The 114,191-nt window shown below is 70.9% G+C and carries 104 protein-coding genes and 3 tRNA genes (2 of these 107 only partly in view); 41 read left to right on the forward strand and 66 right to left on the reverse strand.

Annotation, left to right across the window (positions count from 1 at the left end):
* From IGS67_RS07305 to IGS67_RS07315, 3 genes are all read left to right on the forward strand, one after another.
* On the forward strand, nt 1-609 hold the 3' portion of the coding sequence (locus IGS67_RS07305) for an ABC transporter permease (RefSeq protein WP_210767136.1). Its footprint begins 564 nt before the window's first position; the window shows 609 of its 1,173 coding nt (coding positions 565-1,173); the start codon falls outside the window, past its left edge; its stop codon occupies nt 607-609.
* Between the two features lie 85 nt (nt 610-694).
* Entirely contained in the window at nt 695-1,135 is a 441-nt protein-coding gene (locus tag IGS67_RS07310) for a hypothetical protein (protein ID WP_192279239.1), read from the forward strand.
* Nucleotides 1,132-1,566, forward strand: coding sequence for a hypothetical protein (locus IGS67_RS07315; protein WP_192279240.1), 435 nt, complete (start codon nt 1,132-1,134; stop codon nt 1,564-1,566). Before IGS67_RS07310 ends, IGS67_RS07315 begins: the two co-directional genes overlap by 4 nt.
* Before the next feature lie 18 nt (nt 1,567-1,584).
* On the opposite strand, the gene IGS67_RS07320 is transcribed toward IGS67_RS07315, so the two are convergent.
* The 4 genes from IGS67_RS07320 to IGS67_RS07335 all read right to left on the reverse strand — a co-directional run bounded on the left by IGS67_RS07320 (nt 1,585) and on the right by IGS67_RS07335 (nt 4,286).
* Nucleotides 1,585-2,556 (reverse strand): DUF1648 domain-containing protein, encoded by a 972-nt coding sequence (locus tag IGS67_RS07320; protein WP_192279242.1) that lies wholly within the window; start codon nt 2,554-2,556, stop codon nt 1,585-1,587.
* Nucleotides 2,553-2,915 carry a GntR family transcriptional regulator gene (locus IGS67_RS07325; RefSeq protein WP_192279244.1) on the reverse strand — a complete coding sequence of 121 codons (363 nt, stop codon included), beginning with the start codon at nt 2,913-2,915 and terminating at the stop codon, nt 2,553-2,555. The genes IGS67_RS07320 and IGS67_RS07325 overlap by 4 nt, the downstream gene beginning before the upstream one ends.
* A gap of 133 nt (nt 2,916-3,048) precedes the next feature.
* Nucleotides 3,049-3,858, reverse strand: coding sequence for a MerR family transcriptional regulator (locus tag IGS67_RS07330; RefSeq protein ID WP_192279246.1), 810 nt, complete (start codon nt 3,856-3,858; stop codon nt 3,049-3,051).
* Nucleotides 3,859-3,911: 53 nt separating this feature from the next.
* Nucleotides 3,912-4,286 (reverse strand): PH domain-containing protein, encoded by a 375-nt coding sequence (locus tag IGS67_RS07335; RefSeq protein ID WP_192279248.1) that lies wholly within the window; start codon nt 4,284-4,286, stop codon nt 3,912-3,914.
* 111 nt (nt 4,287-4,397) lie between these two features.
* Here IGS67_RS07335 and IGS67_RS07340 point away from each other — a divergent pair, with 111 nt between their 5' ends.
* Nucleotides 4,398-6,536 (forward strand): S9 family peptidase, encoded by a 2,139-nt coding sequence (locus IGS67_RS07340; protein WP_192279250.1) that lies wholly within the window; start codon nt 4,398-4,400, stop codon nt 6,534-6,536.
* Nucleotides 6,537-6,760: 224 nt separating this feature from the next.
* Here IGS67_RS07340 and IGS67_RS07345 read toward each other — a convergent pair whose 3' ends face one another.
* Together IGS67_RS07345 and IGS67_RS07350 are read right to left on the reverse strand one after the other, a co-directional pair.
* Nucleotides 6,761-7,675, reverse strand: a complete 915-nt coding sequence (locus IGS67_RS07345; protein ID WP_192279252.1) for a DUF3883 domain-containing protein — start codon at nt 7,673-7,675, stop codon at nt 6,761-6,763.
* Nucleotides 7,676-8,380: 705 nt separating this feature from the next.
* Entirely contained in the window at nt 8,381-9,916 is a 1,536-nt protein-coding gene (locus tag IGS67_RS07350) for an amino acid permease (protein ID WP_192279254.1), read from the reverse strand.
* Nucleotides 9,917-10,049: 133 nt separating this feature from the next.
* Here IGS67_RS07350 and IGS67_RS07355 point away from each other — a divergent pair, with 133 nt between their 5' ends.
* The gene (locus IGS67_RS07355) at nt 10,050-10,658 is read left to right on the forward strand and encodes a thymidine kinase (RefSeq protein WP_192279256.1); all 609 of its coding nucleotides are present in this window, start codon (nt 10,050-10,052) and stop codon (nt 10,656-10,658) included.
* A gap of 5 nt (nt 10,659-10,663) precedes the next feature.
* Here IGS67_RS07355 and IGS67_RS07360 read toward each other — a convergent pair whose 3' ends face one another.
* The 7 genes from IGS67_RS07360 to IGS67_RS07390 all read right to left on the reverse strand — a co-directional run bounded on the left by IGS67_RS07360 (nt 10,664) and on the right by IGS67_RS07390 (nt 17,806).
* Nucleotides 10,664-11,488: an aminoglycoside N(3)-acetyltransferase gene (locus IGS67_RS07360; RefSeq protein ID WP_328741952.1), complete on the reverse strand. Its 825-nt coding sequence runs from the start codon at nt 11,486-11,488 to the stop codon at nt 10,664-10,666.
* A gap of 212 nt (nt 11,489-11,700) precedes the next feature.
* Complete coding sequence (locus tag IGS67_RS07365; RefSeq protein ID WP_328741954.1) at nt 11,701-12,606, reverse strand: ROK family protein; 906 nt, start codon at nt 12,604-12,606, stop codon at nt 11,701-11,703.
* Entirely contained in the window at nt 12,603-13,385 is a 783-nt protein-coding gene (nagB, locus tag IGS67_RS07370) for a glucosamine-6-phosphate deaminase (protein WP_192279260.1), read from the reverse strand. The genes IGS67_RS07365 and nagB overlap by 4 nt, the downstream gene beginning before the upstream one ends.
* 65 nt (nt 13,386-13,450) lie before the next feature.
* Nucleotides 13,451-14,269, reverse strand: coding sequence for a carbohydrate ABC transporter permease (locus IGS67_RS07375; RefSeq protein WP_328741956.1), 819 nt, complete (start codon nt 14,267-14,269; stop codon nt 13,451-13,453).
* Nucleotide 14,270: 1 nt separating this feature from the next.
* Nucleotides 14,271-15,239, reverse strand: a complete 969-nt coding sequence (locus IGS67_RS07380) for a carbohydrate ABC transporter permease (protein WP_192279262.1) — start codon at nt 15,237-15,239, stop codon at nt 14,271-14,273.
* 77 nt (nt 15,240-15,316) lie between these two features.
* The gene (locus IGS67_RS07385) at nt 15,317-16,579 is read right to left on the reverse strand and encodes an extracellular solute-binding protein (RefSeq protein WP_192279264.1); all 1,263 of its coding nucleotides are present in this window, start codon (nt 16,577-16,579) and stop codon (nt 15,317-15,319) included.
* A 69-nt stretch (nt 16,580-16,648) separates the two neighbouring features.
* Nucleotides 16,649-17,806, reverse strand: a complete 1,158-nt coding sequence (locus IGS67_RS07390) for an ROK family protein (protein ID WP_192279266.1) — start codon at nt 17,804-17,806, stop codon at nt 16,649-16,651.
* 84 nt (nt 17,807-17,890) lie between these two features.
* On the opposite strand from IGS67_RS07390, the gene IGS67_RS07395 reads away from it, so the two are divergent.
* From IGS67_RS07395 to IGS67_RS07415, 5 genes are all read left to right on the forward strand, one after another.
* Nucleotides 17,891-19,312: a family 20 glycosylhydrolase gene (locus IGS67_RS07395; RefSeq protein WP_192279269.1), complete on the forward strand. Its 1,422-nt coding sequence runs from the start codon at nt 17,891-17,893 to the stop codon at nt 19,310-19,312.
* Nucleotides 19,313-19,394: 82 nt separating this feature from the next.
* Nucleotides 19,395-19,937 (forward strand): PH domain-containing protein, encoded by a 543-nt coding sequence (locus IGS67_RS07400; RefSeq protein WP_192279271.1) that lies wholly within the window; start codon nt 19,395-19,397, stop codon nt 19,935-19,937.
* A gap of 196 nt (nt 19,938-20,133) precedes the next feature.
* Nucleotides 20,134-21,135: a methylenetetrahydrofolate reductase gene (locus IGS67_RS07405; protein ID WP_192279273.1), complete on the forward strand. Its 1,002-nt coding sequence runs from the start codon at nt 20,134-20,136 to the stop codon at nt 21,133-21,135.
* Between the two features lie 22 nt (nt 21,136-21,157).
* On the forward strand, nt 21,158-23,545 hold the full coding sequence (gene metE / locus IGS67_RS07410; RefSeq protein WP_192279274.1) for a 5-methyltetrahydropteroyltriglutamate--homocysteine S-methyltransferase: 2,388 nt from the start codon (nt 21,158-21,160) through the stop codon (nt 23,543-23,545).
* Between the two features lie 100 nt (nt 23,546-23,645).
* The gene (locus tag IGS67_RS07415) at nt 23,646-24,425 is read left to right on the forward strand and encodes a DUF2510 domain-containing protein (protein WP_192279275.1); all 780 of its coding nucleotides are present in this window, start codon (nt 23,646-23,648) and stop codon (nt 24,423-24,425) included.
* Between the two features lie 7 nt (nt 24,426-24,432).
* Here IGS67_RS07415 and IGS67_RS07420 read toward each other — a convergent pair whose 3' ends face one another.
* Entirely contained in the window at nt 24,433-25,140 is a 708-nt protein-coding gene (locus IGS67_RS07420) for a Type 1 glutamine amidotransferase-like domain-containing protein (RefSeq protein WP_192279276.1), read from the reverse strand.
* Between the two features lie 157 nt (nt 25,141-25,297).
* Between IGS67_RS07420 and IGS67_RS07425 the strand changes: the two genes are divergently transcribed.
* Nucleotides 25,298-26,353, forward strand: coding sequence for a hypothetical protein (locus IGS67_RS07425; RefSeq protein WP_192279277.1), 1,056 nt, complete (start codon nt 25,298-25,300; stop codon nt 26,351-26,353).
* On the opposite strand, the gene IGS67_RS07430 is transcribed toward IGS67_RS07425, so the two are convergent.
* Nucleotides 26,333-27,232, reverse strand: a complete 900-nt coding sequence (locus IGS67_RS07430; RefSeq protein ID WP_192279278.1) for a formate/nitrite transporter family protein — start codon at nt 27,230-27,232, stop codon at nt 26,333-26,335. The genes IGS67_RS07425 and IGS67_RS07430 overlap by 21 nt on opposite strands.
* A 107-nt stretch (nt 27,233-27,339) precedes the next feature.
* Here IGS67_RS07430 and IGS67_RS07435 point away from each other — a divergent pair, with 107 nt between their 5' ends.
* Nucleotides 27,340-28,197 carry a sugar phosphate isomerase/epimerase family protein gene (locus IGS67_RS07435; RefSeq protein ID WP_192279279.1) on the forward strand — a complete coding sequence of 286 codons (858 nt, stop codon included), beginning with the start codon at nt 27,340-27,342 and terminating at the stop codon, nt 28,195-28,197.
* 39 nt (nt 28,198-28,236) lie between these two features.
* Here IGS67_RS07435 and IGS67_RS07440 read toward each other — a convergent pair whose 3' ends face one another.
* Nucleotides 28,237-29,781 carry a hypothetical protein gene (locus IGS67_RS07440; protein ID WP_192279281.1) on the reverse strand — a complete coding sequence of 515 codons (1,545 nt, stop codon included), beginning with the start codon at nt 29,779-29,781 and terminating at the stop codon, nt 28,237-28,239.
* Nucleotides 29,763-30,548 (reverse strand): ABC transporter ATP-binding protein, encoded by a 786-nt coding sequence (locus IGS67_RS07445; protein ID WP_407925818.1) that lies wholly within the window; start codon nt 30,546-30,548, stop codon nt 29,763-29,765. The genes IGS67_RS07440 and IGS67_RS07445 overlap by 19 nt, the downstream gene beginning before the upstream one ends.
* A gap of 251 nt (nt 30,549-30,799) precedes the next feature.
* Here IGS67_RS07445 and IGS67_RS07450 point away from each other — a divergent pair, with 251 nt between their 5' ends.
* The 4 genes from IGS67_RS07450 (at nt 30,800) to IGS67_RS07465 (ending at nt 34,693) form a co-directional block, all read left to right on the forward strand.
* Complete coding sequence (locus IGS67_RS07450; protein WP_192279285.1) at nt 30,800-30,982, forward strand: hypothetical protein; 183 nt, start codon at nt 30,800-30,802, stop codon at nt 30,980-30,982.
* A gap of 355 nt (nt 30,983-31,337) precedes the next feature.
* Nucleotides 31,338-32,825, forward strand: coding sequence for an SDR family NAD(P)-dependent oxidoreductase (locus IGS67_RS07455; RefSeq protein ID WP_328741966.1), 1,488 nt, complete (start codon nt 31,338-31,340; stop codon nt 32,823-32,825).
* Between the two features lie 77 nt (nt 32,826-32,902).
* Nucleotides 32,903-33,346: a heavy-metal-associated domain-containing protein gene (locus IGS67_RS07460; protein WP_192279287.1), complete on the forward strand. Its 444-nt coding sequence runs from the start codon at nt 32,903-32,905 to the stop codon at nt 33,344-33,346.
* 108 nt (nt 33,347-33,454) lie between these two features.
* Nucleotides 33,455-34,693, forward strand: a complete 1,239-nt coding sequence (locus IGS67_RS07465; protein WP_192279661.1) for a methyltransferase domain-containing protein — start codon at nt 33,455-33,457, stop codon at nt 34,691-34,693.
* Between the two features lie 44 nt (nt 34,694-34,737).
* Here the strand turns inward: IGS67_RS07465 and IGS67_RS07470 are convergent, their stop codons facing one another.
* The 3 genes from IGS67_RS07470 to IGS67_RS07480 all read right to left on the reverse strand — a co-directional run bounded on the left by IGS67_RS07470 (nt 34,738) and on the right by IGS67_RS07480 (nt 36,828).
* Complete coding sequence (locus IGS67_RS07470) at nt 34,738-36,012, reverse strand: hemolysin family protein (protein ID WP_192279289.1); 1,275 nt, start codon at nt 36,010-36,012, stop codon at nt 34,738-34,740.
* A gap of 147 nt (nt 36,013-36,159) precedes the next feature.
* A complete protein-coding gene (locus IGS67_RS07475; RefSeq protein WP_192279291.1) occupies nt 36,160-36,573 on the reverse strand; it encodes a (deoxy)nucleoside triphosphate pyrophosphohydrolase in 414 nt (137 codons plus the stop codon).
* 24 nt (nt 36,574-36,597) lie between these two features.
* Nucleotides 36,598-36,828 carry a helix-turn-helix domain-containing protein gene (locus IGS67_RS07480; protein ID WP_192279293.1) on the reverse strand — a complete coding sequence of 77 codons (231 nt, stop codon included), beginning with the start codon at nt 36,826-36,828 and terminating at the stop codon, nt 36,598-36,600.
* A 326-nt stretch (nt 36,829-37,154) separates the two neighbouring features.
* Between IGS67_RS07480 and IGS67_RS07485 the strand changes: the two genes are divergently transcribed.
* Both IGS67_RS07485 and IGS67_RS07490 read left to right on the forward strand, forming a co-directional pair.
* Nucleotides 37,155-38,243, forward strand: coding sequence for an ABC transporter ATP-binding protein (locus IGS67_RS07485; protein ID WP_192279295.1), 1,089 nt, complete (start codon nt 37,155-37,157; stop codon nt 38,241-38,243).
* Entirely contained in the window at nt 38,243-39,235 is a 993-nt protein-coding gene (locus tag IGS67_RS07490) for an ABC transporter permease subunit (protein ID WP_192279297.1), read from the forward strand. The genes IGS67_RS07485 and IGS67_RS07490 overlap by 1 nt, the downstream gene beginning before the upstream one ends.
* A gap of 99 nt (nt 39,236-39,334) precedes the next feature.
* Here the strand turns inward: IGS67_RS07490 and IGS67_RS07495 are convergent, their stop codons facing one another.
* From IGS67_RS07495 to IGS67_RS07530, 8 genes are all read right to left on the reverse strand, one after another.
* Nucleotides 39,335-40,522 (reverse strand): pyridoxal phosphate-dependent aminotransferase, encoded by a 1,188-nt coding sequence (locus tag IGS67_RS07495; RefSeq protein WP_192279299.1) that lies wholly within the window; start codon nt 40,520-40,522, stop codon nt 39,335-39,337.
* Between the two features lie 57 nt (nt 40,523-40,579).
* Nucleotides 40,580-41,083 (reverse strand): low molecular weight protein-tyrosine-phosphatase, encoded by a 504-nt coding sequence (locus tag IGS67_RS07500; protein ID WP_235977975.1) that lies wholly within the window; start codon nt 41,081-41,083, stop codon nt 40,580-40,582.
* A gap of 286 nt (nt 41,084-41,369) precedes the next feature.
* Complete coding sequence (locus tag IGS67_RS07505; protein WP_192279301.1) at nt 41,370-42,023, reverse strand: signal peptidase I; 654 nt, start codon at nt 42,021-42,023, stop codon at nt 41,370-41,372.
* Nucleotides 42,016-42,831: an LPXTG cell wall anchor domain-containing protein gene (locus IGS67_RS07510; protein ID WP_192279303.1), complete on the reverse strand. Its 816-nt coding sequence runs from the start codon at nt 42,829-42,831 to the stop codon at nt 42,016-42,018. The genes IGS67_RS07505 and IGS67_RS07510 overlap by 8 nt, the downstream gene beginning before the upstream one ends.
* Nucleotides 42,831-44,174: an RICIN domain-containing protein gene (locus IGS67_RS07515; protein ID WP_192279305.1), complete on the reverse strand. Its 1,344-nt coding sequence runs from the start codon at nt 44,172-44,174 to the stop codon at nt 42,831-42,833. Before IGS67_RS07515 ends, IGS67_RS07510 begins: the two co-directional genes overlap by 1 nt.
* An 18-nt stretch (nt 44,175-44,192) precedes the next feature.
* On the reverse strand, nt 44,193-44,762 hold the full coding sequence (locus tag IGS67_RS07520) for a hypothetical protein (RefSeq protein WP_192279307.1): 570 nt from the start codon (nt 44,760-44,762) through the stop codon (nt 44,193-44,195).
* Between the two features lie 107 nt (nt 44,763-44,869).
* Nucleotides 44,870-45,406, reverse strand: a complete 537-nt coding sequence (locus tag IGS67_RS07525; protein ID WP_192279310.1) for an alternate-type signal peptide domain-containing protein — start codon at nt 45,404-45,406, stop codon at nt 44,870-44,872.
* Nucleotides 45,407-45,760: 354 nt separating this feature from the next.
* Nucleotides 45,761-46,666, reverse strand: a complete 906-nt coding sequence (locus IGS67_RS07530) for a LysR family transcriptional regulator (RefSeq protein WP_192279311.1) — start codon at nt 46,664-46,666, stop codon at nt 45,761-45,763.
* Nucleotides 46,667-46,774: 108 nt separating this feature from the next.
* Here IGS67_RS07530 and IGS67_RS07535 point away from each other — a divergent pair, with 108 nt between their 5' ends.
* Both IGS67_RS07535 and IGS67_RS07540 read left to right on the forward strand, forming a co-directional pair.
* A complete protein-coding gene (locus IGS67_RS07535; protein WP_192279312.1) occupies nt 46,775-46,921 on the forward strand; it encodes a hypothetical protein in 147 nt (48 codons plus the stop codon).
* 759 nt (nt 46,922-47,680) lie between these two features.
* Nucleotides 47,681-48,478 (forward strand): hypothetical protein, encoded by a 798-nt coding sequence (locus IGS67_RS07540; RefSeq protein ID WP_192279314.1) that lies wholly within the window; start codon nt 47,681-47,683, stop codon nt 48,476-48,478.
* Between the two features lie 2 nt (nt 48,479-48,480).
* Here IGS67_RS07540 and IGS67_RS07545 read toward each other — a convergent pair whose 3' ends face one another.
* On the reverse strand, nt 48,481-49,581 hold the full coding sequence (locus tag IGS67_RS07545) for an FAD-dependent oxidoreductase (RefSeq protein ID WP_192279316.1): 1,101 nt from the start codon (nt 49,579-49,581) through the stop codon (nt 48,481-48,483).
* 1 nt (nt 49,582) lies between these two features.
* The gene (locus tag IGS67_RS07550) at nt 49,583-50,407 is read right to left on the reverse strand and encodes a YwiC-like family protein (protein ID WP_328741976.1); all 825 of its coding nucleotides are present in this window, start codon (nt 50,405-50,407) and stop codon (nt 49,583-49,585) included.
* Nucleotides 50,408-50,568: 161 nt separating this feature from the next.
* Between IGS67_RS07550 and IGS67_RS07555 the strand changes: the two genes are divergently transcribed.
* Complete coding sequence (locus IGS67_RS07555) at nt 50,569-52,140, forward strand: aspartate:alanine exchanger family transporter (RefSeq protein WP_328741978.1); 1,572 nt, start codon at nt 50,569-50,571, stop codon at nt 52,138-52,140.
* A 290-nt stretch (nt 52,141-52,430) separates the two neighbouring features.
* Here the strand turns inward: IGS67_RS07555 and IGS67_RS07560 are convergent, their stop codons facing one another.
* Nucleotides 52,431-52,862 carry a hypothetical protein gene (locus IGS67_RS07560; protein ID WP_192279320.1) on the reverse strand — a complete coding sequence of 144 codons (432 nt, stop codon included), beginning with the start codon at nt 52,860-52,862 and terminating at the stop codon, nt 52,431-52,433.
* 153 nt (nt 52,863-53,015) lie between these two features.
* On the opposite strand from IGS67_RS07560, the gene IGS67_RS07565 reads away from it, so the two are divergent.
* On the forward strand, nt 53,016-53,975 hold the full coding sequence (locus IGS67_RS07565) for a glycosyltransferase (protein ID WP_192279322.1): 960 nt from the start codon (nt 53,016-53,018) through the stop codon (nt 53,973-53,975).
* Here IGS67_RS07565 and IGS67_RS07570 read toward each other — a convergent pair.
* The 8 genes from IGS67_RS07570 to IGS67_RS07605 form a co-directional block, all read right to left on the reverse strand.
* Complete coding sequence (locus tag IGS67_RS07570) at nt 53,875-55,302, reverse strand: hypothetical protein (protein WP_192279324.1); 1,428 nt, start codon at nt 55,300-55,302, stop codon at nt 53,875-53,877. The genes IGS67_RS07565 and IGS67_RS07570 overlap by 101 nt on opposite strands.
* Before the next feature lie 148 nt (nt 55,303-55,450).
* Nucleotides 55,451-56,770 (reverse strand): anaerobic C4-dicarboxylate transporter, encoded by a 1,320-nt coding sequence (locus IGS67_RS07575; RefSeq protein WP_328741982.1) that lies wholly within the window; start codon nt 56,768-56,770, stop codon nt 55,451-55,453.
* Between the two features lie 2 nt (nt 56,771-56,772).
* The gene (gene aspA / locus IGS67_RS07580; protein WP_192279326.1) at nt 56,773-58,227 is read right to left on the reverse strand and encodes an aspartate ammonia-lyase; all 1,455 of its coding nucleotides are present in this window, start codon (nt 58,225-58,227) and stop codon (nt 56,773-56,775) included.
* A 107-nt stretch (nt 58,228-58,334) separates the two neighbouring features.
* The gene (locus IGS67_RS07585; protein ID WP_192279327.1) at nt 58,335-59,084 is read right to left on the reverse strand and encodes a succinate dehydrogenase/fumarate reductase iron-sulfur subunit; all 750 of its coding nucleotides are present in this window, start codon (nt 59,082-59,084) and stop codon (nt 58,335-58,337) included.
* The gene (locus tag IGS67_RS07590; RefSeq protein WP_192279328.1) at nt 59,081-61,045 is read right to left on the reverse strand and encodes a fumarate reductase/succinate dehydrogenase flavoprotein subunit; all 1,965 of its coding nucleotides are present in this window, start codon (nt 61,043-61,045) and stop codon (nt 59,081-59,083) included. Before IGS67_RS07590 ends, IGS67_RS07585 begins: the two co-directional genes overlap by 4 nt.
* Nucleotides 61,042-61,851, reverse strand: a complete 810-nt coding sequence (locus IGS67_RS07595) for a succinate dehydrogenase cytochrome b subunit (RefSeq protein WP_235977977.1) — start codon at nt 61,849-61,851, stop codon at nt 61,042-61,044. The genes IGS67_RS07590 and IGS67_RS07595 overlap by 4 nt, the downstream gene beginning before the upstream one ends.
* 285 nt (nt 61,852-62,136) lie before the next feature.
* Nucleotides 62,137-62,802, reverse strand: a complete 666-nt coding sequence (locus tag IGS67_RS07600; protein ID WP_192279329.1) for an SPFH domain-containing protein — start codon at nt 62,800-62,802, stop codon at nt 62,137-62,139.
* A 384-nt stretch (nt 62,803-63,186) separates the two neighbouring features.
* Nucleotides 63,187-63,269: transfer RNA gene (locus IGS67_RS07605), tRNA-Leu, on the reverse strand.
* A 218-nt stretch (nt 63,270-63,487) separates the two neighbouring features.
* Between IGS67_RS07605 and IGS67_RS07610 the strand changes: the two genes are divergently transcribed.
* The 7 genes from IGS67_RS07610 (at nt 63,488) to pknB (ending at nt 72,887) form a co-directional block, all read left to right on the forward strand.
* Nucleotides 63,488-64,198: an FhaA domain-containing protein gene (locus tag IGS67_RS07610; RefSeq protein ID WP_192279330.1), complete on the forward strand. Its 711-nt coding sequence runs from the start codon at nt 63,488-63,490 to the stop codon at nt 64,196-64,198.
* Between the two features lie 10 nt (nt 64,199-64,208).
* On the forward strand, nt 64,209-64,709 hold the full coding sequence (locus IGS67_RS07615; RefSeq protein ID WP_192279331.1) for an FHA domain-containing protein FhaB/FipA: 501 nt from the start codon (nt 64,209-64,211) through the stop codon (nt 64,707-64,709).
* 5 nt (nt 64,710-64,714) lie between these two features.
* Nucleotides 64,715-66,067, forward strand: a complete 1,353-nt coding sequence (locus IGS67_RS07620) for a PP2C family protein-serine/threonine phosphatase (RefSeq protein ID WP_192279333.1) — start codon at nt 64,715-64,717, stop codon at nt 66,065-66,067.
* Between the two features lie 22 nt (nt 66,068-66,089).
* Nucleotides 66,090-67,568, forward strand: a complete 1,479-nt coding sequence (locus IGS67_RS07625) for an FtsW/RodA/SpoVE family cell cycle protein (protein ID WP_192279335.1) — start codon at nt 66,090-66,092, stop codon at nt 67,566-67,568.
* Nucleotides 67,565-69,013 (forward strand): peptidoglycan D,D-transpeptidase FtsI family protein, encoded by a 1,449-nt coding sequence (locus IGS67_RS07630; protein WP_192279337.1) that lies wholly within the window; start codon nt 67,565-67,567, stop codon nt 69,011-69,013. Before IGS67_RS07625 ends, IGS67_RS07630 begins: the two co-directional genes overlap by 4 nt.
* Nucleotides 69,010-70,782: a serine/threonine-protein kinase gene (locus tag IGS67_RS07635; protein ID WP_192279339.1), complete on the forward strand. Its 1,773-nt coding sequence runs from the start codon at nt 69,010-69,012 to the stop codon at nt 70,780-70,782. The genes IGS67_RS07630 and IGS67_RS07635 overlap by 4 nt, the downstream gene beginning before the upstream one ends.
* A 68-nt stretch (nt 70,783-70,850) precedes the next feature.
* Nucleotides 70,851-72,887, forward strand: coding sequence for a Stk1 family PASTA domain-containing Ser/Thr kinase (gene pknB / locus IGS67_RS07640; RefSeq protein ID WP_456237407.1), 2,037 nt, complete (start codon nt 70,851-70,853; stop codon nt 72,885-72,887).
* A 71-nt stretch (nt 72,888-72,958) separates the two neighbouring features.
* Here the strand turns inward: pknB and IGS67_RS07645 are convergent, their stop codons facing one another.
* Both IGS67_RS07645 and IGS67_RS07650 read right to left on the reverse strand, forming a co-directional pair.
* Nucleotides 72,959-73,582, reverse strand: coding sequence for an aminodeoxychorismate/anthranilate synthase component II (locus IGS67_RS07645; protein ID WP_192279342.1), 624 nt, complete (start codon nt 73,580-73,582; stop codon nt 72,959-72,961).
* A gap of 84 nt (nt 73,583-73,666) precedes the next feature.
* Nucleotides 73,667-74,404 (reverse strand): DUF881 domain-containing protein, encoded by a 738-nt coding sequence (locus IGS67_RS07650; protein WP_192279344.1) that lies wholly within the window; start codon nt 74,402-74,404, stop codon nt 73,667-73,669.
* A gap of 112 nt (nt 74,405-74,516) precedes the next feature.
* Between IGS67_RS07650 and IGS67_RS07655 the strand changes: the two genes are divergently transcribed.
* The gene (locus tag IGS67_RS07655) at nt 74,517-74,861 is read left to right on the forward strand and encodes a cell division protein CrgA (protein ID WP_328741992.1); all 345 of its coding nucleotides are present in this window, start codon (nt 74,517-74,519) and stop codon (nt 74,859-74,861) included.
* 194 nt (nt 74,862-75,055) lie between these two features.
* Here IGS67_RS07655 and IGS67_RS07660 read toward each other — a convergent pair whose 3' ends face one another.
* Nucleotides 75,056-76,069: a rhomboid family intramembrane serine protease gene (locus tag IGS67_RS07660; RefSeq protein ID WP_192279349.1), complete on the reverse strand. Its 1,014-nt coding sequence runs from the start codon at nt 76,067-76,069 to the stop codon at nt 75,056-75,058.
* A 47-nt stretch (nt 76,070-76,116) separates the two neighbouring features.
* Nucleotides 76,117-76,656 carry a peptidylprolyl isomerase gene (locus tag IGS67_RS07665; protein WP_102509764.1) on the reverse strand — a complete coding sequence of 180 codons (540 nt, stop codon included), beginning with the start codon at nt 76,654-76,656 and terminating at the stop codon, nt 76,117-76,119.
* Nucleotides 76,657-76,774: 118 nt separating this feature from the next.
* Here IGS67_RS07665 and IGS67_RS07670 point away from each other — a divergent pair, with 118 nt between their 5' ends.
* Nucleotides 76,775-77,797 carry a hypothetical protein gene (locus IGS67_RS07670; protein ID WP_192279351.1) on the forward strand — a complete coding sequence of 341 codons (1,023 nt, stop codon included), beginning with the start codon at nt 76,775-76,777 and terminating at the stop codon, nt 77,795-77,797.
* Between the two features lie 85 nt (nt 77,798-77,882).
* Here the strand turns inward: IGS67_RS07670 and IGS67_RS07675 are convergent, their stop codons facing one another.
* The 11 genes from IGS67_RS07675 to dnaA all read right to left on the reverse strand — a co-directional run bounded on the left by IGS67_RS07675 (nt 77,883) and on the right by dnaA (nt 89,691).
* A complete protein-coding gene (locus tag IGS67_RS07675) occupies nt 77,883-78,638 on the reverse strand; it encodes an HAD-IIB family hydrolase (protein WP_192279353.1) in 756 nt (251 codons plus the stop codon).
* A 117-nt stretch (nt 78,639-78,755) separates the two neighbouring features.
* Nucleotides 78,756-78,831, reverse strand: a tRNA-Ala gene (locus IGS67_RS07680).
* A gap of 16 nt (nt 78,832-78,847) precedes the next feature.
* Nucleotides 78,848-78,967: a DLW-39 family protein gene (locus tag IGS67_RS13655; RefSeq protein ID WP_210767138.1), complete on the reverse strand. Its 120-nt coding sequence runs from the start codon at nt 78,965-78,967 to the stop codon at nt 78,848-78,850.
* Between the two features lie 28 nt (nt 78,968-78,995).
* Nucleotides 78,996-79,069: transfer RNA gene (locus tag IGS67_RS07685), tRNA-Ile, on the reverse strand.
* Between the two features lie 104 nt (nt 79,070-79,173).
* The gene (locus tag IGS67_RS14365; RefSeq protein WP_192279356.1) at nt 79,174-79,761 is read right to left on the reverse strand and encodes a DUF3566 domain-containing protein; all 588 of its coding nucleotides are present in this window, start codon (nt 79,759-79,761) and stop codon (nt 79,174-79,176) included.
* The gene (gyrA, locus tag IGS67_RS07695; RefSeq protein WP_192279358.1) at nt 79,758-82,430 is read right to left on the reverse strand and encodes a DNA gyrase subunit A; all 2,673 of its coding nucleotides are present in this window, start codon (nt 82,428-82,430) and stop codon (nt 79,758-79,760) included. Before gyrA ends, IGS67_RS14365 begins: the two co-directional genes overlap by 4 nt.
* A gap of 70 nt (nt 82,431-82,500) precedes the next feature.
* A complete protein-coding gene (gene gyrB / locus IGS67_RS07700) occupies nt 82,501-84,528 on the reverse strand; it encodes a DNA topoisomerase (ATP-hydrolyzing) subunit B (RefSeq protein WP_192279360.1) in 2,028 nt (675 codons plus the stop codon).
* Between the two features lie 328 nt (nt 84,529-84,856).
* A complete protein-coding gene (locus IGS67_RS07705) occupies nt 84,857-85,363 on the reverse strand; it encodes a DUF721 domain-containing protein (RefSeq protein WP_192279362.1) in 507 nt (168 codons plus the stop codon).
* A 64-nt stretch (nt 85,364-85,427) separates the two neighbouring features.
* Entirely contained in the window at nt 85,428-86,645 is a 1,218-nt protein-coding gene (gene recF, locus IGS67_RS07710; RefSeq protein WP_192279364.1) for a DNA replication/repair protein RecF, read from the reverse strand.
* A 14-nt stretch (nt 86,646-86,659) separates the two neighbouring features.
* The gene (gene dnaN / locus IGS67_RS07715) at nt 86,660-87,790 is read right to left on the reverse strand and encodes a DNA polymerase III subunit beta (RefSeq protein ID WP_192279366.1); all 1,131 of its coding nucleotides are present in this window, start codon (nt 87,788-87,790) and stop codon (nt 86,660-86,662) included.
* A 458-nt stretch (nt 87,791-88,248) separates the two neighbouring features.
* Complete coding sequence (gene dnaA, locus IGS67_RS07720; protein ID WP_192279368.1) at nt 88,249-89,691, reverse strand: chromosomal replication initiator protein DnaA; 1,443 nt, start codon at nt 89,689-89,691, stop codon at nt 88,249-88,251.
* 411 nt (nt 89,692-90,102) lie between these two features.
* On the opposite strand from dnaA, the gene rpmH reads away from it, so the two are divergent.
* From rpmH to IGS67_RS07760, 8 genes are all read left to right on the forward strand, one after another.
* Nucleotides 90,103-90,240 carry a 50S ribosomal protein L34 gene (gene rpmH / locus IGS67_RS07725; RefSeq protein WP_192279370.1) on the forward strand — a complete coding sequence of 46 codons (138 nt, stop codon included), beginning with the start codon at nt 90,103-90,105 and terminating at the stop codon, nt 90,238-90,240.
* Between the two features lie 3 nt (nt 90,241-90,243).
* The gene (rnpA, locus tag IGS67_RS07730) at nt 90,244-90,603 is read left to right on the forward strand and encodes a ribonuclease P protein component (RefSeq protein ID WP_192279372.1); all 360 of its coding nucleotides are present in this window, start codon (nt 90,244-90,246) and stop codon (nt 90,601-90,603) included.
* Entirely contained in the window at nt 90,600-90,974 is a 375-nt protein-coding gene (gene yidD, locus IGS67_RS07735) for a membrane protein insertion efficiency factor YidD (protein WP_192279375.1), read from the forward strand. Before rnpA ends, yidD begins: the two co-directional genes overlap by 4 nt.
* A gap of 8 nt (nt 90,975-90,982) precedes the next feature.
* Nucleotides 90,983-91,924, forward strand: a complete 942-nt coding sequence (gene yidC / locus IGS67_RS07740) for a membrane protein insertase YidC (protein ID WP_328742002.1) — start codon at nt 90,983-90,985, stop codon at nt 91,922-91,924.
* Between the two features lie 46 nt (nt 91,925-91,970).
* Nucleotides 91,971-92,471, forward strand: a complete 501-nt coding sequence (locus tag IGS67_RS07745; RefSeq protein ID WP_192279379.1) for a Jag family protein — start codon at nt 91,971-91,973, stop codon at nt 92,469-92,471.
* A 2,510-nt stretch (nt 92,472-94,981) separates the two neighbouring features.
* The gene (rsmG, locus tag IGS67_RS07750; protein ID WP_407925813.1) at nt 94,982-95,680 is read left to right on the forward strand and encodes a 16S rRNA (guanine(527)-N(7))-methyltransferase RsmG; all 699 of its coding nucleotides are present in this window, start codon (nt 94,982-94,984) and stop codon (nt 95,678-95,680) included.
* A 157-nt stretch (nt 95,681-95,837) separates the two neighbouring features.
* Nucleotides 95,838-96,767 carry a ParA family protein gene (locus IGS67_RS07755; RefSeq protein ID WP_192279381.1) on the forward strand — a complete coding sequence of 310 codons (930 nt, stop codon included), beginning with the start codon at nt 95,838-95,840 and terminating at the stop codon, nt 96,765-96,767.
* Entirely contained in the window at nt 96,764-97,762 is a 999-nt protein-coding gene (locus IGS67_RS07760; RefSeq protein WP_192279383.1) for a ParB/RepB/Spo0J family partition protein, read from the forward strand. The genes IGS67_RS07755 and IGS67_RS07760 overlap by 4 nt, the downstream gene beginning before the upstream one ends.
* 87 nt (nt 97,763-97,849) lie before the next feature.
* On the opposite strand, the gene trxA is transcribed toward IGS67_RS07760, so the two are convergent.
* The 3 genes from trxA to IGS67_RS07775 all read right to left on the reverse strand — a co-directional run bounded on the left by trxA (nt 97,850) and on the right by IGS67_RS07775 (nt 101,269).
* Nucleotides 97,850-98,176, reverse strand: coding sequence for a thioredoxin (gene trxA / locus IGS67_RS07765; RefSeq protein ID WP_235977978.1), 327 nt, complete (start codon nt 98,174-98,176; stop codon nt 97,850-97,852).
* On the reverse strand, nt 98,176-99,153 hold the full coding sequence (gene trxB, locus IGS67_RS07770; RefSeq protein WP_328742003.1) for a thioredoxin-disulfide reductase: 978 nt from the start codon (nt 99,151-99,153) through the stop codon (nt 98,176-98,178). The genes trxA and trxB overlap by 1 nt, the downstream gene beginning before the upstream one ends.
* Before the next feature lie 67 nt (nt 99,154-99,220).
* Entirely contained in the window at nt 99,221-101,269 is a 2,049-nt protein-coding gene (locus tag IGS67_RS07775; RefSeq protein WP_192279390.1) for a protein kinase family protein, read from the reverse strand.
* Nucleotides 101,270-101,375: 106 nt separating this feature from the next.
* Between IGS67_RS07775 and IGS67_RS07780 the strand changes: the two genes are divergently transcribed.
* Nucleotides 101,376-101,762 (forward strand): YchJ family protein, encoded by a 387-nt coding sequence (locus tag IGS67_RS07780; protein ID WP_192279392.1) that lies wholly within the window; start codon nt 101,376-101,378, stop codon nt 101,760-101,762.
* A 9-nt stretch (nt 101,763-101,771) separates the two neighbouring features.
* On the opposite strand, the gene murJ is transcribed toward IGS67_RS07780, so the two are convergent.
* Genes murJ through IGS67_RS07795 form a run of 3 tightly spaced genes read right to left on the reverse strand, consistent with a single transcriptional unit; the run spans nt 101,772 to nt 106,227 of the window.
* On the reverse strand, nt 101,772-103,385 hold the full coding sequence (murJ, locus tag IGS67_RS07785) for a murein biosynthesis integral membrane protein MurJ (protein WP_235977979.1): 1,614 nt from the start codon (nt 103,383-103,385) through the stop codon (nt 101,772-101,774).
* Between the two features lie 50 nt (nt 103,386-103,435).
* The gene (locus IGS67_RS07790; protein ID WP_192279395.1) at nt 103,436-105,643 is read right to left on the reverse strand and encodes a DUF6049 family protein; all 2,208 of its coding nucleotides are present in this window, start codon (nt 105,641-105,643) and stop codon (nt 103,436-103,438) included.
* On the reverse strand, nt 105,643-106,227 hold the full coding sequence (locus tag IGS67_RS07795; protein ID WP_192279397.1) for an NUDIX hydrolase: 585 nt from the start codon (nt 106,225-106,227) through the stop codon (nt 105,643-105,645). Before IGS67_RS07795 ends, IGS67_RS07790 begins: the two co-directional genes overlap by 1 nt.
* A gap of 92 nt (nt 106,228-106,319) precedes the next feature.
* Here IGS67_RS07795 and IGS67_RS07800 point away from each other — a divergent pair, with 92 nt between their 5' ends.
* Nucleotides 106,320-107,819, forward strand: a complete 1,500-nt coding sequence (locus IGS67_RS07800; protein ID WP_328742006.1) for a CCA tRNA nucleotidyltransferase — start codon at nt 106,320-106,322, stop codon at nt 107,817-107,819.
* A 68-nt stretch (nt 107,820-107,887) separates the two neighbouring features.
* Here the strand turns inward: IGS67_RS07800 and IGS67_RS07805 are convergent, their stop codons facing one another.
* The 6 genes in view from IGS67_RS07805 to IGS67_RS13660 are tightly spaced (at most 44 nt apart) and all read right to left on the reverse strand, a layout consistent with a single transcriptional unit that may run on beyond the window.
* Nucleotides 107,888-108,301 (reverse strand): RidA family protein, encoded by a 414-nt coding sequence (locus tag IGS67_RS07805; RefSeq protein ID WP_192279402.1) that lies wholly within the window; start codon nt 108,299-108,301, stop codon nt 107,888-107,890.
* A 44-nt stretch (nt 108,302-108,345) separates the two neighbouring features.
* Nucleotides 108,346-109,704: a type III PLP-dependent enzyme domain-containing protein gene (locus tag IGS67_RS07810; protein WP_235977980.1), complete on the reverse strand. Its 1,359-nt coding sequence runs from the start codon at nt 109,702-109,704 to the stop codon at nt 108,346-108,348.
* Complete coding sequence (locus IGS67_RS07815) at nt 109,701-111,254, reverse strand: N-acyl-D-amino-acid deacylase family protein (RefSeq protein ID WP_192279404.1); 1,554 nt, start codon at nt 111,252-111,254, stop codon at nt 109,701-109,703. The genes IGS67_RS07810 and IGS67_RS07815 overlap by 4 nt, the downstream gene beginning before the upstream one ends.
* Nucleotides 111,251-112,993: a beta-N-acetylhexosaminidase gene (locus IGS67_RS07820; protein ID WP_328742011.1), complete on the reverse strand. Its 1,743-nt coding sequence runs from the start codon at nt 112,991-112,993 to the stop codon at nt 111,251-111,253. The genes IGS67_RS07815 and IGS67_RS07820 overlap by 4 nt, the downstream gene beginning before the upstream one ends.
* A complete protein-coding gene (locus tag IGS67_RS07825) occupies nt 112,990-113,859 on the reverse strand; it encodes an ATP-binding cassette domain-containing protein (protein WP_192279406.1) in 870 nt (289 codons plus the stop codon). Before IGS67_RS07825 ends, IGS67_RS07820 begins: the two co-directional genes overlap by 4 nt.
* Nucleotides 113,856-114,191, reverse strand: partial view of an ABC transporter ATP-binding protein gene (locus IGS67_RS13660; protein ID WP_210767139.1) — the 3' portion only. The gene runs 570 nt beyond the window's last position; only the last 336 of its 906 coding nucleotides appear in the window; the start codon falls outside the window, past its right edge — the gene reads right to left on this strand; the stop codon is at nt 113,856-113,858. Before IGS67_RS13660 ends, IGS67_RS07825 begins: the two co-directional genes overlap by 4 nt.

Raw genomic sequence — 114,191 nt, forward strand, 5'->3', positions numbered from 1 at the left:
GTCGGCGTCGTCCACGGGACGGGGCCACTCGCGAACCTTGACGAGCTCGTCCTCGCGCGGCCCCCGGCCGGTGCCGCGCCCGTGCCGGTGCGGTTCGTCTACGTGACGGCCCGGAGCGTCGGCGACGTGCCGTCGCTCACGACGCTCCTGCCCGAGCTCGTGCGCGCGGAAAACACGTCCTCGCTCGCGGTGGAGGCACCGAGCGGCGCGATCGCACTGCGCGACGCGATCTCAGGGCAGCTCGGCGCGTCGTCGCGGCAGATGATGGCGCTCGTCCTGGGTGTCGGGCTCGTCATCGTGTCCGTCTCGACGTACGGGGCCGTCGCGGGGCGGCGGCGCGACTTCGGGCGGCGGCGCGCGCTCGGCGCGTCGCGGTCGGCGATCGTCGTGCTCGTCCTCGTGCAGACTGCGGTCGTCGCGTGCTCCGGTGCGGCGCTCGGCGTCGGGGTGGGCCTGTGGGCGACGTGGTCGGCGGCAGGCTCCCTGCCGTCGGTCTCGTTCGTCACGGGGGTGGGGGTGCTCGCGGTGCTCGTCGCGCTCGCCGGGGCGGTGCCGCCCGCGCTGGCGGCGGCGCTGCGCGACCCGGTGCGGATCCTGCGCGTCCCCTGACCCACGGCGGTTGGACGAGTGGCGCAAGTCACTGGCCCGTCACGACACAGACATAGCGAGAGCCACGTCGTCGCAGGAGGCCCGCATGCGCACCCGCCGGATCGTCGCCGCCACAGCGGCCGCGCTCGCTCTTGCGGGGTGCGCGGCCACCGAGGCGTACATCGACTACGTGTCACCCTCGATCTCGTCGGCACCGACAGCCGCGCCGGGTGCGACGATCACCGTGACGGGCGCCGAGTTCATCGCCGACAGGCGCGACCGGGTGAGGTACGACGTCTTCGGCCGCGAGCACCCCGAGGACCGCTCTCATCCCGCGGAAGGCATCGAGGTCGTCCTCGTCGTCGGGGAGGTCCGGACGACGCTCGTGACCGTCGACGCCGCCGCCGACGGCACCTGGACCGCGACCGTCGTCGTCCCGGCGACCGCGCCCCCGGGTATGGCGACGCTCGAGGCCGACGCCGACGGCCTCGCCGTTCCGGCGACCACGTCGCTCACGCTCGTGGCCGCGTCCGGGGAGGCGTCGTGAACCGGCGCGGGGGTGCGACGCTCGCCGCTGCCGCGCTCCTTGTCCTGGGGGCGTGCGCGAGCCCGACGGCCGCCGACGAGCCGCGAATCGCCGCCTCGTGCGTCGGGCCCCAGGTCCGGCTCGACGGCGCGACGACCGCCGACGTCGCCCCCGGCGACGTCATCACGGTCACCGGGGCACTCTTCTACTCGACGTGCGACGACGTCGGTCCCGGCTTCGGCCCCCGCACCCCGTATGGTGCGCTGACGCTCACGGCGGTCGTCGCCGGTGCCCGGTTTGAGGTCGGCACCATCACTCCCGACGCCGAGGGTTCGTGGACCGTGGACTGGCGGGTCCCCGAGGGCGCGTTCGGCAGCGCGACGGTCGAGGCGAACGACGGTCGGTGGATCATCAGCCTCGACACGAGCGGCGCGCAGCTCGTCGACGGCTGACCTGGGTGCGGCGGCAGCTCAGCGCTCCCGTCCAGCGAGCGTCGCGAGGAGCGCCGCGCCTGTGGCGGCGTCGTCGACCGTGACGACGATGCGGCGTCCGCCGGTCGCGCGCACCTCGATGGCCTCGCCCTTGCGGAGGACCATGCCGATGCTGCCGTCGAGGGCGGTGCGGATGCCCCAGCCGCCGAACTCGCCCATGGGGTCGACGCGGACGACGTCGACGTCCTCGATCTCGTCGAGCGGCACGGTGATCCGCGGCCACGGGAACGCGGTGCGGGCCATGAGGCCGCGCGCGTCGATGACGACGGTTGCGCTGAGCAGCATGAGCAGCGGCGTGAGCCCGACGCCGAGGATGAGCCCGATCCACCAGTCGGTCGCGATGCCCAGGCCCACGGCGGCGACGGCAATCGCGGCGATGATGAGCCACGCGTGCCCCTGGCGGGTCGTGCGGACCCAGGTCGCGCGCGTGTCGACGTCGAGCGGAAGCGTCGTCGTCGTGGCCGGGAGAGCCGAGTGGGCGGGGCGGTGGGGGTCGCGTGGGACGACGCTCGCGGCGGCGATGCCGGCCGCGAACGCGACGGCGAGCGTGACGACGACGCCCCCGCCGATGCCGGTCGCGTCGCGTGCGTCGGTGAGTCCGCGCTGGGCGTCGAAGGTGACGACGAGTATCCCGCCGAGGAAGATCGCGAGCCATACGGCGATGCCGGCGACGAAGCGTCGGGTCATGGCGGCTTGCCCGGCGAACGTGCCGAGCGCCCACATGGCGAGGGAGAAGAGGACGACGATGGTGGAGAACGTCACGAGCATCCCCGCCGCGGAGCCGACCTGGTCGACGCCGTCGTTGCTCCAGTGCGTCGCGACCTCGGCGGGCAGCTCGTCGCGCCAGCTGAGGACGAGGACGAGCGCGGCGGCGAGGACGAGGAGCGGGACGACGAGCGTGAGGAGTGCCGTGATCCCGCGGTGCGGGACGTTCCGGGTGGTGGTGGTCATCGCAGGGCTTCCTTGACGAGGGCGGTGGTGGTGCGGGGGTCGAGGCCGAGCCGGCGGGACTCGGCGACGAGGGTGTCGATCGCGGCGCGGAGGCCCGCGTCGCGGAGCCCGGCGTCGTCGGCGCGCGCGGCGACGGTGGCTCCGCGGCCGCGGCGGAGCTCGACGAGGCCTTCGTCGCGGAGCTCCTGGTAGGCGCGCAGGACGGTGTGGAGGTTGATGTCGAGGCTTGCGGCGACGTCGCGGGCGGGGGCGAGGCGGTCGCCCGCGGAGAGCGTCCCTGCGGCGATGGCGGCGCGCAGCTGTGCGGCGAGCTGCTCGAAGAGCGGCTCGGGCGCGGCGGGGTCGATCGTGAGAAGCACGACCCCATCGTACTTGTTCCCATACAACTAGAACAAGCGCCGACGGATTGATGGCTTCCCCCATTCGATGGGGGAAGCCATCAATCCGTCGGGAAGCACGTTCCTCGCGCGGCACCGTCGGGAGACGGCCCTCCTACCGCGGCACCACCGGAGCCGAGATCTCCAGGACCGGACCACCCAGGCCGCGCCCCCATGTCGGCAGGTACGACTCCCGGTTGTCGCCGACGACCGCCAGCGACCCGTCCCCCGCCGCGAGCGCCACATGATCGTGGACCGCGACGATGAACGACTGGTCCGCCGCCCGGTCCTGGTCGAGCACCACGACGATCTCCCGGCCGGCCTCCTCGGCGACGAGAGCCATCCCCGGTGGCGGAGCGCATGGCGCCGCGACCGGCACCCGCACGGTGAGGCGCGCGGCCGAGTGCTCCGTCGCGCGCTCGTGGTACTGCACCGACGGCACGCCCGCGAGCGTCGCCCCCGTCTCCGTGAGCGCGACGAACAACCGGTTGGTGAGCGCCGGGATGAGCCCCGCGAGCTCGCCGAGCGTCGCCGAGCCACCGAGAGTGAGAAGTAGCCGCGCCGGCACGTCCCGCACCTCGTGGGGGACGTCGAGCGCAGGCTGCCCCGCGAGCACGGACCGCACATACCCGGCGGCCGCGAGCCGCCCCTCGAGCGACGCCCGAACGGCACCCCACAGCTCGTCGAACTCCGCGACAGGATCAGCGGAGTCGAGAACCGTCGCGACGTCGGCGAGCGACACGTCGAGCGCCCGCAGCAGCGTGATGGTGCGCCCACGCACGACCTGCTCGGGCCCGTACGCGCGCGGCGCACCCTCGCCCGTGCGCGTCGCGTCGAGCAGCCCGCGATCCGTCCAGAGCCGCACGGCCTTCTCGGAGACACCGAGCGTGCGCGCGAGCGTTCCGACCGTCAACGTCGTCGTCATGCGCACGACGCTAGACCCTGCCCCAGGGGCAGGCGCAAGCGTGCGCAGCCCTCTCAGAGCGTGTGGTCGGCGATGAGACGGTTGAGGTTGCGGATGTCGACACCGCGCGCGAACTCGAGACGCACCACGCCGAGCCCGCTGAACCACAGGTCCATCTCGGAGTCGAGGTCGAACGTCCCGGCAGTCTCGACCGAGAACGCCTGGATCCGTGCGTACGGGAGCGACGTGTAGTCGATCTTCTTGCCGGTGATGCCCTGGACGTTGACGGCGATGAGTCGCTTGCTCGTGAAGACGACGAAGTCCCGCATGCCCTTGAACGCGAGGTAGATCTGCTCACCGTGGGTGAGGTGCTCGCCCACCTTCTCGTGCGCAGCAGCGACGTCCCACTGCGAGAGCTTGACGTAGCTGGCATTCGTGAAGTCGATCATGTGTCCTCGTCCCTCGTCTCGCGCCCGGAGTCCCGGACGTCCCCGACATTAGCGGACGGCACCGACAACCACGGTTCGCGCTTCGTCGCTGCCGAGGGGCAGAGTGGGGGCATGACCTCCGACGCGCCCAGCACCCCGTTCGAGCACCTCGACGACGTCGTCGCGCTGCCTCGTCTCAGCGGGCTCGCGCTCTCCCCGGACGGGCGCAGGCTCGTCACGGGTGTGGCGACGCTCCACCCGGACGGCGACCGGTACGTCACCTCGCTGTGGGAGGTGGACGCGCGCGGCGAGGCCGCGCCGCGCCGCCTGACGCGCGGCGCGAAGGGTGAGAGTCAGCCCGCGTTCACGCCAGACGGTGACCTGCTGTTCGTCGCGACCCGGCCCGGTGGTGACGACGACGAGAAGGCCCGCCTGTGGCTGCTCCCGGCCGGCGGGGGCGAGGCGCGCACGCTCGCGTCCCACCCCGGTGGGATCGACGGTGTCTCCGTCGCGCGCGGCAGCGGGACGGTGCTCGTCGGGGCGTCGGCGCACGTGCGCTCGAGCGACGTCGCGGACGACGCCGCGCGGCGCAAGGTCCGTGACGACGCCAAGGTCACCGCGATCCTCCACGACGGCTACCCGATCCGCTTCTGGGACCACGATCTTGGTCCGTCGATGCCGCGGATCTACGCCCTCGACGGGTCGGCCGCGGAGACGCCGGCCGCGGACCCGTCGGGCACGTCCGGTACCGATGCGTCGGGCGCCGACGTCCCCGCCCCGCACCCCGCGACCGTCGTCGACGACCTGGCACCCGCCGTCCTCCGCGACCTCACGCCGGACGCAGGTCCGGCGCTCGACGGCGCCGCCTGGGACCTCGCTCCCGACGGCACGTGGCTCGTCACCGAGTGGGTGCGGCCCGAGGGCCGCGCGAACCTCGGCACGGGCCTCGTCCGGGTCGACATCGCGACCGGGGAGCGCACGGACCTGCTCGTGCCCGACGCGACGCACGACCACCACGCGCCGCGCGTGAGCCCCGACGGCGCGCACCTCGTGTGGGTGCGCAGCGAGCGGTCGACGCCGCACGCCGGGCCGCGCGACGAGCTGTGGCTGCTCGAGCTTGCGACGGGTGCGCAGCGTCGGCTCGGCGCGGACTGGGACGGCTGGCCGGGGCAGGTCGTGTGGCTGCCCGACGGGTCGGGGCTCGTCATGACGGCCGACTGGCAGGGGCGCGGACCTGTGTTCCGCGTCGACGTCACCACGGGCACCGTCGTGCGCCTCACGGACGAGGGCGTGTTCACGGACGTCGTCGTCGCGCCGGACGGCTCCGCAGTGTTCGCGCTGCGCTCGTCGTGGGAGCACCCGGCCGAGCCGGTGCGCATCGCGCTCGACGTCACCGAGGGCGGGTTCGCGCAGGTCACCGACCTGCGGGGCCCGGCGCAGCGCCCCGCGCTGCCGGGCACGCTCACCGAGGTGACGACGACGGCCACCGACGGCACGCCCCTGCGGGCATGGCTCGCACTGCCCGACGGGGCGTCGGCCGACGCGCAGGCGCCGCTCGTCCTGTGGATCCACGGCGGGCCGCTCGGCTCGTGGAACGCCTGGTCGTGGCGGTGGAACCCGTGGCTGCTCGTCTCCCAGGGATGGGCCGTCCTCATGCCCGACCCCGCACTGTCGAAGGGCTACGGGCAGGCGATGGTCGATCGCGGCTGGGGGCGCTGGGGCGCCGAGCCGTTCACTGACCTTCTTGCGCTCACCGACGCGGCCGAGGCTCGCGCCGACGTCGACGAGACGCGCACGGCCGCGATGGGCGGGTCCTTCGGCGGGTACATGGCGAACTGGGTCGCCGGGCACACGGACCGCTTCCGGGCGATCGTCTCGCACGCGGGACTGTGGTCGCTCGAGCTGTTCCTGCCGACGACCGACCACGCGTCGTACTGGGCGCGGGAGATGACCCCGGAGATGCGTGCGGCGTGGTCGCCGCACCGGTCGGTCGGCGAGATCCGCACGCCCATGCTCGTCGTCCACGGCGACAAGGACTACCGGGTGCCGGTCGGCGAGGGGCTCTCGCTCTGGTACTCGCTGCTCAGCGCGTCGGGCCTGCCGCAAGCCGACGACGGTACGACGGCCCACCGGTTCCTGTACTTCCCCGACGAGAACCACTGGATCCTCAAGCCGCAGCACGCGAAGGTCTGGTACGCGACGGTGCGCGGGTTCCTCGCGGAGCACGTGCTCGACGAGGCCCCCGCTGACCCGCCGGCAACGCTCGGCTGACGGATTGACGCTCTCCTCCCGCCGGTTGGGCGGGATGCGTCGATCCGTCAGCCGGGCAGGCTCGCTCGATAGCCGATCGGTGCACGTCACGTGCACCGATCGGCTATCGGCACTCGCGGGGGGGCGCTGGGGAGCAGCTCAGCCCAACAAGACGACGCGGGCGCCGCGTCGCATCGTGCAGCTTCTCACCGGTCGTCAGTGAACGTGAACACGCGTGAGGCGCATCAGGGCGAGGGGAGCGTCACCGTGTGCGACATGGCCTTAGCAGCCTTGCGCGCTTCCTTGCCGCTGAACTCCGTAACGACAGGCTTCTTTTCAAGAGCTTCAGAGACGACGACGAGCCGCCAGTCCTTCTCCTTCTTCGCGGCCTTGAGCTCGTTGGCGCTGAGGATGACAGCCGAACTCGCCGTCCGCCTGCCAATCTTGCCCTTGACCTCGACGAGGATCGTCTCCTTGACGCCGCCCTCCTTGCGCTTGAGCTTGAGGTCATAGCCGAGGCCACGCTCGCTCTGGACGTCATCCACGACCTTGAAGCCGAGCTTCCTGTAGTGCTTCTTCGCCGCCGCGACCGCGCGCTTCTCGACGATCGCCTTGAGCCCGCTGCCGGAGTGACGGGACCGCACCGCTGCGGTCCCGTCGTACAGCGACTCGTGGCCGGCTAGCGCAAGGAGCGAGTCGAGCTCAGACTTCGTGAGATAGGCGGGCGAGACCTGGGGCTTCGCGACCGGCTCGGACGCGGCGAGCACCTCATCCTCGCGCGACTGCTCGAGCGTCACGGGCACCTCCCAGAATGTCAGCCCGACCCCCAGCCATGTCGTACGGCTCTGAGCTCGCTCGGAGTCGGCCCACGCGTCCGGATCAGCCTGGATCCCCGTGACCACACCGTCGGTGATGACCCCCGCGCCCCAGAACCCCGCATCGACGGTTCGCGACCCGCGCCCGACGTAGAAGATGACCGGGTCGTCCTCCCGCATCTCGTCGAGGCGGTACGACGTGCTGTTCGTCAAGCTCCAGTAGTCGTCCAGACCGCCCTTGGCGAGGAGTTCCTGAGGCTTGCTGAACTCCGGGTTGCACTTGATGACCCATGCTCCAAAGTCGGGCAGGCGACGTACAGGCTGCTCGGTGCTCGCGTTCGACATGGTCTGAGACTAGCCGTCCGTGGGGCCGTCGTCGGGGGACCGTCGGGCCCTGGTCGCAGGCGGCGCCGTGAGGCGCCTCCTCGATAGCCGATCCATACACCCTTGACGTCCGGATGGGCTATCGACGGCCTGGTCGCTCACGGATTGAGGCGTCCCCCCGTCGGACGGGTGGGACGCGTCGAGATCCACGAGATGCGCGACGGTGTCCTGTCCCCGGCGGACCTCCCTGTCCCGGCGGCGACCGCCTGACCCTGCATGCCGATAGCCGATCGGACCACCACAGGTGTCCCGATCCGCTATCGAGCGGGCTCGGCACCCTCTCCTGCCGACGGATTGACGTGTGCCCCCATTGAACGGGGGGGCACACGTCAATCCGTGCACGAGGAGCGTCCCGATCCGCGGCCCCGGACCGGGGGCTCCGCTCCGGGGCGCTCGATAGCCGATCCGTACACATGCTGCGTCCCGATCCGCTATCGAGCGGGCCACCCGCCCCGGAGCGAAGTCCAGATAGCCGATCCGTGCGTGTGATGTGCACCGATCGGCTATCGACCTACGAGGCCGCGCGTGGGGTGCCCTCCTCAGGGCGCAGCTACCGGACCATCTATCGCTCCGCTGGCCGCAACGTTGGCGGCAGCGCCGCCCGGACCGCTGGTCGGAGCGGCTGCCGCCCCATCTCACGGAGCTGGCTGCGGAGCGCAGGGTCCGTCAGACGCCTGGGTCGCGGACGCCGTCAACCGACGGGTCGGGCGCGGCCAGCAGCGAGTGTCGCCGCGAGTAGGAGAGGTAGACGACGGCCCCGACCGCGATCCATGCGAGGAACCGCAGCCACGTGAGGACAGTGAGGTTCGTGGTCAACCAGATGCACGCGAGGCCGGCCGCCACGGGCAGCACGGGCGACCACGGCACACGGAAGCCCCGCGTGAGGTCGGGGCGGGACCGCCGCAGCAGCGGCACCCCGAAGCACACGAGGATGAACGCCGAGAGCGTCCCGATGTTGATCATCTCCTCGAGGAACCCGACGTCCGCGAGACCGGCGATCCCGGCGACGACGACGCCGATGCCGATCTGCAGGGCGACGGGCGTGCGCGTGCGCGCGTGCGTGACGGACATGCCGCGCGGCAGGAGGCCGTCGCGGCTCATCGCGAAGACGATGCGTGCGAGCCCGAGGAGCAGCACCATGACGACGCTCGTGAGCCCGACGAGGATGCCGATGGAGATGACCTTCCCGGCCCAGTCGGCGCCGACGAGCACGAACGCGCTGGTGAGCGACGGCTTCTCAACCGCTGCGAGTTCCGTGTAGGGCACCATGCCGGTGACGACGACGGTGACAAGGATGTACAGCACGGTGACGAGCGCGAGCCCGCCCAGCACGCCGCGCGGGATCGTGCGCTGCGGGTCGCGGGCTTCCTCTGCCGTCGTCGCGACGACGTCGAAGCCGATGAACGCAAAGAAGACGAGTGCTGCACCCGAGAGGATGCCGAGCGCCCCGTACATCGACGGCTCCTGTCCGGTGAGGAACGCGACGAGCGGCTGGTGAAGGCCGGACTTCCCCTCGGTGGGTTGCGACGGGGGCACGAACGGCGTGAAGTTCTCCGCCTTGACGTAGAGGAACCCGACGACGATGACGAAGAGCGTGATGCCCACCTTGAGGATCGTCAGAACGGAGTTGACGCGCGTCGAGAGCTTGGTGCCGAGGACGAGCAGCACGGTGAAGAAACCGACGACGAGGACGGGCGCCCAGTCGAGTGTGAGCGGCCCGAGGTCGACGCTCAGGGGGATATCGACCCCGAAGAGCGTGAACGCGTCGCCGACGTACACGCCCCAGAATTTCGCGATGACGGCGGCGGCGAGCAGCATCTCGAGGATGAGGTCCCAGCCGATGAACCAGGCGACGCCCTCGCCGAACGTCGCGTACGAGAACGTGTAGGCGGATCCTGCGATCGGCAGGGTTGACGCGAACTCGGCGTAGCACATGATGGCGAGCCCGCAGACGACGGCGGCGATGACGAACGAGACGATGACGGCGGGCCCGGCGTGGTGCGCGGCAGCGGAGGCCCCGACAGAGAAGATGCCAGCGCCGACGGCGACAGAGACACCGAGGACGGCAAGGTCCCACGCGGTGAGGTTCCGCTTGAGGGAGCGCGTCTCGTCGTGGCTTGTGGCGATCGCTTGCTCGACGCTCTTGCGTCGCGCGAGGCTGCGGAGGAACGTCGCTGCGGGTCGCGAGTCGTGGCTGGGCATACTGCCTCCTTCGGGCGCAGGAACCATCTTTGCTGCCGCGTGCCCCGAGCGCGAGGGCTGCGCGCACATCCGTGGGCACCAGCATGCGGAGGGGCGCTGTGATCAGGTGTGCTCCGATGGGAGAATCGAGCCCATGGCCAAGCTGTACTTCCGCTACGGAGCGATGAACTCCGGCAAGTCGACGTCGCTCCTCCAGGCCGCGCACAACTATGAGGAGCGCGAGCACCGGATCCTCCTGGCGAAGCCGGGGGTCGACACGAAGGCTGGGCGTCAGATCCACTCGCGTCTGGGTGTCGTGCGGGAGGTCGACTACCTCGTGGGTGCGGACGACGACGCGTACGGGCTGTTCCAGCAGCACCGGTCGGCGGTGCAGCTCGCGAGCGGGCGTGACGTCTCGTGCCTGCTCATCGACGAGGCGCAGTTCCTCTCGACGCAGCAGGTCGACGACCTGCTGCGGATCGCGGTCCTCGACGGCATCCCGGTGATCTGCTACGGCATCCGGACGGACTTCCGCACGGAGGCGTTCCCTGGGTCGCGCCGCCTGCTCGAGATCTCCCACTCTCTCGAGGAGCTCAAGACGATCTGTCGCTGCGGGCGCAAAGCGATCTTCACGACGCGTCGGATCGACGGTCGGGCGATCTTCGACGGCGCGCAGGTCGCGATCGACGGGGGTGCGGAGGTCACGTACGAGGCCGTGTGCGCGGCGTGCTACCTCGCGGAGTCGGGCGGGCGGCTGCCCTGACCCGCCTACCGTCCTCGAGGTTGCGCGGCGAGGACGGAGCCGCCGCGATGCTCGGCGAACCAGTTCGTGGCGTAGGCGACGAGCTCGCGCACGGGGACGACGACGACCTCGGCCGCCCCGAGGCGCGCCGAGGCGACGAGCGCAGGGTGAGCGGCACGGAACCCGGCACCGCAGGCGCCGAAGTCCTCGTCGGCCGGGACGACCTCGCGCCACGTGACCCAGCGGCGCTCGCCGTCTACGGTCATCGGCGCGCCCTGGTCGACGACGGTGCGTCCGGGCCAGTCGGTGCGGTTCTCGGCGAGGTGGAGCGCTGTGCAGCTGTCGAACCCGGTACCGAGCAGGCAGACGAGCGCATCAAGGTCCTCGAGGGCCCGCATCGGTGACCGTTCACCGGCCGCGTCGTCGAGGTCGTGGACGGCGGTGACGCGCGACGCGTGGGGTCCGAGGGCCGCGACGGAGCGCTGCGGGTGCCCGGATCTCAGGACGCCGGGCCAGGTGCGGAAGAGCTCGGCGACGGCACCCATGGTGCGCGTGGGTGTGCGTGCCGGGTCATACGGGGGCAGGTGGTCGCGCAGCAGCGGGTACCACTCGGGGTCGATGTCGGGGAGGCGCAGGAACGCAGGGTCGCACAGCTGCCAGGACTGGGCGGGCATGACGGTGGTGCCGTCGGGTCCGACGGCGTCGAGGATGCCGCGGAGCAGCCCGTCCTCGGCGCCGACGACGTGCCCGAGTCGGGACATCGCTGTGTGGACCATGACGGTGCGGCCGGCGACGCCGAGCTCGCGGAGGGTTGCTGCGACGTCTGCCGAGGTGAGCGGGGTGGTGAGCACGCACCTAGTGTGCCCGCCGCGGCTCCGCTCCACATCCCCCGATGTGTGCCGGCACCGGTACGGCGCCCGCCTGTCCGGGACCGTGCGGCCCTGCTGGCCCTCACCGCGGCCACGCGATCGGTCCGGGGCCGCTGATGAGGTTCAGCGACCCCGGACCGGAGCAGCGGCCTGGATGTGGCACGCGGGGTGCGCAGGTGTCGGCGCAGACAGCGTCAGTCGTCCGAGAGGCGCTTCCACGTGGCGAGCGCAGCGCCGATGACGCCGGCACGCTGACCGAGCTCGGCGACGACGATCTCGGGGACCGTCGCGACCCTCACGGTTGCCTCGAGCTTCGCGCGAAGCGGTCCGACGAGCTTGTCGCCTGCGGCGGCGAGACCGCCGCCGAGGACGATCCGCTCGGTGCCGAGGAGCGTGATGGCGCCGAGGATGCCGAGGGCGAGCGCCGTGATGGCTTCGTCCCACACCGCGTCGGCGAGCGGGTCGGATCCGAGGGCCTGAACGACCTCGAGCGACGTCGCGGCGTCGCGACCCGTGGCTGCGGCGTAGGCGATCCCGATGGACGACGCCGAGCAGTACCGTTCGAGGCAGCCGCGCTGCCCGCACGGGCACTCGATGCCGTTCTCGCGGATGACGACGTGCCCGAGCTCGCCCGCCTGGTTGGTACCGCCGCCGACGGCGACGCCGCCGACGGTGAGCGACGCAGCGATCCCAGTGCCGATGAACACTGCGAGCATGTCGTCGACGCCGCGGCCCGCCCCGAGCTCGCGCTCGGCGAGGCCGGCACAGTTGACGTCGTGGTGAAGCAGGACGGGAATCCCGAGGCGGTGCCCGAGGATGTCCGCGACCGCGGTGTCCCGCCAGCCGAGGTTGCCAGCGAGGAGGACGACCCCTGTGCGGGAGTCGACGACGCCCGGGACGGCGAGGCCGACGGCCTCGACGGGTCGGTCGCCCGCCTCGACGAGGAGCGCACGGCAGACGCGTTCGATCGCGTCGAGCGTGGCGTCCCCGTCCGAGCCCGCGGTGGGCTCGTGCGACGCGGCGTGCACCGTTCCCGCGGGGTCGACGAGCTCCCCGCGGATGTTGGTGCCGCCCACGTCGAGGGCGATGACAAGGCTCACAGCGCCTGCCACTCCGGCTTGTTCGCGAAGACGTAGCGGTAACGCTCGGCGTTCGCCAGGTCGGCTGCGGCGTCCTCGTCGACGAGCAGCGTGACGTGCGGGTGCATCTGGGCGATCGAACCGGGGCAGCTCGCGGTGACGGGGCCCTCGGCCGCTGCTGCGACGGCAGCGGCCTTGCCGGCACCGGTCGCGACGATGAGGAGGTGACGTGCCTCCATGACGGTCCCGAGGCCCTGCGTCAGGGCGTAGCGCGGCACGTCGTCGATCGAGTCGAAGAAGCGCGCGTTGTCGGAGCGGGTCTGCTCGGTGAGCGTGACGATCCGGGTGCGCGACGCGAGCGACGATCCGGGCTCGTTGAACGCGAGGTGCCCGTTGGTGCCGATGCCGAGGATCTGCAGGTCGACGCCGCCGGCAGCCTTGATGGACTCGTCGTACGCACGACCGGCGGCGGGGATGTCGTCGGCGGCGCCGTCGGGGCTGTGGACTGCGGTGTCGGCGATGTCGAGGTGGCTCGTGAAGACGCGCCGGATGAACTGATGGTACGACTCGGGGTGCCCGACGGGCAGGCCGATGTACTCGTCGAGGCAGAATGCTTCGGCCGCGGCGAAGGAGAGGCCTTCCTCGCGGTGGCGGCGGATGAGCTCGGTGTAGACGGGGAGCGGCGAGGATCCGGTCGCGAGGCCGAGCACGGGGTGTGCGTTCTCGCGGACGGTGCGCTCGAAGATGTCGGCCCCGACCTTCCCGACGACGTCGGCGGACGGCAGGATCACGATCTCCATGGGGGTGCCTTTCTCAGGGGTGGGTGCGCCCGGCGTCACGCCGGGCGCACCCGTGGATGCTGCTGTCAGCCCTTGACCGCGCCGGAGACCATTCCGTCGGTCATCTTGTTCTGCACGAACAGGAAGAAGACGATGACAGGGATGGCGACCATGATCGCGCCAGCCATGACGCCGGGCCAGTCGATCGCGGCGTTGCTCGCCGAGGTCAGACCCTGGAGCCAGAGCGGGACGGTGCGGTTGGACGGGCTCATGATGACGGTTGCGAGAGTGAACTCGTTCCACGCCTGGAGGAAGGCGTAGACGCCCGACGCGACGAGGCCCGGCGCGAGGAGTGGGAACGTCACGATGAAGAACGCCTTGGTGCGGCTGCAGCCGTCGATCATCGCGGCGTGCTCGAGGTCGACCGGGATGCCTTCGACGAACCCGCGGAGCATCCACACCGTGAACGGGAGGACCGCCGCGATGTAGAGGATCGAGAGGCCGATCATCGTGTTGAGCAGGCCCCAGCCCTGAAGCATCTTGTACTGGGAGATGAAGAGACCCTCGGCGGGGATCATCTGGACGATGAGCACGGTGATGACGAGCGCCTTGCGGCCGCGCCACGTGAAGCGGCTCACGGCGATCGCTGCGAGGAAGGCGAAGAGCAGCGCGACGACGACCGTGATGAGGGTGACGATGAGGCTGAGCTTCATCGAGTTGAGGAAGCGCTCATTGAAGACTCGTCCGAACGAGGAGAAGTCTCCGCCGAACGGCAGCCACGTGGGGTTCTTGCCGCGGACCTCGTCCGCGGGCAGGAGTGCGGAGTTCACCATCCAGTAGACGGGGAAGACCCAGACGAGCGCGACGAGGCCGCCGAGGATGTTGGGGAGAAGACCCTTGCGCACGTCACACCTCCTTCGCGAGCTTGCGGACGTAGAAGAAGGTCAGGCCGAGCGTGAGGGCGAGCATGAAGATCGCGACGGCTGCGGCCTTGCCGAAGTCGCCCTGGCCGAGACCGAGGTTGTAGATGTACGTGCCGAGGAGGTTGGTCTCGCTCGCGACGCCACCTGCCTGCTGGAGGTAGTAGATCTGCGCGAAGACGCGCAGGTCCCAGATGACCTGGAGCAGGGAGACGACCATGACGACGGGCATGATCGTGGGGAGCTTGATGTGGAGGAACCTCTCCCAGGCGTTGGCGCCGTCGAGCTCGGCGGCCTCGAGCTGCTCGCCGGAGACCTGCGTGAGGGCGGCGTTGAGCGAGAAGGCGACGAACGGCACCGACATCCACACGACGACGATGACGGCGATCGTGAGGAAGGAGACCGGCTCGATGAGCCACGAGTGGCCCTTGAACTGGTCGAGGCCAATCTTCACGAGGAGCCAGTTGATGACGCCGTAGTTCGTGTCGAAGAGCCACTGCCAGATGGTCATCGATGCGATGACGGGCATGGCCCACGCGATGAGAAGCACCGACTGGACGACGACGCGGAGCCATCTGACGAGCTTCGTCATGAGCACGGCGACAGCCATGCCGACGACCATCGTGAGCCCTGCTGCGGCGACGCAGAAGAGGAGCGATCGGGTGATGACGGCCCAGACGGCGGGGTCGGCGAAGATCGCCTTGTAGTTGTCGAGCCCGATCCACTCGGGCGCCTTGCCGAACTGCTGCTCGAGCCCGTACTTCTGGAAGGACATGACGAACTGGCGCACGAGCGGGTAGCCGAGGGCGATGACCATCGTGGCGATGACAGGCAGGACGAGCAGGTACGGCGCGATCGCGGTGGCGCGTCGGGCGCCACTCGCGGTCGGGGCCGGGCGTCGCCCGGCCGCTGCTGCGCGCCGGCTCTGCGGGGCGCGCGCAAGAACGTCACTCATGAGGACACTTCAATCTTCCCGGGACGGGGCAGGGGCGCCGGCCGGTGGTGGCCGGCGCCCCTGTCACGGTGCTGTCGTCAGTTGAGCATCTCGCCGAGACGCGCGTCGGCGTCCTTCGCGATGGCAACGATGTCGCCGCCAGCGGCGATCTTTCCGAAGGTCTCCTCCATGAGCTTCGCGGCCTCGACGGAGGCCCAGCCGGGCGAGCCCGGGGTCAGCTTGGAGTTCTCGGCCGAGGCGATGGCGGCCTTGGCGAAGGCGTCGTCACCCATGAGCGAGTTGAACTCGGAGACGGCCGGACCCATGCCGTTCTTGGCGAGCTGGGTCTGGAACTCCTCGGAGTAGATGATCTTGAGGAGCTCGGTCGCGAGGTCCTGGTTGGCCGACTTCGCCGAGATGGCGAGGTTCGAGCCACCGGCGAGACCGGCCGCGTACGTGCCCGCCTCGACGCCGGGGACGGCGAACGGAGCGAACTTCACGTCCTCCTTGACGGACCAGCGAGCCCAGCCCGGAGCGACGAACATTGCGGAGTCACCCTCGTTGAAGGGGACCCACGGCTCCTCGTCGAGGCCGTCCTTCGGCGCGTGCGTGCCGTTGGTGAAGATGTCCTGGACCTGGGCGAGGGCCTTCTGCGACTCGGGGCTGGAGAGCGCGCCGACCCACTTGCCGCCGTCGACCTTGGCGATCTCGCCGCCGTTGGCGAACAGCCAGAAGAGGCCGTTGCGCCAGTCCTGGCCGGGGAGCCAGAGGCCCGAGCGGTCGTCCGTCGTGAGCTTCTTCGCGGCCTCGTTGAGCTCGGCGAGCGTCGTGGGAACCTTGACGCCCTCCTTCTCGAAGACCTCCGTGTTGTAGAAGACGTAGCGCGAGCCCCAGTAGTACGGGACGGCGTAGAGCTTGCCGTCGTACGAGCCGGCCTCGACGAACGACTTGGGGCCGACCTTGTCCCCACCGAGGTCGGGGAGGAGCGCGGTGAGGTCGCTGAACGCGCCGACCGAGGTGAAGGTCGGAGCCTGCGTGTTGCCGATCTCGACGAGGTCAGGGGTCTGCTCGGCGTTGGGGAGCGCCGTCTGGAGACGCGGGACGAGCTCCGACCACTCGATCTGCTCGATCTTGAGGGTGGCGCCGCCCGTCTTCTCCTTGAACGTGTCGGCAAGCCACTTGCGCATGTCGTCGTTCGTGTCCGTGCCAGCAACCCAGAACGTGATGGAACGCTCGGACGCGGGCGCGGTGGGCTTGGGCGCCGCGGTGGTGGGCTTGTCGCTGGAACCGCCGTCGGTGGAGCACGCGGTGAGCGCGAGCGCGGCCACCGCGCCGAGCGCGGCAATCTTGTGGATCTTCATCGATCTATCCCTTCGGCGGTCGGCTCCGACCGCTGACGTGGTGATGCGTGGACAGGTACTGCTGTTCCGTCAGGAGAGCCCGAGCTCTCCGTCGAGGACGAGTGCGGCTGCGCCGTGGAGGACGCCGTCGCGACCCAGCGCGGACATGCGAACAGTGACCTGCTCGTCCGCGAAGGGGCGTGTGAGGGCCAGGACCGTGGACTCGGTCGCCTGGCGGAAGGGGCCGTCGATGAGCTCGGACGGGCCGGAGAGCACGACGTCGCGGAGGCCGAGGGCCTGGACGACGGGTGCGAGGACGGTGCCGAGCTGACGCCCGGCGGAGGAGAGCTCGCTCGCAGCCTGCGCCTCGGAGAGGCCTGCGACGCGTGCGCGGAGGCGTGGCACGGCGACGAGGGGTTCGAGGCAGCCGTGGCGGCCGCAGGTGCAGGGGTCGCCGTCGGGGACGACGGTGACGTGGCCGATCTCGCCTGCGGTGCCGTAGGGGCCGCGGAGGAGGTTGCCGTCGAGGAGGATGCCGGCGCCGACGCCTCGTCCGATCTCGACGAGGAGGAGGCCTGCGCCACCGCCCTTGATGAAGGTGTCCTCGGCGAGGGCGGCGCTGTCGGCGTCGTTGGCGACGTGGACGGGAACGCCGAGGGCGTCGCGCAGGTGCTGGCCGAGCGCGAGGCGCTCCCAGCGGAGGTTGGGGGCGTTGCGCACCTCGCCGTCGACGGAGACGATGCCGGGGGTTCCGACGCCGAGGCCGAGGACCTTCCCGGGCGCGTCGAGGAGGAGGCGGCGCGCGAGCTCGACGGTGCGGTCGACGGCGTCGTCGCCGCGGTCGTCGCCGAGGGCGACCTGGTGGGTGACGACGACGGTGCCCTCGAGGTCGACGACGGAGCCACGGAGGTCGTGGTCGCCGGAGAGGTCGAGGCAGGCGATGTAGGCGCCGGTCGGGTTGACCCCGACGAGCGTCGCGGGCTTGCCCATGTGGGTTCCGGGGCGGACTCCGAGCTCGATGACGAGATTGTCGGCGATGAGTCCTGCGACGACGTCCGAGATCGTGACGCGCGCAAGCTTCGTGAGTCGGGCGAGGTCGGCTCGCGATTGGGGGCCGTCGTCGACAAGATGCTGCAGGACGAGGGTACGGTGGTGCAGGCGGGTATCTGAGGGCAGGATCTTTCCTGCCGGCGCAGCGACGCGCTGGGTTGCCTGTCGCGCGTCTCGTGACGATGTCGTCCTTGCCATGAAAGTAAGTACACCTTACTTACTATCTATGGTCAACCCCCGAGCCCCGCCGTTACCAAGTCGCAACGGATGAAGGATTCCATCTTGAGCAACCGTCCAGCCCTCCTCCCCGCACCCCGTCGAAACGTTCTGACCGGCGCGTCCCGCACGATCACCGCGGACGAGGTCATCGCCCTCGCGGACGCCCTCCGCCCCTGGGCGCCGCACGCCGCCCGTCGCGCCACGGAGCTCTCCGCCACGCTCGCCTCCGGAGCGGGTGCTGGCGACGTCACCGCATCGACCGACACCACGCTCGATGTCGAGGGCTATCACCTCGCCGTCACCGACGACGCGCTCACGCTCTCGGCTGCCGACGCCCCCGGCGCCTACTGGGCTGTCACGACCCTCGCCCAGCTCGTCGACGCGGACGCCAGCACCGTGACGCTCGGCGAGATCGACGACGCCCCCACCTACCCGCACCGCGGCCTCCTCCTCGACGTCGCCCGCCACTTCTACGGCCCCGAGCACCTCCGCCGCCTCGTCGACCTCATCTCGGAACTGCGCCTCAACAGCCTCCACCTCCACCTCACCGACGACCAGGGATGGCGGCTCGAGATCCCGTCGCGCCCGCTGCTCACCGAGCTCGGCGCGACGACCGACTGCTCCGAGGGACCAGGCGGCTTCCTCACGCTCGCCGAGTACGTCGAGTTGCAGGAGTACGCGGCGGCACGGCACGTCGAGATCGTCCCCGAGATTGACCTTCCAGGGCACACGCACGCCCTGCTCGTCGCCTACCCCGAGGCATCGCAGGACGGCGCCACCCGCGAGCCCTACACCGGCACCGAGGTCGGGTTCAGCACGGTCGACCTCACGTCCGACGCCTCGTGGGACCTCGTCACCGACATCGTCCGGACCGTCGCCGAGCACACGCTCGGCGACCGCATCCACCTGGGCGGCGACGAGTGCCTGACGCTCGACGCGCAGGACTACGGCGTCTACGTCACGCGCCTCGCCGCGCTCGGCGTGTCGACCGGCAAGCACCTGACGATGTGGCAGGAGGCGCTCCACGGCGACCTGCCCACCGGGTCGTGGCTGCAGTACTGGACGCACCGGGTCGACCGGGAGAAGTTCGCGGGACGCGTCGAGGAGCTCGACCTCAGGGTCGTCTCGTCGCCCGCGCCCAAGGCGTACCTCGACATGTTCCACGACGAGCACCAGGTCGTCGGGCAGGACTGGGCGGGGTACATCGACCTCCGCACCGCGTACGACTGGGACCCCGTCGCCGAGCTTCCGGGCGTACCCGCCGAGCGCGTCATCGGCGTCGAGACGGCACTGTGGACGGAAACCGTGCGGAACTGGGGCGACGTCACCTACCAGCTCCTGCCGCGCATCGCAGCCGAGGCGTCGGTCGCGTGGGGATCGCCGCGCGACTTCGACGCGTTCGAGCAGGACGTCACCGTGCACGTCGCGCGCTGGGAGGCGGCCGGCGAGGTCGTCCACCGCCCCGGGGACCGTCGGGGAGCCTGACGACGGCTCGCGTGGGCGGCGTGCGCGCCGCCCACGCGAGCACGGGGTGCCGCGATGCCCGACGATCTGCAAGGATCGCCCCATGTCGATCGACCGGACCCTGGGTGACGACGAGCGCGTCGTCCTGCAGACCCGCCCGCACATCAAGATGGTCTTCGTGCCCTTCCTCGTCCTGCTGCTCGCCGCGGCGGGCGTCGTTGCGGCCCTCCTGCTGCTGCCGGACAACGACTCCAAGACGTGGCTCATGCTCGCGATCGGGGTGGTCGCACTCGTCGTCATCGTCGTGTGGACGCTCGTGCCGTACCTGCAGTGGCGTACGACGTCGTACACGTTCACGACGCGTCGTCTCATTACGCGCTCGGGGATCCTCACGAAGACGGGCCGCGACATCCCGCTGTTCCGCATCAACGACTTCACGTACGAGCGGGATCTGCTCGACCAGATGCTCGGCTGCGGGACGATCGTCGTCTCGGACGCGACGGAGAAGGCGGGCGTGCTGCTCTACGACGTGCCGCGCGTCGCCGAGGTGAAGAAGCAGCTCTCCGAGCTGCTGTTCAAGGCCGACGACGGCTCGGACGACGGCGAGTTCCCGCCGACGGACCCGCGCAACGGCCGCCGCCGCTGACCGCCTGCCGGACCGCCGTCTCGCCATCCGGGACGGCTTGGGTGGGGGTCCGACGCACCCCTAGGCTCGCACCACCATCCAGAGCGGCCGAGAGTCCTGGCTCGTCGACGCCGCAGCAACCCGCCCAAGAGGAAGCCTCCTGAGGGAACGGGTGCTCACGCCAGGTCCGATGGACCGACCCTGCGGAGGCTGACCCATGAGCATCACCAGCACCGGCGGCGCGCCCGCGCGCCCGACCGTCTCCTTCGAGCTCATGCCCCCGCGCAACCCCGACGCGGCCCCGAAGTTCTGGGCGACCGCCCGCGCGCTCCTCGCCGCACGCCCCGACTTCGTCTCCGTCACCTACGGCGCCGCCGGCACCGACCGCGCCACGACACGCCAGGTCGTCCAGACGATCGCCCGCGAGACTCCCGTCCTGCCCATCGCACACCTCACGTGCGTCGCCGCGACGCGCGAGCACGTCACCGAGGTCGTCCGCGAGTTCCTCGACGCAGGCATCCGCTCGTTCCTCGCGCTGCGCGGCGACCCGCCCGTCGGGCAACCCGACTGGACCCCGAGCCCGGGCGGCGTCAACTCCTCCGAGGACCTCATCCGCCTGCTCCAGCAGGTCGAGGCCGTGCGCTGCGGCGAGTCGCCCGCGAGCGCGCTCCGCGGCGCGACCCGCCCCCTGACGATCGCGGTCGCGACGTTCCCCGGCGGCAACCTCGCCGCTGGCACGACGCCCGCGCAGGAGGTCGAGCGCCTGCTCGTCAAGCAGGAGGCGGGAGCGACGTTCGCGATCACCCAGCTCTTCTACGAGGCATCGACGTACGTCGACTTCGTCGAGCGCGCCCGCGCCGCGGGCGTCACCATCCCCATCCTCGCCGGCATCCTGCCGACAACCGAGCCCCGCCGCCTCCACCGGGTCGCGGAGCTCACGGGCGTGCCCGCACCGGTGCGGCTCACGGCCGAGCTCGAGTCCCTGCCCGAGGACGAGAGGCACGCGCACGGCATGCGCGCGTCGATCGACCTGGCGCGGGCCGTGCTCGACGCCGGGGCGCCTGGCCTGCACGTCTACACCTTCAACAACGCTGCACCAGCACTGGACCTGCTCGAGGGTGTTCACCTCGGCGGCGACGCGCAGATCGCGTCGGACCTGGCCGGAGGGCCGCGGGTCGGTGAACCCCTCAGGGACGTCGCACGAGTCGACGGCCCCTGATCTCACCTCCAGGAGCACCAGCATGACCATCTCCCAGGGCACCCCTGCCCCCACTGCCGGAACGATTCCCGCATTTCCGACCGCGACGATCCTCGGCTACCCCCGCATCGGGCCGCGCCGCGAGCTCAAGCGTGCGCTCGAGTCCTTCTGGGCCGGGCGGACGACCGCTGCGGAGCTCGAGGCCGTCGCGGCGGACCTGCGCGCGACGACCCGCGCCCGCCTCGGCGCGCTCGGCCTCACCGGCAACTCCGCGGTGCCCGCGGCGTTCTCCTTCTACGACCAGGTCCTCGACGCGGCCGTCACCGTCGGAGCCGTCCCCGAGCGCTTCGCGCACCTCGTCGCGTCGGACGGCACGCTCGACCTCGCCGGGTACTCGACGGTCGCCCGCGGCGCGGGCGCGCTCGCGCCGCTCGAGATGACGAAGTGGTTCGACACGAACTACCACTACCTCGTCCCCGAGATCGGCCCCGCGACGGCATTCCGCCTCGCGTCGGACCGGCTCGTCGCCGAGGTCGCCGAGTCCGTCGCGTCGGGGGTCGTCCCGCGTCCCGTCGTCGTCGGGCCCGTCACCTTCCTCGCGCTGTCGAAGGCCGCGGACGGTGCACCCGACGGCTACGAGCCGCTCGACCGGCTCGACGACCTCCTCCCGGTCTACGTTGCGCTCCTCGAGCGCCTCGCCGCCGCGGGTGCGCAGTGGGTGCAGCTCGACGAGCCCGCGCTCGTCACTGACACGCTGCGCACGGCGCCCGACGCCCTCGCGGCGGCCGCCTCCCGCGCATACGCCGTGCTCACCGCCGCACCCGTCGGAGCGCAGCGTCCCGCGATCCTCCTCGCCGCACCGTACGGCGAGCTGCGTGAGTCCCTCCCCGCGGTCGCCCTCAGCGGCGTCGAGGCAGTCGCGCTCGACCTCGTCGAGGGATCCGTGCCCTCCGGGCTCACCGACGAGGTCCGCGCGGGGCTCGCCGCCAAGGTGCTCGTCGGCGGCGTCGTCGACGGTCACAACGTGTGGCGTGCCGACCTCGCGGCGGCCGTCGAGCGGCTCGACGCGCTGCGCGCCCTCGGCGCTGGCGTCGCCGCGTCGTCGTCGACGAGCCTCTTCCACGTGCCGCACACGCTCGACGACGAGGGGCACCTCGACGCAGGGCTGCGGTCGTGGCTCGCCTTCGCCGACGAGAAGGTCGCCGAGGTCGCGGTGCTCGGGCGCGCGCTCGTGTCGGGCACCGACGCCGTCGCCGCCGAGGTCGAGGCCGCGAGCGCGGCCCTCGCCGCGCGCGCCGTCGCCGTGGGTGTCCGCGTCGACGCCGTCCGCGAGCGCACCGCAGCAGTGACGGATGCTGACCGCAGGCGCGGCGACGTCGCCGAGCGGCGCGAGGCGCAGGCCGAGCGTCTGCGTCTCCCGGCGCTGCCCACGACGACGATCGGCTCGTTCCCGCAGACCGTCGAGATCCGCAAGGCGCGCGCCGCGCACGCGAAGGGCGAGCTCGCGACCGACGCGTACGAGGCCGCGATGCGCGCCGAGATCGAGCGCGTCGTGCGCCTCCAGGAAGAGCTCGGGCTCGACGTCCTCGTCCACGGCGAGGCCGAGCGCAACGACATGGTCCAGTACTTCGCGGAGCTGCTCGACGGCTTCGCGGTGACCGAGAACGGCTGGGTGCAGTCCTACGGCTCGCGCTGCACGCGGCCGTCGCTCCTGTGGGGCGACGTGTCACGGCCCGCGCCCATGACGGTCGGCTGGGCGTCGTACGCGCAGTCGCTCTCCGACAAGCCCGTCAAGGGGATGCTCACGGGCCCCGTGACGATCATGGCGTGGTCCTTCGTGCGTGACGACGTCGCAAAGCAGGAGGTCGCCGACCAGCTCGGCCTCGCTCTGCGCGACGAGGTCGCCGACCTCGAGGCGGCCGGGATCGCGGTCGTCCAGGTCGACGAGCCCGCGCTGCGCGAGCTCCTGCCGCTGCGCCGCGAGGCGCACGCCGACTACCTCGCGTGGTCCGTCGGCTCGTTCCGCCTCGCCACCGCGGGGGCAGCGCCGTCGACGCAGGTGCACACGCACCTGTGCTACTCCGAGTTCGGCGAGGTCATCGGCGCGATCGACGCACTCGACGCGGACGTCACGTCGATCGAGGCGGCACGCTCCCGCATGGAGGTGCTCGGCGAGCTCGAGGCTGCCGGGTTCTCGCGGGGCGTCGGGCCGGGCGTGTGGGACATCCACTCGCCGCGTGTGCCGTCGGCCGAGGAGATCTCCGAGCTGCTCGCGCTCGCGCTCGGGTCCGTCGACCCGAGCCTCCTGTGGGTCAACCCGGACTGCGGTCTCAAGACCCGCGGGTACGCGGAGACGGAAGCGTCGCTGAGGAACCTCGTCGAGGCGACGCGCGAGGCTCGCGCCACCCTGGGAGCCCCGGTCCCGGCCTGACCCCACCCGACCCACCTCCCCCCTCTCCAACTCGTAGGTCTCCAGCACCATTCGATGGTGCTGGAGACCTACGAGTCGGGATTTCGGTACGCTCGCAGGCGTGACCGCTCAGCCGCCGCCCCTGCCCGGTTCCACGCCCGACGGCCCGGTCCCCTCCGGTTCCGCCGGCGCCCCGCGCCCGTCGGGCACGGGTGCCGTTCCTCGCGGGACCGTCACCGCCCCCGGGGGTGGCGGCGATGTGCTCGTCGGCCCGGCCGGCTGGTACCCGCACCCCGACGGCCGCGAACGCTGGTGGGACGGCACCGCGTGGACGGAGCTCGCACGCACGGGTGGCAAGGTCGCGCACGTCGACGGCTCGGATCGCACGTCGGCCGCTCGCGACGAGGCTCGCGGCAGGCGTCGCGGCGCGTTCCGCTTCGTCGGCGGTCTCGTCGCGCTGCTCCTCGTGTGGGCGCTCGGCAACGCCGTGTGGGACATGGTCGTCGAGCGGAACGCTCAGCTCGAACGGACGACGCCCACCGAGCGTGCGCGCTCCGTCCTCAACGCCCCGCGAGGTCTCGCGACGGGCGACGACGCATGCCCGACGACCGACCGGCAGCTCGTCGACCCTGCCGCACCCGGAGTGGCTCGCTGGCGCGAGCTCCGCGGCTGCGGCCTCACCCCGGCGCTCGACCGCAAGGGATGGGAGTGGGTGACGCGCCCGACGGAGGAGTCGCCGACGGCCGTCGTCGACTACACGTTCGCGAAGGTCGAGGACGCGAAGCGTCCGGACGCGAAGCTCGGCGGGACGACCGTCCGGCTCACCCTCACGCTCGAGAAGGCGTTCCTCGGCTGGAAGGTTTCCGCGGTCGAGGGCCTGCCGGCGCGCGCGAAGGGCTGAGCAGCGCTCAGAACAGCGTCATGTCCTGCGCGACGACGCTCGCCCCGCCCATCCCGTCGGCCTCGACGCGGTAGGTCCGCGCCCTCGGGCGCTCGGCCAGGTGCGCGCGCACGACGCCGTCGACGACGTGCACCGCGGCGCCGTCGTCAGCCGCCCATCCTGCGGGAAGCACGCCGGATGCGACAGCGGCCGCGTAGTCGTCGACGCGGTCCTCGCCGTCGGCGTGCGGGCAGAAGCTGCCCGCGACGAACCCCGTCCCACCGCGCCACGGCACGACCTCGGGCCCGAACGAGTCGGTCGTGCAGCCCTCGAACCAGCAGTTCGCGCCGGCGGACAGGCCCGCGAGCACGAGGTCGCGCCCGGCGGCGAGGCGCCTCAGCTCGCGCGTCACGCCGTGGATGTCCCACAGCGCCACGAGGTTGACGGTGCTGCCGCCGCCGACCATGAGAACGTCGACTCCGTCGAGCGTGCGTGCGACGGACTGTGCGCCGTCGGCGACGAGCCGCAGCACGCGCGTCTCGCAGTTGAGCGGCGCGTACGCGGCCTCGAAGCGCTCGATGTACAAGGTGGCGTCGCCGCTCGCCGTCGGCGCGAAGCAGACGGTGGGCCGGTCGACGCCGGCCAGGCCGAGCGCGTAGCGGTCGAGCGCGGTCGCCGCGTAGCCGTCGGACATCGAGAAGCCGCCGCCACCGAGGGCGAGCACGTGCGTCGTCATCGCCCCACCCCACCGTACGGGCGCTTGTCCCGCAATCTCTTTCGCACGCCGCCCGCCGCGGGACGTGGCGGACGCCACGTCCTAGCTCGCCAGGCCCCACGGCGTGGTCCCGTCCTCTTCACGCGAGGTCCACGGCTGCTCACTACGCTGGTGAGCGATGAGCCCGCGCCCCGCAGCCCCACGCACACCGCCGGAGACCCCTCCGACGGCGGAGCAGTCGCGCCCGCAGCCGACCATGCCGACACGGCCATCGCTCGTGACGATCGCCGCGAGCGCGCTCACCGCCGTGACGTCGACCATCGCGCTGTCGTACCTGGGGGTCGCCGGGACGATCGTCGGCGCGGTCGTCGCCGCGATCCTCACGGCGTTCGCGAACTACGCGTACACGCGCTCGCTCGTGCGGACGCAGGTCGTCGTCACGCAGCTTGCGCCTCGCTACCTGCGGACGGCGACGTCCGCGGAGGACACCGCGGTCCTCGATGCGGTCCCCGCCGGTCCGGCCGACGTGCCGCCGCTCCGCGACGAGACCCCGGCTGGCCTGCTCGAACCGACCGTGACGACGGACGTCATCCCGGTCGCTGCTGCTCCCGAGGTCGCGATCGTCACGCGGGAGACGCCCGTCGTCGCGCGCGTCACCGAGGAGTCGACCGGTCCGTCGGTCCCGCCACCGGCCACACCTCCGGTCGACGAACGCGTCGGCCGCGACCTCATGGCGCCGACGCGGCGCAGCCCGCGCCGCACGTTCGCGGTCGTCGCGGTGACGACGTTCGTCGTCATCATCCTCACGCTCACGGTGGTTGAGCTCGGGCTCGGCCGCCCGCTGTCGAAGGCGCTGCGCGGCGTCGAGGGGTCCGGCACGACGATCTCGCGCGTCCGCGAGAAGGCGCGCCCCGTCACCCCGACGGAGAAGCCCACGACGACACCGTCGGAGGAACCCACGACGGACGCGCCGACGACGCCCACGGAGGAGCCCACGACGGACGCGCCCACCGTGACGCCGTCGCCCACCCCGACCGACGAGCCCACGGACCCCGCGACGCCCGTGCCGCCCGCGACGCCGACCGACATGCCCACCGACGCCCCGACGCCGGAACTTCCGCAGCCGGGCGGAACCCCCGTCCCGGAGCCGCCGGCCCCGCAGGACGACGCGTCGGTCGCCACCGACGAGGCTGCGGCGGACGACGTCAGCGCGTCATCGTCCCTCGGCGCCTGAGGCCGCGCGAGCGGCCTCGCGCGTGACGAGCCGCGCCTCGCGCAGCAGCGCACGCTGCGTGCGCTCCGGGTCGTTCGCGTACGCGTAGTACCAGCCGATGAGCAGGCCTCCGCCGACGAAGTTGCCGACGAGCGCGATGCCGACGTTCGCGAGGGCCGGCCAGATGTCGATGCCGCCGTGGAAGCCCTGGATGGTGAAGAGGACCGTGTTGGCGACGGAGTGCTCGTAGCCGAGGAAGGCGAAGAGCATGACGGCGACGATCATCGCGAGGACCTTGACGCCGTCGGCCTTGACGAGCCCGTTGTAGACGAGCAGCATCGCGAGGTTGATGAGGAGGTTGCAGAGGATCGCGCGGACGAAGAGGTCGAGCATCCCGCTCGACCCTGAGGTCACGTAGTCGAGCTTGTGCTCGACGGCCTGCGTGACGAGCGTCCCGGTCGCGTCGTCGATCATCGACGACCCGGCGACGAGCAGCGCGATGAGCAGCCCGCCGAGGGCGTTCCCGAGGAGGCAGAGGGCGAGGAGCGCGCTCGCGCGGCGCACGCGCATGCGGCGGTGGTAGACGGCGATCGTCGCGATCATCATGTTCGACGTCAGCAGCTCGGAGCGCGTGAAGTAGATGAAGACGAGCGCGAACCCGAAGGCGACTGCGCCGACGAGCTTGCCGATCGTGCGCAGCTCGGGGTCGACGGCGACGAAGCCGGCGATGATCGTGTAGTTCGCGAGGTAGAAGATGCCGATGATGATGCCGGCCATCGCAGCACGCATGAGGTACACCTGCGTGATCGAGCGCGACATCTCGGCCTTCGTGTCGGCGGCCTCAAGGACTGTCGAGACGAAGGTCTTGCCGGGGAAAAGATTCTCGGGTGCGTCGGCCATGCCTCTAGTCTCCCCGGAGCACCCCGTAAAGTCATGGGGCCTCTCGGCGGGGTGAGTAGTGCCGCGTGGCGGTGGCGCGGGTCACGACGCGGACTAGTGTGGATGTCATGGCTGGTGAGACATCGGCACGACCGCACGTGACGCTCTCGACGGCGAGCGTCTACCCCCGCAAGGCCCCGCTCGCGTTCGAGCTCGCGGCCGAGCTCGGGTACGACGGCGTCGAGGTCATGGTGTGGAACGACAAGATCTCCCGCGACGACCTCGCCCTCGCGCGCCTGGCACAGGAGACGGGTGTGCCGATCCGATCGGTCCACGCGCCGACGCTCATCGTCTCCCAGCAGGTGTGGGGCACGAAGCCCGGGCACAAGCTCGCGAAGACCGTCGACATGGCTCTCACGCTCGGTGCGTCGACGGTCGTCGTGCACCCGCCGTTCGCGTGGCAGCGTGGCTACTCGCGGCACTTTGCGGAGCAGGTGCGCGCACTGTCGGAGGACTCGGGGCTCACCATCGCGGTCGAGAACATGTACCCGTGGCGGGGCCGGAAGCGTGAGTTCATGGGTTACCTGCCGGGTTGGGACCCGACGGAGCACGACTACGACCGTGTGACGCTCGACGTGTCGCACGCCGCGACGTCACGGCAGTCGTGCGTCGACCTCGCGGCGCTCTTCGGGCCGCGTCTCGCGCACGTGCACCTCACGGACGGCACCGACTCCGGGTTCGACGAGCACCTCGTGCCGGGCCGCGGGACGCAGCCCGTCCGCGAGCTCCTCGAGGGTCTGGCGCGCAGCGGCTTCGCGGGTGACGTCGTCGTCGAGATCGGCACGCGCAAGGCGCGGGACGCGACGGAACGTCGCGCCGACATCGCGCAGTCGCTGCACTTCGCGAAGACGTACCTCACGGTCGACGCGCACGCGGAGTACTCGCCCGCGCCGGAGCACCACCGGCCGGAGTCGCCCTGGGTGTGAGGCCAGCCGGCCGCGACACCCGGCGCGGCACGACCGACCTCAGAACGACGCGAGCCGCGTGAGCAGCTCCGGCGCGCGTGCGTCGAGCCGTCGGGCGCCGAAGCGCACGCCGACGAGCAGCACGACGACGCCGAGCGCGATCCCGACGACGGCCGCTGCCCACCCGAGCGCCACGGATCCGCGGACGATCGCGAGGACCGTGAGCACCGCGGCGGGCGCGAGGACGACTGCGAGCGCGAGCGTGCCGAGCATCTGCGAGAGCATCATGCCCATCGAGCCACCCTGCTTCGCCCCGAACGGGTTGTCGCCGGGCTGGTTGACGGGGAAGACGACGAGTGCCGAGACGAGCGACGCAAGACCGAGCGACGCGAGGAGCGTCGCCGCTCCGACGCCGAGGAGAGCGGGCGCCATGTCCCACCGGTCGGCGCGACCGAGGGTCCACAGGGTCGTGACGAGGGTGAGGAGCGCACCCGGCACGCCGATGGCGACGACGCGTCCCCACCGGTCGTCGGTCCAGCGCATCGGTGCGGCGACGTGCGTCCAGAAGGCCGTCGAGTCGAGGGCGATGTCGACGGAGATCGCCCAGCCGCACGTCCACGCGACGAGGGGGCCGGCGACGAGCAGCCACGGGCCGTCGCCGGCGAGCACCGCGACGATGACGACGAGGACGGGCACAGAGATGAGCGACGTCGCATAGCGGGGGTCCCGGACCCAGTACGTGAGACAGCGCGCGAGCACCGCGCCGACGGGCGAGTCGGGGACGCGACCGAGGACGCCGAGGCCCTTGCCGTGCCCTGCGGAGGCGCGGGCCGGTCGGGTGAGCTGCGTCGTGAGCGACCGCCGCCACCAGAGGACGAGGAGTGCGGGGGTCGCGAGCGCGATGACGAGGTGGCCCGCGAGCGCGGCCCAGGCGCCCGCAGCGACGTCGGCCGGCAGCGCGAAGGCCGCACCGAACGGCGTCCACGACGCCCAGGCCGCGGTGCCGGCGACCGTCTCGGGCGTGATCGAGATCGAGTCGACGAGGAGGATCGCGGGCGCGACGACGCTCACGAGGAGGACTGCGACGACGACGGCGAGATCCCGCCCGCGACGCCCCTCGACGAGCGGCCGTGCTGCCGTCGTCGTCGCGCGCCCCCCGAGCACGGCGGTCGTGACGCCGAGCGGGACGCCGACGAGCGCAGCGAGCAGCGCCGCGGGCTCGGTCACCCATGCGAGGACGAGGCCGAGCGCGGCGACGACGGTGAAGATCCCGCCGGGTCCCAAGAGCGTCGCGACCGAGCTGCCGACCATGAGGTCACGGCGAGAAAGCGGGAACGGCGCGAGGCGCCGGGGGTCGAAGGTGTCGTCGAGCCCGAACGCGACGAGCGGTCCGACGGTCCAGACGAGGACGAGGATCGCACCGCCGACGACGACCTCGGCCGAGAGGTCGCTGCGCAGGCCCCCGACGAGACCCGCGACCGCGAGGAGCCCGCCGAGGCTCAGCGCGTAGAGCATCGCGACCACGGCGCCGATCGTCTGCCACACGCTGCGCCGCAGCGTGCCGAGGTACACCTGCCAGCGCAGGCTCAGGAGCTGTGCAACCACTCGAGCCCCTCCCCCGAGCGGCGTCCGCCGACGAGCTCGACGAAGCGGTCCTCAAGGCTCGCGCCGCCGCGTACCTCGTCGACGGTGCCAGCCGCGAGGACGCGGCCGGCGGCGAGCACGGCGACGTGGTCGCACATGCGCTCGACGAGGTCCATGACGTGGGAGGAGACGACGACGGTGCCGCCCGTGCCGACGTAGTCGGCAAGGATTGCGCGGATCGACGCGGCGGAGACGGGATCGACGGCCTCGAAGGGCTCGTCGAGCACGAGGAGCCGTGGCGCGTGGACGAGCGCGCACGCGAGCGCAATTTTCTTCGTCATGCCCGCGGAGTAGTCGGCGACGAACGTGTTGGCGTCGGCCTCGAGGTCGAGGGCGCGCAGGAGCGCCTCGGCGCGCTCGCGCGCCGTCGTGCGCGGCAGGCGGTGGAGCATGCCGGCGTGGACGACGAGCTGCAGCCCGGTGAGGCGGTCGAACAGCCGCACGCCATCGGGCAGGACGCCGAGCAGGGACTTCGCCGTGACGGGGTCGGCCCAGAGGTCGGTGCCGCGGACGGTGACGCGGCCCGCGTCGGGTCGCAGCAGGCCCGTCGCCATCGAGAGCGTCGTCGTCTTGCCAGCCCCGTTGGGGCCGACGAGACCGAAGAACGAGCCCGCCGGGACGGCGAGGTCGACCCTCTCGACCGCGACCTTCTCACCGAAGGTCTTGCGCAGGCCCTCGAGCCCGAGCGCGACATCCATCTGCAGCTCCCCTCCCGGCGACGGCCGCATGCCGTCGTCGGAGACGACGCTAGCGCGGGCCTCGGACATTCGCGTCCGACCCGGGTATCGGGCGGGATGCCTCGGGTCGAGCCGGTGGCGAGAACCGGTTGATCGTCGATGCCGACGCAAGATCGGAGCCGCTGCGCGACGCCCAGCAGCAGGTTCTACACGAGACGGACGCGCATTGCGTATGCCGCACATCGGCACTACGGTCAAGGAAGCCGCCGGGAGGATGCAAGGACGCGCGCGAGGAGAACCAGATGAACGCAAGGACGCGCAACAAGCTGAGCTGGGTCGCTCTCGCCCTCTGCAGCACCGCGACCGTCGGCACGATCGTCACCGGCGAGCCCGGTAGCGGATACTTCGCCGCAGGAGTGTGGGCGATGGCGATCGCTGTCGCTGCCCTCTCGCGGCCATGGGGAGCGATGCGAAGTCATGAGTGAACCCCCGGGACGATCGCAGCGAGCACGATCCTCCTGCGGTCGGGCGCCGGATCGAGAGTGATGAAGTGAGTCGAGCCAACCCCAGAAGCAGCAGTTCCCGTAGCGCGCGGACGGTCCGCGCAACGGGAATCACTCTGTTCATCGCGGTGCTTGCCACGTTGGTAGGCGACATCGGGCTGGGTATCGCCGCCCTGGTTGGCGGCGGGTCCGTCACGCTGTTGCTTGTGCGCACCGGCCGGTAGAGCGGCCGTCGTGATTTGCTTGGAGCCGGCCGCGCGTCACCGCGGTGCCGGCGCCCCGCAGGGCCGCCCGCACTGTGTCCGGCGTCATTGCGCGCTCAGGGATACTTGAGCACGTGTCCGACACCCCCCAGCTGAACCCTGACGAGCTCGCGCGCGCCCTCGAGATCCTCGAGGCCGCCAACGCCCTGCCGCCCGAGCACCCCGACAAGGTCGCGCTCCAGCGCGCCACGGCCAAGCTCTACAAGACCGTGAAGAAGCAGCGACGCGACGAGGCCAAGGCGGCGATCCAGGACGCCGACCGCGCCGTCATCGAGGCGACTGCGACGGGCGCCCCGACGCGCATCGACGACGAGACCGAGGGCGTCGACATCCGCCCCGGCACGGCGACGGGCCCCTTCGCCGGACGGCTCTCGAAGCCGCAGGGCTGCTACGTGTGCAAGGAGCCCTACCAGGACATCGACGTCTTCTACCACCAGCTGTGCCCGCGCTGCGCCGCGGAGAACCGCGCCAAGCGGGCCGCACGCACCGATCTCACCGGGCGCCGGGCGCTGCTCACCGGCGGGCGCGCGAAGATCGGCATGTACATCGCGCTGCGCCTCCTGCGCGACGGCGCACAGCTGACGATCACGACGCGCTTCCCCAACGACGCCGTCCGCCGTTACGCGCAGATGGAGGACGCGGCGGACTGGATCCACAACCTCAAGGTCGTCGGCATCGACCTGCGCGACCCGGCGCAGGTCATCGCCCTCGCCGACGACGTCGCGGCCGAGGGCCCCCTCGACATCCTCATCAACAATGCGGCCCAGACTGTCCGACGGTCGCCCGGCGCGTACGCGCCGCTCGCCGCGGCCGAGTCCGCGCCGCTGCCCGAACTGCCGTACCTGCCGCCCGTGACGACGTACGGACGGTCGGTCGACGCGCACCCCGCCGCCCTCGAGGCGTCGGTCCGTGCGGGCGGCCGCGACCACGGCGTGCCCGTCTCGACGCATGTCGAGGAGTCCGTCACCGCGCCCGGCCTCCTCACGAAGCTCGCGCTCACCGCAGGTTCCGCGTCCCTCGACCGCGTCGCGACCGGCACCGCGATCGACGCGGGCGGCCTCGTGCCGGACCTCGTCTCGCAGAACTCCTGGGTCGACAAGGTCGACCAGGTCGACCCCCTCGAGATGCTCGAGGTTCAGCTGTGCAACGAGACCGCGCCGTTCATCCTCGTCTCGCGCCTGCGTGCGTCGCTCGCCGCGTCCCCGGCCCGCCGCACGTACATCGTCAACGTCTCCGCGATGGAAGGGCAGTTCAACCGCGGCTACAAGGGCCCCGGCCACCCGCACACGAACATGGCGAAGGCCGCCGTCAACATGCTCACGCGCACGAGCTCGCGCGAGATGTTCGAGACCGACCAGATCCTCATGACGAGCGTCGACACGGGCTGGATCACGGACGAACGCCCGCACACGACGAAGGCCCGCCTTCACGAGGAGGGATTCCACGCGCCGCTCGACCTCGTCGACGGAGCCGCCCGCGTCTACGACCCGATCGTCCGCGGCGAGGCCGGCGAGGACGTCTTCGGTGTCTTCCTCAAGGACTACAAGCCCTACCCCTGGTGACGCATCTCGCCCGTCCGGCACCGTCCCTCGGTGCGAGAATGGGAATGCACGCGTCGAACCCGAACGTTGGAGATCACATGCCTACCATCACCACCCTCGACGTCACCGGCATGACCTGCGGCCACTGCGTGTCCGCCGTCACCAAGGAGCTCGAGGCCGTCAGCGGCGTCAAGAACGTCTCGGTCGACCTCAACGTCGGCGAGGCCTCCGAGGTCACCGTCGTCTCCGACGACGTCCTTCCCGAGGACGCACTGCGCGCCGCGATCGACGAGGCCGGCTACGAGATCACGGGCATCTCGACGCACGGCTCCGCGGAGGAGTTCTCGCAGCTCGCCGACACTCGCTCGGAGGTCTACGCGGGCACGAGCCACATCGGTTCTGGCTCCGCGACGGCCGTCGGCCCTGTCGGCATCTCGATCACGCCGCGGGAGGATGTCGACGCGGCGACCCTCGCGTCGGCCGACGCGCCCGCCGCGACGTCGGGCGGCTGCGGCTGCGGTGGCTGCGGCTGCGGGAACTGACCGCTCCCTGCTCATGACGCCGCGGCTGCCGCCACCCCGGGTGGCGGCAGCCGCGGCGTCGTCACTGGACCTGAGGTTGTCGTGACCATCTCCCTCGCACCGGACGTGCTGCGCTGCGACTACTTCGACGCGGGCGTGTGCAGGTCGTGCACGCACCTCGGCGAGCCGTCCACGGACCAGCTCGCGGCGAAGGTTGCTCACGTCCGTCACCTGCTCGCGGACGTGCCGTCCGCGTCGGACGCCGTGTGGCTCGACCCGGTCGCGTCGCCGCCCGTGGGCTTCCGCAACAAGGCGAAGATGGTCGTCGGCGGGACGGTCGACGCACCGACGCTCGGGATCCTCGACGCCTCCGGGCGGGGCGTCGACCTGCAGCGGTGCGGGCTGCACGAGGCGCCGCTCGCGGCGGCGCTGCCCGTGCTCGCCGCGTTCGTCACGCGGGCTCGGCTCGAGCCGTACGACGTTCCTGCGCGGCGGGGCGAGCTCAAACACGTCCTCGTCACCCTGTCGGCGGACGACGAGCTCATGGTGCGGTTCGTCGTCCGTTCGACGGAGCCCGAGGCGCGCGTTCGCAAGCATCTGCCGTGGCTGCTCGACGCCCTGCCGGGCCTGCGCGTCGTGTCGCTCAACGTGCAGCCCGAGCACAAGGCGGTGCTCGAGGGGCCGCGCGAGATCGTCCTCACGGAGGAGTCGTCGCTGCTCATGCGCGTCGGCGGGCTCGGGCTGCACCTGCGGCCGCAGTCGTTCTTCCAGACGAACACGCAGGTCGCGGCGGCGCTGTACGCGCGTGGCGCCGCGTGGGTCGCGGACGTTCGGCCGCGGTCGGTGTGGGACCTGTACTGCGGCGTCGGGGGCTTCGCGCTCGCTGCGGCGCGGGCGCTGGACCCGCAGCCCGACGGCTCCGTGCCCGAGGCGTCGTCCCCCGGCCCGTCGTCGGTCGCCACGTCCCGGCTCGACGGTTCCGTGCCCGACGTCGTCGGCGTCGAGCTGAGCGAGGAGGCCATCGTGTCGGCGACGCTCACGGCGACCTCCCAGGGCATCCCCGCCCGGTTCGTCGCGGGCGATGCGACGGCGTTCGCGCTGTCCGCGACTCCGGACGAGGTCCCGGACCTGGTGATCGTCAACCCTCCCCGACGTGGGATCGGCGAGGAGCTGGCGGGCTGGCTGGAGAGTTCCGGGGTGCCGAACGTCCTCTACTCGAGCTGCAACGCGAGAACCCTCGCGAGCGACCTGCGCGCGATGCCGTCCCTCACGGTGCGCGAGGCAGTCCTCCTCGACATGTTCCCCCAGACCCCCCACTACGAGGTCGCCACCCTCCTCTCGCGAGATAGCGCTCCTGGATCGAGATAGCGTGCGTTGAGCGCTATCTCGACCGAGACGCGCTATCTCGCGATCTACGGGGACGGGAGGGTGACCTCGAGCGATCTGATGCGGCGGTTGTCGACCTCCGCGACGCGGAGCGTCGCGCCGTCGACCTCGATCTCGTCGCCCTCCTCCGCCAGGCGGCCCAGGCGGTCGACGACGAACCCCGCCGCCGTCTCGTACGGCCCGTCCTCGAGCACGACGCCCGTCTCCTCCGCGAACTCCTCGATCGTCACCCCCGCGTCGAGCCGGACGACGCCGTCGTCCGCACGGACGTGCGCGGGCTCGTCCGCGTCGTACTCGTCCCGGATGTCACCGACAAGCTCCTCGACGAGGTCCTCGAGCGTGACGATGCCGTCGGTGCCGCCGTACTCGTCCACGACGACCGCGATGTGCACGCCGTCCCGACGCATCTGTGACATCGACGGCAGCAGCCGGTTGGTGCTGGGCAGCAGCAGGATGTCGCGTGTGAGATCACGCACGCGCACGTCGCGTTCGGCGCGCAGCAGGTCCCGCACGTGGAGGAACCCGAGGATGTCGTCGAAGTTCTCCCCGATGACGGGGTAGCGGGAGTACGGGGCGTCCGCGACGACGTCGAGGGCCGCCGCGACGGTGAGGTCGGCACTCATGAACGCGACCTCGGTGCGCGGCCGCATGACCTCGGCGAGCGACCTCGCGCCCGCGTCGAGCACGTCCCCAAGGATCCGCTTCTCGTCCGGGGCGAGCCCCTCGTGACCCGTGACGATGCCCCGCAGCTCCTCCTCGCTCATCTCGTCGCCCGACGCGTCCGGGTCGCCGCCGAGCAGGCGCACGACTCCGTTCGTCGACTTCGAGAGCAGCCAGACGACGGGGCGCATGAGCCTCGCGAAGACGTCGAGGGGCGGGCCGACGGCACGCGAGAGTTTCTCGGTGTGCTGCATCGCGAGACGCTTGGGCACGAGTTCGCCGAGCACGAGCGACAGGTAGGCGATCACGAGCGTCAGGACGATGAGCGCCGTCGTCGCCGCCGAGCTCTCCGAGAGTCCGACGTCGACGAGCAGCGGCGCGAAGTCGGGAGCGAGCGTCGAGGCGCCGTAGGCCGCCGAGAGGAACCCAGCGACGGTCACGCCGATCTGCACGGCGGCGAGGAAGCGGTTGGGGTCGCGCGCGAGCCGCGCGGTGCGGGCGGCCCGGCCGCCCTCCTTCTCCATCTTGTCGATCTGCCCCTCACGGAGCGAGACGAGCGCCAGCTCGGTCGCGGCAAACACGCCGCCGACGAGGACGAAGGCGATGACCAGCAGGACGTTGAGAACCGTGTCCTGATCCATCAGGCCACCCTCCCGGTCATCGAGGAGAGGGGGCCCGGGGTACTACTACCAGCATCATCCATGCATGTCAGTAGAAGATGTGGGCGCGGGCGTCGTCAAGGCGAACCCGTGTGACGTGGATCGGCTGCCGGTACCGGCGGCCTGTGGTCAGCCGAGCATCGGGCGGAGCGCCTCGACGATCTCGAGGTCGCCGTCGAGCCACGGGACGTCCCCGAGAGTCGTCGCGTCGAGCCAGCGCAGCTCGTCGTGCTCGGTGAGCGGGACGGGCTCGGGGCTCGTGAGGACCGCGAACCACAGGCGCATCGCGTGGCGGTCGGTGACGTGCCAGCCGTCGTCGTGCGGTCCCCGCAGCTCGTCGCCGACGAGCACGGTCACCGCAAGTTCCTCGTTGAGCTCACGCACGAGCGCAGCGTGCGAGCTCTCCCCGGGTTCGACCTTGCCGCCGGGGAACTCCCACCGACCTGCGAGCCGCTCGGGCCGGACCCTGCGCGCACCGAGCACCCGCGTGGGCGTGTCGAGGTCGTCGACGATGATCGCCGCGACGACATGTGTGCGCTCCATGACCGGCATTCTGCCAGTCCATGGTCAGCCGTCCTGGCGGAGGCCCAGCCTGCGGGCATGGACGACGGCCTCGGCGCGCGTCGAGATGCCGAGCTTGCGGTAGACGCTGCGCACCTGGGTCTTCACCGTGTTGCGGCTGACGAAGAGCTCGCGCGCGACATCGTCGAGCGTGACGTCGTCGCTGAGGTGCGACAGGACGACGAGCTCGCGGCGCGTGAGCGGCGCGCGGTCCTCGGTGGTGCCGGTGGTCTGCATGGTTCTCCTCCTGCGTCGCGGCGGGTCGATCCGCCGTTCACCCGATGAGAGGGAGACGACATCCGGTCATGACGCGACCCTGGGCGACGAACTGCTTTCACCCGCGTCGCTGGCGTCATGAGCCAGGCCAGGTCCGCGTCTGCGCAGGTCAGGACGATGCTAAGCCGACCGGACGTCGATGTGAGCCGCATCACACCCGGGCGCGCGGCGTGGGACACGTCCAGCAGAACCCCCATGTCACCCGTGACGCCGCTACCCTCCGTAGTGGCGCCGGACACACCGGTCGACCAGCGACCCGGCGGCCCCGGGCCCACCACAGGGGGATCATGACGACGACGTTGGACGGCGCCTCTCCGGGCGACCTCGCGATCGTGACGCGCGGACTACGCAAGACGTACCGCAGCGTCACCGGACGACGCTCCGTCGCCGTCCAGGGCCTCGACCTCGACGTCCCGCTCGGGGGCGTCCACGGGTTCCTCGGCCCCAACGGCTCGGGCAAGACGACGTCGATCCGCATGCTCCTCGGGCTCATCCACGCCGACGCGGGCACGATGAACGTCCTCGGCCACGAGATCCCCCGCCAGTTGCCGGCCGTCATCAAGCGCGTCGGCGCGATCGTCGAGCAGCCGAAGTTCTTCCCGACGATCTCCGCACGCCGCAACCTCGAGATCCTCGCGAAGGGCATCGGAGCGCCCGAGCGCGCCGTCGCCCAGGTGCTCGAGGACGTCGGCCTCACGGACCGGGGCAAGGACCTCTTCAAGACGTACTCGCTCGGCATGAAGCAGCGCCTCGCGATCGCCGCGACGCTCCTCAAGGACCCGGACCTGCTGATCTTCGACGAGCCGACGAACGGGCTCGACCCCGCGGGCATCCACGAGATCCGCGAAACCATGCGGTCGCTCGGCGCGTCGGGCAAGACGGTGCTCGTCTCGAGCCACATCCTCAGCGAGGTCGAGCACGTCGCCGACACCGTGACGATCATCGGCCGTGGCCGCACGCTCGCGCAGGGCCGCGTCAAGGACCTCCTCGACGCGCAGGCGACGACGACGGTCCGCGTCGGCGTCGCCGACCCGGACGGTGCGGAGCGCGTCCTGCGCGAGGGCGGGATGACCGTCGTGCGTGACGGCGCCCTCCTCAACGTCACCGGGGTGGACGACCCAGCAGAGATCACGCGTCGGCTCGCGCACCACGAGCACTACGTGTCCGAGCTCGTCGCGCAGCGCGCGGGTCTCGAGGCGTTCTTCCTCGAGCTCACCGCGGGCGAGGGCCCTGGCACCGCGGCTGGCGTGCCACTTCCGTCCCACGCGGCTGGCCACCACGCCGCGTCGCCGACAGACGGAGCGCCGCAACCGCCCCAGGGCCCGCCCGCGAACCCCTACGGCCGACCGACGAGCACCGAGGGAGGGGAGGCGTGATGCGACTCTTCGCTGCAGAGCTTCTTCGTGCCCGGTCGCGTCGTGCGACGTGGATCATCCTCAGCGGGCTCGTCGGCCTGTGCCTGTTCTTTCTCGGTGGCAACCTCGTGTCGACGTCGATGCCGAGCGATCAAGAGCTCGCGGAGCAACGCGTGTACTTCGAGGAGCACCTCGCTGACTGGAAGCTCAACCACCAGCAGTACTACGACAGCTGCGTCAGCGACGCTGCGGCCAACGAGCAGTCCCCGGCGGACTGGGGTTGCGAGAACTACCTCGAGGAACCGACGTTCGAGAACTACACCTGGTCTCCTGAGGGCTTCGCCGAGCGCGTCACCCGCGAGACGACAGGGCTGCTCATCCTTGCCGCAGCGCTCATGTTCCTTCTCGGGGCATCGCTCACCGCCGCCGAGCACGCGACCGGGTCTCTCGGCAACTGGCTGACGTTCGCGCCGCGTCGGTCCCGGGTGTTCTTCTCCAAGCTCGCCGCGCCCGCCGTCGTCGCGGTGTGCGCCGCAGCACTCGTCACGGCGCTCGGTGTCCTCGGCACTGCCGCGTGGACCGAGCTGCGGGGCATCCCCTCGCCCGATCCGCTCGACACGGGCAAGCTCGTCGGGGCGATCCTGCGCACGTCGGGGGTCGTCGTCGCGGCGGCTGTGCTCGGGGCCGCGCTTGGCTCGCTCCTGCGGCACACGGCTGCGGTCATCGGCGTCGTCGCGGGGTACTTCGTCGTCGTCGAGATGGTGTTCCGGGGCATGTTCTGGGAGTCGGCGCTGCACGGTTGGTTCGTCTCGACGCAGCTGTTCGCGATCACCGAGGGCAAGACCTCGTACTTCGTCAACGTCTGCGCGTGGAACCAGGAAGAGCTGTACCGCGAGTGCACGCAGGTCGAGAAGTTCGTCACGGCGGCTGACGCGACGCTCTACCTCGGGGCGATCGCCCTCGTGCTCGTCGTCGTGTCGTGGCTCGCGTTCCGGCGGCGCGACGTCCACTGACCCGACGTCCACTGACCCTCAGTCGGGTCCGTCACCCCCGGGACGGTCCGGGCGCGGGCGGGTCCTCCCTCACGGGAGGGCCCGCCCGTCGTCGTTCCGTCATCGTCCGCACGACGCGAGCGTCTTCTGCCACGCGACGATGCGGTCGACGGCCGTAGTGATCGTCGCGGGCTCCTGCGCGAACGACAGGCGCACCCAACGGTGGCCGTCCACGGGGTCGAAGTCTGTCCCGGGAGTGAGGGCGACGCCTGCCTCGTCGAGGAGCCGTGCGCACCAGTCCCGCGAGTCGAGGCCTGACGTGGAGACGTCCGCGTAGAGGTAGAACGCGCCGTCCGCCGGAGCGACGTCGTGCCAGCCGAGCTCGTCGAGCCGCGCGAGCAGCACCGCGCGCGAGCGTCCGTACTGCTCGGCGTCCCGAGCCGCGGCGGCGTAGCCGTCGGGCTCGAGCGCGGCGACGGCCGCGTGCTGCGCGAGTGCGGGCGGGCAGAGCGCGACGTTGCCCGCGAGCGCGTCGACGGGGGCGAGGAGGTCCTCGGGCAGGAGGAGCCAGCCGAGCCGCCACCCGGTCATCGCCCAGTACTTCGAGAACGACGAGACGACGACGGCGCCCGTGCCGAGGTGGTGGGCGGCCGTCGCGCCGGGCCACCGGGACGGGTCGTGGACGATGCCGTGGTAGATCTCGTCGCTCACGAGGCGGACGTCGTGCGCGGCGCACCAGGCGGCGAGGCCGGCGAGCCGGTCCGCGTCGATCATCGTGCCGGTGGGGTTGGCGGGGCTCGCGAGGACGAGCCCCGCGAGCGGGGCGTCGGCGTGCGCGGCGTCGAGCATCGCGGGGGTCGGGGCGTGGCCGACGTCGGCGCCGGCTGCGAGCTCGACGACCTCGCAGCCGAGGGAACCGAGGATGTTGCGGTAGGCGGGGTACCCGGGGCGGACGAGGGCGACGCGGTCGCCGACGTCGAACGCCGCGAGGAACGCGAGCATGAACCCGCCCGACGATCCCGTCGTCACCGCGATGCGGGCTGGGTCGACGTCGATCCCGTACCAGCGCTCGTAGTGCGCGGCGAGGGCCGCGCGCAGCAGTGGCGCGCCGAGCGCCTCGGTGTAGCCGAGGCTGCGGCCGTCGAGGAACTCCCGGGCGCGCTCCCGCACCGCGTCGGACGCGCCCGTGACGGGCTCGCCCGCGCACAGGTTGATGACGTCCTGACCGGCCGCGCGGCGCGCGTTGGCGGCCGCGATGATCTGCATGACGGCGAACGGCGGGACGGCGGAGCGCTGCGAGACCTTCATACGGTCATCCTGCCGGACGAGCCGGGCCGACGGAGCGGTCCTCGAGCGTGGGTCGGGTCAGGCCCGGGTGCGGTGGAGGGCACGCAGGTGCGCGACGATCCCGTCGGCCGCCGCCTCGACCTCGTCGAGGCACGTCTCGAAGTCCTCGGGCCCGCCGTACCAGGGATCGGCGACGTCGAGGACGCGCTCGTCCCCGTCGACGACGGCTGGCGCCGCCGGGTCGAACGACCGGAACATGACGACCCGCTCGTCACCGGGGGGCAGCATGGACCGCAGGACCAGCGCGTGGTGCTGCGTCATCGCGAGGACGAGGTCACGGTCGCGTAGCTCGTCGGCACGGACGCGTCGGGCACGGTGGGGTCCGACGTGGTACCCGCGCGCCTCGAGCGCCGTCCGTGCCCGACGGTCGACGGGCCGGCCGTGCTCCTCGTCGGAGATGCCCGTCGAGTCGAGCGTCACGTGGTCCCCGAGGCCCGCGGCCTCGACCCGGTGCCGCAGCACGATCTCTGCCATGGGCGACCGGCAGATGTTGCCCGTGCACACCGTCATGACCCTGAGCATGAGTCCTCCTTCGTCGGCTCCATCCTGCCCCTCCCGGGGCCGCACGGGAAATAACGGTGCGCCGCGCGGCGGGGCGCGCGTAGCGTCGGGGACACCGACGAAAGGAGGTGATCCGCGAGATGAAGATCGAGTGGACTCTCGAGGTGGTCGCCGGCTGACGCCCGGCTCACCCGGTCGCCGGCACGGGGCGACCACCGGGGCCCGTGAGGGTGCGGTCGTCCGCCGCACGCGCTAGCACCTCACGGGCCCTTCTCGTGTCCGGGGCGCGAGGCGCGGGGCGCGGACCTCAGGAGACCGGGGCGTCCGGCGCGGGTGCGGGCTCGGCCGCCGGCGAGGCGGCGTCCTTGCGTCGGCCGCGACCGAGCAGCCCGCTCGTGATCTGCCAGACGCCGTACGCGATGAAGGCACCGGCGACGAGCGCGACGATGGTGCCGCGGCCGCCGTTGCCGAGCGCGACCGTCACGTGGCCGACGTACGGCAGGTGGTACCAGACGCGTCCTCGCAGCTGGACGGCCCGGACGGGCAGCTCGTCGGGGGCGTCGTTGGCGTCGCCCTGCGTGACCCACTGGCGCTCGCCGTCGGCGCGCAGTCCGAGCTCGACGACGCGGTGCGTGACGAGCGTCGGCTTACCGGACTCGAGCTGGTAGGTGATGACGTCGCCGACCTTGACCTCGGTGGGGTCGAGGGGCTTGACGACGACGAGCGTGCCCGGCGGGTACGTCGGGTCCATCGACCCGGTGAGGATCGCCAGGGGTGTCGATGCGGTGGCGCGGGGCACGATGATCGCGACGATGGCAACGAGGGCGACGACGACGAGCGCGGCCCAGCTGAGCGCGAGCCCGAGGCCAGCGAGGAAGCCCGGCTCGCGCGTCGGTCCGGCGGCTCCGGCGCCAGGCGGGTCGAGGATCTCGGTCGCGTCCTTGTCGGTCGGTTCAGGCACGGTCGTCCCGGTCATCGGAGCGGCGGCGCAGCGCGAGCACGAGCAGGCCGGAGACGACGAGCGCGGACGCGAACCCGAGGGCGAGCGTCGGTGACGCGCCGGTCGTCGGGAGGTCGCCGTCGTCGGGCGTGGTGGTGGGTGCGACCGTCGGGGTCACGGTCGGCCGCTCGGTCGGGGTGACCGTGGGGCCGTCGGTCGGGGTCGTCGTCGGGCCCTCGGTCGGGGGCGGTGTCGTCGTCGGGCCCTCGGTCGGGCCCTCGGTCGGCGACGGCTCGCCCTCGCTGCACTCGCCCGGGTCCGACGGCCCGGGGACGGTCGCGTCAGTCGCGACGGCGCGCAGCCGGAACGACGCCGTCGCGCGCGTCCCGTCCTGGTGCTCAAGGTCGCCGACGGTCGCGGTGACGGCGAGTCGCACGGTCTGGCCCGCACGTAGCGCGACGTCACGGAGCACGACGGAGCACGCGCCGGCGTCCGCGACCGTCACGGGGATCTCGCGGCCCGTCGCGTCGACGGCCCGTGCGCCGAGCGTGAGTGCGGCCGCGAACAGGGGGTCGTCGGCGCGCGCGTCGAGCACTTCGAGACGCACGCGGGCGTCCGTCGTCGAGGAGTTCCGCACCCAGAGGTCCTCCGTGACGATGTCGCCGGGGACGACACGCAGGGTCGGGTCGAACAGCGGGGTCGTGACGTCGGACGTGAACGTCGAGCCGTCGAGCGACACGGTGACGTCGCCGTCGGCGGCGTACGCCGTGGCTGGCACGAGCGCGACGGCGAACGCGAGGGCGACGGCCGCGAACGCGCGGGCGCCCATCAGCCGTTCCCTCGGACGATCGTCACCGTGGTGCCGCTGCGGGTGATCTGGATACCGTCATAGAGGACATAGGTCGTGCCGCCTGCGGTGCGGACGATGCGGTACGCGATGTTCGTGCCCGTCGTCAGCGCCGCTCTCGGAGCCGTGATACTCACGTCGTCGCGGGACGTCCCCACGACGTCTGTCCACGTTCCGCCGCTGCTCACCTGGAGGCGCAGGTCCTCCCACCCGGCCGAGACCGCTGCCCCGCCGGGGACCGTCCCGAACGAGAATCGCACCTGGTCACCGCTCACCGTCATCGCGAGCGGGTGGCGCGTCGCGCCGAAGACCTGGCGCGACCTCAGTGCGTCGCTGCACGCGACGACCGTCGACGGGTCGTACTCTTCGACCCCTGTCGTGAGGCACCGCCCGCCGGTCTCGTCGACGAGCTGGAACGTCGTCGCCGAGACCGCCTGGTAGAACCAGCGCTGCGACGCGACGTCGGACGCCGTGCTGACCTGGACGTTCGTGCCGTTCACGGCGATGCGCGTCGGCAGGCCGCTCCCGTGCATCGGCTGGAAGGTCACGCGACCCGGGGCGCCACCCGCGACGGCCGCGATGCGCCACCGCTGGTTGGGGCTCGTGAGACAGCCGTAGCCGAGGACGGCCGCGCCGGTGCCCCCGCTGTACGCGACGTCGAGGCACCTGGTCGTCGCCTGGCCGCGCTGGATCGTGAACCACGCCGAGGCGTTAGCCGGCAGGAGGCTCGTGACGTTCGCCGCAGGGTAGACGAGACGGGTCGAGTGCGTGACGGCTGCCGTGTCGGTGACGGCGCCGCCGCTCACCGACATCGAGGCGACGAGGCTCGTCGTGGCGCTCTGCGTGCCCGAGACGTGGGCGATCGCCTCGCGCGAGGTCGCTGTCGTGCGCGCGCACCACGTCTGCGTCGTGCCCGCGGCGAGGTTCCCCACGGGTGCGGAGATCGTCGCCCACGTGCCGGTCGTCACGGTGCCCGACGTCGTCGCGCAGCTGCCGCCTGCCTGCCGCCACAGCTCGAGCCTGAGAGTGCCGCGCAGGGACGAGGCGGTGCCGGGGACGACGCGGAGCGTCACGGCGCCGGTCTCGGAGCCGGGGTTGCTCACGGTGAAGGACGTCGTCGAGACGAGCGCCTCGTTCGCGAACGTCGTCGTGAGGCCTGAGGTGCCGCCGAGGGCCACGCGGACGTCGGACAGCTTGATGCTCGCGGTGAGGTTCGCGGTCGCCGTCCAGTACGCCCAGGCGGCTCCCGTCGAGGCGAGAAGGGTCGCGAGCATGGCCGCGACGACGACGGTCACGGTGCGACGGGTGGAGGCACGGACGTTCACGGCTGTCTCCTCTCCTTCTCAGCGGGCGGTCACGGCGTCGAACCGCAGGTCGAAGCCCGCGGTCTGGCCGACGAGGTTGACGGGGGTGTCGGCCCGGACCGTCAGGTAGACGCACAGGTACGTCGTGCCTGTGGTCGTCGGGGCGATGACGCGCTGCGTGCCGAAGCTCGTGAGCGGTCCGGACGCGTCGGGGGTCCCGGTCTCGGGGCACTGCGTCTGCGTACCGATCCGCGTCTCGAGCGTGACGTGCTGGGCGAGCGCGCCGGACGTCGAGACGATCGTCGCGTCGACCGCGGTCGACGTGCCCGCGGTCGTGAGCACCGGGACGTTGTGCGACCGCGTGATGCCGCGGACGTGGGCGAGGTTGGTGCCGAGCGAGGTCGACGAGGTGCCTTTGGCGTAGAGCCACAGGTCGAGCGAGCCCGAGGTAATCGTCGCGCCCTGGACGGTCGAGCTGTCGCGCAGGTAGGCGTACGTCGTGCCGAAGCCGGCCGAGCCGAGGCCGAGGGCGGCGACGAGCGCCACGAGCACGCGCAGGTGCCGGCGGCGAGGACGCGCGGGTGCGTCGGTGGTGCTGGCGTCGGGCACGTCTCCCCCTGTCCGTCGTGCCTGCGGTGGCCGATGCCGTCGGCCGCGGTGTGGAGCGTCGTCCGGGCCGGGCCGCGGCCCGGACGACGCCCGTCATCGGGTCCGGGTCACTGGACCTGGGTGAGGGTGACGTTGAAGTTCGCGAACGAGACGGTCTCGTTCATGGCTTCGTTGTCGAGCGTCGGGCTGGAGGCATCGCCGAACGGCCAGACGATCGTCACCGTGACGGGGACCGTGTGCGTGCCCGCGGTGATCTCGGCCGTCGCGCCGCCGTTGACCTCGGCGGTGGTCTGGAGACGGTCCTTGAGCTCACCCGGGGTCGTGATCGAGCCGGCGCCGGGCGCGGCGGCAATCGTGGCCTTGAGGTTGTCGCCCACGAGGGTGACGGTGGCCGTGGTGGAGTAGGTGAGGGTGTCGCCCGGGACCATCTTGAAGGTGGCGATGTTGGCGACGGGCTTCGTGGTGCCGTTGTTCGTCACCGTCCACGTCGCGGCAGCGAAGTCGGAGATGTCGAGGCTGCCGGACGTGATGGCCGCGCCCGAGACGGGGGCCTGGTCGGTCCAGTACGCGAGGGTCGAGCCGCCGCCGAGGAGGAGCGCGACGCCGATGCCGCCGACGACGGCACCCTTGGTGATCTTGTTCATGGGGTGTCCCTGGGGTTCGTGCACCGGTCGGGTGCCAGTCGTTGCCGACGGGGAGTCCCGTTCGGCGCCCCGAAACTACGGGGTGAACGCCGCTCGGTTCCATCACCCGCAGGGAGGTAGCACCCAGACGGCGCGGCTCCACCGGTTGCGGGATCGACAGGGTCGTGGGTTTGCAAGCCCGACGCATTGACCTGCGGGTTTACCGTTCAACCACTCTCGGATCCGGTGGATGTCTCACAGTGTGGACCCCTGTCGGGCGCTTGTGTGACGCGATTCATAGAGGCCGTCGGGGACCATCGTCCCGGGGACAGCGCTCCCAGTGCCCGATCCTGTCGCCCCTGGTGACAGCCCCGCTCAGCCCAGGTCGATGCCCGCAGCGACGTCCCCGACCGCCTCGAGGACGGCCGCGACCGCCGGCCCCGGCTCGTGGCGCGTCTGCCGGTGACGCGCGACGATCCGTCGGGTGCCGAGCCCCGGCATCGTCACGACCTCGACGCCGTCGGGCACCCCCGCGCGCAGCGCGAGCGCCGGCAGCAGCGCGACCCCCTCGCCCGCCGCGACGAGCGCGAGCGCGACCCCGAAGTCGTAGAACGAGTGGCGCACCTCGGGCTCCGCCCCGATCTCCTCGCCGAGCCGGCCGAGGGCGCGCGCCGCCGCCGTGCTCGGGTCCGGCCCGACCCACCGCACCCCGGCGAGCTCGTGCAGCGACCCGGGCGTCGGCATCGACGTCGGGACCGCGAGCCGCCACGGCTCGTCGAGCACGGGCACGTCGCGGTGCCCGCGGCCAGCGTTGGGCTTCGTGTGCTCGTCGCGCTCGTGGAGCACGACGTCGACCTCCCCCGCGCGCAGCGCCCGCACACCGTCGGTGTACTCCATGTCCGTGAGCACGACCTCGACCCCCGGGTGAACCTCCTTGAGCGCGACAAGAGCCGGGACGAGCACCGCAACCGTCACCGTCTCGAACGACGCCACCGTCACGGTGCCCTCGACGTCGTCGCCGAGCGCCGCGAGCTCCTTGCGCGCCGAGACGAGCTCGCCCTCGATGCGCTCGGCGGCCTCGGCGAGCACCCGCCCGGCCGGCGTGAGCGTCACGCCGCGGGGCCCGCGGTCGAGGACGGTGACGCCCTCCTCCTTCTCGAGCCGCTGGATCTGCTGCGAGACGGCCGACGGCGTGACGTGCAGCAGATCAGCGGCCGCAAGGACTCCTCCTGCCCTGTGGACGGCCAAGAGGAAGGAAAGCCTGCGTGCATCCGTTGCCATGTAGCCATACTAAACCCTGGGTGCACAACAATTCGATTGTGCTAAAGCAGAATCGGCCCCATCATTGAGGTGTCAGCACGACCCCCGAACTCCAGGAAGGTGAGAGAGATGTCCTCCGTCCAGCAGCCCGTCGCCAAGGTCGTCCGGTGGCTCAAGCGTCACGCGGTCCCCGCGATCCCGACGCCCCAGGGCGAGCTCCGGATGAAGATGGACCTCCACCGGGTGCCCGACCAGTCCCCGCTCTTCCTCCGCTGAGACCCAGGCGACCCGTCAGCAGCCACTGATCGGCCGTCCGCCGCGACGCATCCTCCCGCGTCGTCACCAAGAGCCGCGATCCATGCCGGATCGCGGCTCTTCGGCATCTGGTGCAGCCGGGGCTTCAGCCACGCGCCACCTACGCCACGTCATGCGCCCGTCCTGAACGCGCTTCGTCGCGGACGCTTGACGGCCGCCCCAGAGCCGCAGCAGGATCTACGTCAGCAGGTGCACCACCCCATGACCGCACGTCTCGTCTTGAGGCGTGCTCGGAATCAAGGGGTCATCATGGCAGACCAGCACCAGTACAGCGTCGATGTCACGCGCGACGGCTTCCTCGCGACGGGCGACGCGCACAGCGACCGACGCGCCCGCATCGTCATCCTGCGATCGACCGAGCGTCGCTTCGTCGAGGAGCGAGCGGCGTGGGCCGCGTCAGACACGGGCCGGCTCCGCACCCGCGTCGCGATCCGCTTCGAGATAGCGCTCGAGCTCGCGCTGCTGTGCCAGTTGCTCGGCTCGTGGGCGCGTCGAGGGCAACGAGATCTTTCCCGAGCGCCTCCAGCTGGAGGGCGACGGGCCTCGGTATCGCCCCACGTAGGAGGGGCCGGGCTCGGCGGCCGCCCACCGAGTCACCGTCGGGAGCCGTGATCCTCCGATCGCGGCTCTTCGGCTTGTCCGGAACTTCCCCTCGTACCCACGCACCCCCTACGCTCGGACGGGCCCTGCACCCAGGATTCACTCGACCCCGGAGGCACCATGACGACGGTTGACGCCCGTGCACGCTTCGACGCCTGGACCGACGCGCTCGTCGCGCGGATCGCGCAGCGGCCAGAGGTCGTCGGGCTCGTCCTCCTCGGTTCGGGAGCCGAGCGAGCCCGCCTCGACGAGTGGTCCGACCACGACTTCTACCTCGTCGTCGAGCCTGACGTCGCCGAGCGGTACCGCCAGGACCTCTCGTGGCTCCCGGAGGGGCCCGACATCGTGCTCTGTCCGCGCGAGACCGGCCACGGGCTCAAGGTCGTCCTCGCCGACGGTCACGTCTTGGAGTTCGCCGTCGCGTCGCTCGAGGACGTCGCGACCTTCGCCGCGCACCACTGGCGCGTCGTCTACGACACGGGGCCCGTCACCTCCGTCCTCGAGGCGTGCGCCGCGCGCACGGCGCACGAGATCGCCGCGCGTCCCGCACCCGACCTGCCGCGCGCGGCGGGGCTCTTCTGCTCGCTCCTGCTCATCGGTGTCGGCCGCGCGCGCCGCGGCGAGCTCGTCGCCGCGAACGCGCACGTGAGGATGTACGCGCTCGGCGAGCTGCTCGACCTCGTGGGCGCGCTCGTGCCCGCCGACCCGGCGGCGCTGCGCGACGGCCTCGACCCGCGACGCCGGGTCGAGGACACCTTTCCCGGCGTCGGCGCGCGCATCGGCGCGGCACTCGACCAGCCGGTCGAGGACTGCGCCCGGGCGCTCCTCGGGATCGCCGAGGACGTCGTCGCGCCACGCTTGCCGCAGTGGCCCGCAGCGGGCGCCACGACCGTGCGCCGGACGCTCGGCTGGGACTGAGCTCACTCGAGCCCGAGCAGCTCCTTGAGCGGCCCGACCATGAGGTCCTGACCCTTGATGCGGCTCGTCTCGTGGGCGTCGAGCACCGTGCGCGACCCGTCGCGCTTCATGACCTGCGACGCGCCTCCCTCGGGCCCCAGCGGGATGACGACGATCTCGGGCTCGGGCCGGTAGAGGACCGTCGGCTCGCCGCCCGCGAGGACGGAGCGGAGGTTCTCCGCCACAACACGGGCGTGCGCAATCGCGTGCTGGGCGCGCTTCGACTCCTTGACGTCGGCGACGTCGCCGACGGCCCACACGGTGCCGTGCCCGGCGACGCGGAGGTGGCCGTCGACGCGGATCGAGCCGTCGCCGCGGCGGACCGCGGCGAGCGTGCCGTCAAGCGCGTCGGACTCGGCGCGGTTGCCGTAGGCGCGGAACCAGATGTCGGCCTCGATCTTCTCCCCAGTCGTCGTCTCGACGACGAACGGCTGGTGGATGCCGACGTCGACCGGCGGCAGATAGCCGAGCCGTGCGCCGAGGACGAAGCGCACGCCGGCGTCCTCGAGCTGGGTGCGGAGGCTCTCGCGGAGGGGTTCCATGAGCTCGGGCGACGGGAGGATGCGTTCGGCCTGCTCGACGATCGTGATCTTCATGTCGGGGTAGGCGTGGTGGAGCTCGCCTGCGAGCTCGAGGCCGACGGGCCCGGCGCCGACGAGGAGGGCGTGGCTGCTCATCGCGAGGGCTTCGCGGAGGCGGCCGAGGCGTGCGCGGGCGACCCAGCCCTCGGACTCGATGAACTTCGCGGGGAAGGGGTAGGAGGTCCCGGTCGCGATGACGACGTGGTCGGCCTCGAGGACGTCGGTCGACGTGAGGTGGACGGAGCGCGGGGTGATGCGTCGGGCGCGGTCGTGGACGACGCGGCCGTTCTTGAGGAGCTGGTCGTAGGGCAGGAACACGTTGGGCTCCCATGCGACGTCGACAGCTCCGCGCAGGGCGGCGGTCGCGTGGACGAACTCGCTGCGGGGCTCGACGAGCGTGACGTCGGCGACGTCGTCGAGCTCGCGGGCGACGACGATGCCGGCGTAGCCTCCGCCGACGACGACCACTCGGTTTCCGGACATCTCAGAGCACCTCCACGACGACGAGCACTGTGAGGGCGACCGACGCGACGATCTCGCCGATGCCCACCTGTCGCGGCGTCGCACCCCGGAGGGGGACGAGTGCCGCGCGTAGTGCCAGCATCGCGTAAAAGATCGTCAGAGGCACGGGACCAAAGGGGGCCGGTGTCGTCGTGGCGAGCAGCCACGGCAGGGCGCAGAGCGCGACGTGAAACGCGACGGAGCCGACATACCAAGGGCGGGAGCCCTTCTCGCGGATGAGGGTCTTGACGTAGGGCACGGTGCCGATGAAGTACCCGGCGATGAGGGCGGTCGCGATCCAGGTGGCGGCCCAGCCGCCGGGGGCGGCGGTGTCGAGCCCGGCGTCGTGGGCGACGGGCAGGACGAGGCATGCTGCGACGACGGTGACGACGTCGTTGAGGAGGCTGCGGTCCTCGCGGCGGTGGTGGAGGACGAGGCTCGTGGCGAGCAGCGGGAGGAAGAGGGGGACCCAGGCGAGGAGGTCGGGCCGGAGGACGACGACGGCGAGCCCGGGCGGGATGCACGCGAGGACGTAAGCGCGCACCGGGGGGAACCAACGCTTCTTGCGGTGCGAGCGGAGCCACTGGCCGGTCGCGTAGAAGGCGAGGTAGCCGAGGATCCAGACGAGCGCGAGGGGCAGGTGGACCCAGGCGGGTCCGGTCTGGACCATGCCGAGGCCGAGGGGGACGACGAGCATCGCCCAGGCACCGTGCTGGTCGGGGACCCACCCGGGTCCGCGGCGTCTCTTGCGGCGGCGCGGGGGTGCGGGGCGTTCTGGTGCGGTGTGCGGTGCGTCGACGTCAGCCACGCACTCATGATGACACAATGGTTCCTGACGTCAGATCCACTTCCGCCGGCTGTGACAAGGTCGACCTGTCAGCGACGTCACTCGCCCCGCCGCAGCGCATTCATCCCACCTATCCTGGTGGGTGCCCCACCAGCGACCTCCACCAGCTCCGGGAGCCCTCCGTGCAGCTCGACGTCCTCGCGTCGTCCCCCCTCCTCACCGTCTTCCTCGTCGTCGCCCTCGGCACGGCGTTCGGAGCGATCCCCTTCGGCCCCCTGCGCTTCGGCGCCTCGGGTGCGCTCTTCGTCGGCCTCGCGCTCGGCGCGACCGACCCGCGCCTCGGCGAAGGCCTCGGCCTCCTGTCGACCCTCGGCCTCGGGATCTTCGTCTACACCGTCGGCCTCGCCGCCGGCTCGACGTTCTTCCGCGACCTCCGCCGCCAGTGGCCCCTCATGGTCGTCGCGTCCCTCGCACTCGTCGCCTCCGCCGCCGTCGCCGCTGGCGCCGGCAAGCTCCTCGGCTTCAACGGCGCGATCGCCGCCGGCATGTACACCGGCTCCCTCACGTCGACGCCCGCCCTCGCCGCCGCCGTCGACGCCGCAGGCAACAACGACCCCGCGGTCGGCTATTCGCTCGGCTACCCCGTCGGCGTCGTCGTCGCGATCCTCGTCGTCTCGATCATGGTCAACAAGCTCTGGGACTCACGGCGCGACCCTGCGAGCGCGTCGGGCGCAGGACTCTTCGCGACGACGGTCGAGGTCGAGCGGCCGAGCTGGCTCGCCGACATCCCCGGCTGGGACGAGCAGGAGGTCCGCATGTCGTACCTCGCGCGCGGCGGGCACACGCGCGTCGTCGCCGCTGACGACGAGCTCCGGCCCGGCGACCAGGTCGTCGTCGTCGGCCCTGCCGAGGCCGTCGCCCTCGTCGTCGCGCACCTCGGCCGCGAGGTCGAGCACCACCTCGCCGACGACCGCCGCTCGGTCGACTACCGACGCGTCGTCGTCTCCAACCGGCGCGTCGCCGGCCGCACCGTCGGCTCGCTCGACATCCCCGGCCGCTACGGCGGCGTCATCACGCGCATCCGCCGCGGCGATGCGGACCTCCTCGCGAAGGACGACCTCGTCCTCGAGCTCGGCGACCGCGTCCTGCCCGTCGTGCCGCGCGACCGCCTCAAGGAGGTTCGCAAGCTTCTCGGCGACTCCGAGCGCCGCGTCTCCGAGGTCGACGCCCTCACCATGGGCTTCGGCATGGCCCTCGGCCTGCTCGCGGGCCTCGTGACGATCCCCCTGCCGGGCGGCATCGAGTTCTCCCTCGGCTCCGCGGCCGGACCGCTCGTCGTCGGCATGATCCTCGGCGGGCTCGAGCGCTCGGGTCCCGTCGTGTGGGGCATGCCGCACGCCGCGAACCTCACGCTGCGCCAGCTCGGACTCGTCCTCTTCCTCGCTGCGGTCGGTCTCTCGTCGGGCGAGGACTTCGCCGCCCGCGCCTTCAGCCTCGAGGGCGTGCTCATCGGCCTGTCGGCCGCGGCGGTCGTCATCGTCGGGGCGCTCGTGCTCTTCGGCGGCGCCAAGCGCCTCGGGATCTCCGCGCAGCGCACGACGGGCGCGTTCGCCGGGTTCCTCGGCCAGCCGGCGATCCTCGCGGACGCGAACGGCCGCGCGATGGACGACCGCATCGACGCGGGCTACGCGGCGACGTTCGCGCTCGGCATGGTCGTGAAGATCCTCCTCGTCCAGATCATCGTCGTGCTCTGACGAGCGGGGCCCGCCGGGCCTGCCTACCCGCACGTTTGTGCCCTACCCGCAAAGGTGAACCTGCGGGTAGGGCACACATTGTCGGGTCGACGCCCGGCGGCGTCGTGACGGCAGGCTTACGCGCGGTTCTCAGGCATGCGCGCGGGTTTGGACCCGCGTGCACGCCTGGAAAGCGCGCGTACGCGGAACCTCGGCGGCAGCGAGGCGGGCGGCGGCAGCGCGCGGGCCTGCAGAGCGCGGGCCTGCAGAGCGCGGGCCTGCAGAGCGCGGGCCTGCAGAGCGCGGGCGCGTCAGTCGCGCCGCAGCGGCGCGACGCACCATCCGTAGCCGAACACCCCGCACACGGCCGCGAGCGTCGCCGAGACGACGAGCGGCCACAGCAGATCCGCCCCCTGGACGGGCCCGGGCAGCAGCTCCCACACGAGCACCCACGCTCCCCCGCCGACGACCGCGCCGACGAGCCCGAGCACGGCGCGGTCCGCGGCGCTCACGGTCCCGGTCGACGCGCCCCGGCCCAGGAGGAACGGCGCCACGCCGGCTCCCACGACGGCGCCGACGAGGGTCCCGACGACGACGGCGAGCGGCAGGTGGTCGGGCTCGACGAGGAGCGTCCCGACGCATGCCGCGAGCGCGCCGACGACAGCGGTCGCGAGGACGGTGCGGACGACGACGCCGGTGCGGGCGGCGCGGGACGACGGGTCGCGAAGCTCAGGGGCGGTCATGGGCACATCCTCCCCCGTCACCGCTCCAGGAGATGCCGATAGCCGATCCGTGCGCGTGGCGCGCACGGATCGGCTATCGGCATACGCGCCGGTGCGGGGACGCTGCCCACCGGTAGGCTTCGCCTCAGATCAGACGACCCACCCGGAGGCGACGTGCCCGACAGCCTGACCATCGCGGCGATCGTCCCGTGCCACGACGAGGAGGTCGCGATCGGCACGGTCGTCGACGACCTGCGCGCCGCCGTCCCCGGCATCGACGTCTACGTGTACGACAACTGCTCGACCGACCGCACCGCCGAGGTCGCGGCCGCGCACGGCGCGATCGTCCGCACCGAGCACGCGAAGGGCAAGGGCAACGTCGTGCGCCGCGCGTTCGCTGACATCGACGCGGACGTCTACCTCATGATCGACGGCGACGACACGTACGACGCGAGCGCGGCCCCCGAGATGATCCGGACGCTGCTCGAGGGCCCGTACGACCACGTGCTCGGGTGCCGGAGCGACGACCCGGAGGCATCCGCGCACCGCCCGGGCCACGCGCGCGGCAACGCCGCGTTCAACATGGTCGTCGGCAAGCTCTTCGGCACGCCCGTCACCGACATGTTCTCGGGCTACCGCGTCTTCTCGCGCCGTTTCGTCAAGTCGTTCCCCGCGCTCTCTCGCGAGTTCGAGATCGAGACCGAGCTGACGATCCACTCGATGGCACTGCGCGTCCCGCAGCGCGAGGTTCCGGTCGGGTTCAAGGAGCGCCCCGAGGGTTCGGCGTCGAAGCTCCGGACGGTGCGCGACGGTCTGCGGATCTGCTGGGCGATCGCGCGCATGTTCGTCCACGAGCGGCCGTTCGCGGCGTACGGCGGGGTGGCTGCGCTCCTGCTCGTCGCGTCGCTCGTGCTCGGCCTCCCGGTCGTCTACGAGTTCACGCAGACCGGTCTCGTCGAGCGGTTCCCGACGGCGATCCTCGCGTCGAGCCTCGCGATCCTCGGCATGCTCGCCGGGAGTGTCGGGCTGCTCCTCACGGGTGTGCTGCGGCTCCGTCGGGAGTCGATGCGTCTCGCGTACCTGCAGCTTCCCGCAGTGAGCGCGCGGGCCGGTGAGCCCCTGCCCATCCGATGACGAGGGCCGCGACGCAGATCGCGGTCGCCGCGCCGAGGCTGCGGTGCGTGAAGAACGCGTGGATCTGGCTGTGGTTGCGGAGGAACTCGTACCAGACGACGACGAGCAGCGCAGGAGCTGCGAGGGCCGCGACGGCTGGCCACCCGCCGCGGGCGGTCACGCCTGCGACGACGGTCGTGCGACGACGCCAGACGACGACGGCGAGGGCGAGGACGATGACGACGGCAGCCCACAGGCCCACGGTCATCGCCCAGTAGCCGAGGTTCTTGCCCAGCGAGCTGAGCGGAACGGTACTGAGCTCGACCGGCTTACCCGTGAACGTCGTGTCGCCGTCGATCCGGAACCGGGCGGTCGTCAGCACGTCGTCGACGACGCCCCGCACGCCGACGTAGGCGGTCGCGTACACCCAGCGCAGGGCCCACGAGACTCCGTAGCCGGCACCCCACACGACGGCGCCGGCGCTGGCGGCGAGCAGCACGGGGCGCGCGGGCCGCGTCGTGCGGGGGCCGGCGGCCCACGTCGACCAGGCCCGGAGCGCGACGGCGAACACCGTGAGCGCCCACGACGTGCCGGGGACGGTGAGGAGGTCGACGAACACGAACGCGGACGCTGCCACGGCGGCGGCGGGCAGCACCCAGCGGCGCGGGACGAGCAGGACGAGGGCAGCACCAGCGAGGGCGACGGTCTCGGAGACGGCCATCGTGTAGGCGAGCGGCGTCGTCATGACGTTCGAGGTGAGGACGTACGTGCCGACGAGCGCGACCGCGGCCGGCGTCCCGGCGCGTCGCCGCGTGCCGTGCGCGAGGAGCGCGAGGGCGCCCACGAGGAGAATCGCGCTGCCGGCCTGAGCGGCGCGGATGCCGCCGAGGGCGAGGAGGGGGCGCGAGACGATCGAGTAGCCGGACCAGTAGCGGATGTATCCGAAGGCGTCGCCGCGGTCGGGGTGGGCGAAGGGTCCGCCGTCGGCGAGCCGGCCGAAATATCCGGGCAGCTCGGAGCAGTCGCCGGGCCCGCGCGGCACCATCGTCACCTTCTCGGGCAGGGGCATGCTCGACGTCGTCGGCAGGACGCCGCTCGTCGTGCTGAGGCACTGGGTGTATCCGTCGAGCCGGCCCCCGAGCGGGTTGTCGGGGTAGGTGTCGGCGAGTCGTCCGGCGGCGAGGTCGGCCGTGACGTGGCGGATGATCGGTGCGTCGGGCACCGCGTACGTGGCGGCGAAGAGGCTGACGAGCACGACGTGCGCGACGATGATCGCCAGGAGCGTGCGCGCGCTGGTCCCCGCGAGCTTTCGCCACGGGATCGTCCGGCGGGATCCGGCGCTGGTCACGGGGCGGCTCCTCGCCGGTGATCGTCGTGCGGGACGGCCGGGAATCGCCCAGGCCGCGACAGATCATACCGGCTCGGACACGCCGGGAGCAGCCGATAGCCGATCCGTGCGCGTGGCGCGCACGGATCGGCTATCGAGCCACGTCAGGTCAGATCGCGAGCACCCCGAATCCGTAGCCGAGCGCCACCGCAATCGCGATGTTGATGAGCCCGGGCACGAGGAACGGGTGGTTGAAGATCGCCTTGCCGATCTGCGTCGACCCGGTGTCATCCATCTCGACGGCCGCGAGCAGCGTCGGGTACGTCGGGAGGATGAACAGCGCGGACACGGCCGGGAAGGCCGCGACCATGCCGATCGGCGAGACCCCCGCGACGACGGCGAGCGGCATGAGCGCCTTCGACGTCGCGGCCTGCGAGTACAGGAGCGCGGCGGCGAACACGAGGATGACCGCGAGCAGCCACGTGTTGTCGCGCAGGAGATCGCCCGACGCGGTGAGGATCGCTTCCTCGTGCGCCTTGACGAACGTCGTGCCGAGCCACGCGACACCGAGCACGCAGATCGCGGCCGACATGCCCGACTTGAACGTCGACGCCCCGAGGATCTCGGAGGTCTGCACCTTGCAGAGGATGACGATGATCGCTGCGACGCCGAGCATGATCGAGATGATCGCGGCGTCGCGGCCCATGACGGGCTCCTCGACGAGGCCGACCTTGTCGCTGATGATCGTCGCGTACGTCATGACGGTGAGCAGGCCGAGGCAGAAGATGAGCACCGAGAGGCGCGCGCCCTTCGTGATCTCGCGCTCCGTGCGGCCCGTCGGCGGTGCGACCGTCCCGGCCTCGAGGCGACGCTGGTACTCGGGCAGCGTCGAGAGCTTCGACGTGCCGCGCACCTTGTCGATCCCCATCATGATCGCGGCGGTCGCCATGCACGCGAAGAACGTCGACGGGATCGCGACCATGAGGAGCGTGATGTAGTCGACGCCCGTGCCGGCTTCCTCGAGCATGCCCGAGAAGAACACGACGGCTGCCGAGATGGGCGACGCCGTGATGGCGATCTGCGACGCGACGACGGCGATCGACAGCGGCCTCGCAGGCCGGATGTCGTTCTCCTTCGCGACCTCGGTGATGACGGGCATCGTCGAGAACGCAGTGTGGCCGGTGCCTGCCATGATCGTCATGAGGTACGTGATGACGGGCGCGAGGAAGTTGAGGTATTTCGGGTTCTTCCGCAGCGCTTTGTCGGCGAGGTCGACAAGGTAGTCCATGCCGCCCGCCACCTGCATCGCCGCGATGGCCGCGATGACGGACATGATGATCGAGACGACGTCGAGCGGCATGTTGCCGGGCGTGACGCCGAGCAGCGCGAGGACGAGGACACCGAGGCCACCGGCGAAGCCGATGCCGATGCCGCCGAGGCGCGCGCCGAGGAAGATCGCGGCGAGGACGACCAGGAACTGCAGTGCCATCATCATCGTGCGTCCACCTGCCTCGTCACGTCGTCGGGGGTGTAGAGGTGACCGCTGTACTGCGGTCGCATGAGGTTCTCGGGCGAGAGGATCTCGTCGAGCGTCGCCTCATCGAGGAGGCCCATCTCGAGGACGACCTCCCGCACCGAACGGCCGGTCCGCGCGCACTCCTTGCCGACGAGGTCACCGTTGTGGTGGCCGATGACGGGGTTGAGGTACGTGACGATGCCGATCGACCCCATGACGTAGGCGAGGCAGACCTCCTTGTTCGCGGTGATGCCGTCGATGCACTTCTCGCGCAGCGAGCGGGCGGCGTTGCGCAGGAGCGACACGGACTCGAAGACGCACTGGGCGATGACGGGCTCCATGACGTTGAGCTGGAGCTGTCCGGCCTCGGCCGCCATGGTGAGGGTGACGTCGTTGCCGACGACCTTGAAGCACACCTGGTTGACGACCTCGGGCAGGACGGGGTTGACCTTCGCGGGCATGATCGACGAGCCGGCCTGGAGCTCGGGCAGGTTGATCTCGCCGAGCCCTGCGCGCGGGCCGGAGGACAGCAGTCGCAGGTCGTTGCAGATCATGCCGAGCTTGGCGGCGACGCGCTTGAGTCCCGCGTGCACGGCGACGTACGCGCCGGTGTCGCTCGTCGCCTCGATGAGGTTCTCGGCGGAGACGACGGGCAGGCCGGTGACCTCGGCGAGCCGGGCGACGGCACGCTCGGGGTAGCCGAGGGGCGTGTTGATGCCGGTACCGATCGCGGTGGCCCCGAGGTTGACTTCGAGCAGCAGCTCGATCTGGCGTGCGAGGTAGCGGATCTCCTCGCGCATGAGGAGCCCGAACGCGCCGAACTCCTGGCCGAGGGTCATGGGGACGGCGTCCTGCAGCTGGGTGCGGCCCATCTTGAGGACGTCCGCGAACTCGGTGCCCTTCGCGTCGAACGCCTCGGCGAGGCGTCCGAGCTCGGCCATGAGATCTTCGACGACGGCGTGGACGGCGAGCCGGAAGCCCGTCGGGTACGCGTCGTTCGTCGACTGGCACTGGTTGACGTGGTCGTTGGGGTTGATGACGTCGTACGTGCCCTTGGGGAGTCCTCGGAGCTCGAGGGCGAGGTTCGCGACGACCTCGTTGGTGTTCATGTTGACGCTCGTTCCCGCGCCGCCCTGGAAGACGTCGATGGGGAACTGGTCCATGCACCTGCCCTCGTCGAGGATCGCGTCGCACGCGGCGACGATCGAGTCCGCGACGTCGGCGGGCAGGGTGTACATGTCCTTGTTGGCGAGGGCCGAGGCCTTCTTCACCTGGACCATGGCGCGCACGAACTCGGGGACGTCCCCGATGCGCGTGGTGCTGATCGTGAAGTTCTCGACGGCCCGCTGGGTGTGGACGCCGTAGTAGGCGTCGGCGGGCACGTCCTTGGGTCCGAGGAGGTCGACCTCGGTGCGGTACTGCTCAGACATCTTTTTCTCCGTTTCGTCCGTACACAAGCGTCGGTGCTCGGCACGGGGCGAGGTCCGGCGACACTGCCGGATCGGCTGGGCGACGTCGTTGTCGCCCGGGAGAGGTGTCAGTCGTTCTTGCCCCGGAGCACCACCCTCATCCTCTCTCGGTTGACGGCCGCGATCGCGGCGAGCGGGATGCCGGCGGGGCACACGTCGGCGCACTCGCCGAACGACGAGCACGGACCGAAGTCCTGCTCCATCTCGGCGATCATCGCGCGGGCACGCTTTCCGCGTTCCTCGCGTCCCCCGGGCAGGGAGGCGAGGTGCGTGAGCTTCGACCCGACGAAGAGGTGCGCGGCCCCGTTGGGGCACGCGGCGACGCAGGCGCCGCAGCCGATGCAGGCTGCGAAGTCGAGGGCCATCTCGGCGAGGGCGTGGTCGACGGGTGTCGTGTCGGCGTCGGGCGCGGTGCCCGCCTGGATCGCGACGTGGCCGCCGGCCTGGACGATGCGGTCGAGCGCGGAGCGGTCGACGACGAGGTCGCGGACGACGGGGTAGGCGCCCGAGCGCAGGGGCTCGATGCGGACCGTCTGGCCGTCCGTCCACGACGAGAGCCGCTGGTGGCACGACGGCGTGTTCGGCTGCGGGCCGTGGGGCCGGTCGTCGACGGTGACGCCGCACGCGCCGCAGATGCCCTCACGGCAGTCGGACTCGAAGGCGAAGGGTTCGCGCCCGTCCTCGACGAGGGACTCGTTGAGGCGGTCGAGGAGCTCGACGACGCTCATCTCGGGGGTGGCGTCGTCGACGACGTGCGTCTCGAAGCGGCCGGCGTCCGCGGGGTCGGTCTGTCGCCAGACCTCCAGGGTGAGCCTCACTTGTAGTTCCTCCTCGTGAGCGGGACGGCGTCGAAGGTCAGGGGTTCGGCGTGGCGGACGAACCGTCCGTCGCCGGGGACGCCCCAGGCGGAGACGAACGCCCAGAGGTCGTCGTCGCGGAGCGCCTCGCCGTCGGCCTCGTGCTCGGCGCGGAAGTGAGCGCCGCACGACTCCTCGCGGTCGAGGGCGTCGATGCACATGAGCTCGGCGAGCTCGAGGTAGTCGGCGACGCGGCCGGCCTTCTCGAGCTCCTGGTTGAGGCGGTCCTCGTCGCCGAGGACGCGCAGCTCGGTCCAGAAGCGCTTGCTGAGGTCGCGGATCTTGCCGAGCGCGGTCCTGAGCGACTCCTGGGTGCGGACGACGCCGCAGCCTTCGTAGAGGATGTCGCCGAGCTCGCGGTGGAAGTACGTGGGGCCGTGCTCGCCCTGGATGGCGAGCAGCTTGGCGACGCGCGCCTCGGCGCGCTCGACGGCCTCGGTGACGGCGGGGGCGTCGTCGGGGAGGCGCTCGGTGCCGAGGAGCGGTGCGAGGTAGTTCGGCACGGAGTAGGGCAGCGTGAACCAGCCGTCGACGCATGCGGAGAGCAGCGAGTTCGCGCCGAGCCGGTTGGCGCCGTGGTAGCCCCAGCCGGCCTCGCCGCCGACGAAAAGCCCGGGGACGGACGTCATCTGGTCGTAGTCGGACCACAGGCCGCCCATGGTGAAGTGGGCGCCGGGCGCGATGCGCATGGGGGCGGTGTACGGGTCCTCGCCGGTCGCGTGGGTGTACATCTCGAAGAGGTTGCCGTAGCGCTCGGCGATCTTCTTCTTCCCGACGCGCTTGATGGCGTCGCGGAAGTCGAGGTAGACGGAGTTCTTCAGGGGGCCGACGCCGCGGCCGGCCTGGATCTGCTCGTGCGCGTTGCGGGAGGCGACGTCGCGCGGGGTGAGGTTGCCGAAGGCCGGGTACTTGCGCTCGAGGTAGTAGTCGCGCTCGTCCTCGGGGATGTCGCCGGGGGCGCGCGTGTCGTCGGCCTTGGCGGGCACCCAGATGCGGCCGTCGTTGCGGAGCGACTCGCTCATGAGGATGGTCTTGGACTGCCAGCGGCTCGAGACGGGCAGGGCGGTCGGGTGGAACTGGATGAAGCTCGGGCTCGCGAGGAGCGCGCCGCGCTGGACGGCTCGCCACGCTGCGGAGGCGTTGGAGTTCTTCGCGAGCGTCGAGAAGTAGAAGACGTTGCCGTAGCCGCCGGTCGCGAGGACGACGGCGTGCGCGGTGTGCGCGGTGATCTCTCCGGTGAGGAGGTTGCGCATGACGACGCCCTGGACGCGGCCGTCGTCGACGACGAGGTCGAGCATCTCGTGGCGGGTGCGGAGGTTGACGGTGCCGGCGTCGACCTGGCGCAGGAGCGCCTGGGCGCTGGCGATCTGCAGCTGCTGGCCGGTCTGGCCGCGGGTGTAGTAGGTGCGGGAGACCTGGACGCCGCCGAAGGAGCGGGTGGCGAGCTGGCCGCCGTACTCGCGTGCGAAGGGTGCGCCGATCGCGGCGAGGTGGTCGATGACGCGGACGGACTCCTCGCCGAGGCGGAAGGCGTCGGCCTCACGGCCGCGGAAGTCGCCGCCCTTGACGGTGTCGATGACGAAGCGGTCGACGGAGTCGTTGTCGACCTTGCGGGCGCGGGCGGCGTTGATGCCGCCCTGGGCGGCGACGGAGTGCGCGCGGCGCGGGGCGTCGTGGTACGTGAACGCGTGGACGTCGTAGCCGAGCTCGCCGAGCGCGGCGGCGGCTCCGGCGCCGGCGAGGCCGGTGCCGACGACGATGACGCGGAACTTGCGCCGGTTGGCGGGGTTGACGAGCTTGTAGCCGAGGCGGCGGCGCTCCCAGGCGGTGCGGGGGTCGCCGTCGGGAACCTGGCCGTCGAGGATGCTGCCGGTCTCGACGCCCTCGACGACGGCGTCGGGCGCGTGGAACTCGGTGGTCACTTGACGACTCCTGTCAGCACGGCGATCGGGATGAGGATGTTGCCGAGGAGGATCGCGAGGGGGATCGCTCCGGCGAGGAAGAGGCCGACGGCGCGGGTGCGGCGCCCGGTCGCGCCGAGGTCCTGCACGACGGTCCACAGGCCGTGGGCGAGGTGCACGAAGAGGACGAGCAGCGCGAACATGTAGAACGCGGCCACGGGCCAGCGGGAGAAGCTCGCAACGACGTTCTCGTAGGCGTAGGCCTGGCCGTTCTCGATGTGCTGGTAGCCGCTGGGTGCGACGGCCTTGCCGAGGGTGAGGTCGAGCAGGTGGAAGATGATGAACGCGAGCAGGACGGTCCCGGTGACGAGCATGTTGCGGGCGGCGAAGGAGCGCAGGTTCGTCATGCCGCGGCGCTTGTGGGTGCCGCGTGACGCGCGGGCGCGGGAGGAGATCATCACGGCGGCGGCGATGTGCGCAACGAGGCACACGAGCAGCACGATCCGCATGATCCACAGGAGGCCTTCGTACGGCAGGAGCGGCTCGAACGCGGTGCGCAGCCAGTACGCATAGGTGTTGAGGTGCTCGGGGTCCATGAAGATCTTGAGGTTGCCGATCATGTGGACGAGCACGAAGAGCGCGAAGACCGTGCCGGTGACCGCCATGATGATCTTTAGCACCCAGGAGGGGACCTTGGGGGCGGGCCGGACGCGGGCGTCGCGGACGCGGCCTGTCGTGAGGGCTGCTGGCTCGGCTCCCGGGAGCGGTCGGCGCTCGGTGGGCGCGGGGGCGGGCTCGGCGTCCTTGACGTCCTGCGGATCGGCCATCGGGTTCCTCCTGTGGTCTCTCTCACCAACCTAAGGAGCGCTTTCAGCGTTCTCGTGGGACGCAAGGCCCGGGGTTTGCACGGCCGGGTCCGTGCCCGGCTGGGACCGCGCTCCCGACCCGCCCGTATCGACGGGTTGACAACCTGCGCCCACGCTCGTGGACGGATTGACGGCTTTCCCCCATCGAACGGGGGAACCCATCAATCCGTCGGAACGCTGAGCGACGGATCGCAGACGACGAGGCCGCCCGCACCCGAGGGTGCGGGCGGCCTCGTCCGTCGGGCGTCAGGCCTTCGCGTCGTCCCCGAGGTGGAGGACGACCTGCGCTCCGGGCGTCACCGATTCGACGAGCCGCACGCGCGCGAGTGCGGGGTGCTCTTCGAGCAGCCGGGCCCCGTTGGCGAGTGCGCGCAGCGCGGCGGTCTCGGCACGCGCCTCCTCGAGGCGCGCCTGGCCGCGCGTGCGGGCGGCGACGAGGTCCGTGCGAGCGTCGCGCACGACGGGCGGCAGGATGACGTCGCGGAGGACGACGTCGACGACCTCGGCGCCGATGCCGTCGGCGGCGGGGGCGACCGCCGCAGTGAGCGCGGCCGTGCTCACGGCGGCGGGCCGGGACGCGACGTCGTCGGCCGTCACCTCCGCGATCGCGTTCCGCAGCGCGAGCTGCGCGGCGAGGTGGAGCTCCGCCTCGGCGTCGGCCGAGGCACCGTGGAAGGCCACAGGGTCGACGACGCGCCAGCGGACGGCGACGGTCGCGCGCACTCCGACACCGTCGGCGGTGAGCACGTCCTGCGGCGCGAGGACGAGGAGCCGGCGTCGCATGTCGACGCGGACGACGACGGTGCGGCTGCGCCGTGCGTGCCGGCCGGGACCGAGGACGTCGACGAGGGAGCCGTCGCGGAACGCGAGCACCTTCTCGTCGGGCTGGACGGTGAGGTGACGGGTGAACATGTGGGCGACCCCCTTCGGATCGGCTCAGCGGTGGGTCCAGCGCGGTCGCGCAGGACGAGGTTGTGGCCGCCGCCCGGCCGTCCCGCCGTGGCGGGGGCTGCGACACGTGGTCGCGGCCCGCAGGGCCGTGGGCGGGGGTGGTCGGCCGGGCGACGGCCGAGGGAGTTGAACCCTGGGCGTTGAGAGCGCCTTGCCACGCGTGCGTGAGCACGCGTACCGACCCTGGTGACGTGCGGGACCGCTGGTCCGTACCCGGCCGCGGCCGCTCCCCGAGGGGCCGGCAGGTCGACCGTACTGGAAGCTGGTCGCGAGGCACGAGGGTAAATCTGGAGCCCTGCACGACGAAGGCCCCGGACCGAGGGGTCCGGGGCCTTCGATCTCGCGTGCGTGAGGGGGGACTTGAACCCCCACGCCCTTGCGGGCACTGGCACCTGAAGCCAGCGCGTCTGCCATTCCGCCACTCACGCGAGCACTCTTGCGAGCCTCGAAAGGCTAGCACGGTCCGCGCGGCGCCACCGAATCACGCGTCCGAACGGCGGCGACGCACGTGATCGGCACAGGCCGTCCACGTGTTCAGGCCCCGTCCAGTGCCGTCCGCCGATACGATGCAAGCGCGTCCGTCGTGCCTGACGACGGCCCCGGCCCGCTGCGAGCGCGCCGGACGACAGCTGGGGATGGAGGTGCCATGGGCGTCCTGGACCGCTTCGAGAAGGGCGTGGAGAAGGTCGTCAGCACCGCGTTCTCCCGCGCTTTCCGCTCCGAGCTCAAGCCTGTCGAGCTGGCGAGCGCCCTGCGCCGCGAGGTGGACGACAAGGCTGCTGCGGTGGACCGTGACCGCACGGTTGTCCCCAACGAGTTCACGTTCGCGCTCGCGCCCGACGACTTCGACCGCATCGAGCAGTGGGGCGCGGAGACGCTCGCGGACGAGCTCGCGTCGAACGTCACGGATCATGCGGCGTCGCAGGGCTACGCGTTCGTCGGCCCGGTCACGGTGACGTTCGAGCTGCACGACGACGTCACGCCGGGCCGTTTCGAGCTCACGTCCCGGACTGTGCGCGGTGCGGTCGCGCCAGCGTCCGCGAGCCCGAGCTCGCGGCATCCGCTCGTCGACATCGACGGCCAGCGCTACCTGCTCACGGGTCCGGTGACGGTCATCGGCCGGGGCTCGGAGGCGGACATCGTCGTCGACGACCCGGGCGTGAGCCGCCGTCACCTCGAGATCCGCATCACGCCCGAAGGCGTCGTCGCGACGGATCTCGGCTCGACGAACGGCCTGTTCGTCGAGGGGCACCAGGTGCCTGCGGCGACCCTGCTCGACGGCAACTCCTTGACGATCGGCCGGACCAGGATCATGTTCTGGACCGGGTCCGCGCCCCACGACGCCCAGGACCGGTGACCACAACCTCATGAGCGAGCTGACGATCACCCTGCTCCGGCTGGGCTACCTCGCCGCGCTGTGGCTGTTCGTCCTCGTCGCGATCGGCGTCCTCCGCCGTGACATCTACGGCACGCGCGTCTCGACGCGTGCGACGGAGCACCGCGGCCAGCGGTCACGGGTCACGACGTCGACGGCGCCGTCGAACGGTCCTGAGCCGCGTCCTCGCCCGAGTGAGGCGCGTGCGACGCGTCTCGTCGTCACGGACGGCAACCTCACCGGTACGACGATCCCTCTGGGGGCGTCGGCCATCCTCATCGGCCGCGCGGCGGCGTGCACGCTCGTCCTTGACGACGACTACGCCTCCTCGCGCCACGCACGGATCTTCCCGCAGGGCGACCAGTGGGTCGTCGAGGATCTCGGGTCGACGAACGGCACGTTCGTCGGCTCGGAACGCCTCGTCGAACCGCTCGTCCTTGCGGTCGGGACGCCCGTGCGCATCGGTCAGAGCGTCCTCGAGCTGCAGAGGTGACCCCCGTGCCCATCGCGTTGCGCTACGCCCTTCGTTCTGACGTCGGGCTCGTGCGATCGAACAACCAGGACTCCGGCTTTGCGGGTCCGAACCTTCTCGTCGTCGCGGACGGCATGGGTGGGCATGCGGGAGGTGATGTGGCGTCGTCGATCGCGGTCGCGACGTTCGCTCCGCTCAACGACGACTCGTTCGGCGCGGACGACGCGGTCACCGAGCTCGAGCGGGCTGTCGACGAGGCGCAGCAGGCGCTCGTCGCCCGCTCGACGGCGGAGCCTGAGCTCTCGGGCATGGGGACGACGGTGACGGCGCTCCTGCGTGCGGGGTCGATGCTCGCGATGGCGCACATGGGCGACTCGCGGGCGTACCTGCTGCGCGACGGTGACCTTACGCAGGTGACGACGGACCACACGTTCGTCCAGCACCTCGTCGACACGGGCAAGATCACGCCCGAGGAGGCGGAGGTCCACCCGCAGCGGTCGGTCGTCATGCGGGTGCTGTGCGACTTCGGTCTGGGCCTGCGACCGGATCTGTCGATGCGTGAGGGGCGGCCGGGCGACCGGTGGCTCCTGTGCTCGGACGGCCTGTCCGGGTATGTCTCGCACGACACGATCCAGTCGACGCTCGCCGACATCGACGATCCTGGCGTGTGCACGGAGCGGCTCGTCCAGCTGGCGCTGCGCGCCGGTGGGCCGGACAACATCACGTGCATCGTCGCCGACATCATCGACCGTGATGCTCCGCCTGCGGGCGTCGAGCCGACGTCGACGATCGAGGTCGCCGGGGCTGCGGCGGTCGAGCGTGACGTGCCGTCTGCAGCGGCGGAGAGCCCTGCCGCGAAGGCTGCCGCGCTCGTCGCAGCGACGGCGGCGCCGGAAACTGAGGAAACCGCGGCCGACGCGCCCGTCGAGGACGTCGAGGCGAACGCTTCCGCCCTGCCCCGCCGGCGGCGGCGCACGGTTGCGCGTGCCCTGTGGACGCTCGTGACGCTCGTCGTGCTCGGCGGCGCTGGCTGGGGCGCGTACGCGTGGACGCAGACGCAGTACTACCTGGGGGTCGACGACGGTCGTGTCGCGATCTTCCGCGGGATCCCGCAGGACCTCGGTCCGTTGTCGCTCTCGCACGTCGTCATGACGACGGAGACGCGCGTCGACGACCTCGACCCGTTCAAGGCGGACCGGCTGCGCGCGACGATCCATCAGCCGTCGTTCGTCGCCGCGCACACGCACGCCCTGTCGCTCGCGGTCGAGGCGGTGACGCCGACGACTCCCCCGGCGACGCCGACGGTGACGCCGACGATCGACCCGACGACGCCGGCCGGCGGCTCGGCGACGCCATCCGACGGTGGTTCGACGTCATGACGCGGATCTTCAGGGCGGCGTGATGGCCACTGTCGAGCCCGGCACCACGAGGACGGGCCGCGCGCGGGAGCTGGGGCTCCTCGTCGGCGCGGTCGTCCTCGGCATGGGCGCGTTCGCCCAGGTCGAGCTCGCCATGAACGACACCCTGCCCGCGGACTTCTACCTCAGCACGGCTGGTCTCATCGTCCTCGCGACGGCGCTGCACCTCCTCGTGCGCCGCGTCGCGCCGTTCGCGGACCAGGTGATCCTTCCTGTCGCGGTGGCGCTCAACGGCATCGGGCTCGCGATGATCCACCGCCTCGACCTTGCCGAGCAGGCGAGCGGCCGCACGTCGGAGCTCGCCGGCAAGCAGCTGGGCATCACAGCGGTGGGGGTCGTCGCGGCGGCCGTCGTGCTCGTCGTCCTACGCGACCATCGGGTGCTCCGCAAGCGTGCCTATCTCGCGATGGTGCTCGCGATCGGACTCATCGTCCTGCCGTTCGTGCCGGGGCTCGGCGTCGCGAACTATGGCGCGCGCATCTGGATCTCGGTCGCCGGGTTCTCGTTGCAGCCGGCGGAACTCGCGAAGATCGCGCTCGCGATCTTCTTCGCGGGATACCTCGTGACGAACCGTGACACGCTCGCGCTCGCCGGTCCGCGGGTCCTGGGCGTCCAGCTGCCCCGTGCACGTGACCTCGGCCCGCTCATCGTCGTGTGGGCGGTGTGTCTGGCGATCCTCGTGCTGCAGCGGGACCTCGGCACGTCGCTGCTCATCTTCGGGCTGTTCGTCGCGATGCTCTACGTCGCGACGGAACGCATCTCGTGGATCGCGATCGGCATGGTGCTCTTCGCGGGCGGGGCGGCTCTCGCGGCAAAGACGTTCGGGCACGTCGCGGCGCGTTTTGACGTGTGGCTCAACCCGATGGACCCGGCGATCTACGACCGTGCGCCCGGCGGCTCGTACCAGTTGGTCCAGGGTCTCTTCGGTCTCGCGTCGGGCGGGCTGTTCGGCACGGGCTGGGGCCAGGGGCACCCGGACCTCGTGACGTTCGCGGAGTCGGACTTCATCATCGCGGCGCTCGGTGAGGAGCTTGGCCTCACGGGGCTGCTCGGGGTCCTCATGCTCTACGTGATCCTCGTCCAGCGGGGTTTCCGTACGGCGATCGGCGTGCGTGACGGCTTCGGCAAGCTTCTCGCCTCGGGTCTCGCGTTCGTCATCGCGTGGCAGGTCTTCGTCGTCGTCGGCGGCATCACGCGCGTCATACCGCTCACGGGTCTGACGACGCCGTTCCTCGCGTACGGCGGCTCGTCGCTGCTCGCGAACTGGATCATCGTGGCGATCCTCCTGAGGATCTCGGACGCCGCGCGGCGCCCGGCGCCGCTGCCGGTGCGCGGCGGCTCGGCTCCCGTCATCCACGAGGCGTCGGCGACGCCCGAGGAGGACGCGGACGACGAGCCCGACGACGCGGTCCCCTACCCGGGTCCTGAGCCCGACACTCAGGCGACGGAGGTGATCCGGTGAACGACGCGATCCGCCGTGTGTCGACCGTCGCGATCGTCCTCCTGCTCGCGCTCATGGTCGCGGCGACGAACATCCAGGTGAGGGAGGCACCCTCGCTCAACGCGGACGGACGGAACGTCCGGTCGATCTACCGTGAGTTCGGGGTGTCGCGCGGGCCGATCATCGTCGACGGTGAGTCGGTCGTCTCGTCCGTGCCGTCGGACGACGCGTTCGGGTACCAGCGCACATACACCGACGGACCCCTGTTCTCCCACGTCACAGGCTATTTCTCGATCGTCTTCGGACGTGACGGGATCGAGCGTGCGGAGAACGAGGTCCTCAACGGCACGGCGGACTCGTTCTTCCTGCGGCGCATGCAGGACCTCGTCACGGGGCATCAGCAGCGGGGCGGCTCGGTCGAGCTCACACTGGCGCGCAAGCTCCAGGAGGTGGCGACGGAGGCGCTCGGCGACCAGCGGGGCGCGGTCGTCGCGCTCGACGTGAGGACCGGGGCGGTGCTCGCGATGGTGTCGACGCCGACGTACGACCCGGCGCGCCTCGCGAAGCACAGCTCGTCGAAGGTCAACGACGCCTACCAGGAGCTCCTCGCGGACGACTCGCACCCGCTGCGCAACCGTGCGACGTCGTCCGTCTACCCGCCCGGGTCGACGTTCAAGGTGCTCACGGCGGCGGCGGCGCTCGAGTCGGGCGCCTACCAGGCGGACACGGTCATTCCGGCGCCGGACACGTTCACCCTGCCGCAGTCGACGTCGGTTCTCCAGAACTTCGGTGGTTCGCGCTGCTCGCCGACGGGCGAGCAGACGCTCGCTGACGCGCTGCGCATCTCGTGCAACACGGCTTTTGCGATGCTCGGTGGCGAGGTCGGCCAGGAGCAGCTGCGGAAGACCGCCGAAGCGTTCGGCTTCAACGAGCGCTCGTCCGTGCCGATCCCGGTCGCGGCGTCGCGCATCCCGGCGGACCTCACGGCTCCTGAGCTCGCTCTCAGCTCGATCGGTCAGATGGACATCGCGGCGACACCGCTGCAGATGGCGTCGGTCGCGCAGGCGATCGCGAACGGCGGCGACCGCCTCGAGCCGTACCTCGTCGAGCGGGTGCGCGACGCGAACCTCGACGTCGTCTCGGAGGCGGATCCGTCGAGCGCGGGACGTGCGGTGTCGGGCACGACCGCGCGCGCACTCACGGAGATGATGGTCGGTGTCGTCGAGTCGGGCTCGGGCACGGCGGCCCGGATCCCGGGCATCCGGGTCGCGGGCAAGACGGGCACGGCGCAGACGACGAAGGATGCTGCGCCGCACGCGTGGTTCATGGGCTTCGCCCCAGCCGACTCGCCCCAGATCGCGGTCGCCGTCCTCGTCGAGAACGGTGGCTCGATGGGCTCGGAGGCGACGGGCGGCGCGGTCGCCGCACCGATCGCGCGCAAGGTGCTCGAGGCGGGTCTGCGATGAGGCCCACGGCGGGGCTCGTCCTCGGGAACAGGTACCGGCTCGTCCGGCAGATCGCCGTCGGCGGCATGGGTGAGGTGTGGGTCGCGCACGACCAGTCGCTCGCGCGCGACGTCGCTGCCAAGGTGCTCAAGGAGGAGTACGCGGGCAACGAGGACTTCCTCGAGCGTCTGCGCACCGAGGCGCGCAACGCGGCGGGCCTCAGCCACGAGAACATCGCGCAGCTCTTCGACTACGGCGAGCAGGACGGCTCGGGCTTCCTCATCCTCGAGCTCGTCGTCGGCGAGCCGATGAGCGACCTGCTCGAGCGGGAGCCGGTGCTGCCGCTACGACGCCTGCTGCCGATCCTCTCGCAGGCGGCCCGAGGCCTTCATGCGGCCCACGTCGGCGGTGTGGTCCATCGTGACGTCAAGCCCGGCAACATCCTGCTCGAGCACGGTGTCACGGTGAAGATCACGGACTTCGGTGTGTCGCTCGGGGCCAACCAGGTGCCGATGACGGCCGCCGGCATGGTCATGGGCACCGCGCAGTACCTGTCGCCGGAGCAGGCGATCGGGCGTGCTGCGACGGGGGCGTCCGACATCTATGCGCTCGGCATCGTCGCGTACGAGTCGCTCGTCGGGCACCGGCCGTTCACGGGGGCGACGGCCGTCGACATCGCGGTCGCGCACGTCAACGAGGCGGTCCCGCCGCTTCCGTCGACGGTGCACAAGGGTCTCGCGATGCTCGTCATGCAGATGCTCGAGAAGGATCCTGAGAAGCGTCCCCGTTCGGCGGCGGCGCTCGCGCTGCGCCTCGACGAGCTCGCGCGTGTCTCCGAGCTCGACCCGTTGGGTCACCTCACGGACCGGGTTGCCCGTCATGGGGTGTCGGGCGGGAGCGTCGCGTCGACGGTGTCGCCGTCGTCAGCGTCGGCCGGTGTCCCCGCCTCGACGGCGGCAGCGGCTGACCCGGCGCCGGCAGCGGTTCCGTCGCTGGGTGGCACGATGCCGCCCTCGTTCGCGCCGCGCACGCGCCGCGAACTGCACGCGCGGCCGTCGGACCCCGCCCCCGTGGTCGCTGAGCCTGCGGGTCCTGCGGCGTCGGCCGCGGTGCCCGTCGTCGTCCCCGCTGCGGCGGCGACGCGCGCGATGCTTCACCGACGGCCCGGCCCGCCGGCACCACGCACCGCTGTCGAGCTGCCGTCGGACGTCGAGTCGGGTCCTGTGCGGACGGCGCGCGGCGCCGCCGTCACGCCGGATGCCGGTGCTGCTGCGGCGACGCCGGTCCCGCCGGCGCCCCGTCCACCGCGGCCGACGCCTCCGCCGCCGCCCGTGGACGTGACGACACCCCCGGCCCGGGGCGCGCACGACGGCCCGGCGGCGCGCGCGACGCGGCAGTCCGGCGGCTGGGAACCCGGTGCGACGTCGATCCCGGCCCGCCCTGGCGCATCGCCCGGGTGGTCGCCGACCGCTGCGGCATCGCCCGCATCACGTCGTGCGACGTCGCCGCCGCCGGTTCCTGCGCCACCCTCAGTGCCGCGCGGGACTTCGGGTCTGCGGCTCGGGAACCTCTCGTGGCCGCTCGTGGGGCTGCTCGTCCTCGTCGCGATCATCATCGTGGCGGCACTCCTCGGGGCAGCCGGACCGGCGTCAGCAGCGCTCCTCGTACCGTTCGTGCTCCCGCCCAGCGGCCTCGGCGCACCGAGCCTCCGAACTGATGACAAGATTGCCGTGGTCGCGCGAGCGGCCCGGGACCGTAGGGCGGTCCCCCCGACGACGAAGGACGACTAGTGGATCACGAAGCACCCCGCATCCTTGCCGGACGCTACGAGGTCGGCGAGCTCATCGGCCGTGGCGGTATGGCCGAGGTCCACATCGGCCACGACGCTCGCCTGGGCCGGACCGTCGCGATCAAGATCCTCCGCTCGGACCTTGCGCGTGACCCGTCCTTCCAGGCGCGTTTCCGCCGTGAGGCGCAGTCGGCCGCGGCGCTCAACCACCCGGCGATCGTCGCGGTGTACGACACGGGCGAGGAGACGTACACGGAGGCCTCCGGCACCGTCCAGCACGTCCCGTTCATCGTCATGGAGTACGTCGAGGGTCACACGGTCCGCGACATCCTCCGCACGGGGCACGCCGTGCCGATCGACGAGGCCGTGGAGATCGCGTCGGGCGTCCTCTCGGCGCTCGAGTACAGCCACCAGGCGGGCATCGTCCACCGCGACATCAAGCCGGCGAACGTCATGCTCACGCCGACGGGTGCCGTCAAGGTCATGGACTTCGGCATCGCGCGAGCGGTCGCGGACTCGGCGGCGACGATGACGCAGACGCAGGCTGTCATCGGCACCGCGCAGTACCTCTCCCCCGAGCAGGCGCGCGGCGAGTCGGTCGACGCACGTTCCGATCTCTACTCGGCCGGATGCCTGCTCTTCGAGCTCCTCACGGGACGCCCGCCGTTCCAGGGCGACTCCCCCGTCGCAGTCGCTTACCAGCACGTGCAGGAGGCTCCGCCGCGTCCGTCGAGCCTCGCGAGCGACATCCCGGAGACCCTCGACCGCGTCGTGCTGAAGTCGCTCGCGAAGTCGCGCGTCGACCGGTACGGCTCGGCCGCAGAGTTCCGCGCGGACCTCGAGTCTGCGATCCGCGGCGGTCATGTCGAGGCGGCGGGGATCGCGACGGTCGCCGCGGCGGCCGCGGCAGCGGCCGTGCCTGCGGCCGACGAGTCGGCGACGCAGGTGTTCGGTGCGGCGACGACGCAGGCGTTCCCGCAGCCCGTCCAGCCGGCTGCGCAGGGTGGCGGCTGGGCACCCACCGGTGCGGGCGCGTCCGGGTTCCCGCCGGTGGGGACGTCGCCAGCGACGGCCACGCAGGCGGTGGCCGAGGCCGAGCCGGACACGAAGCGTCGTCGCACGCTCGTGTGGTCGCTCGTCGCGGTCGCGGTCGCGGCGGTCGTCGCGCTCGTCCTCATCCTCGTGCTCAACAACAACAAGACTCCCGAGGTCAAGAACGTCACGGTGCCGACCGTCGTCGGCAAGACGCGGGCCGAGGTCAAGGAGGCGTTCGACGCGCTCAACCTCGTGCTCGTCCAGGAGCTCGAGGAGTCGACCGCGGAGCGCGACACGGCCGTGCGCTCGGACCCGCCCGAGGGACAGTCGGTTCCCGAGAACACGTCGGTGACGGTGTGGTTCTCGCAGGGCCCGTCCGCGACGAAGATTCCTGACGTCGCGGGACTCGACCAGGCGCGCGCCTCGCAGGTGCTCACGGAGGCCGGTCTCGTCGTCGAGACGACACGCACGGAGCCGAGCGGCACGGTCGAGCTCGACCGCGTGACGCGCACGGAGCCCGCGGCGGACAAGGACGTCAAGAAGGGCGACAAGGTCGTGCTCTTCATCTCGAACGGCAACACGGACGTCCCTGACTTCGAGAAGATGGAACGCAAGGAAGTCGAGGAGTTCTTCGCCGCGAACCCGCGCGTGAGTGCGTCGTACGACTCCGAGGAGTCCGCGGACGCGAAGCCGGGCACGGTCCTGCGTCAGGCACCGGCGGCCGGTCAGGTCAAGCACAGCACGGTTATCCAGATCATCATCGCGCGTGAGCCCGAGCCGGAGACGGTCGTCGTGCCGACGAACCTCGTGGGCCTCACGCAGGCGCAGGCCGAGGAGGCGCTGCGTGCGCGGAACCTCGTGCCGAAGGTCATCACGGAGCAGTCCTTCGACCAGGTGGCCGGCATCGTCTTCGACGTGCCGACAGGTGGCACGGCGGCTCAGGAGGGCGACGAGGTCGTCATCTACGTGTCGACCGGGCCGGGCCCGCAGGCGCCGACGGTTGAGCCGACCACGGACCCGACGTCCGACCCGGGTGCTGGTGACGGTGACGGTGAGGGTGACGAGGGCTGATCTCCGTCCGCTGACGCCACGAGCCCCCGACCGCTGGTCGGGGGCTCGTGGCCTTCCTGGACGCGTGGGGCTCAGCGCCGCACGAGCGGCGCGAGTCCGGCGGATCGCTCGACGGCGTCCGTGAGGCCGGTGAGCGCGAGCCAGTTCGCGAAGAGCCTGTGACCGCCCTCGCTGAGGACCGACTCGGGGTGGAACTGGACGCCGTGGAGCGGCAGCTCGCGGTGCTGGAGCCCCATGATGATGCCGCCGGACGTGCGTGCGGTGACCTCGAGCTCGTCGGGCACCGTCGCGGGGACGACGGCGAGCGAGTGGTAGCGCGTCGCGGTGAAGGGGTGGGGAAGACCGTCGAGGACGCCGCGGTCTTCGTGCTCGACGAGACTCGTGCGGCCGTGCATGAGCTCGGGGGCGTGCGTGACGGTGGCTCCGAAGGCCTCGCCAAGCGCCTGGTGGCCGAGGCAGACGCCGAGCATCGGCAGGGCCCGTGCGGCGCACGCCCGGATGACGTCGAGGCTCGATCCGGCCTCGGCGGGGGTCCCGGGACCGGGCGACACGAGGACACCGTCGTACTCCCAGGTCGCGGCGTCGGGGACGGCGTCGTTGCGGACGACGGTCGTCCGTGCCCCGAGCTGGTCGAGGTAGCCGACGATCGTGTAGACGAACGAGTCGTAGTTGTCGACGACGAGGATGCGCGTCACGGCGTCTCCCGGGTGGCGTGGTTGGGTCGTGAGGCCATCATGCCCCGCCGGGGTGCACGGCCGCGCGGTCGTCCACGTCGTCGGTCAGGGAAGCGGGTCGACGCCGTCGGGGAGGCGGGTGTGCGCGAGGTTCGCGACCGTGCGGGCGGGCATCTCGAGGGTGTCCTGCGTGCTGACGTCCCAGCCGAGCCCGACGGCGTCGACCCATTCGCGGTACGTCGAGATCGCGTCCGACGCGTCGAGAGCCGCGGCGAGTGCGGCCGGGTCCCCGATGGCCTCGACGACGTAGGGCGGGGAGTAGACGCGGCCGTGGAGCGAGAGGACGTTGCCGACGCAGCGGAACGCGGTCGTCGTGAGGACACGCTGGCCCTGGAGCGTCATGGCTTCCGCTCCCCCGGCCCAGAGGGCGTTGATGACGGCTTCGAGGTCCTGCTGGTGGACGACGAGGGTGTCGGCGGGGATCGTCGAGCCGACGGGCTGGGGCGGTGCGTCGTCGAGCGCGACGCGCAGCCCGGGTCCGGTGACGGGGACGGCGCCGGCGGCGACGGCGTCGCGCAGGTAGGCGTCCTCGTCGACGTCGGGGCCGACGGCGGGTGCGGCGAGCGAGATCTGCTCGTCGAGGGCCTTGAGCGTCTCCTCGACCTCGGCGACGCGGCGTTCCTCGACCTCGATGAGCTGGGCGAGGTTCTCGGGGTGGCGTTCACCCTGGCTGCGGGCGAGCCGGGCGGAGGACGTGAAGAGGAGGCCTGCGAGGGCAAGGACGAGCATGACGACGACGGGTGCTCGCTGGACCCGCCGTGCGGGGGTGTCCGCGGTCCTCATCCGGCTCGCCTCCATGTGTGCGCAGGGCGTGGTGCCGCCCGGGCACTAGGCTATGCGTTGTCACGGGACTGTGCGGTCCCGGTCCCGCCGTCCCAGACAGGAGCCTCGCGCCGTGTCCGATCCGAAGCCGTCCGAGAACGAGTCGTCCCCCGCTGCCACCGTGAAGAAGCCGGTCGTGCCGCCTGCGGCGAAGAAGAAGGCCGCGTCGCTCGATAAGCAGCTCAAGCGTGAGGCCCGTGAGAAGGCGCGTGAGGCCGGGGTGAATCCGCGCTGGCTCGTGCCGACGATGCTCGGTCTCATGATCTTCGGCCTCGTGTACGTCGTCGTCGCGTACCTCTCGAACATGCAGTGGCCGATTCCGTTCCAGAAGGCCTTCGATCTCAACGGCAACTGGAACCTCGCGGTCGGTTTCGCGTTCCTCATCGCCGGCTTCGGTCTGACGACGCGTTGGCGCTGAGCATCGGGCGTTGACGCTGGGCTCGGCCCGGGGACGCGCGAGGCCCCCTGCATCATCGATGCAGGGGGCCTCGCGCGTCCCCGCACGACGCCGTTCCCAGGAATCCGAGCGGATGGCTACTGGTAGGGGCCATCCGCTCGGATTGTTGGGGCGGTGGACAGTCTGTCCCCATCGGTGGACAGGCCTGTGGATAACTACACGCCTGTAGTTCCACAGCTGTGAGTAACGCTGTGGAGAACTGTGGACAGCCCCGCCGAGGCGAGGTTGTCCACAGGCGTGCGCTCCGGCTCGACCGCGTGCACCGCCGACGTGAAGCCGTCGGGCGGCAGGAACGAGTCCTCGTCGACACGCGTCCACTCCGGCACAGACCCGAAGCGCACGGCCGCCGCTGCGCCGAGCACGACGGTCGCGACGATCGGCACGACGAACGCCCACAGGTGACGCCGCTCGCGCGGCGCGTACGCGAACGCCGCGCCGACAGCGGCACCCACGACGAACCCGCCGACGTGCGCCTCCCACGAGATCCCCGGCACGACGAAGCCGATGACGAGGTTGATGCCGAGGATCCCGTACACCTGCGTCGCGTCCCGGTCGAAGCGCCGGAGGATGACGACGAACGCTCCGAAGAGCCCGAACACCGCCCCCGACGCCCCGCGCACGGGTGTGAGCCACTCCATCGTCAGAGGGTTCGCGAGCCACACGACCGCGACAGACCCGCCGAGCGCCGAGAGCAGATAGAGCGCAAGGAACCGCCCTCGGCCGAGCATCTGCTCGAGGAGCGGTCCGACCGACCACAGGGCGATCATGTTGAACGCGATGTGAGTGAGATTGTCGGCGTGGAGGAACGCCGCCGTGAGCAGCCGCCACGGCTCGAGCGCGCCGAGGACGGGCGCCATCTCGAGGTGCGCCGTCCAGACGTCGCCCGCGGTGCGCTGGAGGACGTAGCTCATGACGCACAGCCCGATGAGCGTGAGCGTCACGACGGGTCGGCCTTCACGCAGCCGCGCACCGAGCGCCGTCCGGGCGGCGGGCGCGTTGCGGGCGTGCTCGTTGACGCACTCGACGCAGTGCACGCCGACGGCAGCGGGGCGCTGACACTCGGTGCACGCGGGCCGACCGCACCGCTGGCAGCTGATGTAGGAGACACGGTCGGGGTGCCGCGGACAGACGGGAGCCGCCGCACCCCCCGTCGGGACGTTGTCGCTCATGCGGGCATCCAGGGGTGTGCGGCGGCTCTCGGGACGTGCAGGGGAGGTCAGTCCTCGATCGTCACGCTGTTGATGACGATGTCCTCGACGGGGCGGTCGCCCGGACGGGTCTTCGCGGCAGCGATCGCGTCGACGACCTGGCGGGACGCGTCGTCGGCTACCTCGCCGAAGATCGTGTGCTTGCCGGTAAGCCACGGCGTCGCGTCGACGGAGATGAAGAACTGCGACCCGTTGGTGCCCTCGGCCTTGCCGGTGAGCGGGTTGCGGCGCGTGCCGGCGTTCGCCATGGCGAGGAGGTACGGCTTCGTGAACCCGAGCTCGGGGTGGATCTCGTCGTCGAACTTGAAGCCGGGGCCACCCGTGCCGGTGCCGAGCGGGCAGCCGCCCTGGATCATGAAGCCGGAGATGACGCGGTGGAAGATGAGGCCGTCGTAGAAGGGCTCGTTCGACGAGGCGCCCGTCGACGGGTTCGTCCAGGCCTTCGTGCCCGTCGCGAGACCCGTGAAGTTCTCGACAGTCTTCGGCGCGTGGTTCGGGAACAGCTCGACGCGGATGTCGCCCGCGGAGGTGTGCAGGGTTGCGAACATGACCTCATCCTCCCACGGAACCTCCGCAGGACGGGAGTCGCTCCCCCCGTCGCGGTGCGACCCCTGTCGGTGGCAGAGTAGGGGGATACCTTCGTCATCGCGACCAGCAGGAGGCATCATGCTCGACGGCATCCGCAACCAGGCCAGGGAGACCCTCGACGGGATCGACTCCGAGAAGGTCAAGGACCAGGCCGCGACGGCCGCCGCCGCGGTGGGGGACGCCGCCGAGCAGGCGGCGCACGTCGCCGCACTCCTCGCCGAGCGTGCCAAGGTCGCGGCCCAGGACGCGGTCGAGTGGAGCGCACCGCGCCTCGAGGCCTTCAAGGAGTGGCTCGCTCCGCGCATCGAGAAGGTCTGGGACGAGACCGTCCAGGCTGCGGCTCCTCGCGTCGAGGCTGCGGCAGAGAAGGCCCGCCCCGCGATCGACACGGCGCACGACAAGGTCGTCGACGAGTATCTGCCGCGCCTCGTGCACGCGTTCAACGCGGCAGCCGCGACGGCTGCGGAGAAGTCCGGGGCAGCCGCGTCGTCGACGGCCGACCTCCTCGCCCGCGTCGCGGACGACGCAGCCGACGGCGGCGTCGTCGAGAAGGTTGCGACGAAGGCGCAGGACGCCGTGGCGCACGGATCGGACTCGCTCGCCGGCGCGGCCGAGGTGCTCGCGAAGAAGGCTGAGAAGTCCTCGGGCAAGGGCAAGGCGTTCTGGTGGGTCGCGGGCACGGCGGCCGCCGCGGGTGGCGCGTACGTCGTCTGGAAGAAGTCTCAGCCCGAGGTCGACCCCTGGGCTGAGCCGTGGGAGAAGGTCGACACGTCGAGCTTCGAGGACGTCCTCGAGGATGCCTCGGACGAGGCAGAGAAGGCCGGAGACGCGGCCGCCGAGGCCGGGGGAGAGGTCGCGGCCGAGGTGGCTGACGCCGCCGCCGAGGCGCAGGAGGCGGGCACCGATGCCGTCGAGGCTGTCGCCGAGAAGGTTGAGGACGTTGCCGACACGACGTCGAGCACGGTCGCCGACGCCGCCGAGACAGCGGCCGGTGCCGCCGACGACGCCGCGGAGAAGATCGACGAGGCGGCGCAGAAGCCCGCACCGAAGCCTCGAGCACCACGGAAAACCACTCCGAAGCCGAAGGCCCCTGACGCCTGACGCTCCTCTGCACGGACGACGACGGCCGCCCCTCGGGGCGGCCGTCGTCGTCCGTCTGCGCGCGCCTGCGAGCCGCGGAGATCCGTCAGAGCGTGGGGATGAGCTCCGCGAGGTAGTCGGCGGTGTCCTCCCAGCCCTCGACCGCGTGGCAGCGCACTCCCATGTCAAGGACGGGCCGGTCGTTGCCACCCTCGTCGAGGCGGTCGCCGACGAAGAGCATGTCGTCGAGGGGGACGTCCGCGAGCTTCTCGAGGCGCGCCATGCCGTAAGCCTTGTCGATGCCCTTGCGGGTGATGTCGACGGACGTCGAGCCGCCAGAGCGCACCTCGAGGTCGGGGACGAGCACGGCGACGGCATCACGCAGTGCCGCCTTCCGTGAGCCGTCGGGGTCCCACGCGGCCTTCGCGGCGACGGGAGCGGCCTGACCGAGCGCGGAGAACGTGATCTGCGACTCGCGGTCCTCGAGGATCGGGCCCCAGGTCTCAGACTCCCAGAGGCCCAGGCGACGCGCCTCGCCCTCGACCGCGGCCAACGCGCGCTGCTTCTCGTCGTCCGTGAGGTTCTCGGCGTACTCCTGGTGCCACGCACCCTCGTGGTGACGCCAGTACTGCGTCCCGCACGTCGGCATGAGGTGGAGCCGTGCGAGGAGCGCGGGGTCGACGTCTCCGAGCCGTTCGATGACCTGCGCCCGGAACTGCGCGATCTGCCCGCCTGAGATGATGCACACCGGGACGCGCTCGAGCAGAGCGAGGAGAAGCTCGACCATGCGGCCGTCGAGGGGGGACTTCGACGGGGCAAGGGTGTCGTCGAGGTCGAACGCGACGAGACGGGGGGTGGGCACGGATCTTCTCCTGGGTGACGGCGTCGGGATCGCGCCCAGCCTAGCGACGCTCCCCTGCCCTCGGGTCGACCCGACAGACGAACGGCCTGCATCTCATGAGGAGATGCAGGCCGTCTGTGGTGGAGCCAGGGGGACTCGAACCCCCAACCCCCTGCTTGCAAAGCAGGTGCGCTACCAATTGCGCCATGGCCCCGTGAGTTTTCTGTGCCTCACTCGAAGGTGTCGGCGACCTCTGCCCAGAGGTCCTTGCCGGCGGACTCCTCGGAGTACCTCCGCCAGGCGTAGTACCCGACAGCGGCCACAGCCGCGACGAGAAGGAGCTTCTTCATGGGACAACCTCCTTGTGGGGTACTTCCGTGGGCCCAGGAGGACTTGAACCTCCGACCTCTTCGTTATCAGCGAAGCGCTCTAACCGCCTGAGCTATGGGCCCGTCGCCGCTCGCTGCAGGTTTCCCTGCGACGGCAGCGCACCGAGACTACCCCAGCATCGGCCCTCGCTCCAAAACGAGGTGCCGGGGCGCCCCGGAGTTCGTCGTCAGTCGTCCGTGAGCGTCATGTGCACGCCGCCCACGAGGGCTGCGACGACGTTGTAGAGGAAGGCTCCGATCGTCGAGAGCGCCGTCATGAGGACGACATCGACGACAGCGATGATCATCGCGAGGGAGACGACGCGGTCGCGCTCGACGTACTGGAGGATGTCGAGCTCGGACTCGGTCCCGACGATCTTCCGGATCGTCTCGTCGATCGACGTGAACACCCCGAGGTCGTTGAGCGCGTACCAGAACACGAAGGCCGCGACGACGATCATGATGCCGATCGCGATCGACAGGAGGAACGACATCTTCATGACGGACCACGGGTCGATGCGCGAGAGCGTGAGGCGGACCTTGCGCGGCGCGTAGTCCTCCTCGTCGAGGTGCTCGTTGTCGTGCTCGTCCACGGGCCTCGGGGCGCTGGCCGGCGCGGGAACCGCGCCCGTGCTCCCCGGGCCGGTGGGAGTCGCGCCGGTTGCGGAGATCGCAGCAGGCGCAGGCACCGGACCGGGCCCGGCGGGCGCGTCGGGACGCGGTGCCGGGGTCTTCGGGGTGATCGCCGGCGGCGCGGCGTCCTGCTTCTCGGTCACGCTCGCTCCTCCTCGGTGCCCGTCACGTCGATGTCAGCGACGTCGGTCGTCCCAGTCTGCCCCGCCTCGGCGGTGTTGGCCTCCTCCTGCAGGGGGACCGTCCCGTCCGTGGACTCGGCGTCGACGGCGAAACCCTCGCCGTCGGTGGCCTCGTCGTCATCCCCAGATTCCTCGTTGCGGGCGACGGCGATGATCCGGTCGTTCTTGTCGGGCTTGGCGAAGATCACGCCCTGCGAGGTGCGCCCGGTCGGGTTGACCTCACGCACCGCGGACCGCACGATCTTGCCGCGTTCCATGATGACGAGCACCTCGTCGTCCTCGTCGACGACGAGGGCGCCGACGAGGTCCCCGTTGCGCTCGGGCAGGTTCGCGACGCGGATGCCGAGCCCGCCTCGGCCCTGGAGCCGGTAGTTGTCGACCGTGAGCTGGGTGCGCTTCGCGATGCCGCCCTCGGTGACGGTGAAGAGGAACGCGTCGTCACGAACGACGTCCATCGCGAGCAGGTCGTCGTCGTCGCGGAACTTCATGCCCGTGACGCCCGACGTCGAACGCCCCATGGGCCGCACCTGCTCATCGTTCGCCGTGAAGCGGATCGACTGGCCCTTGCGGCTCACGAGGATGACGTCGTCGACGGAGTTGACGATGCGGGCCGAGACGAGCTCGTCGGTCGTACCCTCGTCGTCCTCGCGGAGGTTGATCGCGATGAGGCCGGCGGTGCGGTTCGTGTCGTACTCGGTCAGGCGCGTCTTCTTGACGAGGCCTCGCTTCGTCGCGAGAAGGAGGTACCCCGCGTCCTCGTATGTCCGCAGCGCGAGCACCTGGGCGATCCGCTCGTCGGGCTGGAACGCAAGAAGGTTCGCGACGTGCTGCCCCTTGGCGTCGCGGCCGCCCTCGGGCAGCTCGTACGCCTTGGCACGGTAGACGCGGCCGAAGTTCGTGAAGAAGAGCAGCCAGTTGTGGGTCGAGGTGACGAAGAAGTGGTCGACGATGTCGTCCTCTCGCAGCTGTGCGCCGCGGACGCCCTTGCCACCACGCTTCTGCGCCCGGTAGTTGTCGGTGCGGGTGCGCTTGACGTAACCGCCGCGGGTGATGGTGACGACCATCTCCTCCTCGGCGATGAGGTCCTCGATCGAGACCTCGCCGTCGAACGGGAGGATCGTCGTGCGACGCTCGTCGCCGTAGCGGCCGACGATCTCGTCGAGCTCGTCGCCGACGATCTGCCGCTGCCGGTCCTCGTTCGCGAGGATCGCGTTGTAGTCAGCGATGCGCGCCATGAGCTCGGCGTGCTCGTCGGCGATCTTCTGACGCTCCATCGCGGCGAGCGCGCGCAGCTGGAGGGCGAGGATCGCACGGGCCTGGATCTCGTCGACGTCGAGGAGGCGCATGAGGCCTTCACGGGCGTCGTCGACGGTCGCGGACGCGCGGATGAGCGCGATGACCTCGTCGAGCATGTCGAGGGCCTTGAGGTAGCCCGTGAGGATGTGGGCGCGCTCCTCGGCCTCGCGGAGCATGAAGCGCGTCCGGCGGACAATGACGTCCATCTGGTGCGTCGTCCAGTGGCGGATGAACGCGTCGAGCGACAGGGTGCGTGGCACGCCGTCGACGAGGGCGATCATGTTCGCGCCGAACGTGTCCTGGAGCTGCGTGTGCTTGTAGAGGTTGTTGAGGACGACCTTCGCGACAGCGTCGCGCTTGAGGACGATGACGAGCCGCTGACCGGTGCGGCCCGAGGTCTCGTCACGCAGGTCGGCGATGCCGCCGAGACGGCCTTCCTTGACGAGGTCGGCGATCTTCGCGGCGAGGTTGTCAGGGTTGACCTGGTACGGCAGCTCGGTGACGACGAGGCACGTGCGGCCCTGGATCTCCTCGACGTTGACGACGGCACGCATCGTGATCGAGCCGCGACCCGTGCGGTACATGTCCTCGATCCCGCGGCGGCCGAGCACCGCGGCGCCCGTCGGGAAGTCCGGACCCTTGATCTCGCCGATGAGGGCGTCGAGGAGCTCCTCGCGACTCGCACCCGGGTGGGCAAGGTGCCACCGGACACCAGCGGCGACCTCGCGCATGTTGTGCGGCGGGATGTTCGTCGCCATGCCGACGGCGATGCCGGAGGAGCCGTTGACGAGGAGGTTGGGGAAGCGCGCCGGCAGGACGACGGGCTCCTGGGTGCGACCGTCGTAGTTGTCCTGGAAGTCGACGGTCTCCTTGTCGATGTCCCGGACCATCTCCATGGCGAGCGGCGCCATGCGGCACTCGGTGTACCGGGGTGCTGCGGCGGGGTCGTTGCCGGGGGAGCCGAAGTTCCCCTGCCCGGCGATGAGCGGGTAGCGCAGCGACCAGTCCTGCACGAGGCGCACCATGGCGTCGTAGATCGCGGTGTCACCGTGCGGGTGGTACTTGCCCATGACGTCGCCGACGACGCGCGTGCACTTGGAGAACGCGCGGTCGGGACGGTAGCCGCCGTCGTACATCGCGTAGAGCACGCGTCGGTGGACGGGCTTGAGGCCGTCGCGGACGTCGGGCAGCGCGCGCGAGACGATGACGCTCATCGCGTAGTCGAGGAACGACTTCTGCATCTCCTGCTGGAGGTCGATCTGGTCGATCCGTCCGTGGTTGACGACGTCGTACGCGTCGCCGGTCGTCCCGTTCTCGGGGGTGTTCTCGCTCACCGTCTCGTTCCTTCGCTCGGCGCTGGGCCGGGTCGTGCGTGGGGTTCCTGTCGCTGGGGCCGGGCGGCCGTCAGATGTCGAGGAACCTCACGTCCTTGGCGTTGCGCTGGATGAAGGAGCGTCGCTGCTCGACGTCCTCTCCCATGAGCACTGAGAAGACCTCGTCGGCCGTCGCCGCGTCGTCGAGGGTCACCTGGAGCAGCGTGCGGTGCTCGGGGTCCATCGTCGTGTCCCAGAGCTCGGAGTAGTCCATCTCGCCGAGGCCCTTGTAGCGCTGGATGCCGTTGTCCTTGGGGATGCGCCGGCCGGCGGCGAGGCCGGCCGCGAGGGCCTGGTCGCGCTCGGCGTCGGAGTACACGTAGTCGTGGGGTGCGTTCGACCACTTGAGACGGTAGAGCGGCGGCTGCGCGAGGTAGACGTGGCCGTGCTCGATGAGCGGTCGCATGAAGCGGAACAGCAGCGTGAGCAGAAGCGTCGCGATGTGCTTGCCGTCGACGTCGGCGTCGGCCATGAGGACGATCTTGTGGTACCGGAGCTTGTCGATGTCGAAGTCTTCGGAGATGCCCGTGCCGAAGGCGGTGATGAGCCCCTGGACCTCGAGGTTGCTGAGCGCGCGGTCGAGGCGGGCCCGCTCGACGTTGAGGATCTTGCCTCGGATCGGCATGATCGCCTGGTTGTAGGGGTTGCGACCGCGGACGGCGGAGCCGCCGGCGGAGTCGCCCTCGACGATGAAGATCTCGGACTCTTCGGGCTTGTTGGACTGGCAGTCCTTGAGCTTGCCCGGCATCGACGAGGTGCCGAGGAGGCTCTTGCGCGTCGCCTCGCGCGCCTTGCGCGCCGCGAGGCGCGCCTGAGCGGCCTGGACGGCCTTGCGGATGATGTCCTTGGCCTCGTTGGGGTGGGACTCGAGCCAGTCGCCGAGGCGGTCGTTGACGACGCTCTGGACGAAGGTCTTCGCCTCGGTGTTGCCGAGCTTCGTCTTCGTCTGGCCCTCGAACTGCGGCTCGCCGAGCTTCACCGAGACGACGGCGGTGAGCCCCTCGCGGACGTCGTCGCCCGTGAGGTTCTCGTCCTTGTCCTTGAGGAGACCCTTGGCGCGCGCGTAGCGGTTGACGAGGGACGTCATCGCCGCACGGAAGCCCTCCTCGTGGGTACCGCCCTCGGTCGTCGAGATCGTGTTCGCGTACGTGTGCACCGACTCGGAGTAGGCACCCGTCCACTGCATCGCGATCTCGAGAGAGATGCGACGGTCGGTGTCCTCCGCCTCGAAGTCGATGATCTCGGGGTGGACGAGCTCGACCTTCTTCATCGAGTTGAGGTGACGGACGTAGTCCGTGAGGCCCTGGTCGTAGCGGTATGTGACGGTGCGGTGGCGCGGGGCCTCGGTGTCGGCGTCGCCCGCGAGCTCGTCCTCGTCGACCTCGACGGAACGCTCGTCCGTGAGCGTGATCTGCAGGCCCTTGTTGAGAAACGCCATCTGCTGGAAGCGCGAGCGGAGCGTCTCGTAGTCGAAGACGGTCGACTCGAAGATCGCGGGGTCGGCCCAGAACGTCTGCGTCGTCCCGGTCTCCTCGGTCGGTGCTCCCTGACGGAGCGTTCCGACCGGCTTGCCGCCGTCGGCGAAGGACTGGTTCCACGTGAAACCGTCGCGCTTGATCTCGGTCTCGACGCGTGTCGACAGCGCGTTGACGACGGAGATGCCGACACCGTGGAGCCCGCCCGAGACGGCATACCCGCCGCCGCCGAACTTGCCGCCCGCGTGGAGGATCGTCATGACGACCTCGACCGTGGGGCGACCTTCGGTCGGGTGGAGCGCGACCGGGATGCCGCGGCCGTTGTCGACGACCTTGACGCCACCGTCGTCGAGGAGCGTGATCTCGATGTGGTCGCAGTAGCCGGCAAGCGCTTCGTCCACAGCGTTGTCCACAACCTCGTAGACGAGGTGGTGGAGTCCACGCTCACCCGTCGAGCCGATGTACATGCCGGGACGCTTGCGAACCGCCTCGAGGCCCTCGAGGACCGTGATCGAGGAGGCGTCGTAGCTGGGAGCGGAGGGCGTCGGGGATCCCGCGTCCGTGGTGCTCGGCTGGTCAGTCACTGGAAGAGGTGCTCCTCGGCTCGACGCTTGAAGTTCCGTGCTCTGCGGCGCCGCGTGCGTGCTCCGACCGAGGTCGGAGCATCGTCGCGACCGCGGGCCGTCAGACGGTCCGCAGCACTGTTCGCCCCAGACGAGGGGAGTCGAGCGAGCGCCGGTCGGGGGGCTCGTGACGCACCCGTCAGCGGGGTGCTGTCCCGGGCCCGGCCCAACCTGTCCAGTCTACCTGCGACGGGCGGAATATCGGGCCTCAAACCCGTTATCCACAGTGATTTTCACAGCCATGACACGTCTTCCACTGGTTCATGCACAGAGGCCTGTGGATAACCAGTCAGCCCCAGGTGTCCCTGGGTCCACGACCCTTGACCCTCCGCGGTCCCCGACCGAAGGACCGCACGGTCGGACCGACGATCTTTAGTTCCTCGACCACCCCCTGGCCAAGCTCCTGCGCGAGCCTCCCAAGCAGCGACGGGCGGAGGAACTCGAGCTGTGTCGCCCACGCGGTCGAACCGGCCTGGACGACGAGGACACCCGCGTCGAACGTCAGCGGAGTCGCATGCTCAGCGATCTCGTCGCCCACGACCTCCCGCCACCGACCGATGACGCCACCGACCGAGACGTCCTTCGTCCAGCCTCGCTCCGCGAGCAGACGCCCGACAACATCGCCGAAGAGCTGCGGATCCCGGCCCCCGGGCCGCGGCCCGGACCGCTGCTCGGCGAGCGGCGACCGTGTCGTCACCCCCGGCCGCGCGCCCCGCTCGCGCGCCGCTGCGCGAGCCCGGTTGAAGGCTTCCTTGGCCACCTGCTGCGGCGACGGCAGCTCGACGAGGTCACGCACGTCGGGCGTTGGGTCGTCCGGATCTACCGCCGGCACACCTCGCGGCCGGGGGAGCTCGACAGGCTCATCGGGCGACACGGGTGACCTCGCCGCCGTGCACGTCGAAACGCACCCCGACGAGAGATTCCGGGACGTCACCCGGCACCGCCGCCGTGATGAGCACCTGACGCGCCGGCGCGACGAGATCCGCGAGCCGCTGCCTGCGCCGGACGTCGAGCTCCGCGAACACGTCGTCGAGCACGAGCACAGGCTCTCCGTCCTCGCGCGAGTCTGCGACCCAGAAATCGTCGTCGGAGTCCCCGACGCCCTCGGTGAGCAAGCTGTACGACGCGAGCCGGAGCGCGAGCGCGAACGACCACGACTCACCGTGGCTCGCATAGCCCTTCGCAGGCAGGCCGCCGAGCGTGAGCACGAGATCGTCGCGGTGCGGACCGACGAGGCACACGCCCCGCTCGATCTCCTTGGGTCGAAGCCGTGACACCGCCTCGAGCAGCTGAGCCTCGATCTCGGCGACCGTCGGAAGGAAGTCGGTCTCCGGGAGGTCGAGCGCGGATGCGAGGCTCGAGCGGTAGGCGATCTCCGCCCGTCCCTGCCCCGCGCTCACACGGTCGTACGCGTCGTCGACGAAGGGCGCGAGACCGACGACGAGACGCTGCCGGACCGCGATGATCTCGGCGCCCAGCACCGCGAGCTTCGCGTCCCAGACGTCGAGCGTGCGCAGGTCCGGGGACCCTGCTGCGTCGTCGCCCGTGCTCCGACCCCGACGTCGCGGGCCGCCGGCCGACTTGAGGAGCGCGGACCGCTGGCGCAGCACACGCTCGTAGTCCGCGAGCACGGACGCGAGGCGGGGGCTCACGAGGATCATGAGGTCGTCGAGAAACCGACGGCGGGCGTCCGGGTCACCCTTGACGAGCACGAGGTCCTCGGGCGCGAAGAGGACGGTGCGGAGGATGCCGACGACGTCCCGGACGCGTGGGACGGGTGAGCGATTGAGGCGTGCCCTGTTGGCGCGACCGACGTTGATCTCGAGATCGATCGTCGAGGCTCGGTCTCCCCGGACGACCCGGGTCCGGACGACCGCCCTCTGCGCGCCCGCGCGGACGAGAGCGGCGTCGTTCGCGACCCGGTGGGAGCCGAGGGTCGCGACGTAGCCGATCGCCTCGACGAGGTTCGTCTTGCCCTGACCGTTGGGACCGACGAACGCGTTGACGCCCGGTTCGAGCTCGAGGTCGACCTGCGTGTAGGAGCGAAAGTCCTGCAGCGAGAGGTGAGAGACGTGCACCCGGACCCCGGGTGTCAGCTCGCGAAGCGGATGGGCACGAGCAGGTAGCGGTAGTGCGTCTGCGACTCACCCTCGAGGGAGTCCTGCCCGGTGAACTCGACGGGCTTGTTGGGGTGCGTGAAGCTCAGCCGGACGAAGTCCGTGCCGAGAGCCCCCAGCCCGTCGAGCAGGAAGGTCGGGTTGAACGCGACCGAGATGTCCTCGCCGACGAGGAGCGCCTCGAGGGCTTCCGACGCCTGGGCGTCGTCGCCCTGCCCTGCGTTGAGGACGACCTGGCCGTCGGAGAAGGACAGCCGGATCGGGGTGTTGCGCTCGGCGACGAGCGAGACACGCTTGCTCGCCTCGATGAGTGCCGAGGTCGCCACGACCGCGTGGATCGGGGTCTCGTCGGGAAAGAGCCGGCGGACGGGCGGGTAGTCACCGTCGGTGAGCTGTGACGTCGTGTGGCGTCCGCCTGCCTCGAACCCGATGAGGTCGACGCCTGCACCGGTCGAGAGCGCGACGGAGACGTCGCCCGACGAGCCGAGCGACTTGGCGACCTCGGAGAGCGTGCGGGCCCGGACGAGCGCGACCTCGGAGATGTCGGTCTGTGCCGGCCGCCACGGCAGCTCGCGGAGCGCGAGACGGTAGCGGTCAGTCGCCAGGAGGGTGATCGTCGAACCCTCGAGCTCGGCACGCACTCCCGTGAGCAGCGGCAGGGTGTCGTCCTTGCTCGCCGCGACGGACACCTGGGCGACCGCCTCGGTGAGCTCGTCGCCTGAGATGACACCGACGACCTGCGGCATCGTCGGGAGAGCAGGGTAGTCCTCGACGGGCATCGTGAGGAGCGAGAAGCGGCTCGAGCCGCACGTGACGTTGACCTTCGTGCCCTCGAGGACGACGTCGACCGGCCGGTTGGGAAGCGCTCGTGAGATCTCGGCGAGAAGGCGTCCGGAGACGAGCACCTCGCCAGCCTCGGCGACCTCGGCGGGGATCTCGGAGCGGGCCGATACCTCGTAGTCGAAGGTGGACAGGCGGAGCACACCGAGGGGGTCGGCCTCGATCCGCACTCCGGCGAGGACGGGCGCCGGCGGACGTGCGGGCAGGGTCCGTGCCGCCCAGGTGACGGCCTCGGCCAGGACGTCGCGCTCGACGCGGAACTTCATCTGCTCGCACTCCCTCTCGGTTCGGCACCCGTGAGCTCGCACCGAGACACAGGTCGGGATGAACACTACGCGACCTCGAGGGCCGGGGTCATCTCTGAGCAGGTGGTCCGGGAGTGCCACCGTTGTCGTGCTGCCGGTGTCGGGCCGTGAGGCTCATGAAGGTGATGTGGATTCCCTCATGAGAGAACTGTCATCGTCGTCGTAGGGTTTGTGGATCCTGGGGAAAGCACATGTTCTTGCAGGTCGGCCATCGAAAGTTGTGATTCGACGTGCTCGTGGACGACATGTGGACAACTGTGTGTCGTTGTGGACGAAGGGATGGTGCCCAGGGACTGTCCCCTGTTCTGCACCGACGTGTCCACAGATCCATGGGTGTCGTCCACCGTTGTCCACAGGTCTGTGCACAGGTGTGGAAAGACATCCCACGTGACTCTCGATGCCGTGTCGAGAGTTGGGCCCTAGGACCTGTGCTCGTGCTTGATGCGGCTCGTCAGCTCTGTCACCTGGTTGTAGATCGAGCGCCGCTCGGCCATCTGCGCACCGATCTTCCGGTTCGCATGCATGACCGTCGTGTGGTCACGTCCTCCGAACTCCTGACCGATCTTCGGCAACGAGAGGTCCGTGAGCTCTCGGCACAGATACATGGCGATCTGTCGGGCCGTGACGAGGACCCGCGACCGCGAGTTGCCGCAGAGATCGTCGATCGAGAGGCCGAAGTACGCCGCGGTCTGGGCGATGATGCTTCCCGCGGTGATCTGCGAGGCGTCCTCGTCGGTGATGAGGTCCTTGAGGACGATCTCCGCGAGCCCGATGTCGACCTGCTGCCGGTTGAGGTTCGCGAACGCCGTGACACGGATGAGTGCGCCCTCGAGCTCACGGATGTTCGTCGAGATCTTCGACGCGATGTACTCGAGGACGTCGTCCGGGGCTGCGAGCCGTTCGCCGGCAGCCTTCTTGCGGAGGATCGCGATGCGGGTCTCGAGGTCCGGCGGCTGAACGTCCGTGATGAGGCCCCACTCGAACCTGGACCGCAGGCGGTCCTCGAAGCCGTTAAGCTGCTTCGGCGGGACGTCCGAGGTGATGACGACCTGCTTGTTCGCGTTGTGCAAGGTGTTGAACGTGTGGAAGAACTCCTCCATCGTCTGTTCCTTGCCCTGCAGGAACTGGATGTCGTCGATGAGGAGGACGTCGACCTCGCGGTAGCGGCGCTGGAACGCGCCGGCACGGCCTTCACCGATCGAGTTGATGAAGTCGTTCGTGAACTCCTCGGAGTTGACGTACCGCACGCGCACGCCGGGGTAGAGGCTCTTCGCGTAGTGACCGATCGCGTGGAGCAGGTGCGTCTTCCCGAGGCCGGACCCGCCGTAGATGAAGAGGGGGTTGTACGCCTTTGCCGGCGCCTCTGCGACGGCGACCGCCGCCGCGTGGGCGAAGCGGTTGGAGGCGCCGATGACGAACGTCTCGAAGACGTAGTGAGCGTTGAGACTCGTCGGTTCGAACGCCTGGGGTGAGGAGCTCGCTCCCGAGGGGTTGAACACCTCGGAGTGCGAGATCCGCTGGGGCGGCGTCGCCGGGGCCTCGACCGGCTCGTCCACCGAGGGACGTGTGAGGGCCTGCTCGGTCTGCTCGTCGGCGAGCGAGGCATCGACGGTGATGACGAAGCGCGCGTCGCGCCCGAGGGCGTGCGTGAGCGCGTCGGTGAGCTCCGAGCGGACCCTGTTCTCGAGGTACTCCCGGGTCCACTCGTTGGCGACGGCGACGATGATCGTGCCCTCGGCGATGGCGAGGGGGGCGCCGAGCTTGATGAAGGCGATCTGCCGCGGGGTCATGTCGGGGCTCGCCTCGAGCTCCGTGATCGCCCTGGACCAGACCTCGGTGACGTCGACGTCTGCTGCAGACATCGTTCTCCTTCGCTCGGGGGACGGACGGCGAGCGTCGCACGCCCGTCGATGTCCACATAGTTTTCCACAGGTTGTGCACGGCGTCGTCCGTCGTCGTCCCTCGGTCCCAGGAACTGTCCGTGGGCACCATCAAGGCGTGACGTTCCGCGGCAGCCGCCATCTCACCCGTGACGCGCCCTGCACTGCTGTGGCATGCTGAACGACAACGTTGTAACTTCCGGACGACATCGCCGTCGTCCACATCCTGTGATCTTCGCCCAGTCGAAGGTCACAGTGGTTCGGCTTGACCGGGGACGGCCTCTCGGCATAGCGTCAGACAGCCGTTCGGCACCTTCGTCGTGCCCGCGTGCCCTGATCCCCGGACCCTGCCATCCCTGGCAGGGACCCCATGTCAACGTTCTGGAGTTACTCGTGAGCAAGCGGACCTACCAGCCGAACAACCGGCGTCGTGCGAAGACCCATGGCTTCCGCGCCCGCATGGCCACCCGTGCCGGCCGCGCCATCCTCGCCGCCCGCCGTCGCAAGGGCCGCTCCGAGCTCTCCGCCTGACCGGTGCTTCCTGCGGCGCACCGCCTTCGGCGTTCCACCGATTTCGGTCGGACTGTACGCGAGGGTGTGCGCGCCGGACGATCGACCATGGTCGTCCACCACCTCGCCCCTGGCGACGGTGATGGACCGGCCATGGTCGGTTTTGTCGTTTCCAAGGCTGTGGGCAACGCCGTGACACGCAACCTCGTCAAGCGCCGGATGCGAGCCCTCATGGCCCAGCAGACGGAGCAGCTCCCCGAGGGAACCGTGACCGTCGTGCGAGCCCTGCCCGCGTCCGCCCGCAGCACGTACACGGTGCTGGAGCGGGACCTTCATCGCTGTCTATCGCGGCTGGCTCTGCAAGGGCCGGAGACACAGCCATGACGACAACCAGCGCCGCGGGGTCCGTCCGCACCGCCTGGCGATGGATCGTCAGGCTCCCGGCCAGACTGCTTCTCCTGCTGCTTCGTGGGTATCAGCTCGTCATCTCACCGATGACACCGCCGTCCTGCAGGTTCTACCCGAGCTGCTCCGAGTACGCTGTGCGCGCCGTGCGGATCCACGGGGTTCTCCGGGGCGGCCGACTCGCAGCGTGGCGGGTGCTGCGTTGCAATCCCTGGAACTACGGGGGCGTCGACGACGTTCCTGGTGACGTGAGACGCCCTGCAGTGCAGGAGAACGAATCGCGCAAGCCCGAGGCTCCGGAGCACACGTGCTTCCGGACCGAAGACCCTGCCTGCATGGAGCTGTCCTGATGGAGTGGATGTATAGCCTGCTTTTCCCGATCCAGTGGGTCGTGGCGTGGATCATGTACGGGTGGCACTGGCTGCTCGAGCTCGTCGGGATCTCTGGCGAGAGCGGACTCTCGTGGGTGCTCGCGATCGTCGGCCTGACGTTGACGATCCGTACCGCGCTCATCCCGCTGTTCTTCAAGCAGATCCACGCATCGCGTGGCATGCAGGTCGTGGCTCCGGAGATGAAGAAGCTCCAGGCCAAGTACGCGAACAAGAAGGATCAGGCATCGCGCGAGGCCATGGCGCGCGAGATGCAGGAGCTGTACAAGAAGCACCAGACGTCGCCGTTCGCGTCGTGCATGCCGCTCCTGCTGCAGATGCCGATCTTCTTCGCGCTCTTCCGGGTGCTCAACACGCTTCCGCAGATCGCGTCCGGTGAGAATGACCCCATCGGCCCGATCAACAAGGTCGTGGCTGGCCAGATCGAGAGCTCAACGTTCTTCGGTGCCCCGCTCTCCGAGACGTTCCTCAACACGGACGTCACGCAGGTGAAGGTCGTCACAGCGATTCTCATCCTCATCATGTCGGTGACGCAGTTCTTCACACAGCGTCAGCTGACGATGAAGAACATGCCGCCGTCGGCCCTCGAGGGACCGACCGCCGCGATGCAGAAGAACATGATGTACATCTTCCCGGTAATCTTCGCTGTCTCGGGTGTGAACTTTCCCATCGGTGTGCTCGTCTACTGGACGGTCTCGAACGTGTGGTCGATGGGCCAGCAGTTCTACACCATCCGGAAGATCCCCACGCCCGGATCCGAGGCTGCTCGTCGGCTCGAGGCGCGACGTCGCGCCAGGGGCATCGTCGAGGTGACGTCGGCCGACGGCACGACGACGACGGTCGCTCCGCCGAGCGGTCAGCGCCAGCAGCCGATGTCGGCGCAGCGACAGAAGCGCAAGAAGAAGAAGTGACCTGGCGCCGCCAGGAACCCGGACACGAATGCCCTAGGAGCATCAGGTGACGACGCAGAACACCGAGCCCACGTCGACGACGAGCCGCCTCGAGGAGGAGGGTGAGATCGCCGCGGACTACCTCGAGGAGCTCCTCGACATCGCGGATCTCGATGGCGAGATCGACATGGATATTGACCACGGCCGGGCAACTGTCGAGGTCATCACCGACGACCCTGCCCAGCTCGCCGAGCTCGTTGGCACCGACGGTGAGGTGCTTGACGCACTTCAGGAGCTCACACGGCTTGCTGTTCAGGCGCGGACGGGGGAGCGAAGCCGGCTCATGCTCGACATCGCGGGCTACCGCGCGACGCGTCGTAGCGAACTGACTGTCCTCGCCGAGAAGACGATCGCCGACGTGCGGGAGTCCGGTGTTGCGATCGCCCTCGCTCCGATGAACGCGTTCGAGCGCAAGGTCGTTCACGACGTCGTCACTGCCGCTGGGCTCACGAGCGAGTCACACGGAGTGGACCCCGCGCGCCACATCACGATCAGCCCCTCGGCCTGATCGACGTACGTACGACGGCCCGTCGCCCTGTTCGCAGGGCGGCGGGCCGTCGGCGTCTACGGATGACGTCCACGGTTGGCGTCTGGGAGTGAGATTCGGGACCCGGGTGGGTCGCACGCCTGTGGGCGTCATCTGGGCGTATCGCGTCTCGCTGTTTCACGTGAAACACCTGCGTACGGCGACGATGGTTGCGCTGCGGCATACGAATGCGTCGTCGCTCCGGGGCGAGGGCGTCGTGACCGAGTGGTGTCCAAGGTAGCGGCGAGCGAACGGTGCTGCGCGCCCTGACGGAGTTCGGGGAGCGCCCCGCGAGACAAGTTGGTCGCGGGACGTGTGAACCCGTGATGAGCCGGATCGGTGAGGTCCACAGAGTGGGGGCGGGTGTGGACCGCACCGTGAAGGTTCGCGCGTATCGGGTCTGGGCGTCCCGCCGAGAGCGTCCTCTCTGCTGAGTGAACCGCATGCGAGATCCTTGGATGGTGTCCGCGCTCCCGCAGGTCTGCACGCAGTAGCCCGGAGGACCAGCTCGCCATATAGGAGATTCTCAGGGCGCGCGCGTGTTACGCGACCGCCGCCGTCGCCTCTGGGAGCGGACGCGGTCGTGGAAGTCATCGCTCCACGGTTTCACGTGAAACAGTGAGGCGGGGCGGACAGGTGGTCGGCACGTTCGTGCCCGTCTGAAGGTGGAGGGCCAGGACAGAACCATGCCCGTGGTGCGCGGCGCGCGTGGCGGCGCGGCACGGCCAGCGACGCAGGGCGCGGCGCAACGCAGGCGTAGCGTGGCGCGCCCCGCCGTGGCGCGAGAGAGCCGCCTGGCGCTGTGGACCGGGTCCTCGTTGGGCCGTATTCCGAGATGCCCTGCAATGCGCCAGGACAGCGGTGTGGCGTCCTGAGAAGAGAAAGCATGTCAGAACGCATCCTCAGTGGTTCCCGAGCACCATCCTGTCTTGATGATCCATGTCACGGGAATGGGAATGCCTCTGGAGATGGCGCCCCCACTGCTCCACGTGACACGGATGAGTTCTGCCGCTCGGCGGAAGGCTCTCAACAGTCGGTCGCGCTGGTGTGCGTCGTCGTTGTTGTGCACCGTGGGGAAGTGGAGTGCGGAGGCGTCGCGTCGAGGAGCCCTCACATGGTTAGTGCCTGGCTCTTTGACCCGCGCAAGTTCGTGAGTGCAGAACGCGAGGAGGGGAAGGTGGTCTGGGATGCGCGTCCTGCGGCGGGCTGTGGTGGTCCGTAGTCGCCGTGTCCGCTCCGTGACAGAGGCCGTGAGGAAGGGGACTGCTGCAGGGATGACGCCTGCGATACGTGACGACCACCGACGGTAGAGCTCGACAAGGTCGACCACGCGGTGGCGTAGGAGGCGTGGCTGCGATCTATGAGCGACCGACCCTGGTGTCGGGTCGTCTACCGCTTGTGTTGTCCATTGTGCGGTGCGGGACCATGTGCGCCCAGTGTGGATTGCGGAGTAGTCGCCGACGCAAGTGGCCGTCACTGGCCGGCCAGGGGGATCAGGCGTGGCATCGAACGGCCGAGAATGTCGTGCCCAGCGACGTAGGCCACGTGGAGCAGTGGGGGCGCCATCTCCCCGCGCCATTTCCAGACGAGGTAGTCCGCGCACAGGGTAGTGGAGGGCCACCATGTGTTTCACGTGAAACACGGAGATGCCGTCGCTCGAGGTCCGAGAGTACGGTGCGCCCCACCGTGTTGCGAGGGGCCGGGACGACGACGCCGGAGTACGGCGGGTTCCTCCCTGGGTCGACGAGCACCGGGACTCGCGACCGGGGCTGACGAGCACTGAGACTCGCGGGCCCAGCCACTGCAGCTGCGCCCGTCGTCTGCTCGGAGGTGGTGATGGACGTGCGCGTCAGCGCGACGTCGGGATAAGGCCTCTCCAGAAGTAGGCATGCTCACATCCGCCCGACGGCGCCTGAGCCGCGCTGTTCCACGTGAAACACTCGGCAGCCCCCGGGTACAAGGGAGTGCCCGGTCTTCGGTGCCCATCCGCGCCCCGCGGTCTCGTCGAACCTCGGCCAACGAGGATGCGTATGACGCCGGCACGTCCGGTTGCAAGGCCGCGCTGAGGATCTACGGTGGCAGATGCGGGGGAGCGGTGAGCTGTTCCTACGCTCGGGCGGCATGCGGTCCGGATGCTTGAGCGGCGAGACTTCGTGGGGGCACGGCGATGTCGCCAGACGTCGCGCGTGACCCGGGGAGAGTGGATCGGGGGGCGCCTCTCGACTGGTGACGGAGTCGTTCCGAGACATCGCCCTCTCCCCGGCGCCGTGGGTGGCACAGGCCATCCAGTCTCTTCGTTGCCACGACGCAGTCTGCGCGTCATCGACTCCCTGCACCCACGCCGTCCTCGGCAGCAAGACGAACTGTGCCGGGGATCAGTTGCATGAGTGCGATCCGTCCGTTGGCAACGGGCGCCACATCTTCTGCGGCGAGCTCGAGTGTCGGAGGCGGGGGGTAACCTAGGACGGAACCCCCAGGCGAAGGAGTGCCGCGTGCCCGTCAACACCCCGGACCGCAGCGATGTTTCACGTGAAACGGAGCACGTCGAGCCCGCGGGCGTCGATGAGTTGTCATCGGAGGACCCGCGGCTCGCATCCTTCTTCGGCGATGCGTTTGCCAAGGTCCGAGACTTCCATGATGCGCTCGCCCACCAGGGTGAGCTCCGAGGACTCATCGGTCCCCGGGAAGTGCCGCGACTCTGGTCGCGGCATCTTCTCAACTCCGCCTCCGTCGTCCCGTTCCTCCCTGCTACGGGCATGATTGTCGATCTCGGGTCCGGCGCCGGCCTCCCGGGAATCGTCATCGCGGCCATGCGACCACAGGCGGTGGTCGTGCTCATCGAGCCGATGGAACGCAGGTGCGCATGGCTCACCGAGGTTGCTGCCGAGCTCGAGCTCGGCAACGTCGAGGTGCGCCGAGGCCGCGCCGAGGAGTTCCATGGAGCGTTCGAGGCGGACGCGGTCACGGCTCGCGCCGTCGCGGCGCTCGACAAGCTGGGCCGGTGGGCCTTCCCCCTCCTGCGACGGGGAGGAGAGCTGGTCGTCCTCAAGGGCCGGTCCGCTCAGGAGGAGATCGACGCTGCCACCAAGGTGCTTCGCAAGTTCGGAGCAACCGACGCCCAGGTGCACGAAGCACCGACGATCGACGGACTCACCGTCACCTCGGTTGTCACGGCGACCCGCACACGATGATCGACAGTGCTCTCAGGGCTCAGGCTCTACTCACACGACGAGAGGGAGAAGCGTGACCGACAGCGACACCACCGCGCCAAGCGCGGCGCGTGACGTTTCACGTGAAACATCGCCCTACGAGCACCAGAGTCACGAAGAGCGACGGCGAGCACAGATCATGGAGAGTGTCCCGTCCTTCGAGGAGGACACCCCGCTCGCCGCGCAACTCGCACTCGACGCACGTCGACGCATCAGGCTGCGCGGACGACGCTTCCCCCGGCCGGAGCGAACCCGCATCATCACGGTGGCGAACCAGAAGGGTGGCGTGGGGAAGACGACGTCGACGGTCAATCTCGCAGCGGGTCTCGCCCAGTCGGGGCTCAACGTCCTTGTCATCGACAACGATCCGCAGGGCAACGCGTCGACTGCGCTTGGCGTAGATCACCGGGCCGGGACGCCGTCGGTGTATGACGTCCTCGTCAACGACACACCGATGCGTGACGTCGTGCAGCGCTGCCCCAACGTCGAGAGTCTGTGGTGTGTTCCCGCGACGATCGACCTCTCGGGTGCTGAGATCGAGCTCGTCTCCCTCGTCTCCCGAGAGACAAGGTTGCGGCGCGCGCTCGACACGTTCCTTGCCGAGCGAGAGGCCGCGGGGGAGGAGCGCTTCGACTACGTCTTCGTCGACTGCCCCCCATCCCTCGGACTCCTCACCGTCAACGCGTTCGTCACCGGACGCGAGGTGCTCATCCCCATCCAGTGCGAGTACTACGCCCTCGAGGGCCTGAGCCAGCTCCTCAAGAGCATCAGCATGATCCAGTCGCACCTCAACCAGGAGCTCCACCTCGCCACGATCCTCCTGACGATGTACGACGGACGGACAAACCTCGCCCAGCAGGTCGCAGCAGAGGTGCGCGAGCACTTCCCCGAGCAGACGCTTCTCACCGCGATCCCGCGGTCCGTACGCGTCTCCGAAGCGCCGTCCTACGGCCAGACCGTCATGACATACGATCCCAACTCCACGGGAGCCCTCGCCTACCTCGAGGCCGCCCGAGAGATCGCCGAACGCGGCACCACCGCGACCCAGGAGCAGAGGCAGGACGCATGAGCGAGAAGAGGCGGGGACTCGGCCGCGGCCTCGGGGCCCTCATCCCGACGGCGTCGACCGAGGATCGACCGGTCGACGTCTTCTTCCCCGGCGGTGGCTCGACCGCGGCCTCGATCGCCACGACGACGACGCCCACCGACATCGACGATTCCCTCGAGCTCGTGCCGGTCCCCGGCGCTCACTTCCAGGAGATCGCCCTCGACGACATTCGTCCGAACTCGCGACAGCCGCGCACGGTGTTCGACGAGGACGACCTCAACGAGCTCGTCGGGTCGATCGCCGAGATCGGGGTTCTCCAGCCCATCGTCGTGCGGCCAGACCCGACGGGCGAGGCTCGCTTCGAGCTCATCATGGGCGAGCGGCGCTGGCGTGCCTCCCGCGAAGCCGGTAGGGAGACGATCCCGGCGATCGTCCGCCAGACCGAGGACGACGACCTCCTCCGGGACGCTCTCCTCGAGAACCTCCACCGCGCGGCCCTCAACCCCCTCGAAGAAGCAGCCGCCTACCAGCAGCTGCTCGACGACTTCGGGTGCACGCACGAAGAACTCGCCACGAGGATCTCCCGGTCCCGACCCCAGATCTCCAACACGCTCCGCCTGCTCAAGCTCCCAGCGCTCGTCCAGCGACGCGTCGCCGCCGGCGTGCTGAGCGCCGGCCACGCCCGGGCACTCCTCGGCCTTCAGGACGCTGCAGCGATCGAGAGACTCGCACAGCGGATCGTCGCCGAAGGCCTGTCCGTGCGCGCGACCGAGGAGATCGTCGCTCTGGGCGGCCTCGAGCCCCGACCTGCGCCGCGCAAGCCCCGCGCAGGCACTCGCAGCGCAGCTATCGACGAACTGGCCACGCGTCTGTCCGACCGCTTCGAGACCCGCGTCAAGGTCGACGTCGGCCGCTCGCGAGGCAAGGTGACGATCGAGTTCGCGTCGGTCGAAGACCTCAACCGCATCCTCGACGTCATGGTGCCGGACGACCCCGGAGTCCTCCGTAAGCGCTGAGCGCGACGGCTCCGCACCCCGACGACGCATGAGGCCCCCATCCAGCAGGATGGGGGCCTCACGCGTCGTCTGCAGCGGATCTGCGCCTCAGCCCGCGAGGACGTCCTCGAGCTCCTTCGCCAGCACCTGACGGGGCCGTCCACCGACGATCGAGCGAACGAGCTCTCCACCGGCATAGATGTTGATCGTCGGGATCGACACGATGCCGTACGCACCCGTCGTCGCCGGGTTGTCGTCCGTGTTGAGCTTCGCAACCTTGACACGGCCCGCGAACTGGACTGCCAGCTCCTCGACGATCGGCGCGACCTGGCGGCAGGGGGCGCACCACGGCGCCCAGAAGTCGACGAGGACGGGAACATCAGCCCCGAGGACCTCCTCGGCCCACGTCGCGTCCGTGACGGTGAGGGCGGCCATCATGCCTCCACGGCGACGGCCGCAGGAGCGTCGTCGAGAGCCGCGAGGAAGTGCTGGGCATCGAGAGCTGCCGAGCATCCCGATCCTGCGGCCGTGATCGCCTGGCGGTACGTGTGGTCGACCGCGTCACCGCACGCGAACACACCCGGCAGGTTCGTCCGCGTCGAACGGCCCTCGACAACGATGTAGCCGTTCTCATCGAGGTCGACCTGACCCTTGACGAGGTCCGTTCGCGGTTCGTGGCCGATCGCGACGAACAACGCGGTCGCGTCGAGCTCACGCTCCTCACCCGTGACGGTGTCGCGGAGGGTCAGCGAGCGAACCTTCTGGTCGCCCGCGATCCCCACGACCTCGGAGTTCCACGCAAACGTGATCTTCGGATCATTCTTAGCGCGGTCGGCCATGATCTTCGAAGCACGGAGCTCGTCACGCCGGTGGATCATGGTGACCTTCGAGCCGAAGCGCGTGAGGAACGTCGCCTCCTCGACGGCGGAGTCTCCGCCGCCGACGACAGCGATGTGCTGGTCCTTGAAGAAGAACCCGTCGCACGTCGCGCACCACGAGACACCGCGGCCAGAGAGTCGCTTCTCGTCGTCGAGACCCAGCTCGCGGTACGCCGAACCCGTCGCGAGGATGACCGCGCGGGCCCGGAAGACCTTGCCCTCCGACGTCGTCACCACCTTGACGTCACCCGTGAGCTCAAGTTCCGTCGCGTCGTCCCACTCGATCTCGGCACCGAAGCGCTCCGCCTGCTTCTGCATGCCAGCCATGAGCTCAGGGCCCATGATGCCCTCGGGGAACCCGGGAAAGTTCTCGACCTCGGTCGTGTTCATGAGGGCACCGCCCGCAGTGAACGCCCCCGCGAGGACCAGGGGCGCCAGGCCGGCGCGGGCCGCGTAGACGGCAGCCGTGTACCCGGCGGGACCCGAACCGACGATGATGACGTCGCGGACGTCGCCGCTGTGCTCGTTGCTCACGTGCTCTCCACTCTTGAGGTCTTGCGCCTGGTCAACGCCCGACGGCGCACACTTTGTTCCATCCAGGTCACGACACAGAGATCTCTCGGATCTCGGCACGGTTCTGGCCCGAGGTCTGCGGCAGCTCGGTGAACCAGAGCACGACGTGCTCCGCCTCGACAGGCGTCGCCACGTCGATCTCCATGTCCTTGTCGACAGGGCCCTCGTAGAGGACGGTGCCCTCGTCGGGCTTCGACGGGTCGGTGACGCGCACCTGCATCCGACCGCCCGTGCTGTTCGACTGGATGTAGACGGTCGAGACGGGGGCGGGCTTCTCGAGGGACACCGCGATCCCGATGCCGCGCTTGCCCATGCCCGCGAACGTCGCGGACCGGTACGTGCGCGAGAACCAGTACGTCGTCGGGTCGAGGTCGATCGCCCGCGACGCAGCTTCTGGATGCTCGTTCTCGTCACCGTCCGGGTCGAGCTGCTGCACGGAGGCGATCGCCGGAAGGACCGGAGGCACGGTCGTCGTGGCCGTCGCCTGGGGTTCACCTGTGGAGTCCGTCGGGACGGGCCGCGCGTTCGAGCCCCACTGGAACGGTGACCGGAACCCGCTGAGATTCCCTGCAGCCCACACCACGCCGCCGAGAGCGAGGACGAGCGCAAGCACGAGCGTCAGCGCCGTGGGATTGAACCGAACCGTTCGCAGGTCCTCCGCGCGGCCGCGACCGCCACCGGCACCTGGGCTCGTGGGCCGCACTGCGGCCGCTGCACGCGCCGGTGCCGGGCGGCCGGTCGCACCGACGACCGCATCCCACGCGGGCGCCGCCGATGACCCGCCGGAGGTCCCTCCGCGGGGCACACTGCCCGCTGCGATGACCGGGGCGAACGTCGGGGCCGGAACCGGAACCGGCGGCGGAACCGCGGCGGAGCTTGCGGCCGAGGCCGTCGCCGCCATCCCGCCGAGGACGCTCGAGCGCTTGATGGGCGACGCCGCGGGCGGTGGCTGCGGCTTGCCGGGAATCGTCGGTACGGCAGGTGAGCCGTCGAACATCGTCCGCACGGAGGTACGCGCGCGCGACGTGCTCTCGGCTGCGGTCTCCACGGCGTCGGCCGCCATCACCGAGTCCTCGCGGAAGCTGCCGGTCTCGTCCTCGACCGCCGCGAGCTCGTCGGACGGCGTGTCGACGTCGTCGACCTCACCGGCGTCGGACGGGGCTGCGAGCCCACCGGCCTCGCCCACGTCCGGCACGGCGCCGGGCGCACCGTCGAGACCCCCTGCGTCGGGCACGTCGTCGGGCACGTCGGACGCGTCGTCCGACACGTCGACGGCACCCTCCGCAGGAACGTCGACGTGCGTGACGAGAGGAACCGGCGCTGGCTTCTCGGGCTGCGGCACCGGAACCGAGACCTTGCCCCACGGCGCGAGCTCGTCCGCGACGGCGCTCGGCGCGCGCAGCGTCGGCGTGAGCGTCGTGAGGAGCGAATCCGCGATGCTCGCGAGCGCGACCGCCTCGACGTCGTCGTCCGACGGCTTGTCGAGGGCCCCGCGCGGGACCGGGACATCCCCGATGCGCTGACCCGTGAGCGCGAACTGCAGCAGCCGGCCGAGCCCGGCCGCGTCCGCGGGCAGGCTCGCACGGGAACCGTGGAACCCACCGTCCCCGAGCGCGCCGTCGAGGCCAAGACCTTCGACGAGAACCTTGCCCGGGGCGACGTGCACGACCGACGGCCGGAGCGCCGCATGATGGACGCCGCGCCGCTCGGCGACGGCGAGCGCCTCCGCGACCTCCCCGACGACGGCCCGCGCCTCAACACCGGAGAGGGGCCCATGAGCGTCGACGATCTCCTCGAGGCTGCGTCCTCGGGGCCGCTCCGTGACGACGTACGGAGACTCGGGGACCTGGCCGACGTCGAGCACCCGGGCGAGCCGGGGATCGGCGATGAGCGCCGCGCGGCGGGCCTCGTCGAGCGCGACCGTCGCCCGCGAGCCCGAGACGAGCGCGACGAGCACCTCCCGGCCGAGGATCTCGTCCTCGGCGGACCACCGCTCGACGTCCTCGACGTCGGAACGAACACGCTGCCGCAGGCGGTACCTCTCGGCGATCAGGTCTCCGACCTGCGACTCGGTCACGGTGCCCCTTCCGACGGACGTCCCGGGGCACACGGCGTGCGCCGCGCCGCCCCGGAGCCAATCCTACGGTGGCCGTCCACCGGAACTGTGAGGCTAACGTGAAGGCATGCCCGACCTCTGCCCGTGCGGCTCCGGCTCGTCCCCCGGCACGTGCTGCCTCCCGCTCCTCCACGGGGAGCGGTCCGCCACGACACCCGCCGAGCTCATGCGGTCGCGCTACACCGCGTACGTGCTCCACGACTCCGACCACGTGTGGCGGACATGGCACCCGCGCACCCGACCCGAGCACCTCGACGTCCGGGACGGACCTGCATGGTCGGGGCTGACGATCCATAGGACGACGGGCGGTGGGCCCGACGACCAGAGCGGCACGGTCGAGTTCACCGCGACATGGAGCGGCCCCGAGGGCGTCGGACACCTCCACGAGACGAGCCGGTTCGCGCGGCGGGCAGGACGCTGGTTCTACGTCGACGGTGACGTCGACGAGGGCTGAGACCTACCGTCAGCGACGACGGCGGACGACCCTCTCGACCATGCCCCGGAGCGCCGCCGTCTCCTCGACCCGCATGAGCCGCAGCAGGCCCACGTAGACGAGCCCGATGACGAGTCCGACGACGACGCACGCGAGGACCGCCCACGGCCACGACGCCGACGCCCGCTCACCGAACAGCGAGAGCACCGCGAACCCCGCGACACCACCGACGAGCGCCGCAACACCCGCACGCACGTGCAGCCGCACGACGCGTGGCCCGTCGACGCCGTCGAGGCGCCTCGAGAGCGCCCGAGCGCGCAGCAGCACACCGACGAGGTTCGACAGCGCCATTGACGCCGCGATCCCCACGACCCACAACCGGGGCGGCAGGACGACCGAGCCGAGCAGAGACCCGACGACAAGGGTCGCAGCGATCGGCAGCTGGATCGAGAAGATCGTGCGGCCGTCCTCGAACGCGAAGTACACCCACTTCATCGAGACCATCGCGCCGAGCGGCACGAGACCCAGGGCCATGACGCCGAGCACCTCGGCGATCGCCGCCTGGCTCGTGAGCGACATCGATGGGACGAGCACCCGCACGAGCGGCTCGCGCAGCACGACGAGCACCGCCGTCGCGACGAGCGTGAAGACACCGATCGTGCGCAGCCCGCGGGAGAGGTCCCGCCGCACGAGATCGTCGCGCCCCGCGTGCGCCGCCGCAGCCATCCCCGTGAAGAGCGCCGTCGCGACCGACACCGTGACGAGCGAGTGGGGGAGCAGGTAGATCATGAGGGCCTGCGTGTACGCGCTCGGGCCCGCGACACCGGCGACAGCCGCGGACCCGTCGCCCGCGGCCCACGGCGCCGACGACGCGATCCGCGTCGTCACCGCGATCGCGACCTGGTCGACGAACGTCGCGCCGAGGGTCCACAGCGCGACCTTGCCCGCCGTGCGCAGACCAGCACCGCGCGGGTCGAAGTTCGGACGGATGCGGATCCCGGCGGAGCGCAGCGCCGGGACGAGGACCGCCACCTGCGCGAGGATCCCGAGCGTCGCGGTGCCAGCGAGGAGGAGGACCCGCGGCGACGTCCACCAGCTGACGTCGTCGAGCTCGGCACCGGGCTCGTACCAGCCGTACATCGCGACGAACACGCCGAAGCCGAGGATCGACACGACGTTGTTCATCGCGGGGGCCCACATGCCGGGGCCGAAGACCTTCCGCGCGTTGAGCACCTGCGAGAGGACCGCGTACATGCCGTAGAAGAACAGCTGCGGCGCGCACCACAGAGCCATGACGACGCCAAGCTCCAGCTGGGCGGCCGACCACTGGGACCCGCCGAGCGCGAGGACGATGACGCCCATGCCGAGCATGACGACGGCCGTGAGGGCGAGGAGCGCGACGGCAGCCGTGGTGACGAGCTTGTCGACGGTGCGCGCGCCGTCGCGCCGTGCGTACGCCTTGACGATCGCCGGGACGAGGACGACGTTGAGCATCCCGCCGAGGACGACCGCATGGATCATCGACGGGATCTTGTTCGCGACGTCGAACGTGTCGGCGGCCACGCCCGTCGCGCCGATCGCCCCGACGAGGAGGATATTGCGGACGAAGCCGAGGCCGCGCGAGGCAGCCGTGCCGGCCGCCATGACGAGGCTCGAACGACCTAGGCTGTCCCCGGACGTGGTGCTCGCGCTGCTCAAGCGTCCTCCAGGGGGCGGATCGGAGCCGTACGACGGGCCGAGCGGCCGCGCCGGATCGTACGGACGACGCCGCCGAGGACGAGGAGCGCGAGCAGGCCGCCCATGACGCCCGTGCCGACGGTCTCCCACTCGGCGCGCACCCGCACGTCGAACGCGTAGGGCTCGGCGACGACCTCGCCGTCCGGTCCCGTGAGCCGCACGACGACTGAGACGTCGCCGGACCCGATCGCCCGGACGGGAACCTGGACGTTCTGCTCGGACCCGGGCTCGAGCGTCGCGCTCGGGACGTCGAGGACGCTGAGCCGTGGGTCGTCGGGCACGAGGGCGACACCGACCGACACGGCCACCGCGAGGTCGTTGCGCACCCGGACCGGCAGGTTGCCACGGTCGGAGATGAGGTTGATGTCGCTGCCGGCGACGACCGAGATCCCGCCGAGGATCGCGGTGACCTGTGCCCGGGCATCGTCGAGGAGGCGCACGCGGTCGGTGGTTGCGGAGCCCCACGCGACCGAGAGCGCGGCGGACGTCGTCGCGACCGGGGTCGAGCTCAGCGAGGCCGGGTCCGCCGTGACGCCCGCGAACGCCCGCACCTCGGCGACGCGTTCCCAGGCGCGCGCGACGGTGGCGGTACGCAGGTTCGCGACCGGTGAGGTCGTCACCGGCAGGGGCGTGCGGTCACTGGACGGCTGGGGCGTGCCGGCGAGCGTCGAGACGGGTGCGAGGTCGATCCTGCGCTGGTTCTCCAACGTGCCGAGCACGTGGCCGAGCGCGGTCGCGTCGGGTGTCCACGTGCGGGAGCTCGTGACGAGGAGGTGCCGCTGCGCCGCGACGGGTTCCTCACCGACCGTCGCGATCTCGGCGAGGAGCAGCATGAGGTCGTGGTCGCGGTTCGCGGCCGCGAGTTCCGTGGGGAGAGTCGGGTCGAGGGGGGACGTCGCGGACCGGAAGAGCGCGTCGAGCTGCGGATCGGGCACGAGCGCCGTGACGTCGCCCGACGACGTCGCCACCGTCGTGGATCCGGGCGCGGTCGTCGGGCCGACACCCTCGAGACCGTCGTCGACGACGACGAGCCGTCGCCCGGCGGCCGCCGCCGCGGTGAGCACCTCCGTCGACGCCGTGCCCTCCGCGGGCAGCGCAAGATCCGTGCGCCACGAGGCAGCGGCGCGGCGCACGTCGTCGATGGGCGCCGTCGTCGCCGACGCGCCCGCGGTCGCTTCCGCGTCGGGCTCCTGGGGCGCCGCGACGGGAGACCGGTCGTCCGTGAGCGGTTCGACGCCGGCGGCGGCGAGCGCCGCGAGGTCGGGGTCGAACGGGTCGGTCGCGAAGACGTCGCGGCCCGACGCTCCCGCGACGAGCGCGCTCGCCCAGGCGACGGTTCCCGGGGTCCCGGCAGCGGCGCGTTCGACGAGTGCCGGATCGACGACCCACGAGACGCCACGGTGCGCTGCCGTTCCCGCGACGATCGCACCGAGCTGCCCGCCCTCGGCCGTCTCGGACTCGATGCGTGACGTCCATGCGGCCGGGTCGGTCGGATCAGGTGCAGGACCTGTCACGGGGACGACAACGGACAGCCGCACGGGCGCACCGTCCGCCGTCGGGTCCCAGACGAGGAAGCCACGGCCCTCGCCGAGGCGACCCTGCGCGTCGTCAGAGAACGTCACGACGATGCCTCGTGCGCCGCTCGTCTCCGGGTAGGGGAGGAGCCGCAGGTCGGCGGCGGGGGCCGTGAACGTCACGGTGCGTGACGCGCCGGGCGCGAGCGGCTCGTCGAGATCGAGGTCGGCGACGGGCGTCGGGTCGACCGTCGTCACCTCGCCCGCCGCCCAGCCGCGCAGCGCCTCGCGCGACGACAAGCGGTAGCGGACGACGCCGAGGTGGGCATGGACCTTCTCGAGGAGCGTGTCCGTCGTGTTCGTGAGGAGCGCCGAGACCGACACGGTGTCGTCAGGGCCCACGGACCGCGGGGTCACCTCAGTGACGACGACCGCCGGGACCGCCACGGTCTCCTCGGTGACGACCTCCTCGGTGACGACGCGCGGCCCCGCAGCCGTCGGCCCGGCCGTCGCCGCGGCGCTGGACGACGACGTCCCGAGGGACAGCGGGCCGAGCGCGAGCAGCGCGACGAACGTCGCGCCGAGAACCGCACGGCCGCGCATGCGAGCCCGGCCGCCCCGCGCGGGGCGACCTGTGCGACGCGCGGCCATCAGGTCGCCGCGCCGGGGACGGACCTGCCGCGCCCGAGGATCGCGCGGACCTCGGCCGCGAGCCGGCGCTCGTTGGGATAGGAAAGCACCGAGTCGAGATCCGCGAGCGGCACCCACGCGACGTCCTCGGCCTCGTGGTCGGGATCGCCCTCGACCGTGAGGAAGCCACCGACCGCGTCCAGCAGGAAGTGATGGACGACCTTGTGGACGCGTCGGCCCTCTCCCGAGAACCAGTAGTCAATCGCCCCGATCCGCTCGACGATCTCCCCGAGGATGCCCGTCTCCTCGTGGATCTCACGGACCGCCGCCTCCTCGGGCGTCTCCGTGCCCTCGAGGTGGCCCTTGGGCAGGCACCATTCCAGCCGGCCCGCCCGATTGCGTCGGGCGATGACGGCGACGCTTGGCGTCCCGTTCTCGAGCCCCACGACGAGGCCGCCCGCGGACGTCTCCTCGACGACCGGAAGCTGGGAGGTCGGCTGCACGACGGCGCGGCGCACCGCCACATGGTCGATGCGCAGCGCGTGCCCGCCGGGTGGCGCGGGGACGCCGGGACGTCCCTGGCCCTCGGCCGCGTGCTCCTCCATAACGCCACTGTAACGAAGGCCACGGGGTGGCCGGGCCACGAACCGCGGGACCGGTAGGCCGCCCGGCGCTCCATCTGGCACGCTTGGACGTCGTGGACGACGACCTTCTCACCCCGCCAGGACCCGCGACGCTCGAGCAGCTGCGGCGCCGTGCGCTGTCCGTCGTCGCCTCGCTCCCGCCGGAGGTTCTCGAGCTCGGAGACCTGTTCGCAGCGGCAGGTCACGAGCTTGCGCTCGTCGGCGGGCCCGTCCGCGACGCATTCCTCGGACGGTCGTCGAACGATCTCGACTTCACGACGTCCGCGACGCCCGACGAGACGCTCACGCTCCTCGCCCGGTGGGGCGACGCCCACTGGGACATCGGCAAGGAGTTCGGGACGATCGGCGCCCGCCGGTTCGCGCGTCTCGACCGAAGCGACGTCGTCGTCGAGGTGACGACGTACCGCAGCGACGAGTACGACCCCGAGTCCCGCAAGCCGGTCGTGACGTTCGGTGACACCCTCGACGGTGACCTGTCACGCCGGGACTTCACCGTCAACGCGATGGCGCTGCGGCTCCCGCAGCTCGAGCTCGTCGACATCCACGGAGGGCTCGAGGACCTCGCGTCGGGCGTCCTGCGGACGCCGATCGCACCCGAGCTGTCGTTCGACGACGACCCGCTCCGCATGATGCGGGCGGCACGCTTCGCCGCCCAGCTCGGGATGACCGTCGAACCCGCGACGTACGCGGCGATGACCGCGATGGCCGACCGGCTGACGATCGTCTCCGCCGAACGCGTCCGTGCCGAGCTCGACAAGCTCCTCGTCGCCCCGCACCCCCGCCGCGGCCTCGAGGTCCTCATGGACACGGGGCTCGCCGCGCACGTGCTCCCCGAGCTCGTGACGATGCGCGACACGGTCGACGAGCACGGCCGGCACAAGGACGTCTACCAGCACACGCTCACCGTCCTCGAGCAGGCGATTGACCTCGAGACCGGCCCCGACGGCGCCGTGCCCGGGCCTGACCTCGTCCTGCGCCTCGCGGCGCTCCTCCACGACTGCGGGAAGCCCGCGACGCGTCGCTTCGAGCCCGACGGTTCCGTGAGCTTCCACCACCACGAGGTCGTCGGCGCCAAGCTCACGACGAAGCGGCTGCGTGCGCTGCGGTACGACAAGGAGACGATCCAGCAGGTCGCCCGGCTCGTCGAGCTCCACCTGCGCTTCCACGGCTACGGCGACGGCGCGTGGACCGACTCCGCGGTCCGCCGCTACGTCACGGACGCCGGACCGCTCCTCGAACGACTCCACCGCCTGACGCGCGCCGACTGCACGACGCGCAACAAGCGCAAGGCCTCGCGGTTGCGCGCCGCCTACGACGATCTCGAGCAGCGCATCGCGACCCTTGCGGAGGCCGAGGAGATCGCCGCGATCCGTCCCGCGCTCGACGGCAGCCAGATCATGGCGACGCTCGGCGTACGGCCCGGCCCGCTCGTCGGCCGCGCCTACAAGCACCTGCTCGAGCTCCGCATGGACCGCGGCCCCATGAGCGAGGACGAGGGCCGTGAGGCCCTCCTCGCGTGGTGGGCGGAACAGCCCGAGGCCGCCGAGGCCTGACGCACGACGACCCCCGCACCACGCGGTGCGGGGGCCATCGCGCTGCCGTCCGGCGGCGTGCTGCCTGCTCAGTCGGCGACGATCGCGAACGCGTCGATCTCGACGAGCATCTCCTCACGGGGCAGGCCCGTGAACACCGTCGTGCGTGACGGCAACACGCCCGTCGTCGAGTGCTCCCCGACGAACGCACCGTACGCCTCGTTCATGATCGGGAAGTCGTCACGGCTCGTGAGGTAGACGCGCAGCATCATGATGTCGTCGAACGTCGCTCCTGCAGCCTCGACGATCGCGAGGACGTTGCGGAGCGTCCTGGTCGTCTGCGCGGCGACGTCCCCCGGGAACAGGTATTCGCTCGTCTCAGGGTCCACAGGACCTTGACCCGAGACCTGGACGAACGGCCCGCGACGCACCCCCTGGTGGAACGTGTGAGCGGGCGCGGGGGCGTCCGACGTGCTGACGGCGACCTTGGGTCCGACGGTCATGTTTCTCTCCTCGCTGGTGACGTGCTGCTCCGACGCGTCGCACGTCAGAGCTGGGTCTCGACGATGTCGACGGCTCGGCCGACGTCATCGACGACGACGACCGTGCGCCACTTGTCGAACGCGGTGCACGGGTGGGAGATGCCGAGCGTGACGACCTCCCCGGGCTGGAACGACGTGGGCACGGGCTGGTTCGGGGACGCGGCCGTGTGCCGGAGGTACGCGTGCTGGTCGTCAATCTTGACGACCTCCCACCCGACGGCGTCGAGGACGACCGGCAGGTCGATGTCGTACGGAAGGTGCCGACGTCCGGCCCCGAGGACCGCGAGTCCCTGCTCGGGGTTCGAGAGGACCTGCGCGCGGACCCGCAGGGCGGGACGGGGTGCGGACACGTCCCACGCGGCCGGCATGCGGCGCCACGGGTCGGCCCTCACGAGGAGGCCGTCGTCGTGCGTGAGATAAGCGCCTGCCCGGACGACTGGCAGGACGTCGACCGCCGTGCGATGTCCGGGCGGGACGATCCCTCCCGGAAGGGCGTCGAGCACGACGTCGAGGTACGCGCTGCCCCCGGCCGAGACGACGACCGTCGGCTCGACGTCGTGCAGCCCCGGCGAGGTGAGCGTGACGACGCCACCCGCGACGAGCCGCCCCGCGAGCTCCCGCAGGTCCGCGACGAACCGACGGACCGTGGCGAGCGCCGCGTCGTCCTGACCGCGCGCGACCGAACCCTCGTAGCCGCTCACTCCCCGCACCCGCACCCGCTGCGCGTGCGCGAGACGACCGAGCGCCTCGGCCTCCTGGAGGCTTCGCGCTCCGGCGCGACCACCGTTCGCACCCAGCTCGACGAGCACGCCCGGCACGGGGGCGTCGTCCTCGAGCGCACCCGGGATCGACGAGAGCACCCCCGCGAAGACCTCGAGCCCCCGCGCCGAGTCGACCTGGACGAGCACCTCGACCGGGCGACCCTCTGCAGCGCGTCGAGCGAGCTCGTGGCACAGCCAGCGGAGGTCACGGTCGTCGAGCATCTCGTTGGCGACGACGACGCGGCGAAGCGCGGGAAGCTCCCAGGCGAGCACGGCCCGCAGCTGTGCACCGTCGGCGACCGTGATGCCCCAGGCGCCCGCAGCGAGCTGACGCTCCGCGAGCTGCGGGGACATGTGGGTCTTCGCGTGCGGCGCGTGGAGGACTCCGCACGTCGCGGCGACCTGCGCCATCGCCGCGACGTTGTGGTCGAGCGCCTCGACGTCGATCGTGAGGAGCGGCCACGAGAAGAGGTCGTCGTCGAGCGACGGCCGCATCACCGCGAGGTGCGCGCGCAGCTCGTCGATCGGCGTCGGCACGTCGAGACGCAGCCCCTTCGACCACGGCCCCAGCACGGTCCCCGCCCTCGTCATGGTCGTCGTCATCGTCGACCACCTTCCCTCTGGGGGCGCAACGCGCGCCCTGGCGTGGCTCCCGAGAGCCGTCCGTCGGTGAGCACCTGCACGCCGGCGACGACGACGTCGTCGATGCCGTCCGCAGGGAGTCTCGGGTCGTCGTACGTCGCCCTCGTGGCGAGACGCAGCGGGTCGACGAGCACGAGGTCCGCGATAGCGCCGACGCCGAGCGTGCCGCGTCCGAGCGAGTGCACGCGTGCGGCACGGCCCGCGAGGTGCTCGGCCGCGTCCGCCCATGTCCAGGGACCGGCCGGGGCGAGCATGCGTTCGAGCGTCGCGCTGAACGTCGCCCAGCCGCGGGGGTGCGGCCGCGACCCGGGGAAGATCGCGTCCGAGCCGACCGTGTGACCACCGTGCGCGGCGAGCGCGGTGAGCGACGACTCCGTGCCGGTCGGTGGCTGCTGGAAGATGCACGTCACCCGGAGGTCGGAGGCGACGAGCACGCGGAGCGCCGCGTCAGAGGGCGACGTCTCGAGGCGTGCCGCGACCTCAAGCAGCGGCAGACCCTCGGCCCAGGCGAGCTCGCCGGGGACGGACGCGAGGGTCACGCGGGGCCAGAGCTCGTCAAGGCTTCCGAGGTGCGCCGCGACGCGAGCCGCGGTCACAGGGTCAGCGAGCGCAGCCCTGGTCGCCGCACCGTCGGCGAGCGGCAGCCACGTCGGCAGGGCGACCATCGAGAGGATCGAGCAGCCGCGGAGGAACGGGTAGGAGTCGTACGTCATCCGCACACCGCGCGCCTCGGCGGCGGAGAGCGCCCCGAGGATCTCGCCCGCAGGCCCGTGGAGGTGGGAGACGTGGGTGCGAGCACCGGTCGCGAGCGCGAGGTCCGCGAGCTCGCCGAGGGCTCGGGCCGCGTGCTCCTCGTAGCCGCGCATGTGGCTCGCGTGGACGAGGTCACGGCGCGCGACCTCCGTGAGGATCGCCTCGAGCTCGGCGCGATCCGCGTGCGCGGCCGGCACGTACTCGAGGCCCGTCGACAGGCCCACCGCACCGTCGTCGAGCGCCTCGGCGAGCAGCGCGACGATGCGCTCACGCGCGACGGCGTCGGCGGGCACGTCCGACGCGCCGAGCACGGCGTGCCGGATCGTGCCGTGCGGCGCGAGATAGGCGACGTTGACCGGAACCGTGCCCTCGTACGTCGCGAGGAGGTCTGCGACCGACCCGCCGCGGAACGTCGGGTGCGCACCGAGGATCCCGGCGAAGTACTCGTTGGCCCAGCCGCGACCGTCCGGGTCCGGCGCGTAGGAGACGCCGTCGAGCCCGAGGACGACGGTCGTCACACCCTGGCGCAGCAGCGCCGTCTGGACCTCCGGGTCGAAGACCGCCGACTCCGCGTGCGAGTGAGCGTCGACGAACCCAGGCAATACGACGCGACCCGCAGCGTCGACGACGGGCCCCGACGCACCGTCGACCGCACGGCCGGCGGGCACGATGGCCGAGACGACGTCGTCCGTCACGTGGATGTCGACCGGGTCTGAGAGCGTCGATCCGAGCGGGAGCACGGCACCGCTGACGATCACGACCCGGTCCCGTCCGGGGGGGTGGCGGCGACACCGGCGTCGCCGTGCTCGTTCCCCTCGTGCCAGCCGCCGACGTGTCCCTCGGGACCCGCGGCCGCGAGCGTCGCTGCAAGGTCGATCGGCCAGCCCGGCAGCCCCGGAAGCTGCTGCCAGGGCAGCGGACCGTCGAGCGGGCGGAACTCGACACCCGCCGCCGCCAGGCGTGGCAGATGAGCATCGACGAGCCGGGCACGGAACTCCTCCTGCGCCGCGGAGCCGAGCGACCGATCCACCTCGGGCGACCACGCGACCTCAGCGAACGCAGCAAGACGAGGGAAGGTCGCGTAGTCGCGGCGCCGCGCGTCGTGGAGGTACTCGGACCACAGGCACGCCTGGACGCCCAGGACACGGCCAGGACCCACAGGACCGGTGAGTGCGAGGACGTCGGCCGGCAGCGGTTCGAACGCGTAGACGTCCTCGACCGTGCGCGCGAACCCGACAGGGACGGGTTCCGCATCGCCCTCAGCCGCGCGGTGGTCGAGATAGACGACCTGCTCGGGCGCCATGACGACGTCGTGCCCCGCCTGCGTCGCCCGCACTCCCGCGGCGAAGCCGCGCCATGACGTGACGATCGCCTGCTGCGGCAGGTGCTCGGTCACGCCTTCGTCCCAGACGACGGGACGGCGCCCGCGCGCGAGGACGTGCTCCGCCAGACGACCGAGGAACCATCCGTGGAGCTCCGCGACCGAGCCGAGGCCGAGCGCCTCCGCCTGCGCGACGACGTGCGGAGCGTCCTGCCACAGGTGCGGGGGCACCTCGTCGCCGCCGATGCCGAACCACGGGCCGTCGAAGACCTCGACAAGTTCGTCGACGACGGTGCGGAAGAAGTCGAGGCTCGCCTCCGACGGGTCGAGGACCTGCGTCGAGATGCCCCACGTCGTGCGGACCTCGTGCGGCTGCTTCGACACCCCGAGCTCCGGGTAGGACGCGATCGCGGCCTCGACGTGCCCCGGCACGTCGATCTCGGGCATGACCTCGACGCCACGGGAACGCGCGTACGCGACGATCTCGCGCAGGTCGTCCTTCGTGTAGAAGCCGCCGTGCGGGCGGCCGTCGAGGTTGGGGAAGCGCCACGAGCCGACCTGCGTCGTCGGACGCCACGAGCCCACCTCGGTGAGCCGGGGGAACGCGTCGATCTCGACGCGCCAGCCCTGGTCGTCCGTGAGATGGAGGTGGAGGACGTTGAGGTGGTGGGCCGCCGCGAGGTCGATGAACCGCAGGACGTCAGACTTCGGCAGGAAGTGCCGGGCGACGTCGAGCAGGATGCCGCGCCACGCGAAGCGGGGGGCGTCCTCGATCGACACGACGGGAAGCTCGATCCGGCCGATGTTTCGGACGGGGCCGCGCCGGAACCCGTCGGGCCCTGCGAGCTGGCGCACGGTCTGGACGGCCGCGAAGGCGCCGTCGAGGTCTCCCGCGGCGATCTCGACGCGCGTGCCGGTGCGACGCGTCGAGATCGTGTACCCGCCCGCGGGGAGGACGGGATCGAGCAGGAGTGTCACGGGAGCGTCGACCTCCTCCGAGAGGACAAGGTCGACCCCGTGGGCTTCCGCGGCGTCACGGGCCCAGGCGCGGGCTGCCGGACGGAGCTGAGGAGCGACACGCATCCGCGCACCGTCGTGGAGGGCGACGGTCCCCTGACCCGCGGCGACAGATCGCGGGAGGGGGAGCGGGCGACGTGACGCCGCGGAGCCGGTCACAGGCCGCTGGTGCCGAAACGGTCACCGGGGCCGACGCCGCTCGCAAGCTCCTCGCGGACCTCGCGACGGAGCTTGCCCTGGTTGGTCGGCTCGGGAGCAGCGGAGAGGAGCAGCTTCGTGTAGTCGTGCTGCGGGTTGAGGATGACCTCGTCCGACGGACCTCGCTCGACGACCTTGCCACGGAACATCACGAGGATCTCGTCCGAGAAGTGACGCGCCGTCGCGAGGTCGTGCGTGATGTAGAGGACCCCGAGGTTCTCCTCGCGCTGCAGACGCGCGAGGAGGTTGAGGACACCGAGACGGATCGAGACGTCGAGCATCGAGACCGGCTCGTCGGCGATGAGGAAGCGCGCGCCCGGGGCGAGCGCGCGGGCGATCGCGACACGCTGACGCTGGCCGCCCGAGAGCTCGTGCGGACGACGCTCGGCGTAGCTCTCCGCAGGGAGGAGGTTGACGCGCTCGAGGAGCTCGAGGGTCTTTGCCCGGAGCTCGTCCGAGGTCTTCGCCTGCCCGTGGATCCGGAGCGGACGCTCGAGGTGGTGGGCGATCGAGTGGAACGGGTTGAGCGACGCGAAGGGGTCCTGGAAGACCATCTGCACGTTGTTCCGGTACTCGCGCAGGCCGCGGCCGTGCGTCGCGGAATCCTCGCCATCGAGCAGGATCTGCCCCGACGTCGGCGTCTCGAGCTTGGCGATCATGCGTGCGACGGTCGACTTGCCCGAGCCGGACTCGCCGACGAGGGCGATGGTCTTGCCGGGCTCGAGCGTGAAGCTCACGCTGTCGGCCGCGCGCAGGTGGGAGCTCTTGAGACCCTTACGGATCTTGAAGTCCTTCGTGAGGTCACGGACCTCGAGGCTGCCGGTCACTTGCCCACCTCCGTCTCGGTGATGCCGGTGCGGACGAAGTCGCCGCGCTCTCCGAAGAGGCTCGGGAAGGATCCGAGGAGCTTCTTCGTGTACTCGTGCTGGGGTGCGTTGAGGATGTTCTCCGCGGTATCGAGCTCGACGATCTCGCCGGCGCGCATGACGGCGATGCGGTCCGAGATCTCCAGGAGCAGCGGGAGGTCGTGCGTGATGAAGACGACGGCGAAGTTGAACCGCTCGCGCAGGCGCATGATCTCGCGGAGGATGCCGCGCTGGACGACGACGTCGAGGGCCGTCGTCGGCTCATCCATGATCATGACCTGCGGGCTGAGGGC

The organism is Flavimobilis rhizosphaerae, assembly GCF_014852685.1.
In the GTDB taxonomy this organism is placed as follows: domain Bacteria; phylum Actinomycetota; class Actinomycetes; order Actinomycetales; family Cellulomonadaceae; genus Flavimobilis; species Flavimobilis rhizosphaerae.

What these genes read in the sequence shown, in the direction of transcription:
- IGS67_RS07405 (WP_192279273.1), top strand. Translation starts at nt 20,134, where the DNA reads ATGAGCATCACCAGCACCGGCGGCGCGCCCGCGCGCCCGACCGTCTCC.
- IGS67_RS07510 (WP_192279303.1), bottom strand. Translation starts at nt 42,831, where the DNA reads ATGGGCGCCCGCGCGTTCGCGGCCGTCGCCCTCGCGTTCGCCGTCGCG.
- IGS67_RS07625 (WP_192279335.1), top strand. Translation starts at nt 66,090, where the DNA reads ATGGCCACTGTCGAGCCCGGCACCACGAGGACGGGCCGCGCGCGGGAG.
- IGS67_RS07380 (WP_192279262.1), bottom strand. Translation starts at nt 15,239, where the DNA reads ATGAGTGACGTTCTTGCGCGCGCCCCGCAGAGCCGGCGCGCAGCAGCG.
- nagB (WP_192279260.1), bottom strand. Translation starts at nt 13,385, where the DNA reads ATGGAGATCGTGATCCTGCCGTCCGCCGACGTCGTCGGGAAGGTCGGG.
- IGS67_RS07450 (WP_192279285.1), top strand. Translation starts at nt 30,800, where the DNA reads ATGAACGCAAGGACGCGCAACAAGCTGAGCTGGGTCGCTCTCGCCCTC.
- IGS67_RS07310 (WP_192279239.1), top strand. Translation starts at nt 695, where the DNA reads ATGCGCACCCGCCGGATCGTCGCCGCCACAGCGGCCGCGCTCGCTCTT.
- IGS67_RS07610 (WP_192279330.1), top strand. Translation starts at nt 63,488, where the DNA reads ATGGGCGTCCTGGACCGCTTCGAGAAGGGCGTGGAGAAGGTCGTCAGC.
- IGS67_RS07560 (WP_192279320.1), bottom strand. Translation starts at nt 52,862, where the DNA reads ATGACCGCCCCTGAGCTTCGCGACCCGTCGTCCCGCGCCGCCCGCACC.
- IGS67_RS07500 (WP_235977975.1), bottom strand. Translation starts at nt 41,083, where the DNA reads ATGCTCAGGGTCATGACGGTGTGCACGGGCAACATCTGCCGGTCGCCC.
- IGS67_RS07335 (WP_192279248.1), bottom strand. Translation starts at nt 4,286, where the DNA reads ATGATCGACTTCACGAATGCCAGCTACGTCAAGCTCTCGCAGTGGGAC.
- IGS67_RS07615 (WP_192279331.1), top strand. Translation starts at nt 64,209, where the DNA reads ATGAGCGAGCTGACGATCACCCTGCTCCGGCTGGGCTACCTCGCCGCG.
- IGS67_RS13655 (WP_210767138.1), bottom strand. Translation starts at nt 78,967, where the DNA reads ATGAAGAAGCTCCTTCTCGTCGCGGCTGTGGCCGCTGTCGGGTACTAC.
- IGS67_RS07665 (WP_102509764.1), bottom strand. Translation starts at nt 76,656, where the DNA reads ATGTTCGCAACCCTGCACACCTCCGCGGGCGACATCCGCGTCGAGCTG.
- pknB (WP_456237407.1), top strand. Translation starts at nt 70,851, where the DNA reads ATGGCCGAGGTCCACATCGGCCACGACGCTCGCCTGGGCCGGACCGTC.
- IGS67_RS07400 (WP_192279271.1), top strand. Translation starts at nt 19,395, where the DNA reads ATGTCGATCGACCGGACCCTGGGTGACGACGAGCGCGTCGTCCTGCAG.
- metE (WP_192279274.1), top strand. Translation starts at nt 21,158, where the DNA reads ATGACCATCTCCCAGGGCACCCCTGCCCCCACTGCCGGAACGATTCCC.
- IGS67_RS07475 (WP_192279291.1), bottom strand. Translation starts at nt 36,573, where the DNA reads ATGGAGCGCACACATGTCGTCGCGGCGATCATCGTCGACGACCTCGAC.
- IGS67_RS07460 (WP_192279287.1), top strand. Translation starts at nt 32,903, where the DNA reads ATGCCTACCATCACCACCCTCGACGTCACCGGCATGACCTGCGGCCAC.
- IGS67_RS07575 (WP_328741982.1), bottom strand. Translation starts at nt 56,770, where the DNA reads ATGGCACTGCAGTTCCTGGTCGTCCTCGCCGCGATCTTCCTCGGCGCG.
- IGS67_RS07805 (WP_192279402.1), bottom strand. Translation starts at nt 108,301, where the DNA reads ATGACCGTCGGACCCAAGGTCGCCGTCAGCACGTCGGACGCCCCCGCG.
- IGS67_RS07430 (WP_192279278.1), bottom strand. Translation starts at nt 27,232, where the DNA reads ATGGCCGACGCACCCGAGAATCTTTTCCCCGGCAAGACCTTCGTCTCG.
- aspA (WP_192279326.1), bottom strand. Translation starts at nt 58,227, where the DNA reads ATGTCTGAGCAGTACCGCACCGAGGTCGACCTCCTCGGACCCAAGGAC.
- IGS67_RS07795 (WP_192279397.1), bottom strand. Translation starts at nt 106,227, where the DNA reads ATGGAGGAGCACGCGGCCGAGGGCCAGGGACGTCCCGGCGTCCCCGCG.
- IGS67_RS07600 (WP_192279329.1), bottom strand. Translation starts at nt 62,802, where the DNA reads ATGTTCACCCGTCACCTCACCGTCCAGCCCGACGAGAAGGTGCTCGCG.
- IGS67_RS07390 (WP_192279266.1), bottom strand. Translation starts at nt 17,806, where the DNA reads ATGGCAAGGACGACATCGTCACGAGACGCGCGACAGGCAACCCAGCGC.
- IGS67_RS07480 (WP_192279293.1), bottom strand. Translation starts at nt 36,828, where the DNA reads ATGCAGACCACCGGCACCACCGAGGACCGCGCGCCGCTCACGCGCCGC.
- IGS67_RS07485 (WP_192279295.1), top strand. Translation starts at nt 37,155, where the DNA reads ATGACGACGACGTTGGACGGCGCCTCTCCGGGCGACCTCGCGATCGTG.
- IGS67_RS07445 (WP_407925818.1), bottom strand. Translation starts at nt 30,548, where the DNA reads ATGCGGCCGTCGCCGGGAGGGGAGCTGCAGATGGATGTCGCGCTCGGG.
- IGS67_RS07780 (WP_192279392.1), top strand. Translation starts at nt 101,376, where the DNA reads ATGCCCGACCTCTGCCCGTGCGGCTCCGGCTCGTCCCCCGGCACGTGC.
- IGS67_RS07595 (WP_235977977.1), bottom strand. Translation starts at nt 61,851, where the DNA reads ATGGCCGATCCGCAGGACGTCAAGGACGCCGAGCCCGCCCCCGCGCCC.
- IGS67_RS07760 (WP_192279383.1), top strand. Translation starts at nt 96,764, where the DNA reads ATGAGCGAGAAGAGGCGGGGACTCGGCCGCGGCCTCGGGGCCCTCATC.
- trxA (WP_235977978.1), bottom strand. Translation starts at nt 98,176, where the DNA reads ATGGCCGCCCTCACCGTCACGGACGCGACGTGGGCCGAGGAGGTCCTC.
- IGS67_RS07490 (WP_192279297.1), top strand. Translation starts at nt 38,243, where the DNA reads ATGCGACTCTTCGCTGCAGAGCTTCTTCGTGCCCGGTCGCGTCGTGCG.
- IGS67_RS07755 (WP_192279381.1), top strand. Translation starts at nt 95,838, where the DNA reads ATGGAGAGTGTCCCGTCCTTCGAGGAGGACACCCCGCTCGCCGCGCAA.
- dnaN (WP_192279366.1), bottom strand. Translation starts at nt 87,790, where the DNA reads ATGAAGTTCCGCGTCGAGCGCGACGTCCTGGCCGAGGCCGTCACCTGG.
- IGS67_RS07535 (WP_192279312.1), top strand. Translation starts at nt 46,775, where the DNA reads ATGTCCTCCGTCCAGCAGCCCGTCGCCAAGGTCGTCCGGTGGCTCAAG.
- IGS67_RS07340 (WP_192279250.1), top strand. Translation starts at nt 4,398, where the DNA reads ATGACCTCCGACGCGCCCAGCACCCCGTTCGAGCACCTCGACGACGTC.
- IGS67_RS07435 (WP_192279279.1), top strand. Translation starts at nt 27,340, where the DNA reads ATGGCTGGTGAGACATCGGCACGACCGCACGTGACGCTCTCGACGGCG.
- IGS67_RS07545 (WP_192279316.1), bottom strand. Translation starts at nt 49,581, where the DNA reads ATGTCCGGAAACCGAGTGGTCGTCGTCGGCGGAGGCTACGCCGGCATC.
- IGS67_RS07385 (WP_192279264.1), bottom strand. Translation starts at nt 16,579, where the DNA reads ATGAAGATCCACAAGATTGCCGCGCTCGGCGCGGTGGCCGCGCTCGCG.
- IGS67_RS07525 (WP_192279310.1), bottom strand. Translation starts at nt 45,406, where the DNA reads ATGAACAAGATCACCAAGGGTGCCGTCGTCGGCGGCATCGGCGTCGCG.
- IGS67_RS07635 (WP_192279339.1), top strand. Translation starts at nt 69,010, where the DNA reads ATGAGGCCCACGGCGGGGCTCGTCCTCGGGAACAGGTACCGGCTCGTC.
- IGS67_RS07345 (WP_192279252.1), bottom strand. Translation starts at nt 7,675, where the DNA reads ATGTCGAACGCGAGCACCGAGCAGCCTGTACGTCGCCTGCCCGACTTT.
- yidD (WP_192279375.1), top strand. Translation starts at nt 90,600, where the DNA reads ATGACGACAACCAGCGCCGCGGGGTCCGTCCGCACCGCCTGGCGATGG.
- IGS67_RS07470 (WP_192279289.1), bottom strand. Translation starts at nt 36,012, where the DNA reads ATGGATCAGGACACGGTTCTCAACGTCCTGCTGGTCATCGCCTTCGTC.
- murJ (WP_235977979.1), bottom strand. Translation starts at nt 103,385, where the DNA reads ATGGCGGCCGGCACGGCTGCCTCGCGCGGCCTCGGCTTCGTCCGCAAT.
- dnaA (WP_192279368.1), bottom strand. Translation starts at nt 89,691, where the DNA reads ATGTCTGCAGCAGACGTCGACGTCACCGAGGTCTGGTCCAGGGCGATC.
- IGS67_RS07495 (WP_192279299.1), bottom strand. Translation starts at nt 40,522, where the DNA reads ATGAAGGTCTCGCAGCGCTCCGCCGTCCCGCCGTTCGCCGTCATGCAG.
- IGS67_RS07540 (WP_192279314.1), top strand. Translation starts at nt 47,681, where the DNA reads ATGACGACGGTTGACGCCCGTGCACGCTTCGACGCCTGGACCGACGCG.
- IGS67_RS07670 (WP_192279351.1), top strand. Translation starts at nt 76,775, where the DNA reads ATGCTCGACGGCATCCGCAACCAGGCCAGGGAGACCCTCGACGGGATC.
- IGS67_RS07810 (WP_235977980.1), bottom strand. Translation starts at nt 109,704, where the DNA reads ATGACGACGACCATGACGAGGGCGGGGACCGTGCTGGGGCCGTGGTCG.
- IGS67_RS07355 (WP_192279256.1), top strand. Translation starts at nt 10,050, where the DNA reads ATGGCCAAGCTGTACTTCCGCTACGGAGCGATGAACTCCGGCAAGTCG.
- IGS67_RS07425 (WP_192279277.1), top strand. Translation starts at nt 25,298, where the DNA reads ATGAGCCCGCGCCCCGCAGCCCCACGCACACCGCCGGAGACCCCTCCG.
- yidC (WP_328742002.1), top strand. Translation starts at nt 90,983, where the DNA reads ATGTATAGCCTGCTTTTCCCGATCCAGTGGGTCGTGGCGTGGATCATG.
- IGS67_RS07320 (WP_192279242.1), bottom strand. Translation starts at nt 2,556, where the DNA reads ATGACCACCACCACCCGGAACGTCCCGCACCGCGGGATCACGGCACTC.
- IGS67_RS07790 (WP_192279395.1), bottom strand. Translation starts at nt 105,643, where the DNA reads ATGGCCGCGCGTCGCACAGGTCGCCCCGCGCGGGGCGGCCGGGCTCGC.
- IGS67_RS07420 (WP_192279276.1), bottom strand. Translation starts at nt 25,140, where the DNA reads ATGACGACGCACGTGCTCGCCCTCGGTGGCGGCGGCTTCTCGATGTCC.
- IGS67_RS07650 (WP_192279344.1), bottom strand. Translation starts at nt 74,404, where the DNA reads ATGAGGACCGCGGACACCCCCGCACGGCGGGTCCAGCGAGCACCCGTC.
- IGS67_RS07530 (WP_192279311.1), bottom strand. Translation starts at nt 46,666, where the DNA reads ATGGCAACGGATGCACGCAGGCTTTCCTTCCTCTTGGCCGTCCACAGG.
- IGS67_RS07660 (WP_192279349.1), bottom strand. Translation starts at nt 76,069, where the DNA reads ATGAGCGACAACGTCCCGACGGGGGGTGCGGCGGCTCCCGTCTGTCCG.
- IGS67_RS07350 (WP_192279254.1), bottom strand. Translation starts at nt 9,916, where the DNA reads ATGCCCAGCCACGACTCGCGACCCGCAGCGACGTTCCTCCGCAGCCTC.
- IGS67_RS07330 (WP_192279246.1), bottom strand. Translation starts at nt 3,858, where the DNA reads ATGACGACGACGTTGACGGTCGGAACGCTCGCGCGCACGCTCGGTGTC.